Source organism: Flavobacteriales bacterium, from assembly GCA_020635795.1.
Classification (GTDB): Bacteria; Bacteroidota; Bacteroidia; order Flavobacteriales_E; family Vicingaceae; genus Vicingus.
On sequence record JACJZD010000001.1, the window covers coordinates 829388 to 944730 of the forward strand.

The window sequence follows — 115343 nt, forward strand, 5'->3', positions numbered from 1 at the left end:
TAATTAAAACAAATTACATAAATATTGATTCGATGGCTCTTTGTAATACTTCTACACCAGCTCAATTTGGATTTTTAAATATTACAGATTGTAAGGGTAGGTTATTTGATAATGGGGGGGCATGCTCAAATTATCTAGGGGCTAGTGAGTTTCAAATTCTTATTCAACCTCCAGGGTCGCAACAAGTGAGTTTAGATTTTATAATGTTTGATGTAGAAGCAGGAAGTCAAGGTGGTTTAATATGTGATTATGATTTTTTGAAGATTTATGATGGTCCATCAACTTCCTCACCTCTCATTGGAATATTTTGTAACAATAATTTACCTCCATCAACAATTAATTCAACTGGTAATGCATTAACATTGGTGTTTATATCGGATAATGCGATACAAAATAAAGGGTTTGAGATAGAGTGGTCATGTATTGAAAGTACCCTAGCACCCGTTGCTGATTTTGTTTCTGATGTTGATTCAACTTGTTGGGGAATGGTAAGATTTACCGATCTTTCAGCCAATGGTGCTTCTAATTGGATATGGGATTTTGGTGATGGAGCAGTATCTAGTATTCAACATCCTATTCATTACTATCAAACTTCAGGAATATATACAGTTAAACTTACTGCTACTAACTCTTTTGGAACATCAACAGAAACGAAAACAGATTATATTTATGTAAATATTCCTGTGGTACCTACTGTAATGGGTGATACTATTTGTAGTGATACTACAGCCTATTTATCGGCTATTGGGCAAGGAACTCTTAGGTGGTATGATCATCCTTCAAATTCATTCCCCCTTTTGGCAACCGGAAATAACTTCACTACTCCAATATTAAATACATCAAAAACATATTATGTTTCAGACGTGCTTGATGGACCTGTACAAAGTTTAGGTAAAATTGATAATACAGGATCGGGAAATTATTCTAATAGTGGAGGTTTATTTTTTAGAGTTTATAAAACAATAATTATTCAGTCAGTAAAAATATATGCTCAAACTGCTGGTAATCTTAATATAATAATAGCTGATTCTACTTTTTCTTTACAATTACGTTCAAGCACCAATTATGTAAATATTGGAGAACAAATCGTTGAATTAAATTTTAAATTAGAACCTGGTGCTTATTATTTAAATATAACTAATCCTACAATCCCATTAGGCCCTAAATTATATCAAAATACTGGTTCAATAAGCTATCCATATACATTAAATGGTTTAGCATCTATTATTAGAGGTAATAATCCCTCTGGTTATTATAATTTTTTTTATGATTGGAAAGTATATGAGCCTGGTTGTTCAAGCCCGAGAGTTCCTGTTGTAGCAGTTGTTAATTCTTGTGTAGGAATAGATGAATTGAATTTGTCATCTCATATTTTATCATATTTTAATAATTCAAACAATAAAATAGAAGTAAAGTTTAACAACATACGAAAAGGGGAGTATCACTTAATGGTTGTTAGTAGTTTAGGGCAAGTAGTTTATAATGAAATGTTAAACATAAATGGAGAGGTAAAAAACCATAATATTAGCATGGAAGGAAAGTCAAAAGGAATATATTTTCTTTTATTAAAAAATATAAATGGATCGTATGTTAATAAAATACTAAAAACAAACTAAATATAACTGAATCAACTGAATTTAGTATAACTTTTGCATTGAATAAACAAAAACTACTAATCTATTTTAGTAACCCATTCTGGTATAAATAATCTCTAGTTTGATAATAAGAGACCGCTTCTTTTATCGCTTGTTCGTTTTCAGGTAATAGTGTTAATATGTTTGATGATTTATCCCATTCGTAATAATTGGCAGATTTCATATCACCTAAAACCATTAATTTATTTTCTTTCATGTACCCCATTTTTCTATAATTACCAATAAAGGTTCTTTCATCCGTTGGTTTCATTTTTCTAACATCTTTCCCAAATAGTTGAGTGGTATAGCTCCAATTTAAATACCCAAAAAGAGTAGGAAAAAAATCTATTTGAGAACAAAATGTACTTATTTCCTTATTTTCTGTATTCGGTAAATTGTATATAAAAGCTGCAATATGATATTTTGATACATCAAGCTCTTGTTTTCCAGCACTAGAAGCACAATGGTCTGACATGATGACAAAAACGGTATTACTAAACCATGGTTTTTTCTTTGCTTTTTCAATAAAATCGTAAATAGCGTAATCGGTGTATTTTACAGCACCTTCACGACTTTGTTTTGATGGGATATCAATTTTTCCTTCTGGATATGAGTATGGCTTATGATTAGAAGTTGTCATTACAAAATTGAAAAAAGGTTGATTGTTCTCATAATCTTTATCGGCTTCTTTAATTACTTTACTATAAATATCCTCATCACAAACCCCCCAAGCATTTTCGAATTGAACTTCGTCATCATTAATATTGGTTCTTTTTGAGTTGAAATCATCCCCTAATAGAAAACCTCTACCTCGATCAACAATATCAAAACCATTACCACCAAAATATTGGTTCATGTTGTCGAAGTACCCATCTCCTCCATAAAAGAAAACATTTTTATAATTTTTTTGTTTAAAAATAGACCCAATAGTAAATAATCCTGTATTGTTTGCTCTTTTAACAATACTTCTACCAGGCGAAGGAGGAATACATAGTGTAATCGCTTCCATTCCTGTAACAGTTCTTGTACCAGTTGCAAATATATTGTTGAAAAAAATACTATTCTGAGATAAAGAGTCTAAAAATGGAGTGATGTTATATTCATTTCCAAACCTTTTCATAAAATCAGCACTAAAACTTTCAATACAAATAAATATAACGTTTGGTTTTAGTTCTTCACCTTCATTTTTTACTAATCTTTTTAGACTATATAAACTATCTGTTAAATATGTTTCATTCTCAGCAAGTGTTAATTCTTTTAATGTTGTAAAAGACTCATCCAGATCTCTTGTTGTATAAAACTCGGTATAACTCAACTCATTATTTCTAAAAGCTGCAAAAAACGAGTAAATTCCTGATTTACTTAATTCATTCTCATATCTGTTTAACGACCATTCGGCATCTTTGTTGGTAATAAACAAAGTGAATAAGATTGATACGGCTAATACCAATAAAAGTACGGTTGCTTTAGTTTTTAATAATAATGTTGAAGAGAAAGTGTTATTGAAAATACCTTGTTTAGCTGTTAAGTAAATAAACAGGCATACCACTAAAATAACACTTGGTAATAATATGTACAAAGGATAGGATTGGTGTATGTTTTGAACTACTTCAAAAGTGTAAATCAAATAATCAACGGCAATAAAGTTAAATCGGCATTTAAACTCATCCCAAAAGGTAAATTCAGCTAAAAAACTAAAAGTGAATATGGTTAAACCTACAAAATAAGCAAAGTAGGTAATGTACTTGTCAAATTTACTACCCACAAGTTTATTTGGGGTAATTAATAAATAGATCAAATAGGGAAGTAAAAAATATGAAATAACTCCAAGGTCAAAGAATAAACCCATTAACAAAATCTTGAAGAAGCTAATTATCGAAAAATCAATAAATTCGAACGACCAAATATAAAATGCTAGTCTAGTTATTTCTGAAAAAACCAGAAAAAACAAAGCGAAAAAATAAAGTAATGAAAGTCGTTTTTGAAAAAATAAGTCTTTAAACTTGTTCATAGAAAGGTTATATTTCAACAAAAATAACAATAAAGACTTGATTTTTGTTGTTGTTCTTTGTGCTCATTATTTTAAAAGGGTTTAATATTGTTTTAAAAAAAGATTAGTTGAGGAATTACTTTACATATCTGTTATTATTTTTTGCATTGGTAGCTCAATGCCAAAACGATTCGTCTGGTATTCAATATTACCAGATAAATGAGAACTTACAGTATGGTTATGCAAAACCAAAATTGTTTGATGGGGTTACAAATATTCCAAAAAATTATTTGGATTTAGGAAGGGGCTTTAAGGATAAAAAAAATATTGCATGGGTTGGAATTGCTATAGCATCAACAGGCATTCTAATTCCTCCTGATCAAGATTTAATTGGACATGTGGAGAATATTTCTTATTCTTTAAATCTTTCAAGAAGACATCAGTACAAAAAGATTTTTGGGTTGATGGAGTACCCAACCAATATTTCTGCAACTTTTTACCATTTTGGGCATGGTAGTATTTCGCTTTTAGTTGCTGGTGGATTATTGACTACTGGGTTAATAAGAAACGATTATAGAGCAATTCATACTTCTATTGAGATAGGTGAAAGCTTACTTACACTTGGTGTTATGACACAAGGATTGAAGCGTGTTTTTGGTAGACAAAGCCCAAACCAATCAACTGTTGATGGGGGTGAATGGAATTTTTTTCCAAATCAACGAGATTATATGAAACATACTGCCTATTATGATGCAATGCCCTCTGGACATATGGCTACAATAATTGCAGCAGTAACGGTTGTGTCTAAAAATTACCCAGAAGCAAGATGGGTTAAACCTTTAGGTTATACCATGGCTACTTTAATGGGTATTGAAATGATGAATAGTGGAGTACATTGGGCGTCCGATTACCCATTGGGAATTTTAATTGGTTATTCTGTTGCTACGGTATCGGTAAACCGAAGAATAAAACGGATTGATACATCAACTACTTCTTACCATCAAACAAAAATACATCCTCAATTTTTTGTGTCGAGTTTATACGGTACTCCAGTTTATGGAATTAAAGCGGTGTTTTAAAACGATTTACAATGAAAAAAATATTTTTTTCTTTTTTATTATTTTCTAGTTTCAATGCTTCTTCTCAAAATGAAGTGTCTAAAGCTATGATTAAAATTAGTGAAAGGCTAGAGAATTATATAGTTTCAAGAGTAGATACATTATACTTTGAAAATAGAAATATTGAGAAATTATTTTATTATGATGATTCTAATAAACATCGTAAAACTATTATATTTTTTTCAGGAGGTCAGATTCGAAGTATAACAAATTTTGATATTGAAGGTTTTACAGATGGTGTGAATTTAGACCTTTATGAAAATGGGATGTTAAAATATTATACTGTCGAAAATAAAGGGACGGGAATCTCAATTGAATATTATAATGACGGAAGAATTAAAAGATATAATCAATTAAATAACACTAATAAGACAGGATATTCTTCTTCCTACTGCTCTGAAGGAGAATTGTATTCTGAAATGTTTTTTGATTCTTTAAATTATATACAAAGAGGATTTCATTGTAATGGTAAGTTACGATATCAAGGAGAGGTACGTAATGATAAAACATATCTAGATGGTTATTATGAAAATAAAGAAATTGCTCTTGGTGAATGGAAGTTTTGGAGTAAAGAAGGTAAGTTAACAAATAGTGTAATTTTCGAACAGGGTAAAATATTAGAAGTTCATTTTTTTGATGATAATGAAAAGTTAATTCAAATAAAGAAGATGAAAATACCCTTAAATGTAAGTTTTTACAATGGTTTTTTCTATGGTATTAATCCATTTGATTTATCCAATGATAATTTTGAAGATTAAATCAGGTTTTTAAAACGTTTTTGAAAAATAAAAACCAAATTCATTCTGATTGTAATAAGGAATTAAAGAAGTGGTTTTATCCTTTTTAAAAGGGTTAAAATTCTTTAGTGGTTCAATATGATAAACCAAGTTTACCACTAAAATACTTATTCCAGCACCTGTAACTACATCCGATAACCAATGAGCATTGTTAATTATTCTAAAAGCACCAGTAGTTGTTGAAAATGCAAAGCCACTGTAAGCTAAAAAAGGACTGGTTTCTTTAAATTCTTGAAACAGTACTGTTGCACCTGTAAATGCTGTGGCAGTGTGCCCCGATGGAAAAGAGTGTGGACCATTATTTGGGCGAGTTTTATTAACACCTCTCTTAAAAGAATGTACAATTATAGCTGTAGCTAAATGGCTAATGGCTAAATACTTGGTTTGGTCGAACCAATGGTTTTTGGATGGAATACCAAGCATATCTGCTCCATACATTTGTATTGTTGGTACGTATTGTATATAATCGTCAATTTTAAACTCAAAGTCATTTCCTACTTTATTTCTTACATCTTTGGTGAATTGTTTTTCAAAATCACTGTTGTTTAAAGCCACTCCTGTTAAAATTAATGTAGCAGGTAAAATACTTTTTTTAATGATGGACTTGCTTTTCTTTGATTCAGCAAAAGTTGTATCGGTTTGAGCATTTAAACCAATAGATAATAGAAGTATTACCATTAAAAACCAACTACTTTTTTTCATTGAAACAAAGCTATACAAAAAAGAGGCTGATATTGAAATCAACCTCTTTAAAATGCTGCAGAATTTTATTTTGATTAGTTTAAAATCGTTTCAATAAATTCAACATGTTTCGATTTTTTAACACTCAAAGCTTTTGAGTAGTTTAATATGTTATCGATGGTTTGTTTTTTTGGAGAAAACGGAGCATCGTTTTCTTCTAATTGACTTAATGTTGCTTTTAATGATTTTTCGTTTTGATCTAATTCTATAAATTCTAAATGAGTAAAAGTTTGCATAGGCGTTTTTATTTTAGATTAATTTAGCATATAAACGACTAATTTTTAATCATATTGCCTTTAAATTAAAAAATCCTGAAATATTTTTCCAGGATTTTCTACAATTAACTAAAAACAAAATTTACTATATTTTTATATCGCTAAAGAGATATTTTTTTCCTCAATCATCTTTCGTAAATTAATGAGTGCATACCTCATTCTACCAAGTGATGTGTTAATACTAACATTGGTCATATCAGCAATTTCTTTAAAACTCATGTCAAAATACATTCGCATCATTATTACCTCTTTTTGATCGTTAGGTAAATGTTTAATCAAACTTTTCAAGTGCTTATAAACTTGAGTTGATTGAATGGTTTGTTCAATGTTTTTATCGGGAGATGAGAGTACATCAAAAATGTCAAAATCATCATTTCCTTTAACTACAGGCATTCGAGCATTTTTTCTGAAAAAGTCGATAACCAAGTTGTGTGCAATTCTTAAAACCCATGGAAGGAATTTTCCTTCATCATTATAGTTTCCTTTTTTCAAGGTATTAATAACCTTAATAAAGGTGTCTTGAAAAATGTCTTCAGCCAATTCCTCATCTTTGACTTTATAATAAATGTAAGAATACACTCTATTTTTATGTCTTAGAATAAGTTGTTCGATAGCGTTTTCATTGCCATTGATATAAGCACGAATTAGCTCTTGTTCTGAAAGTTTTGAAAGTAACATAATATCTACTTTTAAGGTTAAAATATGTAATCCTAAAATGTTCGGATTTTAATTTAAAAAAGTAGATATATCTTATAAGCGGTTTTTTGGTTTGAAATTAAACGTAAACTAATTACTGTTTATTGCGTTTACGTTGCATTTAATTTTTTGTTACCCACCAAAACTACTAAAAAGAACAGTAATTTTGTTTTTTTTAACAAAATTTAACGCAACAGACTCTTTAATGAAATTAACCGAAGATAGTAAAATCAATACCAAAACACATATTTACATTAAAGGTGCGCGAGTACATAATTTAAAAAATATTGATGTTGCTATTGCTCGAAATAAATTTACTGTAATTACAGGTTTGTCGGGTTCAGGTAAGTCTTCTTTGGCTTTCGATACTTTATTTGCTGAGGGTCAACGTCGTTATGTAGAGAGTTTGTCATCTTATGCTCGTCAGTTTTTAGGTAAAATAGAAAAACCCGATGTTGACCATATTTACGGTATTTCTCCAGCTATTGCAATTGAACAAAAAGTAAATACTGTAAATAAGCGTTCTACAGTTGGTACATCTACCGAAATTTATGATTACTTGAAATTGCTGTTTGCTCGAATTGGCACTACTTTTTCGCCCATTTCTGGCGATTTAGTTAAAAGAGAAACGGTAAATGATGTGGTAAAATGGTTCAACCAATTAAAAGATAATGATAAGGTTTATTTGTTGTCGACCATAGATTTAAAAGATAAAGACACGAAAGAACAGCTTGATTTATTGTTGAAACAAGGGTTTAGTAGGGTTTGGATAAACAATAAAATAGAACGTATTGAACAGGTTGCCGAAAAACAAATTACAGGTGCTTCGTTAGACGTGTTGATTGATAGATTTATTATTGAAAATACTAATGATGATAACGAAAGTAGAGTTTTTGGAAGTGTTGAAACTGCTTTTTACGAAGGACAAGGAACTTGTAAAATTGTGGTGGATAGAAATAATGAGTTGACTACTAAAAATTTCAACAACAGGTTCGAAATGGATGGAATAGAGTTTCATGAACCAAACGCTCATTTTTTTAGTTTCAACAATCCTATTGGTGCGTGTAAAACGTGTGAAGGTTATGGAAGTGTTATTGGTATTGATGTTGATTTAGTAATACCAAATAAAACATTATCGGTTTATGATGATGCCATTGTTTGTTGGAGGGGCGACAAAATGAAGGAGTGGAAAGATAAATTGGTCATGAACTCATCAGAGTTTAATTTTCCTATCCACAAACCCATTTATGATTTAAGTAAAGAACAAATTGAACTCTTATGGAAAGGTAATAAACACTTTCAAGGCTTAAATGATTTCTTTAAAATGCTCGAAGCCGAAAGCTATAAAATTCAGTATAGGGTTATGCTTTCGAGATACAGAGGTAAAACTGTTTGCCCCGATTGTAAAGGAACTCGTTTACGAAAGGATGCTAATTACGTGAAAATTGATAACCATTCCATTACCGATTTGGTGTTAATGTCAATTACTCATTTGTCGGAATTTTTTGAAAAAATTACACTCTCAAAAAAAGAACAAGAAATAGGACATCGTTTGTTAATTGAAATAAGAAGCAGGTTACAATTTTTAAAAGATGTTGGCTTGGGTTATTTAACCTTGAATAGATTGTCTTCAACATTGTCGGGAGGAGAATCACAACGAATAAATTTAGCAACTTCATTAGGAAGTAGTTTGGTTGGGTCTATGTATGTACTAGACGAACCAAGCATTGGATTGCATTCAAAAGATACTGAGAACTTAATAAAAGTACTTAAAAACCTTAGAGATATTGGTAACACGGTTATTGTTGTTGAACACGATGAGGATATTATTAAAGCTGCTGATGAAGTGATTGATTTAGGTCCGTTTGCAGGGCATTTAGGAGGAGAACTCATTTTTCAAGGTAATGTAGAAGCGCTTGAAAAGGATAAAAAAAGTTTGACTGCTCAATACATGAATGGTATTGAAAAAATAGAAGTTCCTAAAAAGCGAAGAAAATGGAATAATTACATTGAGATTAAAGGAGCAAGAGAGAATAATTTAAAAAACATTGATGTTAAATTTCCTCTCCATACTTTAACGGTTATCACAGGGGTTAGTGGTTCAGGAAAATCATCGTTAGTTAAAAACTGTTTATTACCATCAGTAAAAAAAATATTTGATGGGTATGCTGAAAATTCGGGGAAAATTGACCGTATAGAAGGCGATATTAACCAAATAAAAGGGGTTGAATTTATTAATCAAAATCCAATAGGAAAATCATCGCGGTCAAATCCTGTAACATACATTAAGGCATACGACGATATTAGGAATTTGTTTGCTTCTCAAAAATTAGCCAAAACCCGTCGATTAAAACCATCTCATTTTTCGTTTAATATTGATGGTGGTCGTTGCGAAACATGTAAAGGTGAAGGTGAAATAACGGTAGAAATGCAGTTTATGTCCGACATCCATTTGAAATGTGAGGCATGTAATGGAAAACGATTTAAAAACGATATTTTAGAAATAAAAATTAACAATGCAACTATTTCGGATGTGTTGGATATGACCATTGATGAGTCGATGGATTATTTTAAGCAAATAGAAGGGAACATAAGTGCTAAAATTGTTCAAAAAATCAGTACGCTACAAGAGGTTGGATTGGGTTATGTTCATTTAGGACAATCGTCAAATACATTAAGTGGAGGAGAAGCACAACGAGTAAAATTGGCTTCGTTTTTAGGAAAAAAAGATACTGCTCAAAAACTTCTTTTTATTTTTGATGAACCTACAACTGGATTGCATTTTCATGATATAAAAAAACTAATGAAAGCATTTGATGCTTTAGTTGCACAAGGACATTCGTTAATTGTTATTGAACATAATTTAGATGTTGTGAAATGTGCTGATTGGATTATAGATATTGGTCCTGTGGGTGGTGAAGAAGGCGGACACATCGTTTTTGAGGGATTACCTGAAAATATGATAGCTTGTAAAGCATCTTTTACAGGTAAATATTTGAAAACTAAGTTAGATTGATTAAATTTAAGCCAATTATTATTGGATTTCTTTGATTGGTATAAAAAAGCATATAAAATTAAGTTCGTGTAGTATTTTGTTTCGAGAAGATGGAATAGTTGAAGTTGTTTTTAAACATCAATTATTACTTGAAATAGAAGATTGTTATCAAATAATGGATACTTACAAAGATTATCTTCAAAATAAGAAAGTACCTATTTTACACTTAATTGGTAAATACATGAATGTTACCAAAGAAGCTAGAGAGTTTGGAGCTTCTGCTGATGGTTTAAAAAATTCTATTGCTGAGGCTTATGTTTTTGATTCGTTACCACATCGTATTATTGGTAATTTTTATTTGAAATTTAATAAACCATCTGTGCCAACAAAGTTTTTCAAAACAAAGCCAGAAGCAGAGGTTTGGTTAAAAACTTTCCTGAAAAAATGATTTAATTTGCAAATGAGTTTCTATTTGCAACATCACCTTTATTTCAAGACACCTTTTGTAGCCCTTAATCCTAAAAAATCTTTAGGTATAATAGTGGTAATTCCTTGTTATAATGAGGTGGGATTATTAAATGCATTATCGAGTTTAAGCCAATGTGAAAAACCCGATTGTAGTGTAGAAGTGACAACTGTTTTTAATAGTGCAGCATCTGACTCTGATGTTGTTGTAGCAACCAATACTAAAATGTTAAATGATGCTTTAAAATGGAGTTCAGAACAAGTTAATGATTGGATAAATTTTCACTTTATTGATGTAAAAAATATTTCTGATAAAGATGCAGGTGTTGGATTGGCTCGTAAAATTGGAATGGATGAGGCGGTAATTCGATTTGAAGAACTAAATAAAGATGGAATTATTGCTTGTTTTGATGCAGATGCTACTTGTCAGCTCAATTATTTGGTAGAATTGGAAAAACATTTTAAACAACATCCAGAATCTCCAGCTTGCTCCATTCATTTTGAACATCCTATTGAAGGAAAGGAATTTTCTAAACAAAATTATGAAGCGATTGCTGCTTACGAATTGCATTTAAGGTATTATAAAAACGCTCTGAAATTTTGTGGTTTTCCTTATGCTTTTCATACCATTGGTTCTAGTATGGCTGTAAAAAGTAAAGCGTACCAAAAACAAGGCGGAATGAATAAACGAAAAGCAGGGGAAGATTTTTATTTTTTACAAAAAATGATGGTGTTGGGCGGTTTTACAGAATTAACAACTACCACTATTTTTCCTTCACCTCGTATTTCTGATAGAGTACCTTTTGGTACTGGTAGAGCCATGCAGAATTATTTAAGGCAAGAAAACCCTGATTATCTTACTTATGATTTTCAGTCGTTTTTAGATTTAAAAGTTTTAGTAGATAGTTTGGATGAGTTGTATAATTTGTTCTGTCATAGTGAGTCTGTCGAACTATCTATTGATTTACCTAAATCAGTTTCAGAATATTTAAAAACAATTGATTTTGCTGGTAATATTTTAAAAATTAGAGATAACAGTACGTCTTTTAATCACTTTAAAAAACTGTTCTTTAATTGGTTTAATGCCTTTAAAGTGTTAAAGTTTATGCATTTTTCACGTGATAATTTTTATAAAGATGTTTGGGTTGAAGATGCTGCAAAGGAGTTGTTAAACCTATTAAAATTATCTTCTCAAAATGAAAAAGAATTGTTAACAATTCTTAGAAAAATAGATGTAAAAGAATAATTTACAATATTTATTCTGTAAATTCGAATGTCTTTAAATCATTTATTATGAAAAAGTTACTCCAGTTTTTCACTCTTTTCGTTCTAATTTCACTTTCAATTCAAACCAATGCACAAAACACTTGTGCAACGCCTTTTTTGTTTGAAACAGGTAGTACTTATAGTTATACTTTAGATACGAATACATCAAATCAAGATACAGTTTATTATGATTGTTTATCGACCCAGCCTAATCCACTATGGTTGTATTTAAATAAATGTAGTTCAGCTCCAATAGACATCACAATGAGTGCAACAGGTATAGGGGGGAGTGGATTAGATGCTGATTTTGTAGCATGGGGTCCATTAACTACTTTTGATGATTGTAATTTAAATGTGTCTAATGTCGTGGATTGTAGTTATGATCCATCTCCAACGGAGACTATAAATATATCTAATAGTCAGATAGGGATTTATAAGATAATGATTACCAATTACTCAAATCAGGCAGGTACAATTCAGTTTTCACAAACAAGTGGAGCTGGTTATACTTGTGATACAGGCATTTTTTGTAATTTCCCTCCAACTGAGTTATGTAAAATAACAACTGATCATTCAATTAATAAAAATATTGTTAGTTGGGTTAAAGATTCTTTGTTTGTTGGTGATTTCCAAGTGCAAAAAGAAACAACTACAGCAGGGGTTTATTCAACTATTGGAGTTGTGAATTCTGCAAGTTCTCTATTATTTACTGATACTATTTCAAATCCAATACAACAACCTTATAAATATCGATTGCTAAGTATAGATACTTGTGGTAATGTGAAAACGAGTAATTCACATAAAACAATACATTTATTGTCATCAATTAATTTAACAACAAACTACCCTCAATTAAGTTGGACTAATTATGTTGGGTTTAATTACGCTACATATTACATTTACAGAGGTACATCGCCGACAAACATTGTATTGTATGACTCCATTTCATCTTCGTTTAATTCCTATGTAGATGTTAATCCTGTTGCTGGTAATTTATATTATGCTATTGGAGTAAATCTTCCTTCGCCATGTACTAGTGCTGGTTCTTTAAAAACTCAAGTGGAAAGTATTTATTCAAACATATCACCAGTAAATGTAGTTTCGATTAATGAGATAAATACTATTGGGTTTAATCTCTTTCCAAATCCAGCAAATGAATTGTTAAATATATCATTTGGGACTGAGACTGTAACTGCAAAAATGAGGTTGACTGATTTGTTTGGTAGGATACTGCTCTCAAAGAGTTATAATAGTGTGAATAAAGATGTCCTTGATTTGAGTAAATTGCCTCAAGGTTACTATTTTATATTATTAGAATCTGATAAAGGTATTTCTAGACAAACATTTATTAAAACAAAATAGAATTACCCAATCAAAAATATGCAAGGTCTTTTATTTAAATCGAGTTTGGTTTCTTTTTTCCAATCTTCAATGCTTTTGGTGAAAATTTCTTCGGTAGCTAAAGTAATATCAACTGCAATACAGAGCTTGGTGTTGTTGTTTAAGGTTGATAATATATCTTTTAACAAAGGCATGTTTCTATAAGGGGTTTCGATAAACAATTGTGTTTGTTTTTCTCTAAAAGCCAAACGCTCTAAATCTTTTAATTTGTAAATTCTGTCTTTTTGCTCGATTGGTAGGTAGCCGTTAAAACAAAAACTTTGTCCGTTAAAACCGCTTGCCATTAAAGATAACAAAATAGATGAAGGACCAACCAAAGGAACCACTTTATAGTTTTTTTCTTGTGCTAGAGCTACGATTTCTGCTCCTGGGTCTGCTACTCCAGGGCATCCCGCTTCTGATAAAACTCCAATGTTTTTTCCTTCAGCTAAAGCTTTAATATAGCTTGGGTACATGGCAGTTTCGCTACGTTTACCAATTTCAAAAAAAGTAAGTTCGTCAATAGGTTTAATAATACCAGCTTTTTTTAAAAATCGACGAGCAGTTTTTATGTTTTCAACAATGTAAACATCAATTTCATTAATAATGGCATTGTTGTATTCTGGAATTACTTGAGAAAATGTACCATCGCCTAAAGTGATGGGAATTAAATATAAAATGCCTGTATTATTCATGAGAAATTGATTTGATAAATATATCGGTTGCGTAATTCAATAATTGGTAAACTTCTTCAAATCCATCTTCGCCTCCATAATAAGGGTCGGGTACACTTTTTTGTTGGTTGGGGTAGGAGTAGTCTAAATATAACTTTACTTTTTGTTTGTCGGAGTTGTTTCTTGCTAATCGGTTAATGTTATCGAAATTGCTTTTATCCATAGCAAAAATGTAGTCGAACGCATCAAAATCATTAACAGTAAATTGTCTAGCTCGTTGGCATGAAATATCAATGTTGTATTCCAATCCTTTTTTTATCATTCGCTTATCAGGTTGGTCACCTATGTGGTAATTTGAAGTTCCTGCAGAATCAACAAAGACAGGTAAGTTTTGTTCTTTCACTTTTTGTTCTAGCACCCCTTGTGCCATTGCTGAACGACAAATATTACCCAAGCAGACAAATAAAACTTTAATCATAAATAAAAAGAGATAATGTAAACAAGTGTTGATACTATAATTAAAATCATAAAATAGAAAATGTTTCGTTGCCCTTTTTTATTGATGGGTTTGTAGTGTTGTGGTGTTTCGTATTTCTGATTTAAGAAGCCCATTGGGTTAAATGAAAACAGGAATCAACGTATTGATTCCTGTTTAGTTAGTGTAAGTTGTTTAAAGCTTATTGTAAGCTAATTTTTTTCTTTAAATCTTCGATGTAACCTCTAAAACGTTTGTCGGTATCCATTAAATTGTTAACTGTTTTACAAGCGTGCAGTACAGTTGCGTGGTCTTTTCCTCCGCAGTGCATACCAATTGTTGCAAGGCTCGATTTAGTCATTTGTTTAGAAAAATACATGGCTATTTGACGAGCCTGTACCACTTCTCTTTTTCTGGTTTTTGATTTTAAATTTTCAATTTGCATTTCGAAATAATCGCAAACCACTTTTTGGATGTAGTCGATAGAAACTTCACGAGCTGTGTTTTTCACAAACTTGTCAACCATTTGGCGAGCCAAATCTAAATTGATTGCTTTTTTGTTTAATGATGATTGAGCAAGTAATGAAATCAACGCACCCTCTAATTCTCTAACGTTAGTTGTGATGCTGTAAGCGATATATTCTACAACGTCTTTAGGTAATTCTAAACCTTCGTTGTACATTTTCATTTCTAAAATGGCAATACGAGTTTCCAATTCAGGAGCTTGTAAATCTGCAGCTAAACCCCATTTAAAACGAGATAACAAGCGTTGTTCCATGCCAATTATTTCAACAGGAGCTTTATCAGCAGTTAAAATAATTTGTTTGCCTGATTGGTGTAAGTGGTTGAATATGTGAAAGAAAACATCTTGTGTTTTTGCTTTTCCAGCAAAAAACTGAACATCGTCAATAATCAACACATCAATCATTTGATAGAAGTGGATAAAATCGTTTTGTTCGTTATTTCTAACTGCATCAATAAATTGGTGAGTAAACTTCTCTGACGAAACGTATAAAACCGTTTTGTTTGGGAATTTGTTTTTCACATCAATACCAATAGCGTGAGCCAAGTGAGTTTTTCCTAAACCAACACCACCATAAATCAATAATGGGTTAAAAGCAGTTCCACCTGGGTTTTTTGCTACTGCAAAACCAGCTGAACGAGCTAATCTGTTACAATCACCTTCAACAAAATTCTTAAAAGAGTAGTTAGGGTTTAATTGTGAATCAACATTTATTTTTTGTAAACCTGGAATAATAAAAGGGTTTCTTATTGATTTGTCTTTGTTCAAATCAATAGGCATATTAACTGGGTTGTTTTTTAAAGCTTGTCTGTTGGTTGCAGGAATTTTTACTGTGTATGGTTTGTTGCTACTGTTTTGGTTATTTTCCATCACAATACTGTATTCCAATCTTCCTTCAGCACCTAGTTCTTTTTTAATAGTTTTCTTTAAAATGGTTACATAATGTTCTTCTAGCCATTCGTAGAAAAATTGACTAGGAACCTGAATAGTCAAGACTTTATCTTTCAACTTTACAGCTTTAATTGGCTCAAACCATGTTTTGTAGCTTTGCAAGCTCACATTATCCTTAATAATTTGAAGGCAATTATCCCATACTGTTGTAAAATCTTTTTGCATTGTAAAACGCTCCTATTTTTTGGTTACTAAATCTATATTATTCTAAGCTTAAGATTTTAATAATTGGTTGTTAATAAAATTATCAACGGTTAAATTTACTAAAAGTCTTTTAAAATCAAGTGTTTGAGAAATAAAATCACCTCATTTTTTCGCTCTAACAAATATTTGAATAAAAAAGTGAAAAAAAAAACTTTTTTGCTATTGTTTTTTTAAAACTTTTTGCTCTATAAAATTTATAGCTAAACTTGATGTACACTTGATTGGTAGTAGCTTGCAGATTTCTTGGTAGTTACGAAAAAATCTACACGTCCTAAATTAATTCCTGCCCAACCAACTTGATTTACTAATACCTTTTTTTGAGCTAAATTTTTGATTTCGGTAGGTTTTTCTAGAAAAGTATGGGTATGTCCACCGATAATTAGGTCAATATTCTGCGTTTTTTCGGCTAAAATGAGATCACTAATCGTATTCGATTTGTATGAATATCCTAAATGAGATAGACAAATCACTAAATCACATTTTTCTTCTTCTTTTAAAAAAGTAGCTTTTTGGTTGGCAATTTCGATGGGGTTTAAATACACCGTTTCTTTATATAAATTTTTACTCACTAATCCATTTAGCTCCACTCCCAAACCAAAAACACCAATTTTAATGTTGTCTTTAATAAATGTTTTATGTTTTAGCACATCATTATTTAATAAGGTATTGCTTAAATCGTAATTGGAATTGATAAAAGGAAAAGAGGCATGAGGCAACATATTTTTTAAACCATCAATGCCATTGTCGAAATCATGGTTTCCAATAGTTGCAGCATCGTATTGCATTAAACTCATTAGCTTAAAATCCAACTCACCCAAGTACTTATTAAAGTATGGCGTTCCTTGAAAAACATCTCCGGCATCTAACAACAATACGTGTTGTTCTTCGCTTCTAATTTTATTGATTAAGGCTGCTCTGCGTGCAGCTCCTCCAAGATTTGGGTATTTAGGGTCGTTGTTCGGAAAAGGCTCAATGTGGCTGTGAACGTCGTTGGTGTGAAGTATGGTGATTTTTGTGTATTTGTTATCCTTTAAGGCAAACGAAGATAATGGTATAGCATTTAATGCTAAAAGTCCACCTCCAGCCAATAAGGACTGTTTGATGAATTTCCGTCTACTTGTTAATCTTGTGTATGAATATTCTTTCATCTAACTCAGCATTTATTTTATTGCCTTTTTTGTGTTCTTCGATACAATGCTCAATAATGGCATCCCTTAATTTAAGTTGTGTGTTTTCAATTTTTATTGGGTTTAAGAAGAAGTACATTTTATCACCACCACCAGCTAAATAGTCGGTTGTTAATATTTGGAAAGTTTCGTTTTTTCTATACTTGCTTTCTTTAATTAAAAACTTTGCATCCATCACATCACTTCTCATTTCAATATATTCAACCAATGTAATTCCTTTTGATATAGGTTGACCACCTTCTCTATATAAGTAACCTACTAACATATTTAGGGCATCTCTATTAATAGTAACAATCACTAACTCATTATCAAAAGGCATTAATTCGAATATTTTACCTCTTGTAATAGCTCCTTGCGGTAAACTGGTACGTAAACCACCATTGTTGAGTAAGCAAAAATCGATGTTAGCCTCTGGAAATTTTTCAGTAATTATTTTTAAACTCAAATCGGCAACAAAATTACCGAGTTCGCTTTCAGGAGTTCCTTTAATCATGGCTTTTTCCGAATACACCAATACTTCGTTCATTTCGGCATCTAAACTTTCTTTGTAAGGTTGTATAAATGTTTTGGTAGATTCAAGGCTGTTAAGTGTAGAATCAATTTTAATGGTGTTCGATTTGGCGGTATAACCTTCATTAGTTTTGCATCCATTTAATACAAGGAAGAAACTAAAGGCAATAAAAGAAATGGTATAAAAAGACTGTTTTTTCAACTATTGTAGCTTATTTTGTCTCAAATTTAGTGATTTGAAGCTAAAAGTAGATATAGTTTAGTGTAACAATTCATCTAAAGTTTAAAACTTTAGATGAATTTTAAAAGATAATGATGTATAAATCAGAAAATACAGTAAGGGTTAGGTATTCGGAAACCGACCAAATGGGATATTGTTATTACGGTAATTATGCTGCTTTTTTTGAAGTGGCAAGGGTAGAGGCGTTGCGTAAGTTGGGTATGACCTACAAACAAATGGAGTTAGATGGTATTGCTATGCCTGTGTTGGAGTATCAAATTAAATATTACAAACCAGCTTTCTACGACGATATTATTCGAATAGAAACCACCATTGATGAGATGCCGAATGTGCGTATTTACTTCTCGTACAAATGTTACAACGAAAAAAACGAATTGATTAACGAAGCAAAAACATCGTTGGTTTTTGTAAGCATGACTACTGGGAAACCTTGTGTTGCTCCAGAACACTTTTTAAAAGCCTTGAAGGAGTTTTATTAAATTGGGTTTTTATTGGAAAAATAAATGGCAGAATAATTATTCTGCCATTTTTATAAAATCACGAAGACTTTTAATGGTGCTTGAAGCAACAAATTCATAAAAAGGCTTTTTATCCTTATTTATTTGAACATCTTCTAGTGCTTTGTAATAAGCCAAACGGTTTTCTCGTTCGCTACTAATATTTGTGATTGGATAACCAGCTTGTAAAAGCACCAAGTTCATGATTAACCTTGAAGTTCGCCCATTTCCATCAATAAATGGATGAATAGTAACCAAGCGTTCGTGCATTTCTGCAGCTAAAATTACAGGGTGTAACTTGTTGTGATTTTCATTGTAGAAAATGATGTAATCTTCCATGAGTTTGTTAAGCAAGTAGGGTTCTGGAGGCAGATGTTTACTACCAGAAATTCTAACATTAACACTTCTATATCTGCCAGCATTTTCTTTATCGATACCACGTAAAATTAATCCGTGAATTTGTTTAATTAAATGCTCGGTTATAGCACTGTTGGCATCAACAAAATCATAAAGTAAATCAATGGCTTCGGCATGATTAACAGCTTCGAAATGTTCTTGAACAGTTTTACCACTAATGGTTAGCCCTTTTTCAACAACCAACGCCGTTTCTTGCAATGTAAGCGTGTTGCCTTCTATCCTATTGCTATCGAAAGTATATTCAATTTTGTAGTACTCAAATAACTTTTTAATATGGCTTTTAGATAAAGGTCTAATTTTGTCAAGCTGTTGTTTGAGTTGGTTTATTTCTTCAATTAAACTATGGTTAACAAAAGTAGTTTTTCCGTAGGCAATTCTATTTTCGGCAAGTTGAAGTGCTTGTAAGCCTATTTCTTCATCTTTTATTTCATTGTATATTTTTTCACTCAACCACACCACCAACAATTCGTTTAAGGCAATGTTATAAAAACTAGCTATTTTTATAATATGCTCTTTATTTGGAATTCGGCTACCATTTTCGAACCTACTATAAAGCGTGTAATCCATACCAAGTTGAACAGAAACCTCTTTAACTGAAAGATTTTTTTCGGTTCTTAATGTTTTTAATATGTTGATTAATTTGCTCATGGTTTACTATAATATGACAAATTTAGTAAATAATAATATATAATTGACAAATATTGTCAATATATTTTTTGCAATTGATTTATATTGTCATACTGAACAAAAATTTTACTCCCAATATTCATCGGGAGAGTAAAATGAAGTAACTTTTATATTGAAAGAAAATTTTTAGAATCACAAGGTGTAACCTTGCGATAGCAGATGGGCAAACCTTGTGTGGCTCCAGAACATTTTTTAAAAGCTATGAAATGTTTTATTAGGTCTTTTTATTTGCTTTTAGATATTTTATTAATTTTTTTGCTAGTTTATTTTTTAAATGAAGACTATCACCTTTTGTTATCTGCATATGTTCTAAGTAAGTATCAATTAAAGTATCGTTTGAAATGATATATTTAATCGATATTCCGCCACAATGGTCACACCACCATTCTGTTTCTGGTTCTGAATTTATAGTGTCAAGGCGGTTGGTATGAATAAAATCAAATAGCTCATTTACATTAGTAATAGGTTGACTTTTATTTATACTTATTTTATTCTTGTCTTTATATATTGTATTTTTTAAAAAGTAAGTACCATCTTTTTTAAAAATCCAATATTTATTTCTATAAATTGAATCGCAAAGCTCATAATCGGAACAATAAAATTTTAGGATAGTATCTGAAATACTGAGTATTTCATTATCAATTTCATTTACTATTTTTTCATTTGTATGATAAACTCTATTTTTTTTTCTTCTATATAAATAATCTTTAACACTAAGACAACTACTTATAACAACAGCTATGATAATAAAACTAAAATATTTCTTCATGAGATTTCTATTAATGAATAGGTGAAATTTCTAGAATATAATTAAATACAATTTTTAGTGACTAAACTGTTTCAACCAACAACCCAGCTCTTTTTAATAAGGCATTGCTATCAGGTTCTTTACCTCTAAATTTAATGTATAAATCCATTGGGTGCTCCGAGCCACCTTTCGATAACACAAACTCTTTAAATTTATCGGCTATGGTAGTGTTAAAAATACCGTGTTCTTTAAAGTAGTCGAACGCATCGGCATCCAACACTTCTGCCCATTTGTAAGAGTAGTACCCTGAAGAATATCCTCCTTGAAAAATATGAGAAAACGCTGTGCTTACACAAGTGTTTTTTACAATTGGAGTTAACTGAGTTGCTTTAGTGGCTTGGTGTTCAAAGTCAAAAACATTGTTAATTTCACTTGGGTTGGTGGTGTGCCAAGCCATGTCTAAAATTCCAAAATTTAATTGTCGTACAATGTTGGTAGCTTCCATAAAGTTAGCTGAAGCTTTAATTTTTTCAATCAACTCTATTGGTATAATTTCATTGGTTTGGTAATGTTTTGCAAACAGTTTTAAGGCTTCTTCTTCGTAGCACCAGTTTTCTAATACTTGCGATGGTAATTCAACAAAATCGCGGTAAACGCTTGTGCCCGATAAGCTAGAATAAACGGTGTTGGCTAACATACCATGTAAAGCATGTCCAAATTCGTGAAACAAGGTAGTTACTTCGTTAAAGGTTAACAATGATGGTTTGGTGTCGGTTGGTTTGGTAAAGTTGCACACGTTAACAATGTGTGGTCGGTTGTTTTTACCGTCTTTAATGTATTGGTCGTTAAACGAAGTCATCCAAGCACCGTTTCGTTTACCTTCGCGCGGATGGAAATCGGCATAAAATAAGGCAACCAATTCATTGTTTTGGTCGGTTACTTCGTAAGTGGTTACTTCAGGGTGATACTTGTCGATATTGGTAATTTCTTTGAATTTTAAGCCGTAGAGTTTACTGGCAACTTGAAAAACACCATCCACCACATTTTCCAATTTGAAATATGGTTTTAAAATTTCATCGTCTAAACTAAACAGTTTTTGTTTTAATTTTTCTTTATAAAAAGCGGTATCCCAAGCTTGTAATGTTGTATCTTCAAAACCAATCGATTGAGCAAATTTTGTAAGCTCATCCATTTCGTTTAAGGCAAAAGGCTTTGCTTTTTGCAGTAAATCGTTTAAAAATGATTTAACCTTTTCAGGCGTTTGTGCCATTTGTTCTTCCAACACAAAGTGGGCATGGTTTTTATATCCCAATAAATTGGCACGTTGGTAACGCAATTCAACTATTCGTAACACGGTTTGTTGATTATCCAACTCATCGCCTTTACAGCTTTTTGTAGCATTAGCCATGTAAAGTTGTTGTCTTAATGCTCGGTTTTCGGCATAAGTCATAAAAGGAATGTAGCTTGGGTAAGCCAGGGTAAATAACCAACCTTCTTTATTTTTACTTTTTGCAGTTATTGCCGCAGCTTCAACAACGCCTTCTGGTAAACCAGCCAAATCTTCTTTGTTGGTGATAAGCATTTCGTATTTGTTGGTTTCTGCCAAAACGTTTTCACCAAAGTTTAACGAAAGCTTAGATAATTCTTTATCAATTTTTCTTAATGTTTCTTTGTCCGAATCATTTAAGTTTGCTCCGTTTCTAACAAAACCTTTGTAGGTTTTATCCAACAACATGGCTTGTTCGGCAGTTAAGTCTTTTTTAATTGCTGCATTTTCAAAAACAGCTTTTACTCGTTTAAATAAATCTTCGTTTAGTGCAATGTCGTTAGCGTATTCGGTTAACAAAGGAGAAACTTCTTGAGCAATTTTTTGAATTTCGTCGTTGGTTTCGGCAGAATTTAAATTAAAAAATACAGAAGTAACAGTACTTAACAACTCGCCACTAAAATCTAAGGCTTCAATAGTGTTTTTAAAACTAGGTGTTTCAGTGTTTGAAACAATAGCATCAATTTCTTTACGAGCTACTGCAATTCCGTTTTCAATTGCTGGTTTAAAGTGTTCGTTTTTTATTTGAGAAAATGGAGCTGTATGATAAGGAGTGTTAAACGCTGATAAAAGAGGATTCATTGAATTTGGTTTTATTTTTAATAACACAAATTTAATAAATAGGAGTTGAAATTAAACCCTGTTACCTAATTCAATTACTTCTAAATCTTTAATGTTTTGGTTTTCAATAGTAAACCTTACAATAGTTTTAACTTGATGAAAACCACTCTTACCAGCTGCACCTGGATTGATGTGTAAAAGGCTTAATTTTTTATCGTAAATCACTTTTAAAATATGGGAGTGACCGCAAATAAAAAGTTTGGGTGGATTTTTTTTTATTTCATCTCGAACATCTATCGAATACCTGTCGGGATAACCTCCAATGTGAGTTATCCAAACATCAACTTCTTCGCAATTAAATCGTAAGTTTTTCGGGAAATGTTTTCTGATTTCTTGCCCGTCGATATTTCCATAAACACCACGAACTATAGGGCAAATTTTTACTAAATCATCAATAACTTTAAAATCACCAACATCACCAGCATGCCAAATTTCATCACAAACCGAAAAATATTTTTCAATTTTCGGGTCTAAAAAACCATGTGTGTCTGATATCAATCCTATTTTTTTCACACCATAAAAGTAAGGTATACTTTTATAAATATTTTGAATCTAATACGGATTTAACTTAATTTCGACAATTAAATAATAAAACAAAGAAAATTGGGTTACTATAACTCACAAATTAACTAAAGGATGAAAAAAATAGTTTTAAGTTTAACATTAATAGCTTTTGTTGTAACAGCTTTTGCACAACAAGATACGTTAAAAGGGCAAAAAGGCGATTGGGGTATAAGTATTGGTATTTCAGGTATTATCAATAATATTAAGTTAGATAATGGTAAAGATCCTTCGGGCAATTATGTAGCCTTTGGGCGAAAGTATATTAAGGATGATGTAGCAATACGTATGGGCTTTAATGTGGCTTACGCTAACGATAAAAGAAATTCGGAGGATAGTATTGTTGTTGGGTCGGGTAATACAGCATTAAGACAAATAGATTCTAGTTATTCAAGATTTGATTTTTCTGTATCTATAGGTTATGAAAAACACTTAGGAAAAACAAAAAGGTTGGATCCTTATTTTGCTGGAGAAATGATGATAGGTAGATTAGGGAATACAACAATAGAGAGAAATACAAACATAAAAGATGTTACTGGTACTGATAAAACTAAGGAAATAGGTCAGTATGATGGCGGTTTTTATTTTGGATTGGGAGCTGTTGCAGGGTTAAATTATTTTATTGCTCCAAAACTGTCGTTAGGTGCCGAATTTGGATATTTATACATCTATACAAAGGATGGTGGTGATTACAACGAGAGTAGTGTTCATACTCCTGTGAGTGGTGCTCAAAACTCAACTTTTACCAGAGGTAAATTAGAGCGTTCTCTAAATGTGTTAAATATGTCTAACACTTCAACCATAATACTTTCGTATTTCTTTTAGAAAATAATATAAACTTAGTGTTAAAAAAAGAAGGACTAATGTCCTTCTTTTTCGTTTGTATTACTTTTTTGTGACTCATTATCGGGTTTGTACAACACCGAAAAAATAAACAGCATAACAGCTGCAGAAACAAAAATAATAAGCAGTGTGGTTAATGTTTTACTAATAATGTGTTGGATATTGATGATATCCCATACAGCCAAAATAGACATTACTGTAAAAAATAATGCCAAAACAGCCAATAGTATTGCAATTCCTCTTCTAAACATTTTTTATAATTTAATAGGTTTATCCAAATATAACGAATTAAATGGAAATGTTATTAGTAAATAATGTTAAGGTTTGTTAAATAACTAAAATGTAAATGGATTATTTAAACCCTTTAGTATTACAAGTAGTGCCGCCACCTAGTCCTCCTGAAAATGTAGAGATATTAATTGAATCATTATAAAAACTAATGGAATAATTTTTATATGCTGCAGGATTATAATAACCGGTGTAGCTACCAGAAGTATCTATTTCTATGACATCTCCATTTACAATTATTTGAGAAGGTATTGATGGATTTTTGATAACAGAAACAGTTAAAGTATCATTAAATACAGTATCAATTTGTGGTTGACTTAATGTCCAAAATGTGCAAAGTTTCTTTGAAAAATAAGTGCCAACATATTTATCTCTATAATCGGTTTGACCAGTAGTTGCAGAACCTCCTGAAGGATAATTATTTTCTTTAGTACATGAGATAATAATCAAAGCACAAAAGAAAAAAGTAACTATTAAAATTAATGATCTCATAATGAATAGTTTGATTATCTAAATTAATAAAAAAAGAGATACTATATTGACTATTAATGCATTATTTTAAAAACAAGCTCTTTCATTAAATCGCCACCAGATACGGAAGAATTGTTTACACCTTTCGATTTTAAATCGTACTCGCGAAGGTATTCGATAACTTTTACGGCTTTTTTTATAGGATAGTTTTTAGCTGCAAGCGTATATTCAGAAACAAAATACGGGTTTATTTTTAATTGAGCAGCAATGTTGTTTTTCGATTTGTCTGCAGTATAGTGGTAAGTAAGGATATTGGTAAAAAAGCCGTACAACAATGAAATAACCATTACCAATGGATGTTCTTTTTCGTTTTTAGCAAAATAATAAACAATTTGATTGGCTTTGAACACATCTAATGTACCGATGGCTTTTGTAAGTTCAAAACTGTTAAAATCTTTACTAATTCCAACATTTTGTTCAACGTGTTCTGGCGTAATTGTTGTACCAACGGGAACATTTATTATTAGTTTATCAATTTCGTTTACAATTTTACTCAAATTAGTTCCCAAAAAATTAGCCATTAATATACAGGCTTTGGGAGTAATGGAATAGCTTTTGTCTTTCAAGTAATTGGTAATCCAGTCAGGTATTTTGTCGTCGTATAATTTTTTCGATTCTAAAACAACCGCTTCTTTTTTTATTTTTTTTGAAATGGCTTTTCTTCCATCTAGGGTTTTATATTTATAGCAAAAAACCAAAATTGTAGAAGGAGTAGGTTGTATTAAGTATTGCTCTAGTTGGTCTAATTGTTTTTCGAGGTTTTGTGCTTCTTTTACAATAACAACATTATGATTTGCCATCATTGGATATCGTTTGGCTTCACTAATAATAGTAATCATATCTGTTTCCTTGCCATACAGAATGGTTTGATTAAACTCCTTTTCGTTAGCATCTAAAACATGTTCTTCGATATAATCGGCAATTAAATCAATGTAATAAGCTTCCTCGCCACTCAAAAAGTAAATGGGGTGGTAAACCTTGTTTTTTAAATCGTTGAGTATGGTTTGATGAGCCATTAATCTTCAGTATATGAATATCTAAGGTGTTTAACACTTCTACCTTTATCTTTAATTTCTTTCAACGATTGAATGCCAATTTCGATGTGTTTTTGAACGTAATTAGTGGTGATAATTTGGTCGCTTTTTTCGGTTTTAACACCGTCTGGTATCATAGGTTGGTCAGATACTAAAAGTAAAGCTCCAGTTGGAATTTTATTTACAAAACCTGTAATAAACAAGGTAGCTGTTTCCATATCTACAGCCATAGCACGTACTTTACGTAAATAACTTTTAAATTCTTCGTCGTGTTCCCAAACTCTACGGTTGGTGGTATAAACTGTTCCTGTCCAATAATCTAATTCGTGTTCTCGAATAGTGGTTGAAATAGCTCTTTGTAATGTAAATGCTGGTAAAGCAGGAACTTCTTTTGGTAAATAATCATCAGAAGTACCTTCTCCTCTTATAGCAGCAATGGGTAAAATAAAATCACCCAATTGGTTTTTCTTTTTTAAACCGCCACATTTTCCTAAAAACAGACATGCTTTTGGCTCAACAGCACTTAGTAAGTCCATTATGGTAGCAGCATTTGCACTTCCCATGCTAAAGTTAATAATGGTGATTCCATCAGCTGTAGCATTAGGCATCGCTTTGTCTTTTCCTTTTATTTCAACATTGTTGAGTTGAGCAAAAATTTCCACATAGTTATTAAAATTGGTAAGTAAAATGTATTTACCAAAATCTTCAATGGCGGTTCCTGTGTAACGTGGAAGCCAATTTTTTACAATATCTTCTTTATTTGTCATGTTGTAGTTTTATGCCACTAAATTAACCACGATATTTTAATTTTTTAGAACAATTTATGTTTGGATTAATATAATTCAATAATGCGTAACTTCGTTTAAATTGTGTTATTATGAGTTTTAGATATTTCTTACTGTTATTATTGATTCCTTTTGTTGGTTTTTCGCAACAGCGTAGCGAATTTTTACCTCAAACAGTAATCGTAAAAGTATCCAATCAATACCGTACATTTTGTACGCCAAATGAGATTTTACATCCACAATTTCTAAAAGTGGCAAGTTCAATTGGTGTAACTAAAATTGAAAAAATATTTCCTAACCATAAACCAGAACATAGAGATGGAATGGTTGATTTGTCGCTTATTTATCAATTAACTTATGCCGCACCGATTAGTGAATTAGCTGCTTCAAAACAATTGTTAAAATGGAAAGGATTTGTTTACGCTGAACCTTATGTTTTGCCTGAGCTTGCTTATAATCCAAATGACCCAATTATTGCTGACCCTGTTAAAACTTGGCATTTAATAATGATAAATGCTTTTGCTGCTTGGGATGTTACCAAAGGAGACACCAATATTGTTATTGGAATTACTGATACAGGTTGGGATAACACACACCCTGATTTAGTGGCAAATGCTAAAAAAAATTATAATGACCCAATTAATGGAACTGATGATGATGCAGATGGCTACATCGATAACTTTATTGGATGGGATTTAGGTAACAATGATAATGACCCACAATTAGAGGGTAGTAATCATGGAACGCATGTAAGCGGTTTATCTGCGGCAGTAACCGATAATAATGTGGGGATAGCTAGTATTGGGTTTAATACTAAGTTTATGCCTTTAAAAATTTCTAATTCTGCTGGAATTCTTACACAAGCTTATCAAGGTGTGGTTTATGCTGCCGATCACGGTTGTTTTATTATCAATTGCTCGTGGGGAAGTACAACTCCAGGTCAGTTTCAAAAAGATGTAATAGATTATGCCAATATAAATAAGGGTTGTTTGGTTGTTGGAGCATGTGGTAATAATGGTAACGAAGTGTTGTTTTATCCAGCAGCTTATGATGGTGTTTTAACGGTGGCAGCATCAGAAGAAAATGATTTAAAGAAAAACAATTCCAATTACGGGTATTATGTAGATATTTCTGCCCCAGGTGAAAACATGTGGAGTACAATGGGGGGAGGTACTTATGGATTTAATGGAGGCACATCAATGGCAGCTCCAGTGGTATCAGGTGCTGCTGCTTTAGTAAAAGCAATGAATCCGACTTACACTAACCAGCAGGTTGCGGCGGTATTAAGAGCTACAGCTTTTGATATGAATCCGTTAAACCCTACTTATTTTGATAAATTAGGAAATGGTAGGTTAGATGTGGCAAATGCATTAACAGCAGTTTCGCCACAGTTTATTGAAATGACTTATAAAACCATAGTGGATAACAACGATAACCTTTTTGTAGAAAACGATACTTTACAAATAGTAGGTACGTTTACCAATTATTTAGCTGCGTTAAATGGGTTAACAGTTACGCTTTCTTCTTTGTCGCCGTATGTTAATGTTATAGATGCCACAACGAGTTTACCAAACTTAAGCACCTTACAAAGTTTTAGTAATAGCGCTGACCCATTCTTAGTTGAAGTATTGAGTGGTGCTGCATTTAATGAATCAGTGTTGTTTAAAGCAGAAATAACTAATGGCTCATACACAGTTTATGAATATTTTTATGTGTTGTTAAATCCTGATTACATTAACCTTGCAGAAAACCAAGTGAGTACAACCATAACCAGTAAAGGTAAGATTGGGTTTAATGATGCAAACAATAGTGTAGGGTTGGGTTTTGATTACGATGGAGAACAAATGTTGTACGAAGCAGGGTTAATGGTTGGAGTTAGTTCTTCACAGGTTTCTGATTGTGTCCGTGGGTCGAGTGGACAAGATTGGGATTTTCAATCGTTAGAAAATGTAAGATACAATCCACCATATGTTTCTGCTTTAGATTTATTTGGTAAAATGGATGATGCAACCTATGCGTTATCGTTGAATGTTAGTGTTGAACAAAAATCATTTGCTTACCCAAGTTCTCCTAACGATAAGTTTGTTATTGTTGAATATAACATCAAAAATATTGGAGCATCACCACTCACTAATTTACATGTTGGTTTGTTTGCTGATTGGGATATTCAAGATGCAATGAAAAATAAAGCAGGTTTCGATGCTACAAGAAACATGGGTTATGTTTATTCGTTAGATGTAGATACTCATTATGCTGCTATTAAAGTTTTAACAAGTGGTTCTGTTTTAAATTATAGTTTAGATAATGTCTCTGGTGGTGGAGGAGGTGTAGATATTTCTAACGGATATACCACAACAGAAAAGTTCACGACATTATCTACGAATCGTTTGTCTGCTGGAGCTCCTTCGGGACAAGATGTTGCACACGTAGTTTCATCGGGAGGATTTACTTTGAATGCTGGAGATTCAGTAATAGTGGCATTTGCTTTAATTGGAGGTAATAGTTTATTTGATATACAAACTTCTGGTACAAATGCACAAACTACTTATGCTAATTTTATTGGTTTGGAAGAGCTGAAAACAGCTAAGGGTTTGCTCGTTTACCCAAACCCAACTACTGGATTAATAAAAATAAATCTTGATGAAACTATTGAAAATATAATAATCAGAAATGCACTAGGTGAAGCAGTTTTGCAGAGTAAATTGAAAACTATTAATATAGAAACACTAGCTAATGGTATTTATTTTATAGAAGTTACTACCCCTGGTGAAAAGATGATTAGTAAAGTGGTTTTGAATAAATAATTATAACTATAACATGAATAACTCTATATCATATATGATAATTAGAATTGTATTTGTATTAGGTTTTATTATATCTATACTTGGTTTTTTACCAAGAGAATCAAAAATAAAATTATTTTTAATTCCAAACCAAGAGTTGGACTTAGATTATTTAATGGGAGATACTTTAAATCCAAAAATGACAAAAGTTGCTTCTTTTCAAATTAGTGAGCTAATTACATTCAAAGAGTATAAAAAATACTTAGAAGAAATAAAGATTGACAGTTCTGAAGCTTTCTATTTTGCACAATTACCCGATTCTAATATTGCTCCACCTGATATATGGAAAGAGTACATCACATCAAAAAGATACGATAAATATCCTGTTTTAGGTTTGAGTTGGAATGCTGCAATGAATTATTGTAAATGGTTAACATTAAAAGAGTCAATAAGCGATAGTTCTGATATTGTCTATCGATTACCTTATATGAAAGAATGGTTGTGTGCAAATTATTATTTGGAAAAAAATAAGCTACAACATGATTTTAATAAAAAGTATTCAGATTGGCTAATTGTTCCTTTCGATGAATCTCGATATAACTTTAATAATGGTGATTTTTGGTATGATTATTTTTATTACCATTCAAAAACGGACCCACCTTCATTAAAAAGAAAAAGAATAATTGGAAGCTCGTATTTATTTAATGGGTTAAAGTATAAACATTATGGCTATGCTGATAGAGGTTATAATTATGTAGGTTTTAGATTAGTTAAAGAAAAAATTAAGAGTCATCAAAAAGGTGATATTATTAATTTTTATTTTGAGCAATATAGACTAAAATCAAAAAAATGAAATTTAACCTGATTATAGTATTGTTAGGGGTTTTAATGTTTTCTTTTTCAATCGAAGAAATCATTACGAAAACATTTGAAGACAAAAATATAAAATGTACATATCAAACAGTGAGTGGTCGCTTAAATGGTTTATATGTTTCGTATTATAGTAATGGTAAAAAAAAAGCTGAAGGTAATTTTGTGAATGGCTATAGAAACGGTGTATGGTCTGTTTGGGATGAAGGAGGTGCTCTAAAGATGAAAAGAGACTATTCTGACCCCTTTATGTTTAAAAGATTATTTCCCAAATTTCCAAGAGATAAGTCAATTAAATTGTTAAATATTCCAAAACAATCTATAAAATATAATAATGATGGATATATTAACTTAATACACGTAAAAGAGTCGGATGTTGTATGGCATAAAAGGGTTTGGCGATTCATGACTCCAGAAAATAATGAAGTTTTTTTTGAGAATAATCGTCTATACGGTTTATTAAATAATTTGATTGTTTCAGATTCTATTAAATCTTATAAAGATGATGAGTTTATGTCAGAATCAGAAAAAATAGATACAACAGATAAAGTATTATTAGGTTTTAAAATTAAAGAAGATTGTTTTTTTGATAAAGCTAGATTGGTTTCCGAAATTAGAATTATAGGTATTTGCCCTGTACTTGTTGATAATAAAACAAGAGATACTATAGATTCTTATTGGGTTTATTATCCATATGTAAGAAAGTTTTTAGCTAAAGAAAAAATTGATTTAAATATTGTAAAGCATAAATATAATACATTGGAAGACATATTCTTTTTCCGTGTCTTTTCTGGCAACATATATAATGTGTCACATGTTTTTGATAGGAAAAACAAAGAACAAATTAATATTTATAGTGATTTACAATCTGAAGAAATAGAGATAATAGAGAGTGAGCATAATCTCTGGATTAAACTTTCTCCTGAATAAAAGAGTTATTTCAAAATATCTAACAACTCTTGCAATTCATCTTTTTTATCTAAGTAGCCCATATTGTCGTAAGTATAAACAAGGTGTTGAATTAAACGAGTTATGATAGTTTTGTTGTTGCAAGGAATGTAGTACTCTTTTTTAGGTTCTGTTTTTAGTTGTTCTAAAAACTTGTCGATGTCTTTCTTAAAGAACACGGAGCCTTTGTTAAATAAGTTGAGGTAAAACAATACATCATCTTTTTTCTCGGCATAAGCCAAAATAAAATGAGCCGGTACATTAACGCCATAAACGGGTACATTAAGTCGTTGGCAAACACTTAAGTAAATTATACCAAGGGTTATAGGATTACCTCGTTTGGTTTCTATTACATTATTGATATAAGAGTTTTGTGGAGAGTTAATGTTTTTTGTGTTGCCGTTAAAATCGTGTAGGTCAAAAATAATTTTATTGATGACTTTAATTTTTTCTAAAGCAGTAAGGTTGTCGGCTAATTCTAACCAAATTTCTTGCGTAAGCTTATCTATATATTGGTTAATGCTATCAGTATTTAAATCAGGGTATTGGTATTTTGCAATAATTAAAGCCCCATCTAACAGTTTTTTCTCAGGAGTTTTATTCCATAACTCTAAGCTGTTTTTAATGCTTGAGAATTGTAAAAAATGAATAATGTTTTCAATACGCTGCTGTAGCAATTGATTAAAAGACGTTTCCCAAGCATTTTCTAAATGCGGAATAACATCATCACCGTAAGAAATAATTTTATTTTTTATTTCGTGGTAAATGTTGTCGTCTGGGTCGTCGAGTAAACTTATTAATGCTTTTAACTCACGTTGAATCATAATCAAATATACAACATCAAAAAATGTGGTGTATCTAATTAAAATGGAGTTATTAACGCTATCTTGTTAATTTTTCGAGTACTAAATCAATCAATTTGTCCATGGGTGGGTGGTAATCTTTCGAGAAAGACTTGGTATATCGGTTGGCAACAGCTACACAAACTGTCATGGCATTATGACCTAATAAACGAGCAAGCCCATAAATTGCTGAAGTTTCCATTTCGAAATTGTTGATTTTTAAATCATTAAAATGAAAATGGTGGAGCTTATCGTTTAGCATAGGTTCTTTTAGTTTTAAACGAAGCTCTCTTCCTTGTGGACCATAAAAACCAGATGCTGTGGCAGTGATTCCCGAATGACATTCGTTTGTAAATAATTGGTGTAACTTATCCGAACCTTTAACAACATAAGGAGGGGTTAATTGTTTCGAATAATTGGTTTGCTCGTAAAAAGCATTCAACATTTTTGTTTCTTCTATCGTGTACTGCATTTCATAAAAGTTCATCAATCCATCTAGCCCTAGTGCATACTCCGATAAAACAAACTCATCAACATTAATATGTTTTTGTAAAGCACCGCATGTTCCAATTCTAACAATATTTAATGAAATCAACTCATTTTTAACAATTTTTTGATTTAAATCGATGTTAACTAATGCGTCCAATTCATTCAACACAATATCAATATTGTCAGTTCCAATACCCGTCCCTATTACAGATAACGGTTTGTTGTTGAAAGTACCTGTATGGGTAATAAACTCTCTATTTTCAACCACATAATCAATTTTATCAAACTTTGAAGAGATTAGTTTTACACGATTTGGGTCGCCAACCACAATAATATCTTTGGCAATTTGATGAGGTTGTAATTTTAAGTGATAGATGCTCTTATCGCTATTTAAAATAAGTTCTGAATCGGCAATTTTTCTCATTTGAATCTGTAAATTTGAAACTCTAATTTTATCAAAAATAATTAAATGTTAAAGAACAATAGCAAAATTCTAGTTCCAATTGATTTTTCTGAACAATCTTTGATTGCTTTGTCTCAATCGTACAACCTTGCTAAAAACATTAAAGCTGAGGTTGTTTTGTTGTATGTTATTGATGAGGTAAATCCAATGGTGAAAATGTTTATTAAAGGATTGGATGAGATTAGAGGTGCTGTAGAGTCGAACTTAAAGAGTTTGGCTGACGAAAAGATAAAAGAAACAGGGTTGAAAATTTCAACTTTAGTTGAGGAAGGCAAGATTTACCAAGTAATAAATGATGTTGCTAAAAAAATGGAAGCAACCTTTATTGTAATGGGAACAAAAGGTGTTGAGAGCTCAAAGTTTATTGGAAGTAATGCCTTAAAAGTGGTTAAAACAGCTCCTTGTCCAGTTATTACCATAAAAGGAAAAGAACATAACAAAGGCTGTGGTAAAATAGTGTTGCCCTTGGATTTAACAAAAGAAACCAGTGATAAAGTAAATAAAGCCATTGAAATTGCTAAAATTTTTGATGCAGAAATATGTGCGGTGTCTATATTGCTTACTGGTAAAGAAGATGTGGTGAGTAAGCTAAAAGACCAACTGTTGTTGGTACAGAATTACATTATTAAAAATAAGGTAAATTGTACTGCTGAAATGGTGAAGATTTTAAAAAAAGACGATAAGCTTTCACACGCAGTAATTGCTTACGCAGAAAAAATAGATGCTGATTTGATTATGATTATGACGCAGCAAGAAAAAGATATCAAAGAATTTTTTATTGGCTCACATGCACGAGAGATTATCAATATATCGGATATTCCTGTTTTGAGTGTTCAGCCATCAGTAAAAGATAGAATAGAAATTATATAATTCAAGCAAATGAATAATTATCAAAAATTACTTTTTATACCTATTGCCTTAATGCTTTCATCATGTTTAAAAACTGAATATGATGATTTTGAAGTTAATTCTGGAACTGCAGATTTTAGTAATTATATTGCTGTGGGAAATTCATTAACTCAAGGTTACCAAAACGGAGGATTACACAATGAACATGGTGAGCATGATAATTCTTATCCTGCAATACTAGCAAAGCAGTTTAAGTTGGCTAATCCAAGTTTAAACTTTTTACAACCATTGGTTCAAGGAAGTGGATCTGGTCATATCCATTTGGAATACATTAATGGAGAAATTAAAGTAATAAAAGCTTTTGATCCAGACATTACTGACAATCATCCTACAGCAATCGGTGACGACCCATCGTGGCCAAGTTTTGCAGATAAAACCATTAAATACAATAATTTAGGAATTTCAGGAATTAAATTAGCTAATGTGTTGCCTGGTGGGAATACATCGGCAAACGTTAATTTTTTTGTTTATAACGTGAATGAAAATGGTCGGTTTTTAGATTGGGGTACTGCTACAAATATGATTACTTATTTGGATCATATAAAAAGAAGTAATGCTACCTTCTTTACAAATTGGTTAGGTAATAATGATGTGTTGGGCTGGTCAACTGAAGGTGGTGATGATGGATATGAAGCACAATTTAACCAATACTTTTATAAACTTACCGATGTAACGGAGTTTCATGATAAATACGATTCGGTACTAACGGCGTTTAAAAACATGGGAGCAAAAGGCGTTTGCGCTACTATTCCTGATGTTACTTCTATTCCATTTTTTAAAACAGTTACATTAGAAGCTTTGGGTAAAGATGTTTGGATAACACAAGGTCCTTATTCGTCAAACCCTGGAGTTGTAAGAAAAGCTACAACCGATGATTTATTACTTCTTACCGCTTCCGACCAATTGGCTTTAGGTAAAGGATTGACACAAGCAAATCCCCTTGCACATGATTACGTTTTGGATAAAGACGAAAAAGTATTATCACAAAGCCGGTCAGATGCTTTTAATGTGCAAATACGGTCGTTAGCGAATAAACATGGTTTTGCAGTAGCTGATATGCATGCTTACATGAGAGAATTAGAGTCAGGGTTAGTTTTTGATGGGGTTGATTACAGTGCTAAATTTATTGAAGGAGGTATGTTCTCGTTAGATGGTGTTCATCCTACCAATAGAGGTTATGCCGTTATTGCTAACAAATTTATTCAAACCATTAATCAATTTTACGGGTCTAATATTCCTCCTGTTCAGGTTGCGAACTACAATGGTATTTTATTTCCATAAAAATTATTATATATTTACAATTATAAACTAAACTTAAAAACTATGAAAAAACTTTTACTTTCTTTAATTACTGTTGTTGCGTTTACAGCATTAAATGCACAAAATTGTACTCCAGATGGAGCTTTTACAGCACCAGGTGTTTATCCAGATAGTGCTACCAATATGGCAGCAGGTATGGTAGGTGTGCCTTATTCAGAAACTATAACAACTATTACACCAGTTGATACTTGTGTGGTGGTTTTATTTCCGCCTTGTACTACTGTTCCAATTGATAGTGTTATGGTAGAAACAGTTACTGGTTTGCCTCCTGGGTTAACCATTGTATCAATGAATGAAAATACTTTACCGTTTAAATTTCCTGGTGGATCTTCAAGTTGTATGTTGATTTCTGGTACACCAACAACAGCAGGTACTTATCCAATACAAGTACATGGAACATCTTATGCCACGGTATTTACATTAACACAAACACAACCATTTGATGTTAACTATTATTCCATAACTATCTTACCAAATACTGTTGGTATTGATGAGTTGTCGGCAAATACTTTTAGTGTTTCACAAAATGCACCAAACCCTTTTAGTAATACTTCAATTATTGAATACATGATGCCTACTGCTGGTAAAGTAACTGTTGAGGTTAGAAATATTTTAGGTGAATTAGTATTTTCTGATATAAAAAGTGTTTCAAAAGGATTAAACAAGTATCAATTGAATGCAGCTAACTTTACCAATGGAGTTTATTTTTACCAATTAACACATGGTGGAGAGGTTGTTACAAAAAGATTTATTGTAAATAAATAGTCGATTTTAATACAAGACAAGAACATAAGGAGTTCTATAATTTGGTTTTATAGAACTCCTTAAAATTTAAAAAAATAATTAATGAAAAGAATAGTTTTAGCAGTGTTGTCATTACCAATGGTTGTTTTTGCCGGAGGTTTTCAGTTAAATCTTCAAGGAATCCGTTCTGTAGGTATGGGCGGCGCTTTTACAGGCTTAGGCTCTGATGCAAGTACCGTGTTTTTTAACCCTGCGGGAATGAACAACCTAACTGGTCATAATTTTACGGCAGGCTTTAATTATGTTACGCCTTCGGTATCGCTTCAAACACCAGAAACGGCTAACATTAATCAAACATCGCCTAATGCAACTCCTTTTCATGTTTATTATTCGGGCGAATTAAACGATAGGATGAAATTTGGTTTTTTGATAAACAATCAATTTGGTTCAACTTCATCGTTTGATGATAACTGGCAAGGACGATACATTATTCAAAACATTTCGTTAAAAACATTTATGTTTCAACCAACCATGTCGTACAAAATACACGATAAAATATTTGTAGGTGGTGGTTTTGTATATACTTATGGAAGCTTTAGCACCGAAAAAGCAGTTCCTGTTGGTTCAGCTACCACCAAAGAAGGTAAAGCCAAATTATCAGGAAGTGGTGATGGTGTAGGTTATAACATTGGTATTTTCTCTAACGTTTATTCGTTGGTAAAAGAAACTTCAACTACCGATTTTAAAGTTGGTATTAGTTACCGTTCTCAAATAGGAGTTGATTTACCTGGAGGTGATGTTGAGTTTACCGATATACCAGTATCATTACAAAACAAATTCCCAGCAAAAACTACTTTTGTTTCAAAAATTACGCTGCCTTCGGTTTTTACCGCTGGGTTTAGTGTAAAACATACCAAAAACGAAAAATACTCATTGGAGTTTGCCTACGATTTAAATTATACCGGATGGTCATCTTATGATACCTTAAATTTTGATTTTGCAAACAACGATACTCCTGATTCAAAAACAACCAAAGATTGGCAAGATGTGTTTACACACCGTTTTGGGTTAGATTTTACGTACAAACAAAAATATAGTGTTAGAGTTGGAGCTTATTACGACAATTCTCCAGTTAAAGATGGTTTTGTAAGCCCTGAATTACCAGATGCAACTCAATTGGCTTATACTGGTGGTTTATCGTACAAAATAAACGACATGATTTCTGTTGATTTTTCTTACATCAGACAAAGTGCACAGCGAGAATCATCGTTAGAAAGTGCAAACTTTACTGCTAAATACAATAGAAAAGTGAATGTTTATGGTATTGGTGTAAACTTAAAATTTGGAGCAAAACCAAAAGAAACAGCTCCATCAATTAATTAGTGTTTAAATTTTTCTACAAATGAACAACCTTAAATACGGCACATTAATTTTATTCGCTTTTTCGTTAAGTTCTTGTTTGAAAACTGAATTTGATGAATACACCAACTCTTCGGGTTCGGCTAATTTCTCTACATTTATCTCGGTAGGCGATTCTTACACGCAAGGTTTGCAAGATGGTGGTTTGCACAACGAGCACAATCAACAAGACAATTCGTACCCTGCAATAATTGCTAAACAAATGGAAACTTCATTTGTGCAACCTACGGTTTCGGGTACTGGTTCTGGGTATATGTTTTTGGCTTACCGAAACGAAAAAATTGTGGTGGTAAAACCTTACGACCCAGATGTGTTAGATAACGATGCAGAGGCTTTAACTTACGACCCAAGCTATACCAATTGGGTGGATAAAACCGTTAAATACAATAATTTGGGTGTTGGAGGTTTAAATGTTAGGAATGTTGTTTCTAGAAATACTACCGAAGCATTAGAATATCATATATATATGGGTAGTAGTGCTCCAGGAGTTTTATCGTGGAATGGGGTGTCGGGAGAACCAATTGTTTCTTATGGTCGATTTTTAGATTGGGGAACAATAGGTGCTCGAAGAGAATACATTGATAACGTAATAAGCAGTAACGCAACATTCTTTACCAATTGGTTGGGTGTAAACGACGCTATGGCGTGGTCTAAAAATGGTGGTGACCCCAATAGTGGAGCTTACCAGTTAACCAACCCTGCGGAGTTTAGATTAAAATACGATACTGTTTTGGCAGTTTTTAAAGCAATGGGCGCTCAAGGAGTTTGTGCCAATATTCATGATATTACTGAAAGCCCATTTTTTAGAACAGTTACGTTAGAAGCCGTAAAAAAGGATATTTGGATTAAAGAAGGTGCTGATACTACCATTATTCGTAAAGCTACACCAGATGATTTGTTGTTGCTTTCTTCTTCGAGTTTAATTGCTAAAGGCGATGGTTTAACACAAGCCAATCCTTTGCCTCACCAACAAGTGTTGGATAGAGATGAAGTAGTAATTGCCAAAAATTACATACAACAAATAAACGCTCAAATTTATGCCTCGGCTGCTGCTCATGGCTACACGGTGGTAGATATGTATGCGTTTATGGATAAACTTAACAAAGGCATGACTTACGATGGCGTTGCGTTAAGTGTAAAATACATTGAAGGTGGGGCTTATTCTTTAGATGGCTTACACCCAAACAGCCGAGGAAATGCCATGATTGCTAACGAGCTTATGCGAGTAATCAACGCTACATTTGGTTCTACTTTACGTCCTGTTGCCATTGCTAATTATGGTGGGATTGTTTTTCCTTGATTATTAGCTTCATGTTTTAATTTAATATCTCTTGTAAAAAACTAAACTTGAAAAATATGAGAATATTTATTTTAATAGGTATTGTGTTAATTTTCAGTTTTGGGTGTGTAACAAGTAAGAGCCATAATAAAGTTGTTAAAGGTTCGTATGAGATAATAAACCAAGAACCATATATTACTGAAAATGATAGTGCAATAATTATTGGAAGTGTATTTGATGTTAGGACAAAGAAACCATTACCTTATGTAAATATTCAAATTTTAAATATTAAAAAAGGTTGTTCTGCTGATTCTTTAGGGAAATTTTATTTTAATATTCCATCTGGAATATATGAAGTAGAGGTTTTATCAGTTGGTAATACTGAGATAAAGACAAAATCCATTGAATTTTTATCAAACACAAAAACTGAAATTTTATTTAATTTAGGAACAGTAATAGAATATTGATTATAATCTTTTCGTGTTGTTATTAATTATGGTCCGTTAAGACAAAAAAATCTGTTTCAATCGTCCGCTTGGAACGAAATAAATAAAATCGCAAGCAGACGGATAATAATCCGTCTCTACTCATAGATAAAAAAAGCAGCCCTCAATTGAGGGCTGCTTTTTTTATGATATCTTAAATTTAAGTTCTTATTGTTTAACTATCAGTTGAGTAGAAATTCCTTCAGGAGAACTAATTTTTACAAAGTAAACACCTTGTGCCAAGTTGGTTAAGCTAATGGTATTAATGTAGCTTGTTGCAGCTTGGTCGGTTAATACTTCTCCAATAGAGTTAATAATACTAATTCTAGTGTTGTTTAACGCATAGTTGTTGTTTAATTCAACTGTTATTTGGTTGTTAAAGGGGTTAGGGTAAATTTTAGCTTCAATCGTTTTGTTAGTTACTTCGGCTAAACCTACACTTGTGTTACATGTTTTTTGAGTTGGTAATTGTAAATTGTTAGGGTTACAATCCAATATTCGGTACAAAAAGGCAGCTAAACTATCTTTGTTGTTTGCCATAATAGTACTAGAACCATTAAACGGTGGGTGAGCACCTCCTGCATAACGGTCGTAACTTGCGTGTATGCCTAAGCTGTTTAATCGTCCATTTATCGAATCACTTCCGTACAAGTAAACAGGAGTAAATCCATTTAGAGGTTGTCCATAACCAATTTTAACCGTATTATCAGTTTCAGCATGGCAACCATACCAAGGTACATCGTTATTGTTAATCCAGTTTAAATCAGCAACTCCGCCCGCAAAGCCAAAAGTTCCATTTACATACGAGCAATATCCAGGGTTACCACTATTTCCTTCTAAACCACCAATTTGAGTACTCCAATTTTGCCAATTAGTACTCATTACATCGGTAGAGTCTAAATAAGCAAGGTTAATTCCTAAAATACCTCCAGCAGATGTTCCGCCCATAAATATTTGGTCGGGATTAATTTTGTATGTATTTGTTGTTGCTGCATCTTGTCTAAAATAACGAACGGCAGCTTTACCATCTTGTATTGCCATTAATACCACTTTTACAGTAGTTTCTTCAGCAATTAACGAGAAAGCACTAGGCGCTAATCGGTAGTTGATAGAGGCACACACATATCCTTTCTTTGCCATCTGTGTACAGAAATAAACAATATCAGCATCATTTTTTGTACCCGCAGAAAAAGAACCACCATGAGCAAAAATGATTAAAGGTCTATTGGTAGCAGTATCACCCTGAGGTTGATAAATGTCCATGGTTAAGTTAATAGTTGTAGAGTTTAAATCTTGGTTACTACCATATTGAACAGTACTGACGTCAGCATTGCTAAAGATATCCGACTGGTATCTACCATCACATTGAGCTGATAATTGATAACTTGAGATTAATGCAAGACAAAAAATGGAGAGTTTTTTCATAGCTTTTTTTTTAGTTTTTATATAGGTTACACAAGCTTAATCAAAAAATGTGATTTTCCCTAAAAATTCAATTGATTTTTTTAGGATTCAAAAAACGGTAAGAAACCTATTTTGAGGTGTTTTTTTGCACAAAAAGAAAGGCTCCAAATGGAGCCTTTCTTTTAAAGTATTTATTTGGTAATTATCCTTTAAATCTTCTGTTTACTTCGTCCCAGTTGATTACATTGTAAAAAGCACCAACGTAATCAGGTCTTCTGTTTTGGTAGTTTAAATAATAAGCGTGTTCCCAAACATCAATACATAAAATTGGTGTTCCACCACATCCTACACCAGGCATTAAAGGGTTGTCTTGGTTTGGTGTTGAACAAATTTCTAATTTTCCATCTTTTACACACAACCAAGCCCAGCCAGAACCAAAACGAGTTGCAGCGGCTTTCGAGAATTGTTCTTTAAAAGCGTCGTAAGAACCAAATGTACTGTTAATAGCTTCAGCAACAGGTCCAGTTGGGTTTCCACCACCGTTAGGACTCATCATGTTCCAAAACAAGTTGTGGTTGTAAAAACCACCACCATTGTTACGAACAGCCATGTTGTTCATGTCTAAGTTTTTAAGAATATCTTCAATGGATTTTCCTTCTAAAGGAGTTCCTGCAACTGCAGCGTTTAAGTTTGCAGTGTATCCAGCATGGTGTTTTCCATGATGAATTTCCATTGTTCTTGCGTCGATATGTGGTTCTAATGCATCAAATGCATACGGTAATTTTTCTAATTCAAATGCCATAATTTTTTTGTTTTTATAAGTTTATATACATTGTCATTCCGACCGAAGTGGAGGAATCTTATAAATCAAGTAACTCAAAAGATTTCTCGATTTCATTCCATTTCACTCGAAATGACATTTAATTAATAATTAGTGTTTTGCTAGATAATCAGCAATACCATCATGAGTAGCTGTTAAAGCTGTTTTTCCTTTTACCCAGTTAGCTGGACAAACCTCACCATGTTCTTCTAAATGTTGTAAAGCATCAACAATTCTTATTGCTTCGTCAACATTTCTACCTAAAGGTAAATCGTTTACCAATTGATGTCTTACTTTGCCAGTTTTGTCAATCAAGAACAATCCTCTGTATGCAATCAATTCTCCATTTGCAATCATTTCGCCTTCGTCGTTCCAATCGAAATCTCCTGCCAATACATCATAGTTCATCGAAATAGTTTTGTTGGTATCTGCAACTAAAGGATAAGTAACACCTTTAATTCCGCCATGGTTTTTCTCCATTTGTAACCAACCCCAGTGCGATTGCTCCGTATCGGTCGAAACAGCAATTACTTCAACATTTCTAGATTTGAACTCTTGTAATTTTTCTTGAAAAGCAAACAATTCGGTTGGGCAAACAAAAGTGAAATCTTTTGGGTAAAAGAATAAAATTACATACTTACCTTTAAACTGCTCTAAAGTAAAGTTGTTTACAATTTTTCCTCCATCAACTACAGCATTTGCTGAAAATTTTGGAGCCATTTTTCCTACTAATACACTCATTTTTTTAATTTATTTTAGTTTAACATTTATTACATTTTCCGATTAAATGAACATGCGTTTTTTCGATGCTTACATCTTGCAATTCATTCAAGTTTAATTTTTCAAAGTCTAAAGGAATATCCACAATTTTACCACACAAGTTGCATTTAAAATGACCGTGGTGTTCAACTATGGCATCATACCTTACCTCATTATTTTCTATGGTTACTGTTGATGTTATTCCTTTATCAACAAACAATTTTAAGGTATTGTAAACCGTGGTTTTTGATAGTGTTGGGATTTCTGGGGCAAGGGTTTTATAAATAACATCAACCGTTGGATGATTCATCTCTTTGTATAAATATTCAAATATTTTAATTCGTTGATAAGAAGGCTTAATGTCGTTTTCGGATAGGTATGTGGGAATATTCATTTGTTATTATTATAAAATTGTAATGAGTACAAATTTAAATATAATACTTTGAAAATAAAAATGAATTGAAAAAATTATTAAGAATCAATTAACAAAATTTTGTTTAAAAATAGTTGGTAACTGTGGGTTAGCTTGTCGGCTAATTAAGGTACTTTTAAGTTACTTTGTAAGTATTAAAAATTAAAGATGCAATTAACTTATTACGGACATGCTTGTTTTGCGGTTAATACAGGGGATGCAAATCTTTTGTTTGACCCATTTATTTCGTCTAACGAATTGGCAAAAGCTATTGATGTAAATAAAATTAATTGTGATTATGTGTTAATATCTCACGGACATGAAGATCATTTAGCCGATGCCGAAGATATATTGAAAAGAACAAAAGCTACGGTGGTTTCTAATTATGAAATAGCCATGTGGTACGTTGCTAAAGGAATTGAAAATTATCACCCTATGAATTTTGGTGGTACTTGGAAATTTGATTTTGGTAAAGTTAAATTTGTAAAAGCTGAACACTCAAGTGTTATGCCCGATGGAACTTATGGTGGAAATCCAGGTGGTTTTATTGTAAAAACTGCTACAGGTAATTTTTACTATGCAGGAGACACATCGTTGCATTACGACATGAAACTGATAGGTGAATACGAAAAGATAGATTTTGCCGTTTTGCCTATTGGCGATAATTTTACGATGGGAATTGATGATGCTATTAGAGCTGCAGAATTTATAAAATGTAATAAAATAGTTGGCGTTCACTACGATACGTTTCCTTATATAAAAATAAATAAAGAAGAGGCAATAAAGAAGTTTGCAGCTGCAGGAAAAGAGTTAATTTTGTTATCCATCGGTGAAACCAAAACAATAAGCATTTAACCAGTATAAGTACAAATAAATATGGGAAAAATAATAGCAATATCAAATCAAAAGGGTGGAGTAGGAAAAACAACTACAGCTATCAATTTAGCTGCAGCATTGGGTGTATTAGAGTATAAAGTACTTTTGGTAGATGCTGATCCGCAAGCCAATTCAACTTCAGGTGTTGGTTTCGACCCTCGCAACATTAAAACAAGCATTTACGAATGTTTGATTAATGAAATAGCTCCAAAAGATGCTATTTTGCATACCGATTCACCAAATTTAGATATTTTACCAGCTCACATCGACTTGGTTGGTGCCGAAATTGAGTTAATCAATTTACCTAATCGTGAAAAAATGATGAAGGTATCGCTGGCTCAAATTAAAGATGAATACGATTTTATTTTAATTGACTGTTCACCTTCGTTAGGATTGATTACCATTAATTCTTTGGTTGCTTCCGATTCGGTTATTATTCCAATTCAATGCGAATATTTTGCATTAGAAGGTTTAGGTAAATTATTGAATACCATTAAGATAGTTCAATCGAGATTAAATCCTGATTTAGACATTGAAGGTTTGTTGTTAACCATGTACGATATCCGTTTACGTTTGTCAAATCAAGTGGTAGAGGAGGTAAAAACACATTTTCAAGCCATGATGTTTGATACCATTATACAACGTAACACTAAATTAGGTGAAGCACCAAGTCATGGGCAAACCATTATTATGCACGATGTTACATCAAAAGGTGCAATTAACTACTTAAATTTGGCTAGAGAAATACTTCAAAAAAATAACTTGACTCAGATGCCTTCATCTGAAAAAATTATAGCGTTAGAGGATGAGTAATAATAAAAGACCAGCATTAGGAAGAGGATTAGGAGCATTATTACAAAGTGCAGATACAGATATAACCTCAAAATCGGCAAGTGATAACGGAAATGTAGTTGGAACTGTTTCTACGATATTGATTACGAATATCGAAGCAAATCCATTTCAACCTAGAACACAGTTTGAGAAAGAAGCCTTGTTGGAATTGGCAGATTCTATCAAAGAATTAGGCATAATTCAACCCGTTACTGTACGTAAATTAGGGTATGATAAATACCAATTAATTTCAGGTGAACGAAGATTTAGAGCGAGTCAAATTGCTGGGTTAGACAGAATACCAGCCTTTATTCGTATTGCAAACGACCAAGAAATGCTTGAAATGGCATTGGTGGAGAATATTCAACGTGAGAATTTAGATGCGATAGAAGTAGCTTTTAGTTATCAGAAATTAATTGAAGAGTGTAACCTTACTCAAGAAAAACTAAGTGAGCGAGTGGGAAAAAAACGCTCTACTGTTGCCAATTTTTTAAGGTTACTAAAGCTTCCTGCTGAAATACAATTGGCGATAAGAACCAAAGACATTACCATGGGACATGCTCGTGCTTTAATTAATATTGGTGATGTTAAAAAGCAATTAACATTGTTTAGAAAAATTGTTGCCGAAGGTTTGTCTGTTCGTCAAGTTGAAGAAATTGCAAAAGGTAATAAACCAGTTGAAGTGGATAAAGTTGCCTTGTTTAACAAAGGAAGAACAAGTAATTTAACCTTTACTCAATTAAAGATACAAGAAGATTTAACCAACATTTTACAAACAAAAGTTGAATTGCAATCGAACAAAAAAGGTAAAGGCAAAATTGTAATACCTTTTGAATCGGAAGACCAATTGGAAAGAGTGATTGAATTACTTGGCTTGTAACCCAATATTGTGATAACCATCACTAAACATATCTTATTAACTTGTCTGGTTATTTTTTTTATAACTGAGTTAGGTTTTTCACAAACGTTAGAAAGCGATACCATTGTTTTAGATTCGGTTAAAACAAGAAAACATTCTCCTACAAAAGCCACTCTAATGAGTATGGCTGTCCCCGGTTTAGGACAAGTTTACAATAAAAAATATTGGAAATTACCCATCATTTACGGTGGTATCGGGACTTCGTTATATTTTGCTTTTTCTAACAATAAAGAATACAAACGTTTTAGAAGTGCATACTTAATTCGTATTGATGATGATGTTGCCACAGTTGATGAGTTTGAGGGTATCTTAACTGATGCAAACATTAGAACAAACATGGATGTGTATAGAAGAAATCGCGATTTCTCCTACATCATTGCAGGATTAATTTATGTGTTTAATATTGTTGATGCTACAGTTGATGCACATTTGTTTACTTTTCCGGTAAACGATAATCTAACCTTTCATTTTCAACCAAGCATGCAATTAACTGATAATAAAAATTTAAGCAAGGGTTTTAGTTTAATTATCACACTATAAAATAACCTTTTATAAAGTGTATTTACCGACAATGTAAAACAAGGAGTAATTTAAAATAAACACCACCAATTTTAGTTTTTAAAGGAATGAAAATAGCAATAATAGGATACGGAAAAATGGGAATAGCAATTGAAAAAATTGCTATAGAACGTGGTCATGATGTTCTGCTAAAAATTAATTTAGAAAACATTTCCGATTTTACTGTCGAAAATTTAAAGAAGTGTGATGTAGCTATTGAATTTACTGACCCCTCGTCGGCTATTGGTAACATTGATAAATGTTTTGAAGCAAATTTACCCGTAGTTATTGGTACTACAGGTTGGTACAGCCGTTTTGATGAAATTAAATCGAAATGTCTTGCAACAAATAATACACTTTTGCATGCGACCAATTACAGTTTGGGCGTTAATTTATTTTTTGAACTCAATAAAAAGTTGGCTCAGCTTATGAATAATTATCCAAGTTATAGTGTTAAGATGGAAGAAATTCATCACACCGAAAAAAAGGATGCTCCAAGTGGTACTGCTATTACTTTAGCAGAAGGAATTATTGAAAATTTGGATAGAAAATCAACTTGGGTAAACCAAGATTCAATTAATGAAAACGAGTTGAGTATTATTTCTAAAAGAGTAAATGATGTACCAGGAACTCACGAAATTTTTTATCAATCGGCAGAAGATGATATTACGATAACCCATACGGCGTACAATAGAAATGGATTTGCATTAGGTGCCGTTATTGGTGCCGAATACATTTACAACAAAAAAGGTATTTTTACCATGAAAGATGTATTATTTAATTGAAAACAAAAATTCTCCCCTAACCTCCGTCAGCTGACGGAAATGGAATCTCCCTTCCCTTTGGGAAGGATTGGGGATGGGAAACTTATAAACCACTAAACTCATAAACTATACGAATATGGAAATCAGTATAACAGCATTTATCATTTTATCAATCGTTTATTTTATTGCAACGCATATTGCATTGTATAAGATTTTCGAAAAATTAGGCATAGAAGGTTGGAAAGCCTTAGTGCCATTTTACAGTACGCATTTAGCCGTAAAAGCTGTAAAAAAATCTATTTGGTGGACAATTGTTTACTATATCCCTTTTTTAGGTTTTGTGGTTTGGATGGGGATTATTGTAGAATTGATGAAATTGTTTGGTAAAGTTAAATTTTGGGAACATTTTTTAGGGGTAGTATTTGCGGGTATTTATTTGCCTTACATTTCTTTTCAAGACGATTTTAAATTTATTGGATATGAAGAAGCTGCTAAATACAAAAAAACAAAAAGTAGAGAATGGGCTGATGCCATTGTTTTTGCAGTAATTGCAGCTACTTTAATTAGAGGCTTTTATATGGAAGCGTTTACCATTCCAACATCATCTATGGAGCAAAAGTTATTGGTGGGCGATTTTTTGTTTGTAAACAAAATGGCCTATGGTGCCAGAGTTCCTAATACTCCAGTTAGTTTTCCTTTTACTCATCATAGTTTCCCTGAGTGGGTGCCTTTTGTTGGTGGAAAAAAATCGTATTTAGAAATGGTAAAATTCCCTTATGCTAAATTACCTGCAATGGGCAATGTAGAGCGTAACGATTGTGTGGTATTTAACTTTCCCGCTGGAGATACAGTGGTGTTAGAACACCAAAATCAAGTATACGAACAATTGGTTCGTGATTACGGAAAAGATTTTGTGTATTCTAATTTTACTGTGGCAAGTCGCCCTGCCGATAAACAAGAAAACTATATCAAGCGTTGTGTGGGATTGCCAGGTGATAAATTACAAATAGTAGATAGTAAGTTAATGATTAACGACCAAGTAGCTTATTTTGACCCAAATGCTCAATTTACGTATAAGGTGGTTACAGATGGTACAGGGTTTAACGTAAAAACCTTACAAAAGAAAAACATTACTACAGAGCCAATTCAACAATTGCAAAATAAAAATGAATTTGAATTAACATTAACCGATGAAGCTGCTGAAAAAGTAAAACAGTTTTCTTATGTAAAATCGGTTGAGAAAGTTATAGAGCCTTTAGGTTACGTGTATCAGTTTCAAAATTTACCAGTTTTTCCTCACGATACCAATTACAATTGGACTAGAGATAATATGGGACCATTTGTTATTCCAAAAAAAGGAACAACTGTTCAGTTAAATTTAAAAACTTTGCCTTTGTATAGTAGAGTTATTAATAATTACGAAGGACATGACTTACGTGTGGTTGGTGATAAAATTTATATCGATAACGTAATAGCCGATAGCTATACATTTGCAATGGATTATTATTGGATGATGGGGGATAACCGTCACAACTCGTTAGATTCACGTTTTTGGGGTTTTGTTCCAGAGGATCACATTGTGGGTAAGGCTGTTTTTGTTTGGTTATCGTACGATAGTCAGTTAGGTAGAATTCGTTGGGAACGTTTATTTTCATTGGTTCATTAAATTGAAAGCATTCAAATCCATAAAAGATTGGATTAGAGCATTGTTACTAGCCTTAATTACTGTAATGGTAATTAAGGCTTTTTTCTTTGAGGTGTTTACCATACCCTCATCATCAATGGAAAAAACCTTATTGCCAGGCGATTTAATTTATGTAAACAAAATGTCGTATGGTGCACGTTCGCCAATTACCTTATTAAGTGTACCTCTTACCCACCAATTTTTACCCATGCTCGAAGGCGTTAAATCGTATTTAGAGTTTATTCAATTGCCTTATTATCGTTTTTTTACTGATTCAGTTAAACGAAATGATGTGGTGGTATTCAATTATCCTTTCGATACCGAACATCCTGTCGACCATAGAGCGTATTACATTAAACGTTGTATTGGTTTGCCCGGAGATACCTTGAAAATTGACAATAAAAAAGTGTTCATCAATAACATAGAAATACAATTACCACAACAAGCTCAGTTTAACTATAAAGTAATTACTACTCAGCCAATCACTAACGACACCTTATTAAATTATGATATAACCGAAGGAGGATTGGATGGATTAGAAAATCACTGGGAATTAACCATGACTGATTCGGCTTATTATCAGCTAAAAGCTAAAGATTTTGTTCACTCCATAAAAAAAATAGAAGTTGAGCCAAATACTCATGCCGATTATATTTTCCCCTATCATCCGAGTTATTTGTGGAACATCGATTATTTTGGTGCAGTGATTATCCCTAAAAAAGGTCAAACAGTTCAACTCGATACAAATAACATACACTTGTATCAACGCATAATTGAAGTGTATGAAGAAAATACTTTTCAGGAAACCGAAAGTGGATTTTTAATAAATGGAGTATTAACCCATTCGTATCAATTTAAAATGGATTATTATTTTATGATGGGAGATAATCGACATAATAGTGCTGATTCACGTTTTTGGGGTTTCTTGCCCGAAAATCATATTGTAGGTAAAGCACAAACCATTTTGTTTTCGAGAGACAAATCAAAAAACAGGTGGAATAGAATGTTTAAGAAAATTATTTAATTTTTCTTCAGCTTTAAATTTTTTATGATAAGTATTCTTTATTTAGTTTTGATTGTTATTAATCATTTAACTATTTAATTATGAAGAAGATTGTCTTGTTATTAATGATGTTATCGAGTGCTATAAGTTCCTTTAGTCAATCGTTTAATTTTACTAGTCCAGTAGTTTTGGGTTATTTTCCTTCCTGGTCAGAAACTTGGACGACAACCAATCAAAGCTCCAAATTAAGAGAAATTCCCCCTTATGTAAATTTTGTGTTTTTATCTTTTGCCAAACCTGATTTGACGTATGTTCAGGGGTCTTATGATATTTCCAATACAGGTATTGAAGTACCATACGATGGTTGTGCCTTAAAAGAAAGCGTATCGGCATTAAAGGCTAAAGGTGTAAATGTTATTTTATCTATTGGAGGAGAAACTTTTTGGACAAGTAGCAACATTTATAGTAACATCAATTATCAGCAAATTAAGGATTTGGTAGATGATATGGGCTTTGTTGGTATTGATTGGGATTTTGAACCCAATGGCTCATTTGCTAATATTGGAGATGCAGCAAATGTTCAGCATTTTATCGATTTTTTTACCAATTCAAGAGCATTAATGCCCAAATCGGCTGGTTATGTTTTAGCTTGTGCTCCAGCTGGGGTCGGAGCTTTAGGAGGTCAAGTAAATAATGATGCTTCTTCTCCGTTTTCTTTTTCAAATAGAAATACCCTTACAGGTGAAACAGATGCTAATTTGTATAACGGAACAGCCCAAACCAATGGAATTAATTTATTTGGTTTTTCCTCTACAGGACACATGATACCTGTTATACAAGCAGTTGGTAATGATATCGATTTAATTGCGTTTCAAGGGTATAATACTGGGGGTAGTACAAACAGAAGTATAATGTATGATGCTTATGCTTATTATGCTGAAACATACGGATTTAAAGTTGCTGCAGGTGTTCATTTTCCCAACGAACCTTGGGGTCCATATTATACTTATACGCATACGAATGTTGCATCATTATCCGACCACATAAAAAATTATCCGAGCAGAGTTGGAGATAACGATGGAATTATGATTTGGCAAATGTTGTTAACCAATGCTTCAAGTTCAGGTTATTCGTATTTGAATGTCGCAAATAAAGTATTAAACGGTACAAGTCAATCAACAGCAGTTACGGAAGCGAATGATTATACTATGTCAACTTATACTGGTGGAGCAGTTGGTTGTAGTGGAGGGGGTGGTGGCAATTCGTATTGCAGTGTGGCGGTTTACAATGCAACATTGAGTTATCCAACAGCTGGAACACAAGTTTATTACAACTGTAAAATATGGCAAAATCAATGGTGGGCAAATCCTAACGAAGAACCAGGGGTAAATGCTGTTTGGCAAGAAGTAAGTGTTTGTACTGAAGACCCATTGTGTACCGTTGGTGTAAGTGAAAACAAATCAATTGACAATGTGGTAACCTTTTTTAAAGATAAGGTATTTGGTTACGATGCAAAAAATAACATCGTTAATGAAATTAGAATTTACACTTATCAAGGACAGCTGATTAACCAATACAAACCAACAGTTTCGAAAGGAATGGTTTCGTTAAGTAATTATTCTGCAGGTTTTTATTTGGTTCAACTGTTTGTTGAAAACCAACTTGTTACAAAAAAAATTATGATAAAATAGATAAATAATTTTCTCAATCGGTTTAAGATGATATATTTGTTTATCTACAAATTATAAAAATTAAAATAATAAAAATGAAAAATTTAAAAACATTCGCAAAAGTTGTTTTTGCAACAGTATTAGTAGCAGGATTATCAGTTAATGCTTCTGCACAAAAAGAAGATAAAAAAGATGATAAAAAGGAAGTAAAACAAATTGAACGACCAGCTGCTGTTGGGCATGGAACTACCGATAAATATGTAGATTCAGCTTTTGATGTGTATGAAAAAAACCAAGAGTTAACTAAAAAATTAGGTGATATTAAAAATCATGCTGGAGAGGTGAAATCAATAAAAGCTGATTTAGAAGCACAACAAAAAGATGTTGCCACTTTGTTACAAACATCTGATGATGTGGTGAAAGAGGCAAAAACGATAACGCCAAAAACCAACTCAATGAAAGCTGTTAAAGCTATATCTCAAGCTACAAAAGCGTTAAATGCTACCAAAGATGCTTTGCCAGGACAAATTGAGCAAATTAAAACTCAAACTGCTGAATAAAATTTAATAGAATTTTTAAACAAAAAGAGCACTCTTATGAGTGCTTTTTTGTTTTATAAGGTTTCAATTTAAAAGGTTAGATTTTAAGAACAGAATTTGTTCAGAAAGTTTAAAGTCAACTTTTCTTCATCAATTTAAAAAGTTTCACTACTTCGTTGGTAGCGGCAACATCATGCACTCGCAAAATGGTTGCTCCTTTAGTTAATGCAAATGCATTTAAAGCAGTAGTGCCATTTAGTGCTTCGCTGGCTTTAATGTCCAATGCTTTGGTAATCATCGATTTTCTCGAAAAACCGACTAAAATAGGCAATTCAAAAAGGGTGAAATCATTTAAATGATTCAATAGTTCATAATTGTGTTCGATGGTTTTTCCAAAGCCGAAACCAGGGTCGAGCACAACATCTTTTACTCCTTTTTTGTAGAGTAAATCCAGCTTTTCGGTAAAGAAGTTTATCACCTCATTAGTTATGTTTTTGTATGTAGGGTTTTCTTGCATGGTTTGTGGTATCCCTTGCATGTGCATCATCATGTATGGAACTTTTAAATCGGCTACAGTTTCAATCATGTTTTTATCCATGTTTCCTGACGAAATATCATTAACAATTGCTGCTCCATTTTTAATGGCTTGTTGAGCCACTTCGGCTCTAAAAGTATCTATCGAAATTATTATTTCGTCGAATTCTTGTTTTAGTAAATTTATTATGGGTAAAACTCGATTAAGCTCTTCTTTTTCAGTAACTTCTAATGCTCCTGGTCGCGATGAATAGCCCCCAATATCAATAATTTTAGCACCATCACTCAACATTTGTTTAACATGGTTAACAATATCGGCTTCTTGCCTATGTTTTCCACCATCAAAAAAGGAGTCAGGAGTAAGGTTTAATATCCCCATAACTATGGGTTCGTCTAAATTTAGTAGTTTCCCGTCACAATTAATTGATTTTTTTTTCAAAAAAAATGTATCTTGCGGAGTTTCTTTAGTGAACATATTTTATAGTTATAGATAAAACGTAATGAGTAATACTTCTAAACAATACGATTCAATAATAAAGATTTGTAGCGACATTTTTACAAAAAAAATGAAAGATTATGGTAGTGCTTGGAGAATTTTACGTACAAGCTCACTTACCGACCAAATTTTTATCAAAGCAAAACGTATCAGAAGTATTGAAGAAAAAGGATTTAGCAAAGTTGATGAAGGTATCCGTTCGGAGTATATCGGCATTATAAATTATTGTATAATGGCGTTGGTACAGTTAGAATTAGGTTACAATGAAAATACCGAGCTTGAGTTTGCTGAAGCAAAGAAGTTGTACGATAAACATTTTCTTCAAGCAAAAAATTTGATGGAGAATAAAAATCACGACTACGACGAGGCATGGAGAGATATGCGTTTGAGTTCGTTAACCGATTTAATTTTAATGAAATTGTTGCGAACCAAACAAATAGAAGATAACAAAGGAAAAACATTGATATCAGAGGGTATTGATGCTAATTATTTGGACATGATTAATTATGCGGTATTTGCCATGATTAAAATTGAGTATAATAGTTAAAATAGTGTTAAACAATTAATTACTAAATGTTTGAAGAATTAATTTAGATTTTTTAAACTGCAACTTATGAAGTTAATAGGAACCATATCACGAATTTTAGTAGGCTCATTATTTATTGTGTCGGGTTTAATAAAAGCTAATGATACCCTAGGTTTTAGCTATAAATTAGAAGAATATTTCGAAAACGGAGCGTTGGCTTATCGTGTTAGAAACATGTTAGGGTGGGATTCGTTCTCGCTCGAATTTATGGCTGAATATGCTTTGGGTATTGCCATATTTTTGTGTGCATTAGAAATTATTTTAGGATTTACCGTGTTGTTCGCTACACGAATAAAAATCACAGTGTATTCGTTGTTAACACTAACAGTAGTGTTTTTCTTTTTAACATTACATACTGCTACTTGCGACCCATTAGCAACATATAATCAACCAACCATAGTGGTTAAAAATTCGCCTGAACATGAACGTATGTTGGTTCGAATGGAAAGTAACGACCAAATTACTATTGCTGAAGATGGAGCTAAAGAGGTAGTCTTTAATGAAAAATTACCAGTTCAATGTGTTACCGATTGTGGTTGTTTTGGCGATGCCATGAAAGGCTCGTTAGGTAGAAGCTTAACACCTTGGGAATCATTTTCAAAAGATTTGATTTTAATGATTTTGATTCTTCCTGTATTTTTTCAACGTCAAAAAATTAAAATGAATACACTTCGTGATGACGCTTTCATTTTAATTCCTGCTTTTGTAATGGTTGGATTTTATTCGTGGGTATTCTCATGGTATTTTCCATTAATTTTTACAGGTGTAGGTTTTATAGGATATATGCTTTTAAAATTTGTAGTTAAATCGGTAGCCACACAATTTATTCCAATTGGTTTTGTTGCAGCTATTTCTTTAGGCTTTATTTATTATACCTATGTTCATTTACCAATACGTGATTATCGCCCCTATGCTGTTGGCAAAAGCATATCAGAACAAATGACTCTGCCAGAAGGTGCACAACCTGATGTTTTTGAAAACATGTTTTATTACAAAAACAAAACTACAGGAGTGGTTGAGGAGTTTACAGAGAAAAATTACCCATGGGCTGATAGTAATTATGTGTTTGACGATAGAAAAACCAAGTTAATTATTGCGGGTGAACATCCTGCAATTACCGATTTTACTATTATTGCTGATGATGGTAACGATTATGCTCAAGATTATTTAAATGAAGAAGGCTATCTTTTTATGGTAGTTGCTTATGATATTAAAAAGACAAATTTAAAAACAGTTAAAAAGATTAATACATTTGTCGACCAAAGTAATTTGGAAGGACATTATACTATAGGATTAACAGCTTCATTGTATGAAGATGTAGAAAAATTCAGGCATGATAATCAAACCATGTTCGATTTTTTTACCTGTGATGCAATTACATTAAAAACAATTGTTAGAGCAAATCCTGGAGTATTATTATTGAAGAAGGGACAAATTTTAGCAAAATGGAATGCGAATGATTTACCTGATTATAAAGAGGTTAAAGAAAAATATCTAAAGTAAAACTTATACGTTGTTAAATTTTATAATAAAAAGGGTGTTGTATGGTTTTCTGGTTTTGGCTGGAGTAATTACCATTGTCTTTTTACTTTTTAATGTTCTTCCTGGTGATCCTGCTCGAATGATGATGGGGCAACGAGCTGATGAAGAATCGTTAAAAGTAATAAAGAAAGATTTAGGCTTAGACCAGCCTTTGTCTACTCAATTTGTAATGTATTTAAACGATTTGTCTCCAATCTCTGTTCATGATACAAAAACAGAGCACTATTTATATTTAGACCCTGACAAGTATGATTATAAACAATTGATGACTTTTGGCGAATCAAGTGTTTTGGTGTTTAAATCGCCATATTTGAGACGATCGTATCAAACTAAGCGGAAAGTATCAGAAATATTAAGTGATTATCTTTTAGAGACAGCAGTTTTGGCTTTAGCAGCAATGTTATTGGCAACTATTATTGGTATTGCCTTTGGTATAATTGCAGCACTTAAGCAAAATACTTGGATGGATCAATCGCTTTTATTTTCATCCATATTGGGAATGTCAGTACCTTCGTTTTATTCTGCAATTATTTTTTCTTGGTTGTTTGGGTATCTTTTATCGGAATACACTGGGTTAAATATGACGGGTAGTTTGTTTGAATACGACGATTTAGGTAATGGAGAGATTTTAAGGTTAGACAACTTAATTTTGCCAGCTATAACACTTGGGTTAAGACCAGTTTCTGCTATAATGCAATTAACCAGAAGTTCAATGTTAGATGTTTTATCACAAGATTACATTCGAACAGCTCGAGCCAAAGGGTTAAAATTTTATAAAGTGGTGATTAAACATGCGTTAAAAAATGCGTTAAATCCAGTTGTAACAGCCATATCAGGTATGTTTGCTAGCTTACTTGCAGGGGCATTGTTTGTTGAACAAATTTTTGCTTGGAAAGGAATTGGTTGGGTGCTTTATGATGCTTTAATGAAATTTGATTTACCCATAATTATGGGTGGAGTATTATTAACGGCAACAATCTTTGTGGTAATCAATATTATTGTAGATATTGTCTACGGGCTCTTAGATCCAAGAGTTAGAGTGAAATAAAAACACATGAGAAAAAAAATTGTAGCAGGTAATTGGAAAATGAATACAGATTTAAATCAAGCTATTGATTTAACTCGTCAAATCCGATTGTCTGATTTTAATAAAAATGCTCAGTTAATATTAGTTCCGCCATTTCCATTTTTGTTTAGTGTTGTTGAAACAACAAATAATTCAGTAATTCAGGTGGGAGCTCAAAATTGCAGTAAGGAAAGCAGTGGTGCATTTACTGGAGAGGTTTCTGCACAAATGTTAGCTTCTTTGAATGTAAAATACGTGTTGGTTGGACATTCTGAACGAAGAACTTATTTTAAAGAAAGCAATGCTGATTTAGCTGATAAAGTCAGTCAATGTTTAAGCAATAATTTAATACCTATTTTTTGTTGCGGAGAGTTGTTAGAAGAAAGAAAAAACGAAATTCATTTTGAGGTAGTAAAACAACAACTTTCCGAAAGTTTATTTCACTTGTCATCCGAGCAAATAAAACATATTGTCATAGCTTATGAGCCTGTCTGGGCAATTGGTACAGGTGAAACGGCAACACCTTTTCAAGCACAAGAAATGCATTTGTACATACGAAATTTTTTAGCTAAAAAATACGATCAAACTGTAGCAAACTCAATCCCTATTTTATATGGTGGAAGTTGTAATACTGCTAATGCCAAAGAACTTTTTGCTTTGCCCGATGTTGATGGGGGATTAATTGGAGGAGCATCACTCAAGGCGACAGATTTTGTTGCCATTTCTAATTCATTTTAACACAAGTACTTGTGGAATATTTCTGCTTTTAGCATCTTAATTTAAATTGCTAAAACAAAAAATCAAAAATCACGTTTAAATAGCTGAATAATTTAGCCTTGTTTTTAGGGTTTATTCGTATATATTACGATATTTGTAAGTTAAGCGTATGTAAACATTGATGCAGAAAGCAACAGCATATCTAGTTAAAAAATTGGTAATAGCCTTTGTGTTATTGCTAGTTAGTACTGTTTCCTATGGACAATGGTCTTTAGATGTTGTTGGTACGGTTAAAAAAGAAGAAACCAATAAACGTTTTGAAGGAGTTACAATTACTATAAAAAAAAATGGTTCAGTTTGGAAAACCATCACATCTGAATCTTCTGGTAAGTTTCAAGCTGCGCTTGAGCCAGATGGAATTTATTTAATTGAATTTTCTCGTCCAGGACACGTAACCAAACGTATAGAGTTTTCTACAAAAAATGTTCCGCCAGATGATGCCAAATATGGTTTTGAATTTCCAATGGAAATGAACTTGTTTGAAAAAATTGATGGTTTGGATGTTTCTATTTTAAATAAACCCATTGCTAAAGTGGCATTTAACCCTGCTACTGGCTACATGGATTATGACCCAGAATATACCAAGTCGATTAAAAATGAATTGGACAGATTAAAAGATGAGTTGGCAGCGAGATTAAAAAATCAAGAAGCAGAACGTAAGGCGAAACAAGCTAGTTACGATAAAGCTATTGCTGCAGCAGATAAAGCATTTAATGCACAAAAGTACCAAGAGGCAAAACCCTTTTATGATGAAGCTGCAAAAATTTTCCCTGACGAAACATACCCTTTATTTCAATTGGGGATTATTTCAGACAAACTTGCAGCAACAGAAGAGGCTAATAAACGATACAATACTGCTATAGCAGAAGGTGATAAAGCATTCAGCGAAAAAAAATGGGATGCTGCAACCTTGGCTTATCAAAAGGCGGTAAGCTATAAAGCTGATGAAAAATATCCAGCTGATAAAATCAAAGAAATTAAAGATATTGTAAACAATGAGAAAAAGAATGCTGAAGAATACAATTCTGCAATAGCTGCTGGAGATCAATTTTTTGGATTAAAAGATTATGCTAAAGCAAAGGAACAATATGTTAAAGCATCTTCGATTAAATCATACGAAGCCTATCCAAAAACCAAAATAACGGAAATTGACAAATTGTTAGCTGATGCTAAGAAAAAAGATGAGGAATATGCAGCAGCAATTTCTGAAGCCGATAATTTATTCAATTCGAAAGAATACGAAAAATCAAAAGCTTCTTACAATAAAGCTTTAGCGATAAAAGCTAACGAGGAATATCCTAAAAAGAAAATAGCTGAAGCGGATAAGATGTTGGGTGATATGAAAAAGTTGGAGGAAGAATATAAAGCTGCCATTGCAGCTGCAGACCAATCGTTTACTGCAAAAGAATATCAAAAAGCTCAAACCAGCTATCAACAAGCATCCGCAATTAAACCAACTGAAAAATATCCAAAAGATAAATTAGCAGAAATCAAAACATTGTTAGATGATTTAGCGAAGAAAGAAGCGGAAGAAAAACAAAAAGAAGCTGCTTATCAGGCTGCCATTTCGAATGGTGATAAGTCGATGGGTTTGCAAAAATACGATGTGGCTAAACAAGCTTACGAATCTGCTTCAGGAATTAAACCAACAGAACAATATCCAAAAGACAAGTTAAAAGAAATTGCAACTATTTTAGCCGATTTAGCTAAAAAAGAAGCAGAAAATAAAGCTAAAAATGAGCAGTATCAAAAATTGATAACAGAGGCTGATGGGTTAATGACTTCTAAAGAGTATGACAAAGCTAAAGGTAAATACCAATCGGCATCGGAATTAAAAACCGAAGAAAAGTATCCAAAAGATAAACTAAAAGAGATAGAATCTTTATTAGCTGAATTGGCTAAAAAAGAAGCTGAAAACAAAGCTAAAGAGGAGCAATACCAGAAAACAATTAAAGAAGCAGATGCGCTGTTGGCTTCGAAAGATTACAACAATGCAAAAGGTAAATATCAAGCTGCATTAGGTATAAAAGCTGACGAAAAATATCCAAAAGATAAAATAACAGAGATTGACAATGTATTGGCTGATTTAGCTAAAAAAGAAGCTGAAGAAAAGGCTAAAAATCAAAAATATAATGACTTGATTACTGAGGCAGATGCGGCTTTTAAAGCTAAAAATTATGATGTAGCTAAATCAAGTTATTCGGGGGCTTCTGCTATAAAAATCGAAGAAAAATATCCGAAAGATAAGTTGAAAGAAATAGAATCGTTATTAGCAGATTTGGCAAAGAAAAAAGCCGAAGAAGAAGCTGCTGCTTTGGCTGAAAAACAAAAAAATGAGAAATACCAAGCTTTTATCGCTTTAGCAGATAAAGGAATGGAAAACAAGAATTACGACATTGCAAAAACCAACTACAATCAAGCTTTAACAATAAAATCAACCGAACAATACCCAAAAGACAAGTTGGTTGAAATAGAAAATATCTTGGCTGAATTGGCTAAAAAGAAAGCTGCTGAAGAATCGGCTTTAATGGCTCAAAAAGAGAAAGACGAAAAATATAAAGCATTAATTACTGTTGCTGATAAGAGCTTTACTTCAAAAAGTTATGATGATGCCAAATCGAACTACAACCAAGCTTTGGGAGTTAAGCCAACCGAGCAATATCCAAAAGATAAGATAACGGAAATTGAAAAAATATTGGCAGATATAGCCGCTAAAAAAGCAGCAGAAGAAGCTGCAAATTCTGCAGAGAAAGAGAAGAATGATAAATACAACAAGATAATTGCTGAGGCTGATAATGAGTTTAAAACGACCAATTACGAAAACGCTAAAATCAAGTATTACGAAGCATCGGCAATCAAAAAGGATGAGCAATATCCAAAAGATAAAATAAATGAGATAACCAAGCTTTTGGCTGATTTGGCTAAAAAGAGCGAAGAAGAGAAATTGGCTTTAGAAGCTGAAAAGAAAAAAAGAGAATATTACAATGCTGTGATTGCTCAGGCAGAAGGTGAATTGTCAGCTAAAAAATACGACGATGCGAAACGTAAATTTACAGAGGCATCAACCATTTTACCTAACGAGACTTATCCAAAAACAAAAATCCAAGAGATTGACGATTTATTGGCAAAGTTGGCTGCAGAGAAAGAAAATGCATTAATGGCTGAAAAAGAGAGGGAGGAAAAATATAAAGCTTTAATTGCTCAGGCCGACAATAGTTTCTCTGCAAAAGATTATGAGAATGCCAAAACAACCTATAAATCGGCTTTAAATGTTAAGCCAAACGAAGGTTACCCGAAAGACAAGATTTTAGAAATTGACATCATTTTGGCTGAGTTGGCAAAAAAACAAGAGGAAATATCGTTAACGAACAACGCGTTAAAACAAAAACAAGACCGATACAACTCATTAATTAAACAAGCTGATGAGTCGTTTTCGAAACAAACCTACAAAGATGCACTAGGACTTTATAATGAAGCAATTAACTTAATGCCAACCGAAGCCTACCCGAAAGAAAAAGTAAGTCAAATTAATGCTTTGTTGGCTAATTTATCGCAACAAGAAAAAGATAAAGATGCTTTAGCAAAACAAGAAAAAGAAAAAAGAGAGCAATACACTTCTTTGATTTACGATGCTGATAGAGCATTTAAATTTGATAAGTTTTCTGATGCCAAGTATAAATACGAGCAAGCTTTAGGATTTTATCCTGATGAAAAATACCCAAAAGAACAATTGGCTGAAATTGAAATTAGAATGAAAAAAGCCAACGAAACCATTGTGGTAAGTAACGACCCAAATGGTCCGAGGGTAAAAATTACAGATGCTAAAGACAAAGAGTTGGAAGCAATGATGGCTGATTTATTGAAGAATAGAGAAGTGGATAAAGGAATAGCCGTAGAAAATTACAAAAAAGAAGTAGAAGGTGCAGAGGCAGTGTTAGTTTCATCATCCTATAATAAAATAACTGGAGCTCATGATAATTTAAAGGGTTTGGAACAAGATATGAAATCGCAATATGAAGAGGCGAATAAATATCACCAACAAAACCATGAAGAATTAGTTGCTGCTAAAAAGGAATACGAAAGCACTGAAAAAACATTGATTTCGAGTGCTGAAAACAAACGTCAAAAAGCTAAAGCTGATAATAATGACATGGAAGAAAATATCCGATTGTATAATGCTAGTCAGGATAAACAATTGGAAGAAAAAGTACAGGAATTATACGCTTTTGCTGACCAAGTGATTGAAAATGATTTGATGTTGCAAGAGAAAGCAAACGATAGAAGAGCCAACAACAAAAAAGAATTGGCAAACCAAGTAGAGCAAATAAAAAGCGACGTTGAATTAGCTGAAAAAAGAAGAAAAGAAAGAGAAATGAAGGTTGCGGAATATACGCAACAACTGAAAGACCAAGAGGATGTGTTGATTACAAAATCGCTTGACAGAAGAAAGTATAGCAGAGATAGTTTAGATGAAATGGTTACTGCCATGCATAAACAACAGTTGAGAAGTTCTAAGTTTTATGAGTTGAACGTAACCAAAATGGAAGAATACAAAGAGGAAATAGCTCGTTTGGAAAAACAACGAACTGAAGATGCTACCTCAAAAAGAGAAATTAGTTTACGAGAAGTAAATGAATATGAAGAAGAAATAAAATTATCGGCAAAACGTCAAGAACAAACGTATAAAGATAAAACAGCTTATTTGCAAGGGTACAAAAATGAATTGGCTAATCAGGAAAAAGATAGGGTAAATGCCCATGCGGACAACAGGCAAAATGCTAAAAGTAAATTAGAAAAAGTAGAAAAAGAGCGTAAAGAAATGAATGCATCCAAATCGCAATACCATTTACGTTTTTACGAAAAACTAGAGCAAGAAAGAGCTAAAAACGACCAAACCTTGGCTGATTTAAATACGCTTTCGTATAAAAAAATCAGAAACGTTAAGCCACATGATGTTTATGTTGGTGAGCTTAAACCAAGTGAGAATTTAGAATTGTCGAACAAATATCCTCAAGGAATAACAGAAGAGACTACTGAAGAAGGCAATGCAGTAATCCTAAAAAGAATAAAAGTAACAGGTAAACATGTGGATGTTTACGAAAAAATATTCTACAAATGGGGTGGTAAGTTTTACACCAAGAATGGTTATAACATTACCGAAACACTATGGAATTTAGAATCCATTGAAAAGTAAAAGCCTCCCCAACCCCTCCGAAGGAGGGGCTACTTTGAGAAGTAAAAATTGAAAAGTGAAAGGAACTAACATGCAATGACAATCAAAAAAACAATACATCAATTTTTTTAATTTTATCAAATGAAACATATTTTAATTATTGCTTTTCTATTCTCCAACTGGTGCTTCGCACAAAGTAAAACAGAATTTACCTTAACGCTAAAAGATGGTAACATTGTTACTGGAACCACAAAGGTTTCAAAAGTGGTATTAAAAACCAGTTATGGACAGCTTGATGTGCCTATTCAAAATGTAACATCAATAGAACTTGGAATACATCCAGAAAATGCTCAAAAAACAAACATTACCAATTTAGCCAAACAATTGCTGAACTCTAACGAGGAAATGAGAAGCAAAGTTTACACGGCTTTAACAGCTCTTTCTCAAGGTGCAATTCCTGTTTTAGAAGAGGTTATATTAACAGGCACTTATGAGCCAAGTAGTTTTAGCGATTTTACTTTATCAAATGCTTTAAACGAGTTAAAGGCTACACATGGCATTAGTAGTAACTACAAAACCAACGATGTGGTGATGATTGATTACGAATACAACATGGGCGGAATTTATGAATTTGCTAACATTGAGCTAAAAACGGAGTATGGTACTTTAACCATTCCAAGAGATAAGATTCAAAAAATTGATGTAAGCTATTTTGATGGGGATAACAATGGAAGCAAAACATTCAAGTTAATGGCTTCTACACACATTAGTTCAAACATTAATGGTGGTTGGTTTAAAACGGGTATAATGGTCCGACCAGGACAAACCATAAACATTACAGCTACTGGAGAGGTGACTTTAGCGAGCTTGTCAGGCAGTAAATACAAACCAGATGGCTCGGTTAAAAATACGGTGAGTGAAAATTATACCGACAGTTACAATTCTTCATCCACTTATCCTTCTTATGGTAATGTAGTTTTTAAAATAGGAGAAATAGGTGCTTCTACTAAAGCAGGAGCTTCATATCATGCTAAATCAAGCCAGAGTGGAATGTTGTTTCTTTCCATTCACGAAACAGTTTTTAATGCTTCAAACAGTGGGTTTTATACCGTAAATGTTTCGGTGAAGTAAGCAATGGGTAAAACAGCATTTACCATAACAGCTTTATTGTGTTGGAGTTTTACCATTTCTTGTCTTAATAATTCAGCACAATCTTTACCTAGTTTACCTGAAACGATTAACATTGATACTACTTCGTATCGTTACGAGTGGCTTAATTACAATTACAAAAATGCTTTGGTAAACATAATTACCCCTCCAGCAGATTATCAACGATTGAAATCTCCTAAAAACTCTTTTGCAGCGTGGTTGCAGCATTTACCCATAAAAACAGGCGACAATACGGTTTATTTGTTTGATGGAAACAAGAAAAGAAACCAAAACGCTCAGTTTAAGGTGTTAAACATTGATGTTGGCGATAAAGATTTACAACAATGTGCAGATGCGGTAATGCGGTTACGTGCCGAATATCTGTACTCAAGCAAACAAACAGCTAAAATAAAATTTAATTACACCAATGGCGTAAGCATTCCTTTTAGTAAATGGAGTAGCGGTTATTACCCGAAATTACAAGGCAACAAGGTAGTTTGGGTAAGTAGCCAAAACAATGCTTCGTATGCGAGTTTTAAAAAGTACCTAATCAACATTTTTTCTTATGCAGGGACATCATCGTTGAGCAAAGAATTGCGAGCTGTTGAGTTAAAAGACATACAAATTGGTGATGTTTTTATCAAGGGTGGTTTTCCGGGTCATGCTGTAATAGTGGTTGATGTAGCTACCAATGCTAAAACGGGTGACAAATGTTTTATGATAGTCCAAAGCTACATGCCAGCACAAAATATTCATGTATTAAAAAATCCATCCAATACCAATTTAAGCCCTTGGTATAGCGTTGCGGCAATTAAACAACACGTTTACACGCCAGAATGGACTTTTGAAACCAATGAATTAAAACGATTTATAGATTAATGAAACAGCTAAAAACGACGTTGTCAATTCGAGTGTCCCGCTTTTTTGCGGGATGTATCGAGAATAGAAAAAATGTTGTTCTCGATACTTTTTCTTTTAGAAAAAACTCGAAAGGACATTTTTTCATTTTTATTTTACTTGCTTTTTTGGGTTGTTCTGAGTCTGCTAAGGAACTAGCTGATGCCACAACATTAACCAATGTTAAATTAAATTATGCTACTGGTTTTACCATTGAAAATGGGGTGGATTTTAAAGTATTAACCTTAAAAAATACTTGGAAAGGAGAAAGCACACCTTACCAATATGTGCTGTATAAAAACGAAAAACCGACTGGTTTTGATGATGCAGTTTTTATAAAAACACCCATAAAATCAATCGTTTGTTTTAGTTTAACCCATGTGGCTTTTATTGACAAATTAAACGAGTTAAGTTCAATTAAAGGTTTGTCAGGTTGCGATTATGTGAGCAACGAAAAAGTGTTGAGCAGCATTAAAAACCAACAAATAAAAGAAATTGGTAACAACCAATTGGTTAATTACGAATTGTTGGTGGAACTTATCCCCGAAGTAGTGATGACGTTTGGTATTGATGCATCATCATCATCAAAAATTGATAAGTTAAAAAAGTTAGGATTAAATGTGGTGTTAAACTCCGAATACATGGAAAACCACCCGTTAGGAAAAGCTGAATGGATAAAGTTTGTAGCCGCTTTTTACGATAAAGATTCGTTGGCTGAACTAATTTACAACGACATTGAGGAAAAATACAACAACTTGGTAGAACTCACCAAAACAGTAACCAGCAAACCAACCGTTTTTGTGGGTATGCCTTGGAACGGAGCATGGTATTTGGCTGGAGGAAAATCGTTTCAAGCACAATTGTTTACCGATGCTGGAGCGGAATATTTGTGGAAACAAAACGAAGAAACTTCAAGCTTTATGGTAGACAAAGAAGTGATTATTGAAAAAGCCATAAACGCTGATTATTGGATAAACTTAAATGCCTACAACTCTATTAAAGAAGTAACCGATGTTGATGCCAAACTCAACAACTTTAAATCGGTTAAAGAAGGCAAGGTGTACAACAATAATAAAAAAATAAATGCTACTGATGGTAACGATTATTGGGAATCAGGGGTTATCAACCCAGAAGTGGTATTAGCCGATTTAATTAAAATTTTCCACCCCAACTTATTACAACATGAGTTGGAGTATTACAAGCGGTTGGAGTAAAAATTAGTACTTATTAAATAACTCGTTTTTTAATAATTCTATATCTTTTTGATGAGTCAAAAGCATTAAGTCGTTTAATTTGTGGTTTTTGTATTGAATCATTCCTCGTTTCATTCCACTTTGTTCAAACTCTTTTAAGATTAGGTTTGAAAAATCGAATTTGTTTGTTATGATGTCTGTTTTGGTTTCTTTGTTAAAAACCATACGAGTAGTAGTTAATTTTCTACTTTCTATATTAATCTCAATTTTTTTCCAAATAATCCAAGCAAAAAATCTAAACAATATATAGCCTAAACAAAATATTATTGAATATATAATTCCAGCTAAACCAAGAAAGAAAATACTAAAAATTGAACAAAGAATAAGAAAAGCTGTAATTTCTAGATACTTTATTGGCATTCTGTCGGAAATCAAAAATTTTCCATTAAAAATAGTAAGTTGTATTTTATTGGATTCGAAATTCATAATTTCAGATATTCAAATATAATTAAAATAGAGTACGGTTTTCTAATTCAAATTTTACAACTCAAACGCTTTTAACTCTAACAATATATTATTAATTTCGCAATGATGGGTTGTGTCTGTTAAGGCTCGGTTTATCTAATCATTTTTAGTTTATTAATACCAAAAGAGAATGAGTAATTCAGTTGCTACAAAATCTACCGATGCGTTGTTGTCGAAAGATAAGTTTAAAGAAACCATTTTAGAAGATTACAAACTTGTTTACATGAGCAGGGAAACTTCTTATTTGGGTAGGAGAGAAGTGTTGACAGGCAAAGCCAAATTTGGAATTTTTGGCGACGGTAAAGAATTACCTCAATTGGCATTGGCTAAACAATTTAGAGAGGGCGATTTTAGATCGGGATATTATCGCGACCAAACCTTAATGATGGCTATTGGGCAATTAACCATTCAAGAATTTTTTGCTCAATTGTACGCACATACCGATGTTAAGGCTGAACCTTGTTCTGCTGGTCGTTCCATGAACGGGCATTTTGGTACACGTAGTTTAAACGACGATGGTACGTGGAAAGATTTGATGAAAATCAAAAATTCTTCTGCTGATATTTCTCCAACTGCTGGTCAAATGGCTCGTTTGTTGGGTTTGGCACAAGCATCAAAAGTATATCGTAACAACAAAAATTTAAAAGGTTTTACCAAATTTTCAAAAGGTGGTAACGAGGTTGCTTTTGGTACCATTGGCGATGCAAGTACATCCGAAGGTCAGTTTTGGGAAGCCATTAATGCTATTGGCGTGTTGCAAGTTCCTGTAGTAATGTCGGTTTGGGATGATGGACAAGGAATTTCAGTACCTAAAAAATACCAAACCACTAAAGAAAGTATTTCTGAGGTTTTAAAAGGATTTCAACGCGATAAAGGAGCGAACAACGGCTACGAAATATTTAAAGTAAAGGCGTGGGATTACCCAGCATTAATAGAAACTTACGAAAAAGCGGTTAAAATTGCTCGTGAAGAACATTGTCCTGTTTTGGTGCATGTGGAAGAAGTTACACAACCACAAGGACATTCAACCTCGGGGTCGCACGAGCGTTACAAAAGTAAAGAGCGTTTAGAATGGGAAGCTGAATATTGCTGTGTAAAGAAATTTAAAGAGTGGATGTTAGAAAACGCTTTGGCTACTCAAGAAGAAATTGATGAACTTGAAAAAGCTGGAAAAAAAGAAGTTAACGAAGCTAAAAAAGCAGCTTGGGAAGCATACTTAAATCCAATTAAAGCGGAACGAAATGAGGTAGTTGATTTGATGCAAAAAATTGCCGCAGAAAGCTCGAATTCAAGTTTTATACAACCGCTTATTGATGGGTTGAAATCGAATACAGAACCTATCCGTAAAGATATTATTTCGGCAGCAAAAAAGACCTTGAGAATTGCTCGTAACGAGCAATTAGCGAGTAAATCGGCATTGTCTGCTTGGTTAAAAACTGCGGCTGATTTGAATTACGACAGATACAGTTCTACGTTGTATTCGGAATATGCTTCATCACCTATGAACGTTACTGAAGTGAAAGCGGTGTTGACTGATAGCATGGAAGATGGTAGAGTGGTGTTGAGAGAGAATTTTGATAAAATATTAGCTACCTACCCAGAAGTGTTGATTTTTGGAGAAGATTCTGGTAAAATAGGTGGAGTAAACCAAGGATTAGAAGGCTTACAAGATAAATATGGTGAGATTAGAGTTTCAGATACTGGAATTAGAGAAAACACCATTTTAGGACAAGGAATAGGAATGGCATTGAGAGGGTTGCGTCCAATAGCCGAAATACAATATTTAGATTATTTGTTGTACGCTTTACAAGTAATGAGCGACGATTTGGCGACTTTACAATACCGTACAAAAGGCGGTCAGAAAGCACCAGTTATTGTGCGTACTCGTGGTCACCGTTTAGAAGGAATTTGGCATTCAGGCTCTCCAATGGGTATGATTATCAATTCGTTGAGAGGAATACACGTTTGTGTGCCACGTAACTTAACCGATGCAGCAGGTTTTTACAATACTTTACTTAAAGGTGACGACCCAGCTATAGTTATTGAACCATTAAATGGTTACAGGACTAAAGAACATATCCCATCTAATTTAGGCGAGTTTACCACTCCTTTAGGTATTCCTGAAGTGTTGACAGAAGGAACAGATTTAACGATTGTTTCGTATGGTTCTACGTGTAATTTAGCGTTGCAAGCTGTTCAACAATTAAACGAAGTGGGCATTTCTGCCGAGTTAATAGATGTTAGAACATTGTTGCCTTTTGATATTAACCACAGCATCGTAGAATCGTTGAAAAATACCAACAGGCTGCTAATTGTTGATGAAGATGTTCCTGGGGGTGCAAGTGCATTTATTTTACAACAAATTGTTGAAGAACAAAAAGGCTATTTTTATTTGGATTCGGAGCCTAAAACATTAACTGCTAAAGCTCACCGACCAGCCTATGGTTCGGATGGTGATTATTTTAGTAAACCAAGTATAGAGGATATTTTTGATGCTGCTTATAACATAATGACCGAGGTGGATTCAACCAAATATCCGGTAATTTATTAATGGAAAAATTTACCAATACATACTTTTTTGGAGCTAATCAATACATGAAGTATGTTTTGCTTTGCTTAATTCTATTGCCATATTCATCTTATGCTCAAAATTTAGATTCTTTAGAGCGTTTGTTGCCTAAAGCAAAGGGCAGAGATAAGGTGGTTTTGCTAACCGATTTGTGCTGGTATTATGGCTCGTCTGACCCTAAAAAAGCAGAGAAGTTTGGTGACGAGGCTGTTAACCTATCTAAACAAATTAAAAACGATACCCTAGTTGCTCAATCGTACAACGATTTAGGTACATTGTTTTTGAGAATTGGAGAATATGATAAGGCTCAAAATCATTACGATAAAGCGATTTCAATACGTGAGAGCCTAAATGATTCTATGGGTTTAGCTGCTCTTTATTCGAAAATGGCAGTCATCGAAGAGATAAAAAGTAATTACCCGAAGGCACTCGAAATGAATTTAAAGGTACTAAAAATTTACGAAAGTGTTGGGAAAGATACGATGGCTATCGCCACACTTTATGGAAATATATCTGTTATACTTGGTAATATTGGACAAGTTGATAATGCTATAAAATACAACGATAAAGCAGCTAAATTTGCTGAGAAATTAAACAACGATCAGCTATCCGGAACAGTGTTGGTTAATTATGCTAATTTTTATGGTAAACAAGACAATGTAGATAAATCACTTGAATTTTACTATAAGGCTTTACCTTATTTTGAGAAAAATAATAACATAAACTCGATAGGGGTAATTATCAATAACATGGCATCTATTTATGATAGAAAAAATGAATTAGATTCAGCCATTTATTACTTTAAACAAGCTCTTCATATCCGTTATCAATTACAAGATAAAAAGGGTGTAATGAGTACAAAGGCTAGTTTGGGTTTAATGTATTTAAAAAAGGAAAGACCAGATTTAGCTATTAATTATGCTTTAGAAGCACTTCCAGTATCACTTGAACTTGAAACCAAAGAAAATACAAAAACAATATATCATGTACTATCTAAGGCATATTTTTTAAAGGGGAACTTACACAATGCTTATAATTACCAAGTGTTGTATACTGAAATGATAGAATCTATTTTTAATGAGACATCGGCTAAACAAGTGGCAGAAATGTCTACAAAGTTTGAGTCGGAGAAAAAAGAGCAAGAAATTTTATTGCTTCAAAAAGATAAGCAATTACAAGATGTAGAGGTGAGTCGTTTAAAAACAATACGTAACATTATTATTGGAGGCTTAGTGCTTGTTTTAATTTTTGTTTTGGTATTGATTAATCGTTTTGTGTTAATTAAACGTCAAAAAACACTGATAGAAAAACAAAAGGCATTGGTTGATGAAAAACAAAAAGAAATATTGGACAGTATTCGATATGCCAAACGTATTCAAGACGCTTTACTTACTTCGCACCAGTATATTGATAGGAGCATTAAAAGATTAAAAGATTAATTATTTGTTAACTTTCTTCTTCACTTTTTTCTAACCCTTTTTTATGCTTTTTGGTAATCATTAATCCAAACATCATTAATAAAGCACTAATAATAATTACTTGTATAATAAGCGATTTGTTAACGAACGAAATTCTATCAAATTCTGAAATAGAAAGAAATAATAAAATAGTTATCAACCCCCTTGGAGATACAAACAATAAAGGAATTAGTTTAAGTTTTGAAATTTTTAGTTGAATTAATCTAAAAACTAAAATGATTGCTACAATACTTACCGACCATTTTAACGTAGAAGTATCTAAAATATCAGCCGTATCTATTAAGTATCCAAACAATAAAAAGAATAAAGAGCGTATTAAAAAAGTTGCTTCAATAGTAAGCTCTTTAAATTTTCCTACCTCTTTGTTAAGTATGTCAGGTCTAAATTTTTGAATCCATTTAAAACGTTTTAACTCATCGATGTTACCTATAAACAAACCAAACATTAAAATAAAAATTAATGCTGGTAAGTGATAAATTTTTGAGATTTCATAAATAAGAATCACCAATAAAATAATAGGTACAAACTTAATTTTTGTTTCTATTTTACTTAGTAGAAATGAAAGAAGGATGGTAGCTAAAAATGAAACTACAATAATAATAAGCAATTGTAATCCAAAATTTCCAAACGATTCTAATCCGATAACACGATTGAAAATAACAAAGTTAAAAAAGATTACACCTAATATATCTGACAAACTACTTTCGTAAATAACAAACTCTTTTTGTGAAGAGGATAGATTTTTTACACTTGGAATAGCAATGGCACTCGATATAATTGCAAGAGGAATTGCATTTACTAAGCAGTCTCTAAATAAGTACTGACCAAAATAGGAGAAAAGGTATGCAAACAAAAATGATAGTGCTAAAATAGGTAGTAATGCTCCAAAAAAAGATTTTTTAATTAATCCAATTTTCGATTTATTAAGTTCTAATTCAAGAGCTCCTTCCAATACAATTAGAATTAAACCAATAGACCCAAGTATTGGTAGAAAAGGAGATAAATCGGGGATGTCAAAATCTAAAAAATGAGTTGATTGACGAACTAGCCAGCCTAGTGCTAGTAATAATATAACCGATGGTATTTTTGTTTTTGAAGATGATAAATCAAAAAAATACGAAATCAGTAATAAAACACAAAAAGTTATAATAATGGCTGTAGTCATTAAATGTAAAGATAACAGTCTTTTTGAGAGTTGAAGTGATAAAAAAGTTAATTTTTCAATATATCCTTAATTATCTTTATGTGATGATGGGTATGTATAGCCAAAAACAAGGTTGTCATTCTTAAATTTAGCACTCCAAAATAGGGATGCTTAAAATTGCTTTTTTTTGGTAATTTATGAATTTCTGTTAAATGTTTTTTTGCGTCAGTAATTTGCTGATGTAATTCTTCTAATTGAATAGAAGATTCATTATTTACTACTTTGGGCGACCTACCTTTTCCTCGTGGAATTACGCCTAAACATAAAATATAAGTTCTTAAAAAGTTAAACTTCCATTGATAGTCCTCAGGGTTAGAGTTCTTTAAAGTGTTACAAACTCCATTAATGACCCTTAATGAGTGGTCGATGTGCCAATCAACTCCTTTTGAAGATACTTTTTTATTTACAACGCTATAATGCTGAATATTTTGGTCAAGTATTTCAATCAGTTGATTTAACTTCATGTTGTTTTAATTAAGTGGAAAGTATGTCTGCTAATTCAAGTAAATCGGCTTTAATTTTTTGATGATGTTTAATGGCTTTATCAAAAGGAACATAGCTAATGTCTTTGTGCTGAACTCCAACCATTAAGTTTGTTTTACCGTCGAGTAATGCATTTACAGCAGCATTTCCTAATCTACTTGCCAAAACTCTATCTAATGCAGAGGGGCTTCCTCCTCGTTGTATATGTCCTAAAACGGTTACTCTAGTATCGAAATCTGGACACGATTTTTTAACTTGTTCAGCAACATTGTATGCACCTCCACTTTCATCACCTTCGGCAACAATTACTATCATGCTTTTTTTATGATTAATAGTGCTACTTTTTAGCTTTGTAATTAATTTATCAATATAAGTAGGAGTTTCAGGAACAAGTATGGCTTCAGCACCAACGCCAATACCACTTCTTAAAGCTATAAAACCAGCATCTCTACCCATTACTTCAACGATAAATAATCTGTTGTGCGAACTTGCAGTATCTCTTATTTTATCAACTGCTTCAATAACTGTATTTAAAGCGGTATCGTAACCAATGCAATAATCAGTTCCGAATAAATCGTTATCTATAGTTCCCGGTATTCCTATAAATGGAATTTGATGTTCTTCGTTAAATATTTTAGCACCAGTAAAAGTACCATCACCACCAATGGCAACAATGCCATCAAGTTGGTATTTTTTTATACTATCGAATGCTTTTTGACGACCTTCTTTTTCGTGAAATTCCTTACAGCGAGCACTTCTTAAAATAGTTCCACCTCGCTGAATAATATTGCTTACATCACTACTTACCAATGGTTTTATATTTCCTTCAATTAAACCTTTGTATCCTTCGTATATTCCATAAGGTTCAATGTTGTTGTATAAACAAGTTCTTACAACTGCTCTAACCGCAGCGTTCATGCCTGGAGAATCTCCTCCAGATGTAAATACCCCAATTTTTTTTAAAGTTTTAGTTTTCATCTCTTACTCGTTTACTTCCGTCGTATAACTGATAATTCATTAATCTACACTCTAAATTACCATTAAAAAGCTTAACTTTTTTACTTGGCTTTAAACCAACTTTTTTTAGTGCCTCCATGTTTGAGCTAATAAACCAAGCACTGTATCCTGCATATTTTTGTTTTAGCGTGTCGCCAAAATCTTTATACAACTCATCCACATTTTCGCCTAATCGTTCACCATAAGGCGGATTACTAACAATAACTCCTTTATCTGCGGGGGCATTAAAATCCTTAAAGTCTTTTTTATGAAGCTCAATAACATCCATTAAATTAGCACTAGAAATATTGGCTCTTGCCATACCTAAGGCTCGTCCAGAAATTTCTACACCTATAACTTTGTTTTCTAAAGGTTTTTGAGATTTTAATGCTTCGTCTTTTATTTTGTTAAATAATGTTGCATCGTAGTTTTTCCAATTCATAAACCCAAACTGTTCTCGTTTAATGTTTGGAGCAATATTTTTAGCCATCATAGCAGCTTCTATTAATAGTGTGCCTGAACCACAGAATAAATCAATAAACGTCGATTTCTTATCCCAATCGCTCAATAAAATTAATCCAGCAGCTAAATCTTCTTTAATTGGAGCAATACTTCTGCTATCACGGTAGCCTCTTTTAAATAATGGGTCGCCCGAACTATCTAAACTAATGGTACAATTACTTTCGGCATCAATGTGTAGGTTTATTCTAATGTCTGGGTTTTCAGTATTAACATTCGGTCGGATGTTAAATTTATCTCTAAATTGATCAACTACAGCATCTTTGGTTTTAAAAGCTGCATATTTAGTGTGATTAAAAATAGGTGAAAATACCGTAGAGTCAATGGCAAAGGTTTGTTTAACATTAAAGAAACTGGTCCAGTCAATATTTTTTACTTTGTCATATAAATCGCTATCGCTGGTTATTTTAAAATTAGCTATCGGAACAAGTATTCTATTAGCGGTTCTCAACCATAAATTGAGTCGATATAAATCGGTTAAATTTCCATTAAAACTAACCACTCTGTTTCCTGTTTCAATATTGCTAATTCCAAGTTGTTTTAACTCCTCATTCAATACTTCTTCTAAACCGAACGAAGTTTTGATAATTATTTTAAATTCTTTCTCATTTGTCATGCCTCAAAGGTAGTATTAAACTGATTGTTAGCACTATAAAATTTTTTTAAATTGATGATTTGGATTAAAAAAAAGATTACAATTGTGTGTAATTTCCAATAACAATTTGGAAATGAGAAAGGTAATTTATAAATTTAATTGTAAATAAATTTTTTTAATATTTAAATGATACATCCAAACACAGAAGTTGGCATCGTAAGTCCGGAGATTGGGCTTGGCGTTTTTGCTAAATCATTTATCCCAAAAGGAACCATAATGTATGTAATAGATGAAATGGAGTTGATTTTTCCTGAGGGTCATCATTTGCTTGTGGATAGTCATTATAGAAGGTATATTGAAAAATTTTCTTATACCGACCAAAATGGAAGTAGAATTGTAAGTTGGGATTACGCTAAATACATCAATCATTATTGCGATAGAAATACGATTAGCACAGGATATGGTTTCGAGATTGCTATACGTGATATTGAAGAAGGAGAGCAAATTACTGATGATTATGGTGCTTTAAACATAGAGCGTTCGATGAAGTGTGGTTGTGGAAAACCAAACTGTAGAGGATTAATTAACCCTAATGATTTACTAACTTATGCTGACCTATGGGATAAAGAGGTTTTACCTGCCATTCAAAACATTAACAATATAGACCAACCTTTGTTGTATTACATTGATGATGTTACAAAAGCTAATTTGGAAAAGTTCATCAATACAGGTAAAGATTATATTTCAGTAAAAACACTTTTTTACGAAAGAACTAAAGTTGCAAAATAAATTTAAAGCCTTTCAGTAATTGAAAGGCTTTTTTAATTCATAAATTTCTGCTGAGCACTTACAAGGAGGAGTTCCACAAATGGCACAGTTGTATTCTTTTTCTAAACTATCTTCTTTCCAATAGTTTGATACAGTTTTAATCGGGTAAAAATTGTTTCTTTTTAATAACCGAGCCATAGGTGTAAGCTCTTGTTTTAACCAACAAACACTAATAACAACATCACATTTATCTTCAATAAAACCAAGAGCTTTATTGAGTAATTGGTTCGACAGTTTTTTACCTCTATATTCATTAACTATAGCAATTTGTTCAACAATTGCTATAATCTTATACTCTTTAAAATAAGATAAAAACCATTCATGTTCTTTTAGCAAAAAATCGTTAATTGATGTTACGGAATGTAATTTAAGAAATATAAACCCTACAAAATTATTATTGTCAGACAAACAAAAACTATAACAGTTTTTTGAAGTAATATGATTGGTGATAGCTTGTAAAGAAAGGTAGTTTAATCCGAAAGCTTCGTCAACAAGCTTTTTAATGTTGTTTATATCGTTATGTTCAACGAGCCTAAACAGCATTACAATATTAAAATGGCAGCCAGTAATCCAATAATAATAACTACAAATTTCTTTAGGTGAAACTTGTGTCCTTCACTGGTTTCAAAAAGAATGGTGGTTGATACATGTAGTAAAATACCAACAGCTAAAGCATTAAGAATAGAAACGTTGTTCAGTAAACTACTTCCATACGTTGATGCTAAAAATAAGCCAATTGGAGCTGTAGCACTAAAAATTGTAGTTGAAATTAAGGTACTTGTGAAAGAATTTTTATTGCTTAACAATAGCGTAACCAAAATAATAACGATTGGTATTTTATGAATTAATATTCCAATTAATAATGAGGTATTGTCGCTATGGTTGTGATGCGCATGATTGGATTCTACTAAAGCCATTCCCTCTACAAATGAGTGTAAACACAAACTCAAGAACAAGGCAAAGGGAAAAATCTTTTTTTCTTTATCAGGATGATAATGACCATGTTCAATACCTTTTGAGAAATACTCTAATAAGACTTGTAAAACAAAACCGACTAAAATAAAAACGCCAATATTGTATGAGTAGTCGTGATATAGTTCGGGTATTAAATGTAAAAAGCATATAGCCAATAAAAAGGCTCCACTAAAAGAAAGTAATAACTTTAAGTTAGAAGTTAATTTAGGCTTTAGAAATAAAATTACAATCCCTGTAATTAAAGGAACAAAAAGTAGTGTTAGGTATGTGTAAATTAACTCCATTATTTTTTTGCAATAATAATCAATCTTTCAGAGTTTTCTTCATCAAATGGATTTAATGAATAGTCGCCAAAAATAGCTTCTAAAGTTAATCCCGCTTTTTTCAGGTAATTTTTGAAATTAGTTAATTGGATTAGTTTAACACGTTCTGTAAAATGAAAATCGGTATTGTTATCGTTAAATTTTATGTGCTTAATAATAAAGTTGTTATCTAGTTCTTTGGTAATGTCGAAGGTAATGTGTTCAACTTTTTTTGTCTCAATAGTTTTAAGGTTTGATAACGTATGTTTCACATTTAAAAAATCAATAACCAAAACGCCACCTTTTTTTAAACTACTAGCCATTGCATCAATTGATTGTTGGTTATCGTTTTCATCCGAAAAATAACCAAAGCTGGTAAATAAATTAAAAGCACAATCGTAATAATCCAATTTAAGAGGCTTTCTAATGTCGTTTATGAAAAAATTAAGGGTATTATTTTGGTATTGTTTGGCATCTATAATGCTGTTTTCCGATAAATCAAAAGCATCGGTTTTGTATCCTAATTTATTAATGTAGATAGCATGCCTACCTTTTCCACAAGCGATATCAAGCATTTTGCAAGTTGGACTAGGTTTTAAGTAATGTATAAGATTGTTTATAAAGTGTTCGGCTTCAACATAATCTCTATTTTTATAGAGTAAATGGTAGTAATGAGAATCAAACCATTCTTCAAACCAGCTATTTTTATCTTGGTTAATTTCCATTTTTAAACTATCTTTCAATCCACAAAAATAGGTTATTCTATATTAAATGAACTTGCGTAATTTTTTTATTTTGTTGTTCTTAATGAGTGCTTTCCTTTTAAAAGGGCAGTTTTCGAAACCTTTTGTGAAAAATTATACACCAAAAGATTACAACGCGTTTTTTCAAAATTGGGATGCTGTTCAAGACAAAAAGGGAGTAATGTATTTTGCCAATAATTATGGTGTATTGGTTTTTTCGGGTAACAAATGGGATGTAATAGGAGCTCCAAATGGTTCAATAATACGTTCGTTGGTTTTAAATAATGAAGGAAAAGTTGTTGCAGGTGGTTATAACGAAATAGGTATTATTGAGAGCGATAAACAGGGTAATCCTGCTTTCAACTCGATTACCACTTCTTTAGCCGAAGAATTTCAAGATTTTGGTAGTGTTTGGAACATTGTTCAACTAAAAAACAGCACATATTTTTCGACCGATAGGTATATTTTGAAATATGAAAACAACAAACTAAGTAAAGTGGCTGATAAGGGAGGTAAGTTGTTTTCCAAAGTAGGGAGTACTATCTATCTTTCTACTGATTCGTCGGGGTTGATGAAATTCGAAAATGAACAGCTTCAAGAATTGCCTCGAGGTAACTTTTTTAGTAAAATGAAAATTTATGCGGTAGTTGAAAATAGAAATGGTATAATGGTTGTAACCAAAGACGACGGATTATATTTTTACTCTACCGATACCATTTACGAAGTTGGAGATGCTAAAACTAAAGCTATTTTTAAGCAATCTGATTTATATTCTGCTGCGGTTCTTCCTGATGGTAATATTTGTATTTCAACACTTAAAAATGGTGTGATAATACTGAATCAAATTGGAGAGATAGAAGAGATTTTTAACAAGCAAAGTGGTGTTCAACATCAAACTTGTTGGAAAACCTTTTTCGATAAACAAGGGAATTTGTGGTTGATGTTGGATAAAGGAATTACAAAAATAGAATACAACAGTCCTTTTTCTAGTTACAATACCAATGGAGAAATTGAAGGAACGATAATGAGTATTGCTAGGTTCAATAACAATATGTTTGTAGCTACTTCGGTTGGATTGTATCAGTCTAAAACCACCACAACGCCATTTGGAGATAAATTAGAGTTTAGACTAATTCCTGATATTAAATCTCAATGTTGGGATTTGCTTGAAATTAATGACAGAATATTGGTTGCTAGTAGTGGAGGAGTATTTGGTATCAATAAACAAGACCAAGTAATTCGGTATAATAATGATATTGTTTATGTGCTAAAAAAATCGAGTTATTATTCTAATTTAATTTTTACTGGTAGAGAAGATGGGCTTTCATTGGTTAATTTTAATCAAGGATGGAAAGAAGATAAGATACTTGAGGTAAATACACAAGTAAGAAGTATTTACGAAGAAACAGAGCAAAACATTTGGTTAGGAACTTATGTAAATGGAGCGATTAATTTTAACTATCAATTAACGGATGATTTTAAATTATTATCGTCAAAAGCTAAAAATTATAGCTACGACGAGGGGTTAAAAGGGCTAGAAGTAGATGTGTTTAATTACAACAATGAAGTTGTTTTTAGTACCGATATTGGGTTGATGAAAAAAAAGGTAAAAAATGGAAAAATCATTTTTTACCCTGATACCACGCTCGGCAAATCGTTCTCTAATTCAACCAGATTAGTTTATAGATTAATGGAAGACAATTTCCATAACGTATGGATGTATGCTCCAATTAGTGGAGTAGTTAATAATGAACCATTGGGGTTTGTAAAGGAGCACAACGATAATTACAGCTTTAATTACCAACAGTTTAATAGATTGCCACAAGGAATTATTTATGCCATTTATCCAGATTATAACAGCGATGTTTGGCTGGGAGGAGTTGAGGGGTTGTTTAAATACAATCATCTTAAAAATTCGGTAAAGTATAATGCTATTTTTTATACTCTATTAAATAAAGTTAGTATTTCTAATGATTCTATTATCCATGTAGGAGTTTTTGGATTACCAAAATCTACGTATGAGATTAACTACGAAAACAACAATATTCAATTTGAATTTAGTTGTACCAATTTTTTAAACGAACAACAAAATCAATTTCAATATAAACTAGAAGGTTTTGATGACGATTGGTCGGAATGGACTACTGAAAGCAAAAAACAATACACCAATTTATTTGAAGGAAATTACACCTTTAAAGTTCGTTCTAGAAATGCCTTTAATGACCTCGGAATAGAAACTGTTTTTCGGTTTAAAATAATTCCACCATGGTACAGAGGCTGGTTGGCTTACGTAGTATATGTTTTAGCTCTTGCTTTATTTATATGGTTTATTGTAAAGCTAAGTGTTTATCGGTTAAAACTTGCCAATTTAAAATTAGAAGGAATTATTAAGTTAAGAACAAAAGAAATTAGGGAGAAAAATGAGCAGTTGTTAGATGCTTTAACAGATATAAAAGATAGTATAAACTATGCTAAAAGATTACAGGAAGCTATTTTGCCTAAACAATCAGAAATAGACAGCGTTTTTCCTGAAAACTTTGTGTTTTTTGCACCTAGAGATATTGTTAGTGGCGATTTTTATTGGTTGTCGGAACGAAACAATAATAAGCTTTTTGTAGTTGCCGATTGTACAGGTCATGGTGTGCCAGGGGCATTTGTATCAATGTTAGGTAATGATTTGTTAAATCACATTGTTAACGATGAAACAATTAACAACCCAGCATTAATTTTAACACTTTTAAATCAAGGAGTACAAAATGCTTTTAGAAGTACTGATGTTAAAACCAATAGTAACGATGGAATGGATATTTCGATTATTTCTATTAATGAAAAACTGATGCTGAAATATTCGGGAGCAAACCGACCATTATTTATAGTTAGAAAAAATGAATTGATAGAACTTAAACCTGATAAAACTGCAATTGGAGGAAGAACAGCATTTGAGTTTAAGTTTGAAGAACAATCTTTTCAATTACATAAAAATGATTTAATTTATATGTTTAGCGATGGGTTTGCTGACCAATTTGGTGGTGCAAATAATAAGAAATATTTGATTAAACGGTTAAAAGATCTTTTGCTAAAAAACGCTATGTTGACGATGGTAGCTCAAAAAGAAATTTTGAAAAACGAATTTCTGGAATGGAAAAAGGAGGTGAACCAACTTGATGATGTGTTAGTTACAGGAATTAAAATATAGAAATTAATCTGTTAATTTGTATTAGAATAAAATCAATTTATTGCCAAAAATATTTTTACATATCGGTTTTATACTTGCCTTGTTACAAGGTGTTGTTGCACAAGATTTGAGGTTTAATCAGATAACCAATTCTGATGGGTTGTCTCAAAGTGTTGTAAACTGTATTTTAGAAGATAAATATGGATTTATTTGGGTAGGAACTCAAGATGGATTAAATAAATACGATGGATATTCTATTGAAATTATTAAAACCAATCCGCATGATTCTTTATCACTTTCAGGTAATAATATTTTGTCCATTTTTGAAGATAAAACAGGTATTATTTGGATAGGGACTAATGATGCAGGATTAAACTCATACAACAGATTTACTAATAAGTTTACAGTTTTTAAGCAAAATCCTACCGTAAAAAATACATTGATAAACAATACAATTCGGTCTATTACAGAAGATGAAAATGGTGTTTTATGGATAGGAACTGAAGGGGGGATGTGTAGTTTGGATAAAGACCGAAAAACATTTACCAACTATTACCCACACGAAAAAGGATTAAAAAGTAACAGAGTGTGGAGTATTGTTCTTTCATCAAATAAAAATCAATTGTATGTTGCAACTTTTGGAGAAGGGCTACATATCTTCAATAAAAAATCACAACAATTTACACAAGTTAAAGATACCACTAAAAATGGTGGTTTAAAGGTGCCAGGTAGCGAAAAAGTAAGAACGGTTTTAGAAGATTTAGCTGGAAATGTATGGATGGGAACGAATAATTCAGGGTTAATTAAATACCAGCCAAAAATAAATCAGTTTCAATATTTTGTAGAAGGTAAGTCCACTAAAAATATTTCTAATGAGAGGGTAAGATGTCTCACTCAAATGCCTGATGGAACGATTTGGATAGGAACTTTTAATGGATTAAATGTATTTAATCCTAAAACCAATGAGTTTACTAAACATTATAGAAATGAATCAAACACTTATTCATTAAACAACAACAACATTACATGTGTATTAGGTAGTAATAATAACATTTATTGGGTAGGAACCGATGGAGGTGGGCTTAACATCTATAAACAATTAGCCAATCGATTTAGACATTATTTTAAAGAAGAAAACAAGGTCAATACCCTATCAGAAAATACCGTAATGTCTATTTTAAAAACTACTGATGGTAATTTATGGCTAGGTACATTGGGGGGAGGAATAAATATTCTTGACAGAAATAAAAATGAATACAGACAGATTACTTTTCCAGAAAACAAAATCCATTCTCGTATTTTATCGCTGCATCAAGACCAAGATGGGTTGGTTTGGATAGGTTCATGGGGTGGTGGTGCAAATTTTTACGACCCTGTAAGTAAACAATTTTCACAACCTTTAGAGGAAGGTAAAGTTTTGAATGGAACTTCAATTTCAAACAACACTGTTGTAGATATTGATGAGGATAAATTTGGAAATATTTGGATAGCGACATTAAATGGGCTTAATAAATTCGATAAAGAAAAGAAATCGATTAGAAATTTTTTTACTGGCGATGGTTTAGTTGGTAGTAACGTTACAAGTTTGTTTTCCGATAAGGAAGATGACAAGCTTTATGTTGGTACGAGTAATGGTTTGTGTGTGTTAGATGTTTATAGTAATAAAATTAATAGAGTAGATATTAAAAATAATGAAGTAACCATTAATTCTATTGAAAAAATAGATGATAAGAATTTCTGGATAGGAACAAATGCTGGGTTGGTGCATTTGAATACAAAAGACAATGCTGTTCTTTGGTTTTTTGAGATTGATGGTCTTCCAAACGAATATATTTATGGAGTTTTAAAAGACAATAAGAATGTATTATGGATAAGTACCAATTTTGGGTTATCCAAACTTGATTTGAAGCTTTATGCAAAAAATCAAATAGCTCAATTTAAAAATTACTTTGAAATTGATGGGCTTCAATCCAATGAATTTAATCAAGGGGCATACCATGTATCAAACGATGGAGAGATGTTTTTTGGTGGAATTAATGGGTTTAATTCATTTTATCCTGAAAAAGTAATTGATAACCCACATCAGCCACCAGTTTACTTTACTTCATTTAAAATTTTTGAGAAAGAAGTGGAACTGGATTCGAATATTTCTCAGAAAAAATATTTAGAGTTAAGTTACAAGGATCAGTTTTTTTCTTTCGAGTTTGTAGGTATTGATTTTAATTTGCCTACTAAAAACATGTTTTCGTGGAAGCTAGAAGGTATTGATGAGGACTGGAATCCTCCTACAAAAAGAAGATATGTAAGTTATAATAATTTACCTGGAGGTGATTATGTATTACGAGTTAGAGCATCTAATAATGATGGGGTATGGAATGAGGAGGGGGTTGCTATTCATATAAAAATCATTCCGCCATTTTGGAAAACAACTTGGTTTTATATTGTTTGCACAATCTTACTTGTTGTTTTTATTTTCGGCTTTATTAAATTCAGAGAACGTAAATTGTTGACTGAAAAGAGAATGTTGGCTCAAAAAGTAACAGAAAGAACAAAAGAACTTCAAGAAAAAAACAAAGATATTTTAAGCAGTATAACATACGCTAAAAGAATTCAGGAGGCTATTCTCCCACCGTTAAACGAGGTTAAAAAACATTTTCCCAATTCATTTATATATTATTCTCCTAAAGATATTGTTAGTGGCGATTTTTATTGGTTTGGTACTAAAAATAACAAATGTATTCTTGCAGCTGTTGATTGTACTGGACATGGGGTTCCGGGTGCATTCATGAGTATGATTGGGCATAATTTATTGCATCAAATTGTAGTGAAGGAAGATGTGATTATACCTTCGGAGATTCTCAATAAATTGGATAAAGCTGTTGTTAAAGCTCTAAAACAAGATGATAATTTCGATACTAAAGATGGAATGGACATGTCATTAATTGTTTTTGACAAAGAAACAAAAGAGCTAGAATTTGCAGGGGCTTATCGTCCATTATATCTGTTTAAAAACAAGGAGTTAATTAAAATAGAAGCTGATAAGTATCCTATAGGTGGAGGAAAACAGATACAAGAAAACAAGTTATTTACCAATCATAAAATAGATATAACCGAAGGAGATATTATTTATTTATTTACCGATGGTTATCCTGATCAGTTTGGAGGAATTGATGAACAAGCTAGAGGATTAGGAGGTAAAAAAATTATGGTTAAAAAGTTTCAAGAAATTATCAAACAAAATATTGATTTAGATATGCAAAATCAAGAAGGTGAACTTAAAACATATTTTAATGAGTGGAAAGGTAATCTTGAGCAGGTTGATGATATTTTAGTGATAGGAATTAAATTTTAAAAATAAATTAGTTAAAACTTGAATTATTCAATCAAATTAATATCTTTGGAAAACGAATAGGAAAAGTTGAAGTATAGTTAATGAAAAATATACACGATTTTTATAATATGATGGAAGACGGAAATATAATGCTCTCTTTTAAAGGAGAAGTAACTTCCGACTTACTCACCTCTATACTTCAGATTATGGAGTCTAAAATGGAAGTTTTAGACGAATCTCCTAAAATCAAGAAGAAGGTTTACAATATTCTTGTTGAGTGTTTGCAAAACTTGTATCATCATATTGACGAAGATGATACTTTAACTGCTGCTAACGAAAAATCAGCTTTGTTTATGATTAGAAAAAGCGACGAAGGTGATTATTCAATAATGACAGGGAATTACATTGCAAATGAAAATGTTAATCATCTGAAATCGAAGTTAGATAAGATTAACAGTATGGATAAAGAAGAATTGAAAGATTACTATAAAGAGGTACTTAATAATGGAGAAATGTCTGCTAAAGGCGGAGGAGGTTTAGGTATGATTGATATAGCAAGAAAATCTGGTAGAAAATTAGATTACAGCTTTGTGAATATAGATAGTAAGTTTTCTTTTTTTAGTTTAATAGTTAATATCGCACAATAAATAATATTTGAATATGGAAGAGTTAATAATAGAAGGATCACCAAAAACACCAACCATTAAGTTTAACCCTGAGACAGGATACTTATTAGTAAGAGGTAGATCAATTCCTGAAAATTCCATTGAGTTTTATAAGCCGTTGGTAGATGCATTAGAGGCTTACAATAAAAGCTCAAAGTCTCAAACTAAAGTGGATATTCAATTGGAGTATTTCAATACAAGTTCATCAAAGTGTATTTTGGATGTATTTAAGAAGTTGGAAGCTATTAATGCTGGAAGTAGTGAAGTTACCATTAATTGGTACTACGAAGAAGATGATGAGGATATGTTAGAGGCAGGTGAAGATTACCAAGCAATTATTAGTGTACCCTTTAAAATGATAGAAGTAGAAGAGGATTAAAACCTGATTCATTTCACATAAAACAAAAAAGCTCTTAGACACCTAAGAGCTTTTTTGTTGTTTAAGTCGGGATGACAGGATTTGAACCTGCGACCACACGCCCCCCAGACGTGTACTCTACCGAGCTGAGCTACATCCCGAATTCTACTGCAATTCTAATAAAAAATGTTATTAAAACTCCTTTTATGTGAATAAAATATCCAAAAAACCTTATTCATTTTGAGTAAATTTGTAATCTCAAAAAACAAATAAAACTTATGTCAGAACAAATAGAAAAGGTAAAATGTTTAATCATAGGCTCTGGTCCAGCAGGATACACAGCGGCAATTTATGCTGCACGAGCAAATATGAACCCAGTTTTATATCAAGGAATGCAGCCCGGTGGACAATTAACCACAACTAATGAGGTTGAAAATTTTCCTGGATATCCCGATGGAGTTACGGGTCCAGAAATGATGATACAACTCGAAAATCAAGCAAAACGATTTAATACGGATATTAGAAATGGTTGGGTAACTAAAGTTGATTTTACTGGTCCAGTACATAAAGTTTGGATTGAGGATAAAAAAGAAATTCATGCTGATACAGTAATTATTTCTACAGGTGCTAGTGCTAAATATTTAGGGTTACCATCCGAACAACATTATTTAAAAGCAGGAGGAGGCGTTTCTGCTTGTGCAGTATGCGATGGATTCTTTTATAGAAATCAAGAAACGGTAATTGTTGGAGCTGGCGATTCAGCTTGTGAGGAAGCTCATTATTTGTCTAACATTTGTAAAAAAGTTACCATGTTGGTTAGAAAGGATGATTTTAGAGCATCAAAAATTATGGCTGATAGGGTTAAGAAAACACCAAATATTGAAATTTTATACAACACAGAAACTGAAGAAGTTTTAGGTGAAAATGATTTAGTAACAGGCGTTAGAGTTAAAAATAACCAAACAGGAGAAGTAAAAGTAATTCCTTGTACTGGATTTTTTGTTGCTATTGGACATACGCCAAATACCGAAATTTTTAAAGATTACATTAATTTAGATGCAGCAGGATATATTGAATATGCGAAACCAGGAACATCAAAAACCAATGTAGAAGGGGTTTTTGTTTCGGGAGATGCTGCTGATAAAACATATCGTCAGGCAATAACTGCTGCAGGAACAGGTTGTATGGCGGCGTTAGATGCTGAGCGATATTTAGCAGCATTAGGTCATTAATATAAAAATATAAAAAAATGAAAAATATAGCAGTAATAGGAGCAGGCACAATGGGTAATGGTATAGCTCACACTTTTGCTCAAAGTGGTTTTAAAGTAAATTTAATTGATGTTTCTCAACCAGCCTTAGATAAAGCAATTTCGACTATCACCAAAAATTTAGATCGTATGGTGATAAAGGAAAAAATTTCTGAGGGCGACAAATCACATACCTTGAGTAACATAACAACTTATACCGATTTAAGTAGTGGTGTTAATGGAGTTGATTTAGTCGTTGAAGCAGCAACAGAAAACATTGACTTAAAATTAAAGATATTTAAAACTCTTGATGAAGTTACTGACTCATCAGTAATCTTAGCATCTAATACATCGTCTATTTCTATAACAAAAATTGCATCAGTTACTAATCGTGCTGATAAAGTAATAGGTATGCACTTTATGAATCCGGTGCCAATTATGAAATTGGTAGAGATTATTAGAGGATATTCTACATCTGATGAAGTAACAAATACTATCATGGAATTATCTAAAAAATTAGGTAAAGTTCCAGTTGAAGTAAACGATTATCCAGGGTTTGTAGCAAATAGAATTTTAATGCCAATGATTAATGAAGCAATTATTACGTTGTATGAAGGTGTTGCCGGAGTTGAAGAGATTGATACCGTAATGAAGTTGGGAATGGCTCATCCTATGGGTCCGTTACAATTGGCTGATTTTATTGGATTGGATGTTTGCCTATCTATTTTAAATGTTTTGCATGATGGTTTCGGTAATCCAAAATATGCTCCATGTCCGTTATTGGTAAACATGGTTACAGCAGGTAAAATGGGTGTTAAAAATGGAGAAGGATTTTATGAGTGGACTCACGGTACAAAAGATTTAATTGTTTCAAGCCAGTTTAAGTAGAAATAATAAAAAATAATTGAACGTCATTTCATTTTTATAGTGAAATGACGTTTATGTTATAAACCATTTAGATATTTCATCAGTTAACTTATATTTGAAGTTGAAATCAAATCAGTGAAAAAAGCAAATCTATTTATCATCAAGTCATTTATTGGGCCATTTATCATGACCTTCTTTATTGCTTTGTTTGTGCTTTTAATGCAATTTATTTGGTTGTATATTGATGAGATGCTTGGTAAAGGGTTAGAGTGGTATATTATTGCTGAATTGTTGATTTTTGCTTCTGCCAATTTAGTTCCATTGGCATTGCCCTTAGCCATTCTTTTAGCTTCATTAATGACATTCGGTAATCTTGGCGAACATTTTGAATTGGTTTCGTTTAAGGCTGCTGGAATTTCTCTTCAAAAAGTAATGCAGCCTCTAATTATATTGGTAACTATTATTACATTAAGTGCCTTCTTTTTTGCTAATAATATAATACCTGTTGCTAATTTAAAATTCTATTCGTTGTTACACGATATTCGCTCTCAAAAACCTGCGTTTAATATTTTGCCTGATGTTTTTTACAATGAAATAGATGGATATGTAATTAGAGTTAAAGATAAAGTTCCAACTGAAGAGGGTGATATGCTTAAAAAAGTAATGATTTACAATCATACGGCTGATAATGGAAATAGACAGTTAACTATTGCTGATTCGGGCATCATGCAAATTTCTCCTGATAAGTCTTATTTTTTGGTTAAACTTTATCACGGGGTTGATTATCAAGAAAAATTTGAGGGTAGAGTAGATAAAATCTATCCTCTATCTAGGTTTTCGTTTGATGAGCATGAAATGAGAATAGATTTAACTGGATTTAAACTAAATAGGACAGACGAAGAATTGTTTAAGGAAGATTACAGAATGTTAAACCTTCGTCAGTTAAGCGAAAAAACTGACACTATTGTAAATTATTTTAATCATCGAACTACCGATTTTTTCAATGCAATTCAATCATCATACATTGTAAACGATACTCTATTTAAACAAACTTATCAGCAGAATACTAATGCAGCTAAAATAACTTTAGATGAAGCATTGAAAAAAGTAAACAAAGAGCAGCGCGACCAAATTTTTAATATAGCCTTAAATAGTGCTAGAACTAATAAAGGTCGTTCTTCGGCAATGGTAGTTGAACTAGATTTTCATGATGAGAATCTCATAAATTTTGAAGTAGAATGGCATCGAAAATTCACATTTTCGTTGGCTTGTTTAATTATGTTTTTTATAGGTGCTCCATTAGGAGCTATAGTTCGTAAAGGTGGTTTAGGTATGCCAGTGGTTATTTCAGTAATATTTTTCTTGTTGTTTTGGATATTATCAATTAGTGGCGAAAAAATGGCTAAAGAAAAAGTAATTGAGGTGTATCAAGGCATGTGGTTGGCGACTGCTTTTTTATTTCCATTGGGTTTTTTCTTTACCTATAAAGCAACAACAGATTCTGAAATGTTTAATGTTGATGCTTACACTAGTTTTATAAAGAAGTTTTTTAAGAAAAAGGAAAAATGAAGATTCTTCAAATTTGTTCGAAGCCACCTCTACCATCAATAGATGGAGGGTGTAAAGCTACTCATAACTTTACAAAAGGGTTTTTAGAAGAGAATATTGAGGTGAAAATTCTTACATTAAATACAAAAAAACATCCTTTTATAAAAAATCAGTTACCAGAAGATTATATTAAAAAAACAGATATTGAATCAATCTTTGTAGATACGTCAGTTAAGATTGTTCCTGCTTTAATAAATTTTTGTCAATCAAAATCGTATAATATTTCTCGGTTTTATTCTAACGAGTTTGAAGAATTAATTCTTAATAATTTAAAGAGGGGAGATTTTGATGTAGTTCTATTCGAAGGGCTTTATGTATCACCTTATATAGGTGTGGTTAAAAAAAATTCATCTGCAAAATTAGTTTATCGAGCACATAATGTTGAATATGAGATATGGCAAAGAAATGCTGAATTCGAAAAAAATATTATAAAAAAGATATATTTTAAAATACTAGCTAAACAACTAAAGCAATATGAAGTTGCAGTATTTAAAAACTTTGATTTTATTGCAGCAATTACGGAAAGAGATAAACAGGAAATACAAAAATACATCACTCATATTCCTATTGAAGTTTTTCCTTTTGGAATAGATTTGCAAGATTATAGTATAAAAGAAGTGATTAACGAGAATAAAGTATTTTATATTGGGAGTATGGATTGGTTGCCAAATTTAAGAGGGATTGAGTGGTTTATAAAAGAAGTATGGTCTACCATTGTAAAAACTAATAATAAACCATTCTTTGTTTTAGCTGGTAAAAAGATGCCATTGTGGTTAATGGAACTAAAACACAAAAACATAAACGTAATAGGAGAAGTTGACAATGCATTAGAATTTATTAGCAATAATAATATAATGGTAGTTCCATTGTTTTCAGGTAGTGGAATGCGAGTGAAAATTATAGAAGCTATGGCACTTCAAAAAACTGTAATAGGAACTGCAATTGCATTTGAAGGAATATCTTGTGAAAACAAAAAAAATGTTTTAGTTGCAAACAATAAAGACGAATTTGTTAGATTATTGGAAGATTGTTTTAATGATAAAGGGATGGTTGATTTAATATCAAAAAATGCAAGATTATTGATTGAAGAAAATTATGACAACAAACAAATTGTTAGAGAATTAATAAGATTTATTAAAAGTAATTAATGAAAATTTTAGTTTTATTATCAAGATTTCCTTATCCTTTAGAAAAAGGTGATAAACTCCGTGTTTTTCATCAAATCAAAGAGTTGTCAGAAAAACATGAAATATATTTGTGTGCACTTTCTGATGAACCTGTTTCTAAAGAAAATTATGATGTTTTAAAAAAATACTGTGTAGAAATTGAAGTGATAAGATTGTTTAAGGTTAAAATTTTCTTCAATCTAATTCATAAATTAATTTTTACTAAAAAGTCGTTACAAGTAAGTTATTTCTATAATAAATCAGCTCAAGATAAGGTTAACAAGTTTATAGAAAAGGTTCAGCCTGATTATATTTATTGTCAGCTAATTAGAGTTACTGAATATGTTCGGCATTCTAAAATTCCAAAAACATTGGATTATATGGATGCTTTGGCTAGAGGTATGGAACGTAGAATTGAAGAAGCTCCATTTTATTTAAAACCATTCTTGAAAATTGAAACTGAGCGATTAAAGCGGTATGAACATTTTATTTTTAACGATTTTAATCACCATACCATCATATCAAAACAAGACAAAGAACTAATTGTAAACATTAAAAATGATTCTATTGTGGTTGTTCAGAATGGGGTTGATTATTCTACGTATCAGTTTAAAGATGCAGAGAAGAAGTATGATTTGATTTTTACGGGTAATATGAGTTATCCCCCGAATATTACAAGTGCAATTTATATTGTTAAAGAAATTATGCCGCTGATATGGAATCAAAATCCTACTATAAATATTGCAATAGTTGGCTCAAATCCAGATTCTAAAATAACAGCGTTGAAATCGGACAAAGTTATAGTAACGGGATGGGTAGATGATATTTCTTCGTATTATTCTGAATCGAAAATATTTATTGCTCCAATGCAAATAGGTACAGGATTACAAAACAAATTATTGGAAGCCATGGCAATGAAATTACCTTGTATTACTTCAAACTTGGCAAACAATGCGCTGGGAGCAGAACACAACAAGAATATTTTAATTGGAAATAGTTCTGAAGAATATGCAAATCATGTGTTGAGTTTATTAGAAAATAAGGAACTTTATATTACTATTTCAGAAAATGGTCATCAGTATGTAAAACAACATTTTACATGGGAAGGAACAACGCAAATTTTAGAACAATTAATTACATCAAAATAATATGCAAAAGCTAAAAGAAACGATAGAACAAGTTTGGGAACAAAGAGAATTACTTAATCAATTAGAATATCAAGATGCAATTAGATTGGTTATTGATAGGATTGATAAAGGTACATTAAGAGTTGCTGAACCTGTTGGTGAAAATTGGCAGGTTAACGAATGGGTTAAAAAAGCAGTAGTGTTATATTTTCCTATTCAAAAAATGGAAACTATTGAGGTGGGTCCATTTGAGTTTCATGATAAAATGAAATTAAAAACCAATTACGCTGCATTAGGAGTGAGAGTTGTGCCTCATGCTGTTGCTCGTTATGGTGCATTTTTAGCCAGTGGAGTAATTATGATGCCATCGTATGTAAATATTGGTGCTTATGTAGATTCAGGAACTATGGTTGATACATGGGCAACGGTAGGTTCGTGTGCACAAATAGGTAAAAATGTGCATTTAAGTGGTGGAGTAGGTATTGGCGGTGTTTTAGAGCCCTTACAAGCGGCTCCAGTTATTATTGAAGACGGTTGTTTTGTTGGTTCAAGATGTATTGTTGTAGAAGGTGTTAGAGTTCGAAAAGAAGCAGTTTTAGGAGCAAATGTTGTATTAACAAAATCTACAAAAATTATTGATGTAAGCGGAGATAGTCCAATAGAATATATTGGAGAAGTTCCTGAACGAAGTGTGGTAATACCTGGTTCTTATACCAAAAAATTTAAAGCTGGAGATTATCAAGTGCCTTGTGCATTAATTATTGGCAAAAGAAAAGCAAGCACAGACCTTAAAACATCGTTGAATGATGTGTTAAGAGATTATAGTGTAGCCGTTTAATGAAGTATAGCTTTAACAAAATATTAATTATACAAACCGCTTTTATAGGAGATGTAATACTTGCAACTTCTTTAATTGAAAAACTAAATGCGTTTTATCCTGAAGCTAAAATAGATTTTTTGCTGAGAAAGGGTAACGAAAGTTTATTAGATAACCATCCTAAATTAAACGATGTTTTAATTTGGGATAAGAAAGAAGGAAAGTACAGTAATTTAAAATTGTTATCTAAAAGTATTCACGCAAAAAAATACGATTTGGTTGTTAACTTGCAGCGTTTTGCATCGAGTGGAGTTTTAACCGCTTTTTCTGGTGCTAAAATTACTGTTGGTTTTAAAAAAAATCCATTATCGTTTTTATTTAAATACGCTGTTGAACATAGTATTGGAAATGGTTTGCACGAAATTGAGCGTAATCAGAAATTGATTAAAGAATTTACTGACGATGTCGCCGAAAAACCACGATTGTACCCTTCAAATCAAGATTATGAAGTTGTTCAATCTTATAAAAAAGATAAATACATTTGTTTAGCTCCTAGTTCAGTTTGGTTTACCAAGCAATTGCCTAAACAAAAGTGGATGGATATTATTCAGAAAACCAACGACAATCAAATTATTTATTTGTTGGGTTCAACTTCAGATAAAGAATTGTGTGATGAGTTAATTCAAACTTCAAGAAATAAAAATGTAATTAACTTAGCTGGAAAACTAACCTTATTACAATCCGCAGCTCTAATGCAGCATGCAGAAATGAATCATGTAAACGATTCAGCCCCATTACATATTTCTTCAGCTATGAATGCTCCTGTTACTGCGTATTTTTGTTCTACTAAACCAACGTTTGGTTTTGGTCCTTTATCCGATAATGCTAAAATCGTTGAAATTAATTTTGATTTAGCCTGTCGCCCATGTGGACTGCATGGTAAAAAAGAATGTCCCGAATCACATTTTAAATGTGGAAATGATATAAATATCTAGCTCAAACAAAGTATTAATAAAATTCGATTTGTATATTTGCAGGAATTATTGGCCTCGTGGCGTAACTGAATAGCGCATCTGATTACGGCTCAGAAGGTTACAGGTTTGAATCCTGTCGAGGTCACAAAAACCCTATAACACTTTGTTATAGGGTTTTTTTGTCATTTCCCTAAAATCCTTTAAATGCTTGGAAATATGTCTTTCTACCACTTCAAGGTGTTCTAATCTTGTATAATTTCTTGAACCCTTTTTATATGGGATTTCTAGAATAGCATCATTTAAAATATGACTATCAATAACTTTTTGAGCTGTTGCTAACCTATCCAGAAGTTCTTGAATCATGCTAGCTTTGGTAGAACTCACACTTAAATTATTCACTTCCGACAACTTTCCTTTTAATGGATTAGGCTTTCTGCCTTCAGCCAAGTCTAACAAATTTCGAGCAAAACTCTCGTGCCAAAAAGTTATATGCCCTAACACATCTTTTGCAGACCATAAAGGATAAACTTTTTTATTGAAATCAACATCCTGCTTGTAAAAAGTAATAAATTTACTTACCTGATGTTGAAGTAATTTCAATCGAGTAGCGATATCTAAGGTATTTTGCATACCCAAATTTAATGAAATGATTTAGCTTACTTTAAACGTATTACCACTTAAAAATAAATCGTTTAAATTTTTGTATTTGCTATTCGTTTTTTCACTTTTTATTTGCTCATGTAAAGCTTTATCATAAACATTTTTACCAACATTTCTAATAACGCCCATTGCTATGGGTAGTTCTGGTAAACGCATACGAGCCAACATATAATGCAAGGTAGGATTAACAATTGTTTCATCGTGTACTAAAATATCCTTTTCAGTAATTCCTTTTTCGCCTAATGTTACCACTTCTAATTCTAACCCATTTAAACGCAAACCTTTTGTTTTGTCTATACCAAACAACATGGGCTGACCGTGTTCTAAAATTAATTGGTTATCAGCTTTGGTGTCTTTACCTGTAATAGCAGCATGTACTTTATCGTTAAATATCACACAATTTTGTAATACTTCAACCAACGATAAGCCTTGGTGTTTCTCTGCACTAATCATCACGTTAGTCATTAATTTAACATCGGTGTCGGGCACACGAGCGTAAAAACTACTTTGTGCACCTAACGCCAATTCTGCTGGGTTAAAAGGGTCTTCTACTGTTCCGTGTGGAGATGATTTAGTTACTTTTCCGCGTTCTGAAGTTGGTGAATATTGTCCTTTGGTTAAACCATAAATTTCGTTGTTAAACAAAATTAAGTTCATGTTTACATTTCTTCTTACTGCATGGATAAAATGATTTCCTCCAATAGCCAACGAATCGCCATCGCCAGAAATTACCCAAACACTTAAATTTGGATTAGCCACTTTTACACCTGTTGCAATTGCAGCTGCTCTACCGTGTATGGTATGAAAACCGTAAGTATCCATGTAATACGGGAAACGAGACGAACAACCTATTCCTGATACAAAAGTAACATCCTCTTTTTTTACGTTTAATTCCGAAAGTGCTTTTTGTACAGCGTTTAATACGGCGTAATCTCCACAACCAGGACACCATTTTACTTCTTGGTCGCTAGCAAAATCTTTGGGTTTTAACGGACATTGTAATGCTTCTGTTTCCATTGTTTTATATTTTACGTCTTTGCGAATATTATTTTTTGTCACACTGAACTTGTCGAAGTGATTGAAAAATAATTTCTTCATTAACTTTATCCTTCGACAGGCTCAGGATGACAGTTAATTCAAAATCATCGGTTAATTAATAACTATCTCAGGCATTGCCTGCTTCTAATATTTCGTTAAACTTATTTTTTAAATCTTTAATTTTAAAAGGCAAACCTTCTATTTTATTAAATTGCTCATAAGTAAATTGAGGAAATTGCCCTCTTAAGTAATTGGCAAATTGCCCATTATTTAATTCGCAAACCAAAATTTTATCAAACTTGGCAAAAATTTCTGCTGTGTTTTTTGGTAATGGATTAATGTAATTAAAGTGGGTAAAAGCAATATCTTTTCCTTCTTTTTGTAATTCGTTTACTGCTCCAAACAAAATACCAAACTGACCTCCCCAGCCAACAACCAACAACTTAGTTGCATCTTTTCCTTTCACTCTTTGCAATGGAATAAAATCAGCAATTCTATCAATTTTTTCTTGACGAGTTGCCACCATTTTTCCATGGTTTTGAGGGTTGTGAGATACACAACCTGTACATTCATCTTTTTCTAGTCCTCCAATTCGGTGTTCCATTCCTTTTGTGCCCGGTTTTACCCACCAGCGAGCCAGTTTTTCGCTATCTCTTTGGTAAGGTTTCCAATTTGGATCTAAGCTATCCAATGTTCTTGGATGAATGTCTGGCAATTCTTCGGTTAATTTAATTTTCCAAGGTTCTGCACCGTTTCCTAAATAACTTTCGGTTAACAAAATTACTGGAGTCATGTGTTCTAAAGCTATTCGTGTAGCTTCAAAAGCCCAATCGAAACAATCGGCTGGTGTACTTGCCGAAAGTACTACTATTGGACATTCTCCATTTCTTCCATAAAGAGCTTGCATTAAATCGCTTTGTTCTGTTTTAGTTGGTAAACCTGTACTTGGTCCTCCACGCTGAACATTTACAATAACCAATGGTAGTTCTGTCATTACTGCTAAACCAATGGCTTCCGTTTTTAGTGCCATTCCTGGTCCAGAGGTAGTGGTAATAGCAACATCACCAGCAAAACTAGCTCCAATAGCAGAGCAAATACCTGCAATTTCGTCTTCAGCTTGAACTATTTTTACACCGCTCCATTTGTGTTTGGTTAATTCGTGTAAAATATCGGTAGCTGGCGTAATCGGGTAGGTTCCTAAAAACAACTCTTTATTTGCTTTTTTTGCTGCTGCTAAAAATCCCCAAGCTGCTGCTTGATTTCCTGTAATGTTACGATAAGTACCGGGCTGTTTTTTTGCTGGCAATACCGTGAAGGATGATTTTATCGCTTCGATGGTTAACGCATAATTAAACCCCGCTTTTAACGCATTTACATTGGCTTGAGCCAATTCTGGTTTCTTTTTAAATTTCTGATTAAAGAAATTGATGGTTTGCTCTAATGGTTCATTAAACAACCAAAACACGATACCTAAGGTAAACATGTTTTTACAACGTACCATGCTTTTGTTGTCCAACCCTAAATCGGCAACACTTGCTTTGGTTAATGAAGTTATTGGTGCTTCAATAACTTTATAGTCTGAAAGCGTGTTATCTTCTAATGGATTGCCTTCAAAACCTGCTTTTTCAAAATCTTTTTTAGTATAAGAATCACCATCAATAATAATGGTACAGGCAGGTTTAAGGTTATGTAAATTGGCCTTTAAAGCAGCAGGATTCATTGCTACCAACACATCTGGTGCATCGCCTGGACTATGAACCCCAGATGTCCCAAAATGAATTTGAAAACCTGAAACACCTGCAACCGTTCCTTGTGGTGCTCGTATTTCTGATGGGAAATCGGGGAAAGTTGCTATTGCATTTCCCATTACTGCTGTGGTATCAGTAAATAATGTTCCAGCTAGTTGCATTCCATCGCCAGAATCGCCTGCAAACTTTATTACTACACTTTCTAATTCTGTTGTCATAAGCCCCTCTCTAATCTCCCCAAAGGGGAGAGGTTAATAATGTTTTTTCTTTATTTAATCTTCCTTTTTAGGAAATAATTACACACCCCTAACCCCTCTCAAGAGGGGAATTAAAGTCCCTCCTTTGGAGGGGTTGGGGAGGCTTTTTTACTCCCCTGAATACTCTACTCTTTTACCAATTGAAGTTAAACCTAACAAGGCATCTTTGGTGGTAAAAATATCCACCAATTTATCTAATTCCGAAGCTGGACCTTTTGCTGCTTCAATTAATTCTTCAGCAAAATTCATGGCTATTGGAGCTTTAAAACTCATGGTTTTACCCAATTTAGCCACTTCTTCGGTAGAAATTCCACCATTGGTATAATCTCCTTTTATTATTGATTTGTAGCTGTTTGTTCCGTATAAGAATTCAATGGCTTTCCATTCGCTTGTAAGTTCAATTTTTGGTTTATCAGGAATGGCTTTTGCTCCTGAAATAAAATCAAATACTTCAGAAGGTTGAATTATACCATCAATTAAACCAATTTCCAATGCTTGTTTAGCGCCTAGCATTTGACCAGTCAAGACTAAATATTTAGCCAATCCTTTACCTACTCTTAAAGCAGTACGTTGCGTACCTCCTAAACCTGGGTAAATTCCAATGCCTGTTTCGGGGAAAGCAATTTTAGTTTTTGGTACAGCCAACAACACATCACAACATAAAGCTAATTCCATACCTCCACCTAAGGCTAGGCCGTTTAAAATACCTACTACTTTTTTAGGCGATTTATCTATTTTCTCTAATACTTCTTGACCGTATTTTGTAAAAGTTACAATGTTATCAATCGTATTTGATTTTATGTTTTTCACAAAGAATTTGATGTCAGCACCTGCTACAAAAGCTTTACCTGAACCAGTTAAAATAATCGTTTCTACATCTGGACGAGCATCTGCCTGAGAAAATTTACAGTCTAATTGCCCCATTACTTCTTCGTTCAAGGCATTCATATCTTCTGGACGAGACATGGTAATTGTTGCAACACTTCCGTTAACGGCAAGGGTAACAAATTCCATATTCCAATTTTCTGCTTTTATTCCTTCAGGGATAGTTTCTCCATAAATTGAAGCAAATTCTGAAACAATTCGTTTTACCTCACTCTCACCAAATTGTTGCATCAAATCAACTGGTCCTTTTCTCCATCGTAAACCAATTTTTGCTCCTCTATTTAAATCTACAGCAGTACAAACTTCTTCTGCCAAAATTTGAGAACATACAAAGAAAGTAACGCCTAAAATTCTATCGTTTACTGCTTTAGTTAGTTCTGGGGTGATATTTACAGTATCCATTCCTGATAAATTCCAGTTATTACCAGAAGCAACTTGTTCTTCTAGTTTTGTTGAGATTTTATAAGATGGTCCGAAATGTTCTAAGGTTTTTTGTGCGTGTAAGGCAATTGGAACTCCTGTTGCATTCATTAATGCGAATGGCCCCATTCCTATTCCAAAGGTATTCATGCAAACTGTATCAATTTCTGCGATACTTCCAATTCCTTCAGCTAACATTTTACACGCCTCGTTTAACCAAGGTACAAAAAATCTGTTTACAGCAAAGCCATTTACATCTTTAGTTGTAATGGCATCTTTACCAGATTGAACAGAAAAAACTTGCATTGCTTTGTACGTTTCTTGTGATGTTTTTGCACCTGGAATAATCTCTACCAATCTGTTTTTTGCAGCATGATAAAAGTAATGCAACCCAACAAAACGTTCAGGATGAGAAACTGCTTCTGCTAATTCTGTTACCGAAAAAGATGAAGTATTGGTTGCTAAAATCGTGTCAGCCGAAACAATTTTATCAAGAGCTTTGAATAAGTTTGATTTTACTTCAAAATCTTCAAAAATTGCTTCTACAATTAAATCACAAACTTTTAAATCTGTTTGATTGGTTGTGCCTTTTATATTGCCAATTATTCCTTCAACTTTTTCTTGTGTAAACAATTTACGTTCAACACCTTGTTCAAGTATTTCTCTTATACCGTTAATTCCTTTGTCGATATACTTTTGTTCTCTATCATTTAAGTAAACGGTAAATCCTTCTTGTGCAAATTTTTGAGCAATTGCAGCTCCCATAGTTCCTGCTCCAATTACTCCAACTGTGTTTATCTTTTTCATAATGTGCCCATCTCTAATCTCCCCAAAGGGGAGAGGTTAATAATGTTTTTATCTTTTTTATCTTCCTTTTTTTGTGAAAATTACACACCCCTAACCCTTCTCAAGAGGGGAACTCCCTTCCCTTTGGGAAGGGTTGGGGAGGCATTTTAACAATTCTCCCAAACAGGTTGTCTTTTTTCTAAAAATGAATTTATGCCTTCGTTAGCATCTTTAGTTTCCATTAATTGTTTAACATACATGTATTCCAATTGTGGTAAAAAGTTGCCTAAAATGTGGTTAAACTTTACTCGAGCAGCTTTTACACCATAACGTAATGACGAAGCACTTTTAGGAACAATATTTTTCTCTATCCATGCATTCATTTCTAAATTCAAATCATCTTTGTTTTCAAAAACATGATTTAATAAACCAATTCTATAACCTTCTTCAGCATCAATAACTTTACCTGTAAGCAATAACTCTTCAGCTCTAGCATATCCAATTTTTAGTGGAAGTAGGAGTGAAGCTGGAGGAGGAAATACTCCTAAAACAATTTCCGGCTGCCCCATTTTTGCAGTTTTATCTGCAAACAAGAAATTGCAGATTAAAGCCAATTCCATTCCGCCACCCAAACACTGTCCTGTAATTTTTGCCATGGTTGGAATGCCTAAGTCGATTATACTTAAAAAGAGTTGGTGAAAAGTTTTAATCATGGTCTCCGCCAATTCTTTGGTATGTTCAGGAACACTAGCTCCAAAAGAAAAATGTTTTCCTTCGCCCTGAAACGTGATGAGTTTCAAATTTGGGTTGTTTTTGAATGTCTTAAAACAATCCAACAGCTCCAACATCATAATGTTATCTAAAACATTTCCTTTACCATCATCTAACAGGATATTAGCTACTGTTTCGTTGTGCGTATAGGTTAATTTAATTTTTTCCATTTTTAATATATTTCGTAATTGCGAGGTACGAAGCAATACCAATAATAAGATTGCTTCACTCCATTACATTTCGTTCGCAATGACGGTTAATAGTTATACATTTTGTGGTTTATACTGTGGAGAAATTGCTCTGTGCATTTCGTCATCCCATTCTTTACCTTCAGCTAGTAACTGACGTAATTTTACAAAATCAACCTCTCTATCATTTTTAGGACCATCGTTAAATGCTTTGAAACCTGCTTTAGCTTCAGTCATCATGTTTAAAGCTAACCACTCACGGCTGCTCTCTTTGTTCATGTCCCAATGTTCTAATTTTTTCTTACGTACTTCAGTTAAAGTTTTGTGTGAACAATTTGGGAAGGTGTGTAACAATTTTGCAATCAATTTATTTACAGCTTCATCAAGTTTTGATAAATCAACTTCGCCTCTTGCTAAAATTTCTTTTCCTTTTGCTAATTCTTCTCCTGTTTTCATTGATCCAAAAATAACTTTACCGTATTCATCAGCATATTTTTCAATATTTACCAATGGGTTAGCAATAAATTTACCATCCACTTTAAGTGCAGGAACAATATCAGTAATTAAGCCCATACTATAAGCTTGATGAGCTGTCCACGGTTCGCATAATGTTAACGATGACATGGCTCTTTCAATACCAACATAAAGATGAAGGAAATCGGTTGCACCTCCAATAGCGGCACTTCCATGTTTTGGTCCAGCTTGTCCGAATCGAGCTAAATCTGTAGAAACAGTATAATCTGCTGCCATTCCAATTTCTTGACCACCTCCAATACGCATTCCGTTTACTCGACAAACAACTGGTTTTTCACATTTTAAGATAGCAGAAACCATGTCGTTAAACAAGCGCATGTATTGCGAATATTCTTGAGGTTGACCTGAATAATATTCTGCATATTCTTTGGTGTTTCCGCCAGTACAAAAAGCCTTGTCTTCAACGGCAGTAAATACTACAGCTACAACACTTCTATCGTTCGATGCTTCACCAAAAGCCAAAATAATTTCTTTAACTGCTTTAGTTGTATATGAGTTGTATTGTTTAGGGTTGTTAAGTATAATCCAAGCGTTAAAAAGTCCTTTTACAGGAGTACCATCGGTATTTAAGCAAGGTCTTTTTTCAAAAAGAATATCGGTATAGTTGTAACCTTCTACTAAATTGTGATTTTTTAAAGCTTCCATAGTTTATAGTTTTAGAATATGAGTTTTTGTTTAATTAAAGTCGGGCACTAACACTGAACGTTTGTCATATTTATGTTCAAGTGTGTTTTTAAATACTTCGTTTATTTTCGACATTGGAAATGTTTGAACAAAATCTTTAATCTCCAATTTTCCAGATGCAATTAATTCAACTACTTCTGGGTACAATTCGGGTTTACAACCCCAAGTGCCAATTAATTTTGCATCGAAAGCCATTAGGTTACTCAAACGAACATTCAATTTATCCATAGTAAAACCTACTATGCTTAATGTCGATGTAAAAGTTATTAGGCTAAATGCTAAATCCTGACCAGGAGTAGTGCCTGAAAATTCAAAAATTTTCCAACCGAATTTTGGAGTGCCTAATTCTTTGGCTAGTTCTTTTACTTTCAATTTTACTTCTTTGAAATCAAGTCCTTTAGAATTTAAAGTTGCATCAACACCGTTTCTCTTAGCGTTTGCAAGCTTATCATCATTGATATCGATGGCAATTACTTTAGCACCCATTATTTTTGCAATTAAAGCACCATAAACACCAACTCCACCAACACCTATAACTATTGCTAAATCACCTTTTTCTAACTCTGATTTTTTCATTACTTGATAAGGTGTAGAAATAGCATCCGCAATTACAGAAAGTTCTTGTAATGAGTATTTGGTTAAAATAGAGTCGGGAACAGGGCATAAATATTTATGAGGTACAACAATATGAGAAGCAAAACCACCGTGAAAATCGTTTCCTGGCATTAGTTGGTTTTGACACATGTTGCTTCTGCCTTTGTTGCACAACTCACAATCACCACAAGGTAATACAGCTGGAATAATTACATTTTTTCCAACCCAATTTGCTGGACCTGCTGTCACAACTCCACTAATCTCATGACCTAATGTTAAAGGCATTTCTTTTTTTGTTCTCACGCCATCGTGCCAAAAACTTAAATCGGTATGGCAAACACCACAACCAGCAACTTTAACAATTGCTTCGTTTTCGTTTATTGATGGCAATTCAGATTCAACCAAAGAAAAATCTTCCTTTAGTGCTGTCATTTGCCATTGTTTCATAAGCCCCTTCTCGGTCTTCCCCAAAGGGGAAGAAGACGGTTGCTTGTCTTTTATTGTTTCACTCATTGTCATTCGTTTTAATTCTTTTTTTTTAAATACCCTTCATTTTTTTTTCACTCATTATTCCCTTCCCTTCGGGAAGGGTTAGGGATGGCTTTTTATGCGTTTGGATTTTCAAATAAAATAGCTGTTCCTTGTCCACCACCAATACAAGCCGAAGCAATACCATACTTAACACCTCTTGCTTGCATTTCTCTTGAAATTGTTAATGATAATCGAGTTCCTGTAGCAGCTAAAGGATGCCCTAAAGCAATTGCACCTCCATTAACATTACAGATGTCGCGGTTTAAACCTAATTCTTTTTCGCAACCAATAAATTGTGCAGCAAAAGCTTCATTAATTTCTATTAAACCAATATCTGCTATTGTTAAACCAGCCATTTCCAATACTAAACGAATTGCAGGAACGGGTCCTAACCCCATAACTCTTGGGTCTAAAGCACTCGTAGCCGATGCCACTATTCTTGATAAAGGTTTTAAGCCTTTTTGGTTGATAAAATCGCCACTTGCCACAACAACTGAAGCTGCACCATCAACAATACCGCTCGAATTTGCAGCAGTTTGAACTCCATCACGTGCAAAAACAGAAGGTAATTTTGCCATAGCTTCTAAATCGGCTGGACGAACATTTTCGTCTGTTGTAAAATCAACAGCAGTTTTTGGTAAACGTACTTTTCGTGTATTTAAACCTTCAACAGCAAATTCTGCTGAGTTCATTTTAACTACTTCACCATCAAAGAAACCACGCTCCTTTGCAGCGATATATCGGTCTATAGAAAGTTTTGCAAACTCGTTCGCATCTTCTTTTGTAATTCCATGTTTGGTAGCAACATTTTCCGCCGTACATCCCATTGGTACAGCAGCAGTATCATTTAAAGCTTCCCAAAGCATGTCTTTAAAATCAATTTTTCCTAACGGATATCCCATTCTGTTTCCAAAACTTACCGTAGGAGAGAGGCTCATGTTTTCTGTTCCACCACATAAAGCGGTTTGTGCTTTTCCTAATGTTATTTGCTCTGCACCTGCAATAATGGTTTCAAAACCACTACCACAAATACGTTGCAACATCACAGCGGGAATACCTTCTGGAATACCTGAAAACAAGCCAATGTGGCGAGGTAAAAAATAAGAATCAGCAGAACTTTGACCGATGTTGGCATACATTACTTGATCAATATCATCGCCTTTAATTCCTGATTTTTCAATAGCAGCTTTGGTCGCATATATTCCTAAATCTGTAGGTGATACTTGTCCTAATGTGCCACATAATTTTCCAAATGGAGTTCTTGCGCCATTTACCAAATAAATATTATCGTAAGTTATTCCAAACCCTTTTTTCTTATCGTGAAATCCTTTCATTGTTTTATCGTTTTATTATTTTTTTTCTGATTTTCTAATTCCTGCTGAACATTTTTGTTGTAGGTGTTCATGGCTAAAATTGCAGCACCGAACGAAACTACATGTTGCGGACTATCAACTATTTGTATATCTTTTTTAAACTTTTCGTTTAACAAGTCTTTTAAGTATGGATGATGAGCAATTACCCCTCCAATCATAAAAGTTGGAATACCTGGGTCGAGCCTCATTTTTGCTACTTTGTTGGCTATAGAATTGTAAATTCCACGAGAAATGTCTTCAACCGACATGCCATCAAAAATCCAATTCATGATTTCGGTTTTAGCGAATACCGTACAGAAACTGTTTAATTCCTTGTCGTATTTGGATAACGAAGCTAAACTGCTCATTTCACTAATGTTGATGTTTGCACGTTCTGCAATTTCAGCTAAGAACGAACCAGTTCCTGCAGCACATTTATCGTTCATGTAGAAATTTTCTACGTTATTGTCTTTATCGCAACGTATTATTTTAATGTCTTCACCTCCTATATCAATAATGTTTTTTTCTCCGTCGAAGAAATGGGAAACACCAGCAGCACCACAATTTATTTCTGTTTTAACAAGATCTGTTTCAGTAAAATGTTTACGACCATACCCCTGTAGCACAACTGTATTTTATGCTAAAATTGGTAGCGATGGTCTGCATTACGTTTTTTAAACGCTTGTTTATCGTTGTTTAAGGTTGGTAAAAAGTAACGAAACAGCGCATTACCTTTATCATCAATTACAGTAAACTTTGCGGCAAGCAGAGCCTAAATCAATACCCAAAAAGCAATTGGTGTTTTTTTATGTGATGAGGAGTGTAGCTTTTTATTGACTAAACCTTTATCTAATATTTTACGGTTAACATCGCCAGCAGCACTGCATAAGGCACTCTTGAAATAATGTTTTTGTTGGTCATGGCTTTTACCATGTTGGTAAACGATAGGTTTAACGATGTACGGATGTAATGTTTACGACCATATTCAACGATTTTACCATTAAAGTAATCAATTTCGGTAGGGCGATTGTTTATTAAATCGACCGCTAGAGAAGGGAAGTGGTCACCACCTTTTTTAAGGTAACGCATACACTGGCGAAGAAAATCGTCAGGAAATCGTATTTTTTCCGATTCTGCAACTTGTATTCCTTCATCAATTACTTGTTCAATCAATTCTACGGTATCTGGGTCTGCCATGGCTTCAGCCATAGTTAAACGACTTACGCCACATAAAGCACTTAACGATGAATTTAATATCGTTTTTTCCCAAGTTCGTTTCACTAATTCAAACGAATCGATGGGCTTTGTATCTAGTCCCACAGACGTAAGTAAATGGGCTAATTCTTTAGCTTGTTCAGTTTTAGCATCGTTTACCGAACCCAAATAATTTGGTGCTGTAAAAAAGGTAACTTTTGTTACGTTTGGCGATGTAGTGTTACCAGCAAAGTTGATAACTAATCGCAGTGTTTTTGATTCACCAAAACCTGCTGCTAAAAGCTGTTCAACATCAATACCGTTTTGTGCCGAAACAACCGTAAGTTTTTCGGTATTTAAAATTTGAGCTTGTTTTACGGCAGCTGCAGTATGGTTCGATTTTAATGAAAAAATTAAATAATCAGCATCCCAACCCTCAAATTCAGAAATGGATTGAAAAACCTTTTCGAATTTTGCTTTTGCTTGCATCACATTTTCCAACACCAATCCTTCCGAACTAATTTTATTGGCTTTTACTTCGTTAACCTCACACAAAGCTACCTCGCAACCAGCCTCTTGAAGTTTAACGGCAAGTATCATTCCTACTGGTCCTACACCAATAACTCCAACTTTTATTTTAGTTTTTTTTGCCATTAGTTCAATATCAATTTTCTTGTTTCAACAACATTGTTGTTTGTAAGTTGTATTACATAAATTCCGTTTTCTAATCCAAAACGATCTATCAAAATTGATTTTCCATTTAGGTTAGTGAATTCTTTTACTAATTTTCCATTAATAGAAAGTATTTTAAGCGTTGCATTAGTTAAATAATCTTTAGTAATTATCGTTGCAGTAACATTAAAAGGATTAGGATAAATATGAAATGTATTTTGTTTTTCTAACTCGGTTACAGCTGTTGTTCCCAAACCAAATTTTGTCCAATACACATCATAAGAACCAGTATTGGTTAAAGTAACAGTGTTAAAAGTCATGTTAACACCTTCAAAATAACCGGTTAGATAGATATTACCATTATTATCAGCACATATCCCATTTCCATAACCACCAGAAGCTGCGGCTCCTCTAAACGAATAAGCATTTTGGATAACTCCTGATGAGTTGTATTTTGCCAAGAAAATATTATCTCCAGCAGCAGTACTAGTTAAAATAATACCTCCAAAATTTACTGATGGAGATGTGTACCATCCAGAAATGTAAACATTGTTTAAATTATCGGTAGTGATGCAGTACGCTTCATTACCCTCTGGTCCAGATGTTGGATTTACTACCCATTGTTCAACTCCGTTAGAAGAATATTTTGCAACAAATACATTATCGTAGCTTGGATTTGAATTTCCAATAACATTCGCAATAGTCATAGAAGTTCCATCAAAACATCCAGTAATATAAACGTCATTATTGTTATCGGTTGAAATACTATTTCCCCAAACACCACCATTTACTGATGATGCAGATTTTGACCAAATAGCTGTTCCGCTTGCGTCATATTTAGCAACAAAAAGGTAATCGTCGCCAAATGAGCCATTGGTAAGAGGTGTGTTTGAACCAAAGGCTATTGTTGGACTATCAAAAAACCCAGTAATGTAAGATTCTCCATTAGCTATTGTTTTTATTGAAGTTGCTCTATCTGAACCCGAACCTCCAATTCCTTTTGCCCATAAATTAGTCCCTGATGAATTAAATTTAGCAATAAATAAATCTACTGCACCATTATTTAATATTGTGGTACTTCCAAAATTTATACCTCCCCAAGTATGACCAGTTAGATAAACATTATTGTTTTGATCGATACTTAATCCCGTACTTTGGTCTTCATCAACTCCACCAAAACCTTTTCCCCATTGCTCAACCCCTGATGTATTGTATTTTAACAGAATTAAATCGGAATATCCATTGTTATTAATTGGGGAACCATTAAATGTTACAGATGTACTGTTAAAATGACCAGCAACATAAACAACACCAGTATTTTTCTCAACAGTAATGGCAGTACTGTATTCATCACTAAATCCACCCACATTTTTAGCCCAAAGACAATTTCCGTTTAAATCGAATTTAGCAACAAAAATGTCAGATGTTCCGGGGGAGGTGTTGTTAATGGTTTGTGTTCCAAAAGTTAACGTAGCACTTTCGAAAGAACCCGTAATGTATGTATAACCATTATTATCTACAACAATAGCATTACCTTCATCTAAACCTGTTCCGGTAGCACTTTTAGCCCAAGAGATGGTTTGAGAAAAACCACTGAAGGAAAATAAAAATGAGATTAATATGACAATATTTTTTTTCATTAAAACACTTTTTGTTCTTCCAATTGCTCTAAAAATGTTTCTACCTTAGTAATGCTTTGCCCTTCGGAGAAAAATCTTAAATCACACAAATCGCCTTCGATGATTAATGACCTTACTCCTGTTGTTTTTTGTAGTCGTTGAGGCATACCAAATTTGGCATTCGAATTGTTAAAACATGTTTTGGTATCGTGATAAACTATTCCATCAATTTTGTATTCCTTAAACCAATCGGTAAGCATTTTCATTTTGGCTTTTTCACTTCTGTTGATGAAAATTTCGGTATAAGCTCTAGCTGTTGAATTCCATGGGTCGTTTTCATCGAATTTATCAAAAACCCAACTGCTACAATAAGTAGATGCCACAACTGCTGCACCATTTGAGGTGAATAAATCACTCATCATACGTAACTTACCCCAAATAGGCATTCCTTCCCAAAAAATTCTAGTTCTAGCTTTTGGTAAAAAGCCGATGTTGTTTTTTACATTTTCTTCTAATTCAGCTAAAAGGGTAGTGTAATAATCTTTTGCAACTTGAGTTCCACGCAACACTACTATTGGTCCCATGTGAATGGTTCCATCAAAAAAACTCAATGGAGCATTCATTGCTGTTGATGTTTTTAATACTTTTTGCCATAATAAAGTGGCTTCTTTACTTAGTCGTACTGTTTCTTTAAAACGATCTAAATCAAATTTATTGCCGCTAACTTGCTCACAAACAGGAATCATTTGTTTGAATTGTTTAACCACTAATTCAACAATTTCATCGGTTACTTCATCAACATGTCGAGGCGGTTGAATACCAACTATAGGACAGTTAAATTCATCAGCAAAAAAAGTAAACCAATCTTGCACCTCGCGGCATTGGTTGGTATTGTATGCTATGATATCTGGTTTTGGATGACCACTTAAACCATAATGTGTTTGAAGTGGAGTTTCTTTTTTTAGATAAGAACCTATATCAGCAGTAGTATAGGAGCAAACATGACCAGAATATCCGCATTTAATTGCTTCTGGAATATAATCCATTGCAGTTCGAGTAGCTCCTAATAAAGCACCATGATTTTCGGGGAAATATACCTCAAAACCAAATGAACGAAGCAATTCAGCAGGGCCAACACTTGTACACCAAGCAATTTTCTTTTTGCCAGTTTCTAATGAGCTAAAATAATTGCCCATTATCTCTTTCATTTTATCTGTTGATTTTATTTTGTACATTTTGAATTCAGTTTATTAGGTTCTAAATCAATGATATAAACTTCTTCTTCTACAGGAACATTATCGCCATACATGTTGAATAGATGTGCTTTGTATTTTTCTACCACGTTTTTTGGTGCAACTTTCATCGATGGTGTTAGTGTGTTGTTGTCTAACGACAATTCATCAAGAATAATAGCTGCCGATTTTACTTTTGCGAATTTTTGACCAATACTTTCGTTAGCCTGATGTAAACAACCTGTTAAACATTTGCCTAATTCGTTTAAACTTCTTGGGCAAAAACAACCATCTTCGGGAGATAATTCATAATCCGGTTTTTCTAGTAGTCGTTTATTTGGGAAGATTAATGCTACAGGATGTTCTTCGCCACTACCCGAAACCACAGCGTATTGAACGTAATGGCATTTTAATTCAATGGCTTTTTCTAAATCTGTAGGAATTACTTTTTCGCCGTTTGAAAGTTTAAAAATGCGGTCTTTTCGAGAAATTAATTTTAATCCATTATCGGTTATTGCTCCAACATCACCAGTTCTGTACCAACCATCTTCAGTAAATACATCTTTATTGGCTTCATCGTTATGGTAGTATTCCACCATAATATTTGGACCTTTTACTTGAATTTCGTCATCGTCAGCAATTCTTATACTTACACCAGGAATTGGTTTTCCAACAACGCCAGTTTCTCTTTTCAACGAAGGATCGGTTAAAGTACAACAAGGTGAAGTTTCTGTTAAACCCCAACCTTCAACTACTTTAATACCGCGTTTTTCAAATTCGTTAGAGAGTTTTTCGGGTAGGGCAGCAGCAGCAGTAAAAATGAATTTTAACCCTGAATTAAAGAAAATATTTTCTGCTTCTTTGCTTTCTCGAGTTAAGTCGTAAAGCGATTGATATACTTTTGGAACACTAAAAAAAATAGTTGGTTTTACCAATTTCCAATTTTCAAAAATGGTATTGGCATCTCTACCATAGCTACTTTCTAACGAGAATGTTGCTCCATTATACAATGCTGTAAATAATTCGAAAATACCACCAAAACTATGGTGCCAAGGTAAATAAGCTAAAAATCGGTCGTGTTCAGTAACATCCCAAACTATAGATAATGCCGCTTGCTGCGACAAAATATTTTTATGCATTAACTGAACACATTTTGGAATACCCATCGTACCAGAAGTGTACATGTTTAGGCAAATGCTGTCGGGTTTTATTTCTGTATCAAATACTGAGGTGTTTTCTGGTCGTTGAACCAGTAAATCTTCGTAATAGTTTAAATCTGGAAAACGAACATCGGTAACTTTGCTGAATGAATATATTTTTTTGAGGGTTAAATCTGTACCCAAGTTAGAAAGTTGAGCATCGCCTTGTACAGCCAACCAAGAGGCATCAGAATGGTTGATTAATAATTCAGCAGTATCTTTTTTAAAGTTGGCAAAAATAGGAACAACTATACCTCCGTAAGCCATTACTGCCAATTCGAGCTGTAGCATTTCTAAACAATTTCGAGAAAAAATAACAATTTTTTCGCCTTTATTAAAACCTTGTTGCTGTAGATTGTAAGCTATGTTTTGAATGTTATTGTAAAAATCTTTCCACGAAATACCTTCGAAGTTACCTTCTTTATTTTTTTCTTGATAAACGATGTTGTTCTCAAACCGTTTAACATTTTGGTTTAATAAAGTAGCAATATTAGGAAGTACTTCACCAAGCTTATGTTCAGAATCTAATTGTTTCATGTTTCAATTATTCAAGAATTTATGCTAAACGCTTAAGAATTATAGTCATTAATCATGTTTTAAGCTACCACAGCAGCTTCCTTTTCCTTTAATTTATAATATCTGAAACCACCCCAAAGTGCTGCTCCAATAGCACCTGAATAAATAGCATCAGGATGAGCGACAAATTCAAACGATTTTTTCTTGTTTTCAGACGACAATTCTTCTATGGCTTGAATCATACCCACATTCATACCCATACCACCAACTAAAGCAATAGGTGATTCGGCATTTAGTGAGCCTAATAGTTTAACTACTCGTTGCGCAATAGAAATGTTAATTCCTTTTACAATGTTTGGTGTAGATAGTCCTTTAGAAACAAGATTAATAACATCCGTTTCGGCTAACACAGCGCAAATGCCTGAAGGAACTTCTGGATTGTCAGCTTTTAACGAAATTTCACCAACTTCTTCGATTGCTAAACCTAAGTAACGAGAGATGTTTTCAATAAACTGACCAGATCCTGAGGCACATTGTCCAGTCATTTTGTAATCCAATACTTTTCCTCGGTTATCAATTTTAATGGCTCTAACATACAATCCACCCATGTCCACAACAGTTTTTGCGTTGGGAGCAAAGAAAATACCTCCACGAGCATGAGATGTCATACTGTAAAAGTGACCTGTTTTTTTCTCAACCATTTCACCTTCACCTGTAGATGCTAAATAAGCAATATCATTATCGTAGTTTAAGTTGTTTCTTTCCAAAATCATGTCAACGGCATCAACCACCACATCCTTTGGATTACGTTTTCTAATTTTTTCAGTTTGTTTGTCAATCAATTTATGATCGCCAGTTTGTTTGTCGTACTCCATTAAAACGGCTTTAACATAGCTTCCGCCAACGTCAACTCCCATGGTATATATTGTATTTTTCATATCGTTAGATGTTTAAAGATTAGTAAAACTTATTCAGCTGTTTCTTTTTTCTCTTTAGCAGTAGGTAAATCAGCACTAATGTTTCTTCTTGCAAACATTGCTCCTCCTAATGCTCCCATAAAGATGGAATCAGTATGTATGTTCATAGTTACTTCTCCATAAGAATCGGTAACCATTTGTTTAACATATTTTAAAACGGCTTCATTTCTGGCAACACCACCAGTAAATGTAAACTCGTTTCTAACTCCTCCAGAACGAGCAATTAATGACATGGCACGTTGTACAATAGCTTTGTGTAATCCAGCTAAAATATTTGGACGCTCTTCGCCATTGTGTAACAATTCTTTTACCTCTGCACCAGCAAATACGGTACAAGTTGAACAAATGGTGGTTTCTTTTGTTGCTTTGTTTGCTTCTGGTCCGAGTTCGTTTAACGATAATCCAAATTCATCAGCAATGTAGCCTAAATATCTACCACAACCAGCAGCACATCTATCGTTCATGTGGAAACTGGTAACCAACCCGTGGCTATCTACTTGAATAGCTTTGGTATCTTGTCCTCCAATATCTAAAACTGTTCTAGTATTAGGGAAAACAGCATGAGCACCAAAAGCATGGCATAAAATTTCTGATTTAATACAATCTTCAGGGAAAGGTAAAAGAGCTCTACCATAACCTGTACCAACCATTTTAGCAATGTGAATTTCCTCATCAGCGATATCGTTAATGTGGTCACGTAAAGTAAACTCTACATTTTTGTAGTTGTTTTTAACTGCGTTTAATTCGGCATAATACCAGTCTTCGTTGCTACCATCTTCTTGTTGGTCGGCTAAACCTTTGTATTTTTCGTCCAAAATTTTCATGGCTTCCAACACCAATTCTTTAAAATTGTATTGAACCATTTCGTTTTCTATAGGTGTAATGCTTTTATCAAAAGCCAACATTAATGGCTCGTAAAATTCTGCACCTTTTTTCTCTACTTCAACATTGTATTTTTCACTTACAATGTCTCTAAAAAATTGATTTTTTGAACCCAAATTTTCGTTGATAAATTCGTGATGAATTTGTGGACGAATGGTTTCAAGAATTTCTTTTAGTTTTTCTGAAATTTGGTTTTTATTCTCGTACGAAAATTCATTTACGGTTTTGTTTAGCATTTTTTCTAAACTTTCCATACGTCGTCTAAACTGTCCGTATTGAAATACGCTACGTAAATCCTGCATGTATTTTTTAAATTCAGGCTTGGTTACATCTTCTCCAATTTTACGTTGTAATAAGTTAAAACGAGCATCATAGATGGCTTCTTCACGTGCAATATCTGCAGCAACTTTATAGTTAGCTCTTGTGTTAGTTATCCCTCTTCCAACAATTTCATCTTTTTCGTTAATGATAACTGCTTTTGAAGTGGTTGAGCCTAAATCGATTCCTAAATAGTATTTTTTCATTTTTTAAGAGTTTAATCGTGGTTAAACGATGTTTTCAACTGTGGTTATCTATTGTGATTCTTGTTCTTCTAACATTTTTCGTTGAGCCAACATTTGGAAATACGACTCTAAACGGTTCTTGATATTTGAATAAGAGAAGTATCGAGGATCAACCAAATCAGATTCGATAAAACCTACAGGAACTTCTAAACGGTCTTCAATTTCACGCATCATCCCTAATTGTCCAGCAGAGAATGAGTTACAACTCTTGATAGAATTGGTTACATAACCATCTGCTTGGTATTCGGTAATACATTTCGATAACAAATCAATACGTTGTGGAATATTTAAATTGGTGTAACAATTCATGCAATATTCAGCTAACGATTCAAGTGGTCGTGATGGGTCGTGTCTCCATCCCATATCGTAAACACCACCTACTTTTGTATATGATGAAGCAACAATTACGGCTCCCATATCATAGAAAATTTTCCAAAACTCACGGAAACTTGTCCAGTTTGGAGGGCCTTCAACAACCAATCTGTATTTTTCTTCTTTCATTTCTCCTTCTGGAGTAATTGGACCTAATCCTAAACGAATACGCTCTTGAATTTCGTTGTATAATTCTTTATAATACTCAACTGCTTGTTCGGTACCTCTAAAACCGATGTTAATTGGACCAATGTAGTATACCCCAGCGAAGTAAGCATCAATAGGAGACGGCTTATGTTTGGTAGTATCAAAAATTTTGGTAATCCAATCTTCAGCTTCTTTTGATAATGCCAACATACGTTGTAATTTTGCCTCATCGTATTTAATACCAGTAACTTCTTCCATTTGAGGAATAACTTCTTCCTTAAATTGTTTTACCATGTATTCCACCATTTGCGGAGTCATTTTAGCATTTTCCTGATAAGGAGTGTGTACCATAATCACTTTTGCATTTGGGTATTCTCTTTTAAGTGTTTCAAACCATTTCATAAAAGTAAAACAGCCTGTATAACTTAAAAGCAACACATCTGGCTCAGGAATTTTTGTTCCAGTTGGACCAATGTTTCCTTTCATAAGCATACCGACATCACATTTTACATAGGTACATACATCTTCAGAGTGTGCATTTTTTTCAGCTTCTTTAATATAACCACCCGATTTTTTACGCATGGCACTTTGCAAAGCATTTATTTCTGGATATACAGGTAGCATATCAAACGTTCTGATAAGTTCAGAAAGATTACCTGGAATAAAGGTGTAACACACTTTTTTTCCTAGTTCTTTTGCTTGTGCTAAATCGTTAAAAAGTCCTTCTACCATCTCCTTTTGGAGAATCATACTTTTTTCTTTTTGAGCTTCTTGAGACATATTTTAAAAGTTTAAAGTTTAAAGTTTAAAGCTTATAAGTTGATTTAACCCATAACATCAAATAATTAAACTTGTTCATATTAATAGAGATTATTAGTGTTTGCAAGAATCGGTAGCAGTTAAATTGATGTTGCTTACTGCTGCTGGTTCATCTTCCCATAATTTGATTGAATCAGAGAAAGCACCCACTTGTTCTTTAATTACTTTAAATTGATTAATGTTTTCGCTGTATTGAAATGCAATGTATCGGATTCCCATTTTATTAAAAGCGTTTTGGAAAATTGGAGCATCAAGTAAACTAGGGTCACAAAAACTTGCTGAAGCAAAGATGACTCCATTAGCACCTCTATCTTTAACAATTTTGGCCAATCTGTTTTCTTTCGGGTTATGAACATCATAAATAGAAGATGAGTATTGACTTTGATTGATGTAAGAATTAGAAATTGCTTCTAGTGGTTTGTTTGTTGTAGCATCTATATCACCAAGAATCATTCTTGAACCCAACATGTAATCATCGTCAACTACATAGCATCCTGCTTCTTCAATAGCTTTAATTAAACCTACTGCTGGTTGTTCGCAAAAAGCACCAGAAATAACCACTTTAATTTTATCTTGTGGTACACCAATGTTTTGTTTAATGTGAGCACAAACCTGTTCTAATATTTCGTTGTGTTCTTCAACTGGAATAACTGTTCCTGCTCTAACAATATGATACACATCTTCAATACTTAATCTCCAAGGATATTCTTGTCGGATATCGTATATCAAAGAAATTAGTTGTCGATTTTTATTGTATAATTCTATTGAATGATTTAGTTTTTCGGTAGTTACTTCAACACCGTTAATCTCTTTAATGTATTCCAATACATGTTCCATTTCTTGTTGGTAGAATACACCCCCAATTTGAGGTAAGAAATTTTGCGGAAAATCCATGTACTTAACAAACTTTCCTAATTTATGTTGTTTAAAAATCCCTGAAAGGTTTCTTATTACATCACAAATAGATGGAAAGATAAAACCATCGATATGATCCATGTGTTTATCTAAAGCTAATTCCATTATACTTCTGGGTATATGGCAGATGTAAGATTGGTAGTAAGCATCTCCTTTTATAATTTGCTTGCGATCGCCACCACCAAAAATACCTACAGGCATACCACCAGCAGCGTGTATAATTTCTCTAGGAAAATAAATAGGCATATAACCAACTAGAACTCTACCTGGTTTTTCTTCTTTCCATTTTTTTGCTCTGGTGAAATTTAAATCGAACGATAATTCCTTACATTCGTTAATTATTTGTTTTAGTTCTTTCATATTTTAACATTTAGTTCAAAACTTAACCAACTTTGTTTGGGTTTGCTTTTTTACTTGATGTTAAAAATGAGAGACTATACCTTGCTATCAAGCAAAAAAGAAAACTTTGGTTGGTATAGTTACAATTGAGTCATAATTCGAGAATAAAATTAGCAAACACTTTTTCTGTGGTTTATGATGCTCATCATAGTAATTCTACTTTGTTAATCATAAGTTCGTAAAATCAAAGGGCTTTTTTATGATAAAAGTCATTTCGTAAAATCACTAATTTGAGGTACTTAGTAACACTAGTTTCTATAAATAGATAACATTGGATAATTGTGCAGTAATCGTATTGGCAGGAGGGAATTCAAGCAGAATGAATTCTCCAAAACCTTGGTTGGTTTTTGTAAACAATGCAACCTTTTTAGAAAACATAGTAAACAGCTATAATGAGGTTGGGTTTAAAAAAATAGTTATTTCTTTAAATAAAAAGTTTTTTTTAACAGCTTATACAGACAGAATTGAACAACTAAAAAAAAAGGCAACGTTTGTAGAAATTGAAAATCCAGAAAAAGGAAGATTGTTTTCATTACAGTTGGCTTTAAAAGTAGTTGGAGATGTAGATGTTGCTTTTATACAAAATGTTGACAACCCATTTATAGATGAAACAGTTATTAATACATTATATAAGGAACGAATTAGTGATGGAGTAACTATACCAAAATATCAAGAAAAAGCAGGACATCCTATTATAATAAGTAAGAATGTAATTAGAGAGATTGTTGACAATTATATGAAGTACGAAACCTTAAAAGAGCTTACCAATCAGTTTGAAAAGAAATATGTTAAGGTGTATAATTCAGATATCCTTATAAACATTAATACTCCTTTAGAATACCATGATGCAATAAATGAACATATATAACGAAATAGAAGAGATAAGAAAAAGTGGAGTTGATGCTGCGTTATGCACCATTGTGCATACTAAAGGTTCTACACCACGAAAAGTTGGTTCAAAAATGTTGGTGTATTCATCAGGCACTATTAAAGGAACAATAGGGGGAGGGAGTTTAGAAAAGGAAGTAATAAAAAATGCACTGTATCAATTAAAATGCAATAAACCAAAACTGTTCAAACACGATTTATTGCACCAGCATAACATGTGTTGTGGCGGAACTGTAGAAATATTTATTGAGCCAATAGAAAAAATGAAACGACTTTACATTTTTGGAGCAGGACATACCGGACAAGCATTAGCCAAATTTGCTAAAGTGTTGGATTTTGAAATTTTTGTGATTGACGATAGAAAAGAATACATCGACCAATTATCAGCTGTTATAGAAGTAAATAAATTGAATGTTGACTATAAAGAAATTTTACCAAAATTGCCATTTGATAAAAACACTTACGTGGCAATTTTAACCTATGAGCATGAAATAGATAGAGATATTTTGTCTTACTGCATCAAACAACCATCGGCTTATATTGGAATGATTGGCAGTAAAAGAAAAGTAGAAATGACAAAAAAAATGTTTTTAGATGCGGGAATAGCAACAAAAAAACAACTAAACAATGTTGATATGCCTATGGGCATTGATGTTTTAGCAGAAACACCAGAAGAAATTGCCATTAGCATATTAGCAAAATTAATATCAATAAAAAACAAGAAATGAGAAAGAAAGTAGCCATAGTTACTGGGGCAGCAAAGGGAATAGGAAAAGCCATTGCCGAGAAAATGATTGATGAAAAATACATCACTATTTTAGTAGATGTTGATGAAACAGCAGGAACTTCGTTAGCAAAAAAATTAGGCGAAAATGCTCATTTTTATTCATGTAACATTAGTGATGAAAAGGCTGTTAATTCTTTCTATAATTCAGTTCTCGAAAATCACAAACATGTTGATGTGTTGGTCAACAATGCTGGAATTATAAAAGACAATGTAATTTGGAAAATGCCTACCGAAGATTTTGATGCGGTTATCGACATCAATTTAAAAGGAACTTGGC

The 115343-nt window shown here is 32.7% G+C and carries 101 protein-coding genes and 2 tRNA genes (2 of these 103 running past the window's edge); 53 read left to right on the plus strand and 50 right to left on the minus strand.

Annotated elements, in window-relative coordinates; genetic code table 11:
• Positions 1–1616: the end of a M4 family metallopeptidase gene (locus H6589_03570; GenBank protein MCB9173664.1), read on the plus strand. It extends 1906 nt beyond the left edge of the window; only the last 1616 of its 3522 coding nucleotides appear in the window; its start codon lies off the left edge, out of view; it ends in the stop codon at positions 1614–1616.
• A gap of 61 nt (positions 1617–1677) precedes the next feature.
• Here H6589_03570 and H6589_03575 read toward each other — a convergent pair whose 3' ends face one another.
• Positions 1678–3645, minus strand: coding sequence for a sulfatase-like hydrolase/transferase (locus H6589_03575; GenBank protein MCB9173665.1), 1968 nt, complete (start codon positions 3643–3645; stop codon positions 1678–1680).
• 107 nt (positions 3646–3752) lie between these two features.
• Here H6589_03575 and H6589_03580 point away from each other — a divergent pair, with 107 nt between their 5' ends.
• Together H6589_03580 and H6589_03585 are read left to right on the plus strand one after the other, a co-directional pair.
• A complete protein-coding gene (locus tag H6589_03580; protein MCB9173666.1) occupies positions 3753–4703 on the plus strand; it encodes a phosphatase PAP2 family protein in 951 nt (316 codons plus the stop codon).
• Positions 4704–4714: 11 nt separating this feature from the next.
• The gene (locus H6589_03585) at positions 4715–5500 is read left to right on the plus strand and encodes a hypothetical protein (GenBank protein ID MCB9173667.1); all 786 of its coding nucleotides are present in this window, start codon (positions 4715–4717) and stop codon (positions 5498–5500) included.
• Between the two features lie 9 nt (positions 5501–5509).
• On the opposite strand, the gene H6589_03590 is transcribed toward H6589_03585, so the two are convergent.
• The 3 genes from H6589_03590 to H6589_03600 form a co-directional block, all read right to left on the minus strand.
• On the minus strand, positions 5510–6241 hold the full coding sequence (locus tag H6589_03590; GenBank protein ID MCB9173668.1) for a phosphatase PAP2 family protein: 732 nt from the start codon (positions 6239–6241) through the stop codon (positions 5510–5512).
• 74 nt (positions 6242–6315) lie between these two features.
• On the minus strand, positions 6316–6516 hold the full coding sequence (locus tag H6589_03595) for a hypothetical protein (protein MCB9173669.1): 201 nt from the start codon (positions 6514–6516) through the stop codon (positions 6316–6318).
• A 132-nt stretch (positions 6517–6648) separates the two neighbouring features.
• On the minus strand, positions 6649–7233 hold the full coding sequence (locus H6589_03600; protein MCB9173670.1) for a sigma-70 family RNA polymerase sigma factor: 585 nt from the start codon (positions 7231–7233) through the stop codon (positions 6649–6651).
• A 223-nt stretch (positions 7234–7456) separates the two neighbouring features.
• On the opposite strand from H6589_03600, the gene uvrA reads away from it, so the two are divergent.
• The 4 genes from uvrA (at position 7457) to H6589_03620 (ending at position 13339) form a co-directional block, all read left to right on the plus strand.
• Positions 7457–10267 carry an excinuclease ABC subunit UvrA gene (uvrA, locus tag H6589_03605; GenBank protein MCB9173671.1) on the plus strand — a complete coding sequence of 937 codons (2811 nt, stop codon included), beginning with the start codon at positions 7457–7459 and terminating at the stop codon, positions 10265–10267.
• Between the two features lie 76 nt (positions 10268–10343).
• Positions 10344–10694 (plus strand): hypothetical protein, encoded by a 351-nt coding sequence (locus tag H6589_03610; protein ID MCB9173672.1) that lies wholly within the window; start codon positions 10344–10346, stop codon positions 10692–10694.
• Positions 10695–10706: 12 nt separating this feature from the next.
• Positions 10707–11957 (plus strand): glycosyltransferase family 2 protein, encoded by a 1251-nt coding sequence (locus tag H6589_03615; protein ID MCB9173673.1) that lies wholly within the window; start codon positions 10707–10709, stop codon positions 11955–11957.
• 47 nt (positions 11958–12004) lie between these two features.
• Complete coding sequence (locus tag H6589_03620; protein ID MCB9173674.1) at positions 12005–13339, plus strand: T9SS type A sorting domain-containing protein; 1335 nt, start codon at positions 12005–12007, stop codon at positions 13337–13339.
• Between the two features lie 2 nt (positions 13340–13341).
• On the opposite strand, the gene H6589_03625 is transcribed toward H6589_03620, so the two are convergent.
• The 5 genes from H6589_03625 to H6589_03645 all read right to left on the minus strand — a co-directional run bounded on the left by H6589_03625 (position 13342) and on the right by H6589_03645 (position 18083).
• A complete protein-coding gene (locus H6589_03625) occupies positions 13342–14052 on the minus strand; it encodes an SAM-dependent methyltransferase (protein MCB9173675.1) in 711 nt (236 codons plus the stop codon).
• Positions 14045–14509, minus strand: coding sequence for a low molecular weight phosphotyrosine protein phosphatase (locus H6589_03630; GenBank protein ID MCB9173676.1), 465 nt, complete (start codon positions 14507–14509; stop codon positions 14045–14047). Before H6589_03630 ends, H6589_03625 begins: the two co-directional genes overlap by 8 nt.
• Positions 14510–14708: 199 nt before the next feature.
• Positions 14709–16145 carry a chromosomal replication initiator protein DnaA gene (gene dnaA / locus H6589_03635; GenBank protein MCB9173677.1) on the minus strand — a complete coding sequence of 479 codons (1437 nt, stop codon included), beginning with the start codon at positions 16143–16145 and terminating at the stop codon, positions 14709–14711.
• Positions 16146–16384: 239 nt separating this feature from the next.
• A complete protein-coding gene (locus H6589_03640) occupies positions 16385–17332 on the minus strand; it encodes a metallophosphatase (GenBank protein MCB9173678.1) in 948 nt (315 codons plus the stop codon).
• On the minus strand, positions 17298–18083 hold the full coding sequence (locus H6589_03645) for a 5'-nucleotidase C-terminal domain-containing protein (GenBank protein MCB9173679.1): 786 nt from the start codon (positions 18081–18083) through the stop codon (positions 17298–17300). Before H6589_03645 ends, H6589_03640 begins: the two co-directional genes overlap by 35 nt.
• A 113-nt stretch (positions 18084–18196) precedes the next feature.
• On the opposite strand from H6589_03645, the gene H6589_03650 reads away from it, so the two are divergent.
• Positions 18197–18601, plus strand: coding sequence for an acyl-CoA thioesterase (locus H6589_03650; GenBank protein ID MCB9173680.1), 405 nt, complete (start codon positions 18197–18199; stop codon positions 18599–18601).
• Between the two features lie 36 nt (positions 18602–18637).
• Here the strand turns inward: H6589_03650 and H6589_03655 are convergent, their stop codons facing one another.
• From H6589_03655 to H6589_03670, 4 genes are all read right to left on the minus strand, one after another.
• On the minus strand, positions 18638–19684 hold the full coding sequence (locus H6589_03655; protein ID MCB9173681.1) for a Fic family protein: 1047 nt from the start codon (positions 19682–19684) through the stop codon (positions 18638–18640).
• A 253-nt stretch (positions 19685–19937) separates the two neighbouring features.
• The gene (locus H6589_03660; GenBank protein MCB9173682.1) at positions 19938–20492 is read right to left on the minus strand and encodes a hypothetical protein; all 555 of its coding nucleotides are present in this window, start codon (positions 20490–20492) and stop codon (positions 19938–19940) included.
• Between the two features lie 61 nt (positions 20493–20553).
• Positions 20554–22599 carry a M3 family metallopeptidase gene (locus tag H6589_03665; GenBank protein ID MCB9173683.1) on the minus strand — a complete coding sequence of 682 codons (2046 nt, stop codon included), beginning with the start codon at positions 22597–22599 and terminating at the stop codon, positions 20554–20556.
• 51 nt (positions 22600–22650) lie between these two features.
• Entirely contained in the window at positions 22651–23151 is a 501-nt protein-coding gene (locus H6589_03670) for a metallophosphoesterase family protein (protein ID MCB9173684.1), read from the minus strand.
• Between the two features lie 123 nt (positions 23152–23274).
• Here H6589_03670 and H6589_03675 point away from each other — a divergent pair, with 123 nt between their 5' ends.
• Positions 23275–24024 carry an outer membrane beta-barrel protein gene (locus H6589_03675; GenBank protein ID MCB9173685.1) on the plus strand — a complete coding sequence of 250 codons (750 nt, stop codon included), beginning with the start codon at positions 23275–23277 and terminating at the stop codon, positions 24022–24024.
• Between the two features lie 35 nt (positions 24025–24059).
• Here the strand turns inward: H6589_03675 and H6589_03680 are convergent, their stop codons facing one another.
• The 4 genes from H6589_03680 to H6589_03695 all read right to left on the minus strand — a co-directional run bounded on the left by H6589_03680 (position 24060) and on the right by H6589_03695 (position 26662).
• Positions 24060–24293 (minus strand): hypothetical protein, encoded by a 234-nt coding sequence (locus H6589_03680; protein MCB9173686.1) that lies wholly within the window; start codon positions 24291–24293, stop codon positions 24060–24062.
• Positions 24294–24393: 100 nt separating this feature from the next.
• Complete coding sequence (locus H6589_03685) at positions 24394–24822, minus strand: hypothetical protein (GenBank protein ID MCB9173687.1); 429 nt, start codon at positions 24820–24822, stop codon at positions 24394–24396.
• Between the two features lie 53 nt (positions 24823–24875).
• Positions 24876–25877, minus strand: a complete 1002-nt coding sequence (gene holA / locus H6589_03690; GenBank protein ID MCB9173688.1) for a DNA polymerase III subunit delta — start codon at positions 25875–25877, stop codon at positions 24876–24878.
• A complete protein-coding gene (locus H6589_03695; protein MCB9173689.1) occupies positions 25877–26662 on the minus strand; it encodes an AMP nucleosidase in 786 nt (261 codons plus the stop codon). The genes holA and H6589_03695 overlap by 1 nt, the downstream gene beginning before the upstream one ends.
• A gap of 110 nt (positions 26663–26772) precedes the next feature.
• Here H6589_03695 and H6589_03700 point away from each other — a divergent pair, with 110 nt between their 5' ends.
• From H6589_03700 to H6589_03710, 3 genes are read left to right on the plus strand one after another with little or no spacing between them, the layout of a single operon-like run.
• Positions 26773–29484, plus strand: coding sequence for a S8 family peptidase (locus H6589_03700; GenBank protein ID MCB9173690.1), 2712 nt, complete (start codon positions 26773–26775; stop codon positions 29482–29484).
• A gap of 34 nt (positions 29485–29518) precedes the next feature.
• On the plus strand, positions 29519–30316 hold the full coding sequence (locus H6589_03705) for an SUMF1/EgtB/PvdO family nonheme iron enzyme (protein ID MCB9173691.1): 798 nt from the start codon (positions 29519–29521) through the stop codon (positions 30314–30316).
• Positions 30313–31263 (plus strand): hypothetical protein, encoded by a 951-nt coding sequence (locus H6589_03710; protein ID MCB9173692.1) that lies wholly within the window; start codon positions 30313–30315, stop codon positions 31261–31263. Before H6589_03705 ends, H6589_03710 begins: the two co-directional genes overlap by 4 nt.
• A 5-nt stretch (positions 31264–31268) precedes the next feature.
• Here H6589_03710 and H6589_03715 read toward each other — a convergent pair whose 3' ends face one another.
• Together H6589_03715 and H6589_03720 are read right to left on the minus strand one after the other, a co-directional pair.
• Positions 31269–32105 carry a hypothetical protein gene (locus H6589_03715; protein ID MCB9173693.1) on the minus strand — a complete coding sequence of 279 codons (837 nt, stop codon included), beginning with the start codon at positions 32103–32105 and terminating at the stop codon, positions 31269–31271.
• 58 nt (positions 32106–32163) lie between these two features.
• Entirely contained in the window at positions 32164–33036 is an 873-nt protein-coding gene (locus H6589_03720) for a nucleoside phosphorylase (GenBank protein MCB9173694.1), read from the minus strand.
• 45 nt (positions 33037–33081) lie between these two features.
• Between H6589_03720 and H6589_03725 the strand changes: the two genes are divergently transcribed.
• The 6 genes from H6589_03725 (at position 33082) to H6589_03750 (ending at position 39213) form a co-directional block, all read left to right on the plus strand.
• Positions 33082–33945, plus strand: a complete 864-nt coding sequence (locus H6589_03725; protein ID MCB9173695.1) for a universal stress protein — start codon at positions 33082–33084, stop codon at positions 33943–33945.
• A 9-nt stretch (positions 33946–33954) separates the two neighbouring features.
• Complete coding sequence (locus H6589_03730) at positions 33955–35265, plus strand: hypothetical protein (GenBank protein ID MCB9173696.1); 1311 nt, start codon at positions 33955–33957, stop codon at positions 35263–35265.
• 42 nt (positions 35266–35307) lie between these two features.
• Positions 35308–36069, plus strand: coding sequence for a T9SS type A sorting domain-containing protein (locus tag H6589_03735; protein ID MCB9173697.1), 762 nt, complete (start codon positions 35308–35310; stop codon positions 36067–36069).
• 81 nt (positions 36070–36150) lie between these two features.
• The gene (locus H6589_03740; protein ID MCB9173698.1) at positions 36151–37431 is read left to right on the plus strand and encodes an outer membrane protein transport protein; all 1281 of its coding nucleotides are present in this window, start codon (positions 36151–36153) and stop codon (positions 37429–37431) included.
• Between the two features lie 19 nt (positions 37432–37450).
• Positions 37451–38767 carry a hypothetical protein gene (locus H6589_03745; GenBank protein ID MCB9173699.1) on the plus strand — a complete coding sequence of 439 codons (1317 nt, stop codon included), beginning with the start codon at positions 37451–37453 and terminating at the stop codon, positions 38765–38767.
• A gap of 56 nt (positions 38768–38823) precedes the next feature.
• A complete protein-coding gene (locus H6589_03750) occupies positions 38824–39213 on the plus strand; it encodes a carboxypeptidase-like regulatory domain-containing protein (GenBank protein ID MCB9173700.1) in 390 nt (129 codons plus the stop codon).
• A 186-nt stretch (positions 39214–39399) separates the two neighbouring features.
• Here H6589_03750 and H6589_03755 read toward each other — a convergent pair whose 3' ends face one another.
• From H6589_03755 to H6589_03770, 4 genes are all read right to left on the minus strand, one after another.
• Complete coding sequence (locus H6589_03755; GenBank protein MCB9173701.1) at positions 39400–40656, minus strand: alpha/beta hydrolase fold domain-containing protein; 1257 nt, start codon at positions 40654–40656, stop codon at positions 39400–39402.
• 181 nt (positions 40657–40837) lie between these two features.
• Positions 40838–41440, minus strand: a complete 603-nt coding sequence (locus tag H6589_03760; GenBank protein ID MCB9173702.1) for a superoxide dismutase — start codon at positions 41438–41440, stop codon at positions 40838–40840.
• A gap of 126 nt (positions 41441–41566) precedes the next feature.
• Entirely contained in the window at positions 41567–42196 is a 630-nt protein-coding gene (locus H6589_03765; protein ID MCB9173703.1) for a peroxiredoxin, read from the minus strand.
• A 19-nt stretch (positions 42197–42215) separates the two neighbouring features.
• The gene (locus H6589_03770; GenBank protein MCB9173704.1) at positions 42216–42608 is read right to left on the minus strand and encodes a transcriptional repressor; all 393 of its coding nucleotides are present in this window, start codon (positions 42606–42608) and stop codon (positions 42216–42218) included.
• 186 nt (positions 42609–42794) lie between these two features.
• Between H6589_03770 and H6589_03775 the strand changes: the two genes are divergently transcribed.
• The 9 genes from H6589_03775 (at position 42795) to H6589_03815 (ending at position 51491) form a co-directional block, all read left to right on the plus strand.
• Positions 42795–43481, plus strand: coding sequence for a metal-dependent hydrolase (locus tag H6589_03775; GenBank protein MCB9173705.1), 687 nt, complete (start codon positions 42795–42797; stop codon positions 43479–43481).
• A gap of 21 nt (positions 43482–43502) precedes the next feature.
• Positions 43503–44315 carry a ParA family protein gene (locus H6589_03780; GenBank protein ID MCB9173706.1) on the plus strand — a complete coding sequence of 271 codons (813 nt, stop codon included), beginning with the start codon at positions 43503–43505 and terminating at the stop codon, positions 44313–44315.
• Positions 44308–45213 carry a ParB/RepB/Spo0J family partition protein gene (locus tag H6589_03785; protein ID MCB9173707.1) on the plus strand — a complete coding sequence of 302 codons (906 nt, stop codon included), beginning with the start codon at positions 44308–44310 and terminating at the stop codon, positions 45211–45213. The genes H6589_03780 and H6589_03785 overlap by 8 nt, the downstream gene beginning before the upstream one ends.
• A gap of 9 nt (positions 45214–45222) precedes the next feature.
• Positions 45223–45792, plus strand: coding sequence for a hypothetical protein (locus H6589_03790; GenBank protein MCB9173708.1), 570 nt, complete (start codon positions 45223–45225; stop codon positions 45790–45792).
• An 86-nt stretch (positions 45793–45878) separates the two neighbouring features.
• A complete protein-coding gene (dapB, locus tag H6589_03795; protein ID MCB9173709.1) occupies positions 45879–46595 on the plus strand; it encodes a 4-hydroxy-tetrahydrodipicolinate reductase in 717 nt (238 codons plus the stop codon).
• Between the two features lie 115 nt (positions 46596–46710).
• On the plus strand, positions 46711–48240 hold the full coding sequence (gene lepB, locus H6589_03800; protein ID MCB9173710.1) for a signal peptidase I: 1530 nt from the start codon (positions 46711–46713) through the stop codon (positions 48238–48240).
• Between the two features lies 1 nt (position 48241).
• Entirely contained in the window at positions 48242–49282 is a 1041-nt protein-coding gene (gene lepB / locus H6589_03805; protein MCB9173711.1) for a signal peptidase I, read from the plus strand.
• Positions 49283–49362: 80 nt separating this feature from the next.
• A complete protein-coding gene (locus H6589_03810; protein ID MCB9173712.1) occupies positions 49363–50952 on the plus strand; it encodes a T9SS type A sorting domain-containing protein in 1590 nt (529 codons plus the stop codon).
• Positions 50953–51026: 74 nt separating this feature from the next.
• A complete protein-coding gene (locus H6589_03815) occupies positions 51027–51491 on the plus strand; it encodes a hypothetical protein (protein ID MCB9173713.1) in 465 nt (154 codons plus the stop codon).
• Between the two features lie 115 nt (positions 51492–51606).
• Here the strand turns inward: H6589_03815 and folP are convergent, their stop codons facing one another.
• The gene (gene folP, locus H6589_03820; protein ID MCB9173714.1) at positions 51607–52479 is read right to left on the minus strand and encodes a dihydropteroate synthase; all 873 of its coding nucleotides are present in this window, start codon (positions 52477–52479) and stop codon (positions 51607–51609) included.
• Positions 52480–52504: 25 nt separating this feature from the next.
• Here folP and H6589_03825 point away from each other — a divergent pair, with 25 nt between their 5' ends.
• The 8 genes from H6589_03825 (at position 52505) to H6589_03860 (ending at position 64904) form a co-directional block, all read left to right on the plus strand.
• Complete coding sequence (locus tag H6589_03825) at positions 52505–53047, plus strand: DUF1599 domain-containing protein (protein MCB9173715.1); 543 nt, start codon at positions 52505–52507, stop codon at positions 53045–53047.
• Between the two features lie 66 nt (positions 53048–53113).
• On the plus strand, positions 53114–54589 hold the full coding sequence (locus H6589_03830; protein MCB9173716.1) for a hypothetical protein: 1476 nt from the start codon (positions 53114–53116) through the stop codon (positions 54587–54589).
• A 10-nt stretch (positions 54590–54599) separates the two neighbouring features.
• Positions 54600–55676 carry an ABC transporter permease gene (locus H6589_03835; GenBank protein ID MCB9173717.1) on the plus strand — a complete coding sequence of 359 codons (1077 nt, stop codon included), beginning with the start codon at positions 54600–54602 and terminating at the stop codon, positions 55674–55676.
• Positions 55677–55682: 6 nt separating this feature from the next.
• Positions 55683–56432 (plus strand): triose-phosphate isomerase, encoded by a 750-nt coding sequence (locus H6589_03840; protein MCB9173718.1) that lies wholly within the window; start codon positions 55683–55685, stop codon positions 56430–56432.
• Between the two features lie 160 nt (positions 56433–56592).
• Complete coding sequence (locus H6589_03845) at positions 56593–61665, plus strand: hypothetical protein (protein ID MCB9173719.1); 5073 nt, start codon at positions 56593–56595, stop codon at positions 61663–61665.
• 120 nt (positions 61666–61785) lie between these two features.
• Entirely contained in the window at positions 61786–62775 is a 990-nt protein-coding gene (locus H6589_03850; protein ID MCB9173720.1) for a hypothetical protein, read from the plus strand.
• A 3-nt stretch (positions 62776–62778) separates the two neighbouring features.
• Positions 62779–63672 carry a DUF4846 domain-containing protein gene (locus tag H6589_03855; protein ID MCB9173721.1) on the plus strand — a complete coding sequence of 298 codons (894 nt, stop codon included), beginning with the start codon at positions 62779–62781 and terminating at the stop codon, positions 63670–63672.
• The gene (locus H6589_03860; protein ID MCB9173722.1) at positions 63672–64904 is read left to right on the plus strand and encodes an ABC transporter substrate-binding protein; all 1233 of its coding nucleotides are present in this window, start codon (positions 63672–63674) and stop codon (positions 64902–64904) included. Before H6589_03855 ends, H6589_03860 begins: the two co-directional genes overlap by 1 nt.
• 3 nt (positions 64905–64907) lie before the next feature.
• Here H6589_03860 and H6589_03865 read toward each other — a convergent pair whose 3' ends face one another.
• Complete coding sequence (locus tag H6589_03865) at positions 64908–65369, minus strand: hypothetical protein (GenBank protein MCB9173723.1); 462 nt, start codon at positions 65367–65369, stop codon at positions 64908–64910.
• 169 nt (positions 65370–65538) lie between these two features.
• On the opposite strand from H6589_03865, the gene H6589_03870 reads away from it, so the two are divergent.
• Entirely contained in the window at positions 65539–67959 is a 2421-nt protein-coding gene (locus H6589_03870) for a transketolase (protein ID MCB9173724.1), read from the plus strand.
• Complete coding sequence (locus H6589_03875) at positions 67959–69416, plus strand: tetratricopeptide repeat protein (protein ID MCB9173725.1); 1458 nt, start codon at positions 67959–67961, stop codon at positions 69414–69416. Before H6589_03870 ends, H6589_03875 begins: the two co-directional genes overlap by 1 nt.
• A gap of 7 nt (positions 69417–69423) precedes the next feature.
• On the opposite strand, the gene H6589_03880 is transcribed toward H6589_03875, so the two are convergent.
• Genes H6589_03880 through H6589_03895 form a run of 4 tightly spaced genes read right to left on the minus strand, consistent with a single transcriptional unit; the run spans position 69424 to position 73273 of the window.
• Entirely contained in the window at positions 69424–70620 is a 1197-nt protein-coding gene (locus H6589_03880; GenBank protein ID MCB9173726.1) for a sodium:proton antiporter, read from the minus strand.
• 47 nt (positions 70621–70667) lie between these two features.
• Positions 70668–71123: a hypothetical protein gene (locus H6589_03885; protein ID MCB9173727.1), complete on the minus strand. Its 456-nt coding sequence runs from the start codon at positions 71121–71123 to the stop codon at positions 70668–70670.
• Between the two features lie 10 nt (positions 71124–71133).
• Entirely contained in the window at positions 71134–72120 is a 987-nt protein-coding gene (gene pfkA, locus H6589_03890) for a 6-phosphofructokinase (protein MCB9173728.1), read from the minus strand.
• The gene (locus tag H6589_03895; protein MCB9173729.1) at positions 72110–73273 is read right to left on the minus strand and encodes a class I SAM-dependent RNA methyltransferase; all 1164 of its coding nucleotides are present in this window, start codon (positions 73271–73273) and stop codon (positions 72110–72112) included. The genes pfkA and H6589_03895 overlap by 11 nt, the downstream gene beginning before the upstream one ends.
• A gap of 165 nt (positions 73274–73438) precedes the next feature.
• Between H6589_03895 and H6589_03900 the strand changes: the two genes are divergently transcribed.
• Positions 73439–74041 carry an SET domain-containing protein gene (locus H6589_03900; protein ID MCB9173730.1) on the plus strand — a complete coding sequence of 201 codons (603 nt, stop codon included), beginning with the start codon at positions 73439–73441 and terminating at the stop codon, positions 74039–74041.
• 12 nt (positions 74042–74053) lie between these two features.
• Here the strand turns inward: H6589_03900 and H6589_03905 are convergent, their stop codons facing one another.
• Genes H6589_03905 through H6589_03915 form a run of 3 tightly spaced genes read right to left on the minus strand, consistent with a single transcriptional unit; the run spans position 74054 to position 76082 of the window.
• Positions 74054–74623 carry a GNAT family N-acetyltransferase gene (locus H6589_03905; protein ID MCB9173731.1) on the minus strand — a complete coding sequence of 190 codons (570 nt, stop codon included), beginning with the start codon at positions 74621–74623 and terminating at the stop codon, positions 74054–74056.
• Positions 74623–75339, minus strand: coding sequence for a ZIP family metal transporter (locus H6589_03910; GenBank protein ID MCB9173732.1), 717 nt, complete (start codon positions 75337–75339; stop codon positions 74623–74625). Before H6589_03910 ends, H6589_03905 begins: the two co-directional genes overlap by 1 nt.
• Positions 75339–76082 (minus strand): class I SAM-dependent methyltransferase, encoded by a 744-nt coding sequence (locus tag H6589_03915; GenBank protein MCB9173733.1) that lies wholly within the window; start codon positions 76080–76082, stop codon positions 75339–75341. Before H6589_03915 ends, H6589_03910 begins: the two co-directional genes overlap by 1 nt.
• A gap of 82 nt (positions 76083–76164) precedes the next feature.
• On the opposite strand from H6589_03915, the gene H6589_03920 reads away from it, so the two are divergent.
• The 4 genes from H6589_03920 (at position 76165) to H6589_03935 (ending at position 83650) form a co-directional block, all read left to right on the plus strand.
• Positions 76165–79296 (plus strand): SpoIIE family protein phosphatase, encoded by a 3132-nt coding sequence (locus H6589_03920; GenBank protein ID MCB9173734.1) that lies wholly within the window; start codon positions 76165–76167, stop codon positions 79294–79296.
• Positions 79297–79336: 40 nt separating this feature from the next.
• Positions 79337–82627 carry a SpoIIE family protein phosphatase gene (locus H6589_03925; protein ID MCB9173735.1) on the plus strand — a complete coding sequence of 1097 codons (3291 nt, stop codon included), beginning with the start codon at positions 79337–79339 and terminating at the stop codon, positions 82625–82627.
• Between the two features lie 80 nt (positions 82628–82707).
• A complete protein-coding gene (locus H6589_03930) occupies positions 82708–83253 on the plus strand; it encodes a hypothetical protein (GenBank protein MCB9173736.1) in 546 nt (181 codons plus the stop codon).
• A gap of 13 nt (positions 83254–83266) precedes the next feature.
• Positions 83267–83650: a DUF1987 domain-containing protein gene (locus H6589_03935; GenBank protein MCB9173737.1), complete on the plus strand. Its 384-nt coding sequence runs from the start codon at positions 83267–83269 to the stop codon at positions 83648–83650.
• Positions 83651–83716: 66 nt separating this feature from the next.
• On the opposite strand, the gene H6589_03940 is transcribed toward H6589_03935, so the two are convergent.
• Positions 83717–83790: transfer RNA gene (locus H6589_03940), tRNA-Pro, on the minus strand.
• A gap of 117 nt (positions 83791–83907) precedes the next feature.
• Between H6589_03940 and trxB the strand changes: the two genes are divergently transcribed.
• From trxB to H6589_03980, 8 genes are all read left to right on the plus strand, one after another.
• The gene (trxB, locus tag H6589_03945; protein ID MCB9173738.1) at positions 83908–84861 is read left to right on the plus strand and encodes a thioredoxin-disulfide reductase; all 954 of its coding nucleotides are present in this window, start codon (positions 83908–83910) and stop codon (positions 84859–84861) included.
• A gap of 17 nt (positions 84862–84878) precedes the next feature.
• Complete coding sequence (locus H6589_03950; GenBank protein MCB9173739.1) at positions 84879–85766, plus strand: 3-hydroxybutyryl-CoA dehydrogenase; 888 nt, start codon at positions 84879–84881, stop codon at positions 85764–85766.
• A gap of 114 nt (positions 85767–85880) precedes the next feature.
• Complete coding sequence (locus H6589_03955; protein ID MCB9173740.1) at positions 85881–87314, plus strand: LptF/LptG family permease; 1434 nt, start codon at positions 85881–85883, stop codon at positions 87312–87314.
• Positions 87311–88501, plus strand: a complete 1191-nt coding sequence (locus H6589_03960) for a glycosyltransferase family 4 protein (protein MCB9173741.1) — start codon at positions 87311–87313, stop codon at positions 88499–88501. The genes H6589_03955 and H6589_03960 overlap by 4 nt, the downstream gene beginning before the upstream one ends.
• Complete coding sequence (locus tag H6589_03965; protein ID MCB9173742.1) at positions 88501–89667, plus strand: glycosyltransferase; 1167 nt, start codon at positions 88501–88503, stop codon at positions 89665–89667. The genes H6589_03960 and H6589_03965 overlap by 1 nt, the downstream gene beginning before the upstream one ends.
• Position 89668: 1 nt before the next feature.
• On the plus strand, positions 89669–90484 hold the full coding sequence (locus H6589_03970; GenBank protein ID MCB9173743.1) for a 2,3,4,5-tetrahydropyridine-2,6-dicarboxylate N-succinyltransferase: 816 nt from the start codon (positions 89669–89671) through the stop codon (positions 90482–90484).
• Positions 90484–91458 carry a glycosyltransferase family 9 protein gene (locus tag H6589_03975; GenBank protein MCB9173744.1) on the plus strand — a complete coding sequence of 325 codons (975 nt, stop codon included), beginning with the start codon at positions 90484–90486 and terminating at the stop codon, positions 91456–91458. Before H6589_03970 ends, H6589_03975 begins: the two co-directional genes overlap by 1 nt.
• A gap of 50 nt (positions 91459–91508) precedes the next feature.
• Positions 91509–91582 (plus strand) — tRNA-Arg (locus tag H6589_03980).
• 8 nt (positions 91583–91590) lie between these two features.
• On the opposite strand, the gene H6589_03985 is transcribed toward H6589_03980, so the two are convergent.
• The 17 genes from H6589_03985 to bcrC all read right to left on the minus strand — a co-directional run bounded on the left by H6589_03985 (position 91591) and on the right by bcrC (position 113352).
• Positions 91591–92067: a hypothetical protein gene (locus H6589_03985; protein MCB9173745.1), complete on the minus strand. Its 477-nt coding sequence runs from the start codon at positions 92065–92067 to the stop codon at positions 91591–91593.
• A gap of 21 nt (positions 92068–92088) precedes the next feature.
• Positions 92089–93114 (minus strand): 2-oxoacid:ferredoxin oxidoreductase subunit beta, encoded by a 1026-nt coding sequence (locus H6589_03990; GenBank protein MCB9173746.1) that lies wholly within the window; start codon positions 93112–93114, stop codon positions 92089–92091.
• A gap of 148 nt (positions 93115–93262) precedes the next feature.
• Entirely contained in the window at positions 93263–95101 is a 1839-nt protein-coding gene (locus tag H6589_03995) for a 2-oxoacid:acceptor oxidoreductase subunit alpha (GenBank protein MCB9173747.1), read from the minus strand.
• A gap of 147 nt (positions 95102–95248) precedes the next feature.
• Positions 95249–97252 carry a 3-hydroxyacyl-CoA dehydrogenase/enoyl-CoA hydratase family protein gene (locus H6589_04000; GenBank protein MCB9173748.1) on the minus strand — a complete coding sequence of 668 codons (2004 nt, stop codon included), beginning with the start codon at positions 97250–97252 and terminating at the stop codon, positions 95249–95251.
• A gap of 146 nt (positions 97253–97398) precedes the next feature.
• Positions 97399–98172 carry an enoyl-CoA hydratase/isomerase family protein gene (locus H6589_04005; GenBank protein MCB9173749.1) on the minus strand — a complete coding sequence of 258 codons (774 nt, stop codon included), beginning with the start codon at positions 98170–98172 and terminating at the stop codon, positions 97399–97401.
• 93 nt (positions 98173–98265) lie between these two features.
• On the minus strand, positions 98266–99369 hold the full coding sequence (oah, locus tag H6589_04010; GenBank protein MCB9173750.1) for a 6-oxocyclohex-1-ene-1-carbonyl-CoA hydratase: 1104 nt from the start codon (positions 99367–99369) through the stop codon (positions 98266–98268).
• A 30-nt stretch (positions 99370–99399) separates the two neighbouring features.
• Complete coding sequence (had, locus tag H6589_04015; GenBank protein ID MCB9173751.1) at positions 99400–100449, minus strand: 6-hydroxycyclohex-1-ene-1-carbonyl-CoA dehydrogenase; 1050 nt, start codon at positions 100447–100449, stop codon at positions 99400–99402.
• A 158-nt stretch (positions 100450–100607) separates the two neighbouring features.
• Positions 100608–101867 (minus strand): thiolase family protein, encoded by a 1260-nt coding sequence (locus H6589_04020; GenBank protein ID MCB9173752.1) that lies wholly within the window; start codon positions 101865–101867, stop codon positions 100608–100610.
• Positions 101864–102511 (minus strand): ATPase, encoded by a 648-nt coding sequence (locus tag H6589_04025; protein MCB9173753.1) that lies wholly within the window; start codon positions 102509–102511, stop codon positions 101864–101866. The genes H6589_04020 and H6589_04025 overlap by 4 nt, the downstream gene beginning before the upstream one ends.
• Positions 102512–102734: 223 nt before the next feature.
• Positions 102735–103733 carry a 2-dehydropantoate 2-reductase gene (locus H6589_04030; GenBank protein MCB9173754.1) on the minus strand — a complete coding sequence of 333 codons (999 nt, stop codon included), beginning with the start codon at positions 103731–103733 and terminating at the stop codon, positions 102735–102737.
• Positions 103733–105391, minus strand: coding sequence for an SBBP repeat-containing protein (locus tag H6589_04035; GenBank protein ID MCB9173755.1), 1659 nt, complete (start codon positions 105389–105391; stop codon positions 103733–103735). The genes H6589_04030 and H6589_04035 overlap by 1 nt, the downstream gene beginning before the upstream one ends.
• A complete protein-coding gene (locus H6589_04040; protein ID MCB9173756.1) occupies positions 105391–106605 on the minus strand; it encodes a 2-hydroxyacyl-CoA dehydratase in 1215 nt (404 codons plus the stop codon). Before H6589_04040 ends, H6589_04035 begins: the two co-directional genes overlap by 1 nt.
• Positions 106593–108338, minus strand: a complete 1746-nt coding sequence (locus tag H6589_04045; protein MCB9173757.1) for an AMP-binding protein — start codon at positions 108336–108338, stop codon at positions 106593–106595. Before H6589_04045 ends, H6589_04040 begins: the two co-directional genes overlap by 13 nt.
• A 59-nt stretch (positions 108339–108397) precedes the next feature.
• Positions 108398–109255, minus strand: a complete 858-nt coding sequence (locus H6589_04050) for a benzoyl-CoA reductase subunit D (GenBank protein ID MCB9173758.1) — start codon at positions 109253–109255, stop codon at positions 108398–108400.
• 29 nt (positions 109256–109284) lie between these two features.
• Positions 109285–110700 carry a benzoyl-CoA reductase subunit A gene (locus H6589_04055; GenBank protein ID MCB9173759.1) on the minus strand — a complete coding sequence of 472 codons (1416 nt, stop codon included), beginning with the start codon at positions 110698–110700 and terminating at the stop codon, positions 109285–109287.
• Positions 110701–110748: 48 nt separating this feature from the next.
• On the minus strand, positions 110749–112038 hold the full coding sequence (bcrB, locus tag H6589_04060) for a benzoyl-CoA reductase subunit B (protein ID MCB9173760.1): 1290 nt from the start codon (positions 112036–112038) through the stop codon (positions 110749–110751).
• A gap of 93 nt (positions 112039–112131) precedes the next feature.
• Positions 112132–113352, minus strand: a complete 1221-nt coding sequence (bcrC, locus tag H6589_04065; GenBank protein MCB9173761.1) for a benzoyl-CoA reductase subunit C — start codon at positions 113350–113352, stop codon at positions 112132–112134.
• Between the two features lie 310 nt (positions 113353–113662).
• On the opposite strand from bcrC, the gene H6589_04070 reads away from it, so the two are divergent.
• The 3 genes in view from H6589_04070 to H6589_04080 are tightly spaced (each overlapping or abutting the next) and all read left to right on the plus strand, a layout consistent with a single transcriptional unit that may run on beyond the window.
• Positions 113663–114259 carry an NTP transferase domain-containing protein gene (locus tag H6589_04070; protein MCB9173762.1) on the plus strand — a complete coding sequence of 199 codons (597 nt, stop codon included), beginning with the start codon at positions 113663–113665 and terminating at the stop codon, positions 114257–114259.
• Positions 114246–115007, plus strand: a complete 762-nt coding sequence (locus H6589_04075; GenBank protein ID MCB9173763.1) for an XdhC family protein — start codon at positions 114246–114248, stop codon at positions 115005–115007. The genes H6589_04070 and H6589_04075 overlap by 14 nt, the downstream gene beginning before the upstream one ends.
• Positions 115004–115343 carry the 5' portion of an SDR family oxidoreductase gene (locus H6589_04080; GenBank protein ID MCB9173764.1) on the plus strand. 395 nt of this gene lie beyond the right edge of the window, so 340 of the gene's 735 nt are visible here — the first part of the coding sequence; the start codon lies at positions 115004–115006; its stop codon lies off the right edge, out of view. The genes H6589_04075 and H6589_04080 overlap by 4 nt, the downstream gene beginning before the upstream one ends.

Bases quoted from the DNA above. Each gene is read 5' to 3' on its own strand.
- H6589_03575 (MCB9173665.1), bottom strand. From the start codon at position 3,645: ATGAACAAGTTTAAAGACTTATTTTTTCAAAAACGACTTTCATTACTT.
- H6589_03585 (MCB9173667.1), top strand. From the start codon at position 4,715: ATGAAAAAAATATTTTTTTCTTTTTTATTATTTTCTAGTTTCAATGCT.
- H6589_03590 (MCB9173668.1), bottom strand. From the start codon at position 6,241: ATGAAAAAAAGTAGTTGGTTTTTAATGGTAATACTTCTATTATCTATT.
- H6589_03595 (MCB9173669.1), bottom strand. From the start codon at position 6,516: ATGCAAACTTTTACTCATTTAGAATTTATAGAATTAGATCAAAACGAA.
- H6589_03600 (MCB9173670.1), bottom strand. From the start codon at position 7,233: ATGTTACTTTCAAAACTTTCAGAACAAGAGCTAATTCGTGCTTATATC.
- uvrA (MCB9173671.1), top strand. From the start codon at position 7,457: ATGAAATTAACCGAAGATAGTAAAATCAATACCAAAACACATATTTAC.
- H6589_03615 (MCB9173673.1), top strand. From the start codon at position 10,707: ATGAGTTTCTATTTGCAACATCACCTTTATTTCAAGACACCTTTTGTA.
- H6589_03620 (MCB9173674.1), top strand. From the start codon at position 12,005: ATGAAAAAGTTACTCCAGTTTTTCACTCTTTTCGTTCTAATTTCACTT.
- H6589_03625 (MCB9173675.1), bottom strand. From the start codon at position 14,052: ATGAATAATACAGGCATTTTATATTTAATTCCCATCACTTTAGGCGAT.
- H6589_03630 (MCB9173676.1), bottom strand. From the start codon at position 14,509: ATGATTAAAGTTTTATTTGTCTGCTTGGGTAATATTTGTCGTTCAGCA.
- dnaA (MCB9173677.1), bottom strand. From the start codon at position 16,145: ATGCAAAAAGATTTTACAACAGTATGGGATAATTGCCTTCAAATTATT.
- H6589_03640 (MCB9173678.1), bottom strand. From the start codon at position 17,332: ATGAAAGAATATTCATACACAAGATTAACAAGTAGACGGAAATTCATC.
- H6589_03650 (MCB9173680.1), top strand. From the start codon at position 18,197: ATGTATAAATCAGAAAATACAGTAAGGGTTAGGTATTCGGAAACCGAC.
- H6589_03655 (MCB9173681.1), bottom strand. From the start codon at position 19,684: ATGAGCAAATTAATCAACATATTAAAAACATTAAGAACCGAAAAAAAT.
- H6589_03660 (MCB9173682.1), bottom strand. From the start codon at position 20,492: ATGAAGAAATATTTTAGTTTTATTATCATAGCTGTTGTTATAAGTAGT.
- H6589_03665 (MCB9173683.1), bottom strand. From the start codon at position 22,599: ATGAATCCTCTTTTATCAGCGTTTAACACTCCTTATCATACAGCTCCA.
- H6589_03675 (MCB9173685.1), top strand. From the start codon at position 23,275: ATGAAAAAAATAGTTTTAAGTTTAACATTAATAGCTTTTGTTGTAACA.
- H6589_03680 (MCB9173686.1), bottom strand. From the start codon at position 24,293: ATGTTTAGAAGAGGAATTGCAATACTATTGGCTGTTTTGGCATTATTT.
- H6589_03685 (MCB9173687.1), bottom strand. From the start codon at position 24,822: ATGAGATCATTAATTTTAATAGTTACTTTTTTCTTTTGTGCTTTGATT.
- holA (MCB9173688.1), bottom strand. From the start codon at position 25,877: ATGGCTCATCAAACCATACTCAACGATTTAAAAAACAAGGTTTACCAC.
- H6589_03695 (MCB9173689.1), bottom strand. From the start codon at position 26,662: ATGACAAATAAAGAAGATATTGTAAAAAATTGGCTTCCACGTTACACA.
- H6589_03700 (MCB9173690.1), top strand. From the start codon at position 26,773: ATGAGTTTTAGATATTTCTTACTGTTATTATTGATTCCTTTTGTTGGT.
- H6589_03705 (MCB9173691.1), top strand. From the start codon at position 29,519: ATGATAATTAGAATTGTATTTGTATTAGGTTTTATTATATCTATACTT.
- H6589_03710 (MCB9173692.1), top strand. From the start codon at position 30,313: ATGAAATTTAACCTGATTATAGTATTGTTAGGGGTTTTAATGTTTTCT.
- H6589_03715 (MCB9173693.1), bottom strand. From the start codon at position 32,105: ATGATTCAACGTGAGTTAAAAGCATTAATAAGTTTACTCGACGACCCA.
- H6589_03720 (MCB9173694.1), bottom strand. From the start codon at position 33,036: ATGAGAAAAATTGCCGATTCAGAACTTATTTTAAATAGCGATAAGAGC.
- H6589_03725 (MCB9173695.1), top strand. From the start codon at position 33,082: ATGTTAAAGAACAATAGCAAAATTCTAGTTCCAATTGATTTTTCTGAA.
- H6589_03730 (MCB9173696.1), top strand. From the start codon at position 33,955: ATGAATAATTATCAAAAATTACTTTTTATACCTATTGCCTTAATGCTT.
- H6589_03735 (MCB9173697.1), top strand. From the start codon at position 35,308: ATGAAAAAACTTTTACTTTCTTTAATTACTGTTGTTGCGTTTACAGCA.
- H6589_03740 (MCB9173698.1), top strand. From the start codon at position 36,151: ATGAAAAGAATAGTTTTAGCAGTGTTGTCATTACCAATGGTTGTTTTT.
- H6589_03745 (MCB9173699.1), top strand. From the start codon at position 37,451: ATGAACAACCTTAAATACGGCACATTAATTTTATTCGCTTTTTCGTTA.
- H6589_03750 (MCB9173700.1), top strand. From the start codon at position 38,824: ATGAGAATATTTATTTTAATAGGTATTGTGTTAATTTTCAGTTTTGGG.
- H6589_03755 (MCB9173701.1), bottom strand. From the start codon at position 40,656: ATGAAAAAACTCTCCATTTTTTGTCTTGCATTAATCTCAAGTTATCAA.
- H6589_03765 (MCB9173703.1), bottom strand. From the start codon at position 42,196: ATGAGTGTATTAGTAGGAAAAATGGCTCCAAAATTTTCAGCAAATGCT.
- H6589_03770 (MCB9173704.1), bottom strand. From the start codon at position 42,608: ATGAATATTCCCACATACCTATCCGAAAACGACATTAAGCCTTCTTAT.
- H6589_03775 (MCB9173705.1), top strand. From the start codon at position 42,795: ATGCAATTAACTTATTACGGACATGCTTGTTTTGCGGTTAATACAGGG.
- H6589_03780 (MCB9173706.1), top strand. From the start codon at position 43,503: ATGGGAAAAATAATAGCAATATCAAATCAAAAGGGTGGAGTAGGAAAA.
- H6589_03785 (MCB9173707.1), top strand. From the start codon at position 44,308: ATGAGTAATAATAAAAGACCAGCATTAGGAAGAGGATTAGGAGCATTA.
- dapB (MCB9173709.1), top strand. From the start codon at position 45,879: ATGAAAATAGCAATAATAGGATACGGAAAAATGGGAATAGCAATTGAA.
- lepB (MCB9173710.1), top strand. From the start codon at position 46,711: ATGGAAATCAGTATAACAGCATTTATCATTTTATCAATCGTTTATTTT.
- H6589_03810 (MCB9173712.1), top strand. From the start codon at position 49,363: ATGAAGAAGATTGTCTTGTTATTAATGATGTTATCGAGTGCTATAAGT.
- H6589_03815 (MCB9173713.1), top strand. From the start codon at position 51,027: ATGAAAAATTTAAAAACATTCGCAAAAGTTGTTTTTGCAACAGTATTA.
- folP (MCB9173714.1), bottom strand. From the start codon at position 52,479: ATGTTCACTAAAGAAACTCCGCAAGATACATTTTTTTTGAAAAAAAAA.
- H6589_03825 (MCB9173715.1), top strand. From the start codon at position 52,505: ATGAGTAATACTTCTAAACAATACGATTCAATAATAAAGATTTGTAGC.
- H6589_03830 (MCB9173716.1), top strand. From the start codon at position 53,114: ATGAAGTTAATAGGAACCATATCACGAATTTTAGTAGGCTCATTATTT.
- H6589_03840 (MCB9173718.1), top strand. From the start codon at position 55,683: ATGAGAAAAAAAATTGTAGCAGGTAATTGGAAAATGAATACAGATTTA.
- H6589_03845 (MCB9173719.1), top strand. From the start codon at position 56,593: ATGCAGAAAGCAACAGCATATCTAGTTAAAAAATTGGTAATAGCCTTT.
- H6589_03850 (MCB9173720.1), top strand. From the start codon at position 61,786: ATGAAACATATTTTAATTATTGCTTTTCTATTCTCCAACTGGTGCTTC.
- H6589_03855 (MCB9173721.1), top strand. From the start codon at position 62,779: ATGGGTAAAACAGCATTTACCATAACAGCTTTATTGTGTTGGAGTTTT.
- H6589_03860 (MCB9173722.1), top strand. From the start codon at position 63,672: ATGAAACAGCTAAAAACGACGTTGTCAATTCGAGTGTCCCGCTTTTTT.
- H6589_03865 (MCB9173723.1), bottom strand. From the start codon at position 65,369: ATGAATTTCGAATCCAATAAAATACAACTTACTATTTTTAATGGAAAA.
- H6589_03870 (MCB9173724.1), top strand. From the start codon at position 65,539: ATGAGTAATTCAGTTGCTACAAAATCTACCGATGCGTTGTTGTCGAAA.
- H6589_03875 (MCB9173725.1), top strand. From the start codon at position 67,959: ATGGAAAAATTTACCAATACATACTTTTTTGGAGCTAATCAATACATG.
- H6589_03880 (MCB9173726.1), bottom strand. From the start codon at position 70,620: ATGACTACAGCCATTATTATAACTTTTTGTGTTTTATTACTGATTTCG.
- H6589_03885 (MCB9173727.1), bottom strand. From the start codon at position 71,123: ATGAAGTTAAATCAACTGATTGAAATACTTGACCAAAATATTCAGCAT.
- pfkA (MCB9173728.1), bottom strand. From the start codon at position 72,120: ATGAAAACTAAAACTTTAAAAAAAATTGGGGTATTTACATCTGGAGGA.
- H6589_03895 (MCB9173729.1), bottom strand. From the start codon at position 73,273: ATGACAAATGAGAAAGAATTTAAAATAATTATCAAAACTTCGTTCGGT.
- H6589_03900 (MCB9173730.1), top strand. From the start codon at position 73,439: ATGATACATCCAAACACAGAAGTTGGCATCGTAAGTCCGGAGATTGGG.
- H6589_03905 (MCB9173731.1), bottom strand. From the start codon at position 74,623: ATGCTGTTTAGGCTCGTTGAACATAACGATATAAACAACATTAAAAAG.
- H6589_03910 (MCB9173732.1), bottom strand. From the start codon at position 75,339: ATGGAGTTAATTTACACATACCTAACACTACTTTTTGTTCCTTTAATT.
- H6589_03915 (MCB9173733.1), bottom strand. From the start codon at position 76,082: ATGGAAATTAACCAAGATAAAAATAGCTGGTTTGAAGAATGGTTTGAT.
- H6589_03920 (MCB9173734.1), top strand. From the start codon at position 76,165: ATGAGTGCTTTCCTTTTAAAAGGGCAGTTTTCGAAACCTTTTGTGAAA.
- H6589_03930 (MCB9173736.1), top strand. From the start codon at position 82,708: ATGAAAAATATACACGATTTTTATAATATGATGGAAGACGGAAATATA.
- H6589_03935 (MCB9173737.1), top strand. From the start codon at position 83,267: ATGGAAGAGTTAATAATAGAAGGATCACCAAAAACACCAACCATTAAG.
- trxB (MCB9173738.1), top strand. From the start codon at position 83,908: ATGTCAGAACAAATAGAAAAGGTAAAATGTTTAATCATAGGCTCTGGT.
- H6589_03950 (MCB9173739.1), top strand. From the start codon at position 84,879: ATGAAAAATATAGCAGTAATAGGAGCAGGCACAATGGGTAATGGTATA.
- H6589_03960 (MCB9173741.1), top strand. From the start codon at position 87,311: ATGAAGATTCTTCAAATTTGTTCGAAGCCACCTCTACCATCAATAGAT.
- H6589_03965 (MCB9173742.1), top strand. From the start codon at position 88,501: ATGAAAATTTTAGTTTTATTATCAAGATTTCCTTATCCTTTAGAAAAA.
- H6589_03970 (MCB9173743.1), top strand. From the start codon at position 89,669: ATGCAAAAGCTAAAAGAAACGATAGAACAAGTTTGGGAACAAAGAGAA.
- H6589_03975 (MCB9173744.1), top strand. From the start codon at position 90,484: ATGAAGTATAGCTTTAACAAAATATTAATTATACAAACCGCTTTTATA.
- H6589_03985 (MCB9173745.1), bottom strand. From the start codon at position 92,067: ATGCAAAATACCTTAGATATCGCTACTCGATTGAAATTACTTCAACAT.
- H6589_03990 (MCB9173746.1), bottom strand. From the start codon at position 93,114: ATGGAAACAGAAGCATTACAATGTCCGTTAAAACCCAAAGATTTTGCT.
- H6589_03995 (MCB9173747.1), bottom strand. From the start codon at position 95,101: ATGACAACAGAATTAGAAAGTGTAGTAATAAAGTTTGCAGGCGATTCT.
- H6589_04000 (MCB9173748.1), bottom strand. From the start codon at position 97,252: ATGAAAAAGATAAACACAGTTGGAGTAATTGGAGCAGGAACTATGGGA.
- H6589_04005 (MCB9173749.1), bottom strand. From the start codon at position 98,172: ATGGAAAAAATTAAATTAACCTATACGCACAACGAAACAGTAGCTAAT.
- oah (MCB9173750.1), bottom strand. From the start codon at position 99,369: ATGGAAGCTTTAAAAAATCACAATTTAGTAGAAGGTTACAACTATACC.
- had (MCB9173751.1), bottom strand. From the start codon at position 100,449: ATGAAACAATGGCAAATGACAGCACTAAAGGAAGATTTTTCTTTGGTT.
- H6589_04020 (MCB9173752.1), bottom strand. From the start codon at position 101,867: ATGAAAGGATTTCACGATAAGAAAAAAGGGTTTGGAATAACTTACGAT.
- H6589_04030 (MCB9173754.1), bottom strand. From the start codon at position 103,733: ATGGCAAAAAAAACTAAAATAAAAGTTGGAGTTATTGGTGTAGGACCA.
- H6589_04035 (MCB9173755.1), bottom strand. From the start codon at position 105,391: ATGAAAAAAAATATTGTCATATTAATCTCATTTTTATTTTCCTTCAGT.
- H6589_04040 (MCB9173756.1), bottom strand. From the start codon at position 106,605: ATGTACAAAATAAAATCAACAGATAAAATGAAAGAGATAATGGGCAAT.
- H6589_04045 (MCB9173757.1), bottom strand. From the start codon at position 108,338: ATGAAACAATTAGATTCTGAACATAAGCTTGGTGAAGTACTTCCTAAT.
- H6589_04050 (MCB9173758.1), bottom strand. From the start codon at position 109,255: ATGAAAAATACAATATATACCATGGGAGTTGACGTTGGCGGAAGCTAT.
- H6589_04055 (MCB9173759.1), bottom strand. From the start codon at position 110,700: ATGAAAAAATACTATTTAGGAATCGATTTAGGCTCAACCACTTCAAAA.
- bcrB (MCB9173760.1), bottom strand. From the start codon at position 112,038: ATGTCTCAAGAAGCTCAAAAAGAAAAAAGTATGATTCTCCAAAAGGAG.
- bcrC (MCB9173761.1), bottom strand. From the start codon at position 113,352: ATGAAAGAACTAAAACAAATAATTAACGAATGTAAGGAATTATCGTTC.
- H6589_04075 (MCB9173763.1), top strand. From the start codon at position 114,246: ATGAACATATATAACGAAATAGAAGAGATAAGAAAAAGTGGAGTTGAT.